Here is a 115,343-nt window from a genome sequence, read left to right on the forward strand (position 1 = left end):
CGGTCCTATATTTTCTTCGATGATAATCGGAATTGCCATAAGCGTAATTTTGCTTTTTGCTGGCAGCAATTCCACCTCGACTGATATGAGGCCAAGGGAAGCGTTGGTGATAGTAGGGTTATCCTGGCTTTCGGTTTCTGCCATAGGGGCCTTACCTTTTTGGCTTTCCGGAGCCCTTCCCAGCTATACCGATGCCTTTTTCGAGGCCGTATCGGGTTTTACAACCACAGGATCTACAGTACTGACTGATATAGAGGCCAACGGCAGAGGAATACTTTTTTGGAGAAGCCTAACCCATTGGTTAGGCGGTATGGGGATCATCGTTTTAGGATTGGCCGTCCTTCCCTTCCTGGGAGTGGGAGGACGTCAACTTTTTCGCGCAGAGGTGCCCGGGCCGGTGCCCGAAAAACTGACGCCCAGAATACATCATACTGCTCTTCTTTTGTGGGGAGTTTACTTATTTTTAAGCGCTCTTGAGGCCTTTCTTTTGTATGTCGGAGGTTTATCTCCCTTTGAAGCTCTTACCCATACATTCGGCACAATGGCAACGGGGGGTTTTTCTCCTTTGAACGGGAGCGTAGGGCAATACAACTCCCTTTACGTCGATTCTGTTGTCACCATATTTATGTTCATGGCGGGTGCTAACTTTGCATTGCATTACAGATTGCTGGCCAGGCGGGATCTAAACGCATGGTGGCGGGATGATGAATTCAGATTTTATCTTATAGTCATTTTAGGAGCCATCGTTACAATATCTCTGATATTGTTTAAAAACAATATTTACGATAGCGTCTCCAAAACGATTCGTTACGTTTCTTTCCAATCCATCAGCATTATGACGACCACGGGCTTTGTAACGGCCGACTACGAACAGTGGCCGGTTTATGCCCAGTCCTTATTGCTCATCCTCATGTTTATAGGAGGATGCGCCGGATCGACTGGTGGAGGTACGAAAGTCGTAAGACTCATGATCCTGCTCAAACATGTCGGTATCGAGCTTAAGACATTGATTCATCCGCGGGCTCACTATTCGATGAGGCTCAATGGCAAAACTGTGGAATGGGGTATTGTCCTATCCATCTTGGCCTTTTTATCGCTGTATGTAATCGTATTCGTTATTTCCTTTCTCCTGTTAGCATTGTTGGGGGTAGATTTGATCACTGCCATAGCCGCTGTGGCTGCTACCCTCGGGAATATCGGACCGGGACTGGGTAACGTGGGACCCATGGATAATTACGCAGATCTGGCTATGCCGGTCAAATGGATACTTTCCTTCTGCATGCTCTTTGGACGTCTGGAGCTTTATCCGATGATGGCGCTCTTTTTGCCTGACACGTGGAAAAGATGACCTATGTATCCTTTCTTACCCTTACACAGATAATGATGTATAATGAATATGCAGTGTACGAAATAAAGAAACCTTTGGAGAAATGAGATGACGGCGACAAGCAGCAGAAAAACCGTAATTTTAGCGGATATGGCGCTTTTGATTACGGCCATGCTTTGGGGGTCCGGCTTTGGAACGACAAACTGGTTACTTGGTTTTATGTCGCCCCTTTGGCTGCTGTCGGTTCGCTTTCTCCTGACTGCAGGTATTCTTTATTTACTCTTTCACTCAAGATTATCCCTTTTAAACAAGCAAGATATCATTTTAGGGTGTCTCTTGGGAGCCTTACTGGCAGGTACCTTTGTGGCTCACATCATCGGACTGCTCTTTACAACTCCCGGGAAACAATCTTTCATAACAGGTAGTTATGTCGTAATGGTGCCCATATTGTACGCACTATTTTACAGAAAAATGCCGTCGCCTGTCGCTACAGTTGGAGCGGTTCTGGCAACTGCCGGACTTCTAGTGATGGGATTTACTCCCGGAATGAGTTTTAACTTAGGCGACGCGCTTTCTCTGCTGCTTGCCCTGGGGTGTGCGCTCCACGTTCTTTTCGTGGGCAACCTGAGCCGAAGAATAGATCCCGCAGCATTGACGCTCCTTCAGATGGCTTCGGCAAGCGTAATCCTGACGGTTTCAGCGTCTTTGATCGAACCCTTTCCCTCCTTTCGAGCGGTTCCGCTCAAAGCCTGGTTGGGCATTTTCTACGTAGTTTTATTCGTCACCGTAATTCCCTTTTTAATGCAGACCATCGCCCAAAGATATAGCCCCGAGGTGCACGCAGCCGTGTTGCTTTCCCTGGAAAGCCCTTCAGGCTACGCATTCGCCGTTCTCATTGGTGAAGAGCTAGCAAACGCACAGGTCGTCTTGGGCGGAATGATCGTATTTGCCGGGGTCGTAATCACCGAACTTGAGGCTTTTATCCTAAAGAGGTTTGTCCGCCCATCTAATGCCAGAATTAATGAAGATGCTCCTGAACAAAACAGCACTCGTATATCTAACTCAAAGAAATAAAGACATTGGACATAGAAAAGATCATGTGCGAGTGTAGGCAAAGAATTGGCGCTATTTCAAGTCGTGCCGGGATATAATAATTCTTAAGGAGAAATTACTTTGGAGAAAATAACTGATAAAAATATAAAAGAACGCCCAAGAGCCAGAGATATTAACATAAATATCGGAGTATTTCCTCCGGGGAATTACAACGCTATTACCGACGTAAAAGGAGTTAAGGTGGGACATTGCACTTTGATTGAAGGCGAAGGAGCCTTAAAACCGGGAAAGGGACCAGTGCGGACGGGAGTAACTGCTATCGTTCCTCACGAGGGCAATATTTTCAAGGAAAAGCTACCGGCTGCAGCTTTCGTCTTTAACGGCTTCGGAAAATCAACGGGATTACACCAGATAAACGAGGTAGGAAATCTGGAGACACCGATACTTCTTACTAATACTTTGAACGTCCCGCTTGTGGCGGATGCGCTCATAGATTGGATGATAACGCAAAACCCAGAGATCGGCATTCAAACCTGCACAGTCAATCCGGTTGTGGGAGAGATAAACGACGGATTTTTAAACGACATCCAAGGACGCCACGTCAAAAAAGTACACGTCCACGAAGCCTTAAAGGAAGCAAGGTCGGGTGCGGTGGAGGAGGGCGTCATCGGTGCCGGAACGGGGAGCTCTTGTATGGGATGGAAGGGTGGAATCGGGACGTCGTCCCGTCTTCTTCCTCCCGAGTTGGGCAGTTATACCATTGGGGCTTTGGCGCTTACAAACTTTGACGGTGCCCTGACAATCGACGGAGCTCCTGTCGGAAGAGAGTTGGGCCATCTTCCTTACTCTGAAAATACAAATCAGCGAATTTGCGGTCCTCTCTTTGAAAAAGAGCTTGGCGGATCCGTCATGGTCGTCATAGCCACGGATGCGCCCCTATTTCACAGAGGGCTGATGCGCGTTGCAAAACGGGCAGTTTTAGGACTTGCCCGGATGGGATTTTACGGAAGCAACGGGTCCGGAGACTTCTTTATAGCCTTTTCAACAGCCCATACCGTTCCCCACGAGACCGACAAACTGACCCTACGAGGCACTACGGTAACCAATGAGGCCCTTTCGCCGCTGTTTCTGGCAACGGTCGAAGCTGTCGAAGAAGCGGCGGTGAACTCCATTTTAAAGGCCACAACCGTGGTGGGACGAGACGGCAATTTCAGAGAAGGCATAGATATAAACAAAGTAATAAAAACTATAAAAAAACATAGATGTTAACTTATATGCGATTCTAAAAGCGGTTGAACGATACCTCCTTCGCACAATCCAAGACATGCATCTACAACATCCAGGTTTCTTTTGAGCTCATCCATGACGGTCTCGATAGCCGCTGCCTTACGATAGGGTCTAAAAAACAGGTCGGGTATCACTATAATCGCCCGACCTGTCGTGCATACTAAAACCCCAGCGTCTCGCCCACTAAAATTACATGACATTCCCGCCCGGAAGGAGCCCTTTCCAGCACCAGCATGGCACGGCAAACCCGCTCGGGCGAATCGCAGTCCACACAATAGCCAAGGGAGGCACAGGGCGTTTTGATATTAAGTCGCATTGCGTTAGGCGGAGTAGCGAAGTTTTTAACGCGTGCTATAGCCGCATCTACATCACCGGGGCAAACTTTATTCATTCCGATGACATATATTATCTTCCCCATGGCCCATGCCATTCCGGCAACCCTGTTGCCGTTTCCGTCGATGTTAACGATAGTCCCGTCAATGGTGATAGCATTAGCGCTCGTCAAAAATACGTCGCACAAAAGCTCATCGCGAAGCCTATTTAATCTCTCCCTTCCCGCAAGGCTCGGATCCCAGTGGTGGACAACCTGGTTGCCTCTTTTTTCCAACTCTTCAAGCAAGCCCAATTCTCTTATCGTCACGCTTCCCGGAATGCCCACGCTGGTACCTTCGGGTATCAATTCCAGCACCGAATCCTTGGCTTCATCGGCCGTTGCCACATATAGGGCCTTATAGCCTTTTTTCTCTAAGTTTTTCACCATAGCGTTACCCAAAAGATCATAATGATTTTTTCTGAACCTTTCCCAATCAGCCATGCAATATCCCTCCTCCATATTTTGTGAATAAAATTACTTCAGCTTGACTCCTACCGTTAAAATGATAACATTAATTGGCGAATCATTTCTTGACGAAAGGGAGGATATTGATGTGTAAAGTTGTCACTTCCGAGGGAGATTTTGAACATGAGCATCATCATTCCCATGTGGACGATCCTTTAGAGATAGCGGAATTACTCAGAGAAACCCTGGCGGACGAACTCGATTCCATGAGCGGACTTGCCGGTACTTGGCATATGATCGAAGACGAGGTTATTAAAAACAAGCTGATGGAAGCTCTGCGATCAAAACAAAAAACGATCTCCCTCCTTTATGAGGCTCTGCAGGAAAGCGAGAAGAAGGTCTGGGGTTAACCGGTTTAGCCGTATCGCTTATCATCGCAAATGCCAGACTCCATCAATACATGACGATTTACAAGGAGGCTGGCATTTGCAGCAGTATAACGTGGGCTTCTGAACGAGATCGTCTTAAGTTTTATCGATATGTATCTTGCCCCTGACGTAAGAAAAGTAAATACCTGTCAAACAGGTAATAGCCGAGATAAAAAACGCCAGATTAACGCTTCCCAAGAATAGATCGAGGTTTGCAGCTATTTGTGCTTTTCCGAGCTTTACGGAAAATATTGCCGTGGCCAAGGCGAGGCTCATCGTTTGACCGAGCAGTCGCATGGTGGCCAAAGTGCTTGAGGCAGCTCCGTAATATTCGTTTGTGACGGAACTCATTATGGCGTTAACATTAGGTGACGAAAAAAGGGCAAAACCAAAACCCAAAAAACAGAGGGCAAAAATCAAATGAAAAAAGGATGTGGCAAGGCTTAATCGCGACAAGAAAAAGAGGCCCAACGCCGTAAGGGCCATGCCCACAGAAGCGATGTACCTCGGCTCGACGTTATCCGACATGCGTCCTGCGAAGGGAGAAAAACCGGCTTGGATGGCCGGCTGTATCACCAAAACGGACCCTGCCAGCTGTGGAGATATACCCTTGACATATTGCAAATAGAGGCTCAACAGAAAGGCAACCGATGCCGTTGCCGCGTAATTTATTAAGGCAGCCAAATTAGAAAAGGCAAAACTCCTATTCCCGAGAAATAGCTTTATATTGAATACAGGATTAGAGACAATCCATTGATGCCTTAGAAATAGAAGGGCGATTACAATGCCGGCCGAAATGAAATAAAGGCTTTTAACTTGAGGTACGAGAAAAATGCCATACATAAATGATAACAAAAAGATGACATATAAAGCGCTGCCCAATATATCGAAGGGTTCATCTTTGGCAACCCTCCATTCTCTTTTAATATAACGAAGTATCATATAAAAAACAAATAAGCTGAAAACACCCGTTGAAACGAAGATACTTTTCCACCCGAAGTTTTGGACTAAAATCCCGCCGCAGAAGGGCCCCATCGATAATCCCAAATACGTCGCTGCCGTATTGATGCCCATAGCCCTTCCTCTCTCTCCTGGCGGAAAAATGGAAGCAAGTATGGCAACCGACGTCGTAACAATCATTGCACCGCCTATTCCCTGCAGCAGACGACAGAAAATAAGGAAAGTCAAATTCATAGAAAACAATGCAAGAAAGTTGAAGATTGCCAAAAGCGCAGCGCCCAACAAAAAGATCTTCCTTCTTCCGATTATGTCGGCAGCCCTTCCCACGGGGACTAAGGCAGCTGCCGTTGCAAGCATGTAAGAGGTTGCGACCCAACCCAGATCTGCAGCGTCAGCTTTGAAATAAAGACCTATGACCGGCAAAGCTATGTTTACCGTCGATATCATAAAAGGCCCCAGGAAAGAGGCCGCTGCCGAGACAAAAAGCACTCTTCTTTTAAATGACTTATCCGTCAAGGCAAATACTCCTCACAGCAGAAATTAAAACAAAGGACTGAACAGCTTGGTAATTCCGTAAACCACGCGTTCCAGAGCCGGCCTTTTTTCCCATTCGTTGGGGTGTAATAGTTTGGATCGGGCCATATAGGCCTCCTGCGCCCCGAGAATGCAATTTATCTCCTCTTGGCTATAAAAAATCAAATCTACCTCGAAATCCAAAGCGAATGAACGAATGTCGAAGTTGCTTGTCCCAAGAAAGGCCAAGTCATCGTCTACAGTAACGGTCTTGGCATGTAATATATCTCCTTTATATTGGTAAATTTTGACTCCCATTTCAAGGAGGGGAGAGAAGTAGGCTCTGGCGACGCTGCCTACTATGAGCTTATCGGCCCTCTCGGGCACAATTAACCTCACTTCTACACCCATGATGCGTGCCGTTTCTATGGCGCGCATGGTTTCGCTGTCGGGTATAAAATAGGGAGTTGTTATAGTGACCCGTCTTTCCGCGTTCAGTAAAGCTAAAACCAGCAACCTTTGATAATTTTGCAGCTGCATCGACGGACCGCTAGGCACAGTCTGAACGATAGCATTTCCCTCTTTATTCAGCCTGGGAAGAAAATACAACATTTTATCCAGAGGCACATCTTCATGAGTTTCAACGTACCAGTCTTCATAACATACTGCTAAAAGCTGAATCACCACTGGTCCGGTCAGCCTCACAGAAAGGTCGTGCCACTCACGTCCCCCGGCTTTTCTATTGTAGGAGGGCTCGATGATGTTGTGAGAACCGGTATAAGCAACTTTTCCGTCGATTATTGCAATTTTCCTGTGATTTCTTATGTCATATCTTGCAGTAAAGGAAGTCCTTCTTAGAAACCTTAAGGGTAAAGCCTCGGCAATTTTGACGCCGCTGCTTCGCAGTAAATACGTGTGTTGTCGTAAAAATTCCTTCGCTCCGACAGAATCAACGAGGATACGACATTCAACCCCTCGTCTGGCTGCACTTTCCAACGAATTAAAGAGTTTTTTCGTCATCTTGTCGTATGAAAATATGTAATAAAGGAGATATACGTATCTTTCGGCCTCATCTATATCCTGACACAACCTGTCCAAATATTCCTCTAAATCGGCCAACAATTCCATCTTATTGCCGGCTACCGGACTCATATCGACCATTTTATAGGCCATATAGCTGATTCTCTTTTGTTGATCCCTTAAGACCGGATCGTTAACTTCCTGTAGTACTTTAACCCTGATATCGTGAAGTGCATTGCCTAATTCCGACAGCAATGTTTGGCGCCGCCGTAACCTTTCCCTGGGCAGTCCCGTCGAACCAAAAAGAGAATAGAGAATGAAACCTCCCCAGGGCCATATGTTAATGGCCAACAACCATGCCACGGCTGTAGGAGGTTCGTGTTTAAGGGGGACATAACAAAGCATTCCTATGCGGATGCAAAATGAGGTCAAATTGTACAACCAAAGAAGCAAGGTAGAAAGGTCTTGCATATCCCTTACCTCGATAATATTTTCATGCTAAAGGGCAAAATCGCACACAAGGGGCAAGTGATCAGAAAACGTTACCCGTGGAATTAAAAGGTCAGTTACCTTTATCTTGGGGCTATGGAGAACGAAATCGAGCAACATTCGAGGCGATGAGCTGGGATAGGTCGGCATGGAGTCGGCATTGGCGTTTTTAAGCCCTACCTTCCTTATCAAAGGCTCCAGCTCCTCTTCGCCACCAAAGGTATTGCAATCTCCGGCAAGGATAACGGGCTTGTCTGCCGAAAGACACTTCCTGCTCAATTCCTCCAACTGTTTTGCTCTTGCCTTGCGCCCGAGAGACAAATGGACCAAATAGAGAACAAAGTCATCGTATTCCACTTCCAACATGGCTCTCTTTACCCCAAAGCTGAAATATTTAATATTTGATTTTACCGGCGGTAATTTGGAGACAACCGCATTGCCCTGCAATTTCAACACCGGGGCTTTGGTTATAAAGGATTTGGGATGATATTTGCATCCGAATATCGGCGTCCCACCAATCTTCGATGCCATCTCCACGGGCTGGCTTTTGCCGTTTTGCCTGTACGTACCTCCATCGGATTCTACCAAGCCAACTATATCAGGGTTGAGTTTTATCAAAAAGTCCGATATATCTGCAAAATTCTTTTCAGTTTTCCTGAAACTTCCCCAAAACGGAAAGGGAACATGGTAATCCCAACCTGTCCCCGTAGCATAGCGTATGTTATAAAGTACAAAACGCAATCTTCTTTTCCTCCTCGTCCGCTTTTTAAACCGTAAGGACAAATAATAAAGGATTTTATTTAAAGTAGACGTTTTCCTCACTTGGTATATTAACCATAGAAACCGCCAAATGCAAGTGGAAGAAGCGTAGCGCTCATAAAAAGAATGACAACCGGTCCCGCCATTCATCCGTAAATCGATCTTCCGAAGATTTCCATATTGCTTTGTGCAGGTCAAACAGCAGTTCGGGAGAGCTCAAAACTGCCATGGTATCTTTGTTATTCAAATTTTCCGTTTCTCCCGAAAGGGTCTTTTCCGTTAAGTCTGACGGGGCTTTGAAGTTTTTTCTTAAAAGTCCTCTATGTAGGGCATTTACCCAGGGGTCGAACAAAGCTGTTTTAAATCCCCATTCCAACCAGACAGGGGGGTCAGATATGACTTCGTTCAAGGTCATCATTTCGGGCGAGGGATCCACCTCTTGAGGCGTCAGGAAAATTCCAGCTTTCCTGAAACGCTCCCCGACCGAAGGCCTGCTGGTCCAAACGGAAAGAAAGACCGATAGAACAAAGGAAATCAATATGGGCAAAAGCCAGACGCAAAAGGAGGGATTCACCATACCAACTATAGCTCCCCACAAAAGACCTATCACCATGTTGCTCCAGTGAAATTTAAGGGCATCTTTCCAGGAAATCCCAATGTCGGACCTTTCCTGAGGTCCCCAACCAACTTTTTGCCCAAGCAGGGTAAAAAACAGAAATTTGCTATGAAAAAGCATTTTAATAGGGGCAAAGAGAACGGAAAAAAGCGTCTCCAAAAGAACGCTCAAAGTCAACCTTATCTTGCCTCCAAAAAGTTCCGGTCTTCCTTTGGCCATCACGAGCAGAAGGCCAAAAAGCTTTGGAAGAAAAAGCAACACGATAGTCACTATGAAAAGAAAGAGCGCCCAGCCAGGGTACCATACGGGCCACTCGGGAAACAGCGCGTACTCGCTGGGAAAATATACGGGCTCGACCCAAACGTCGAGCAGTGCCTGCAAAGAGCTCATGAATATAAAACAAAACCAGAGCAATCCAGAGCCATATATCATAACTCCGTTCAAAAAAAGAAAACGATGTGCCGGTATTATGCCCTTGAGCAAAAAGAGCCTCAAATGTTGCAGATTGCCCTGACACCAACGCCTATCCCTGGACAATTCTTCAAGCAGCGTTGGAGGAGTTTCTTCGTAACTTCCCTCCAAATCGTAGGAAAGCCACACTTCGTATCCTGCCCTTCGCATGAGGGCTGCCTCTACGAAATCGTGGCTCAATATCTCTCCTCCCAGGGGCGGATCGCCCGGAAGCCTCGGCAAGGCACAATTTTCCATGAAGGGCTTAACTCTAATGATGGCGTTATGTCCCCAGTATTGAGCATCTCCAAGCTGCCAGAAGCTTAAACCTGCGGCGAAGATCGGACCGTAGACATAGCTTGCAAACTGTTGTATGCGTCCATAAAGCGAGCGTCTTCCCACAGCTTTGGGGGCGCTTTGCAAAATGCCCAGCCTCGGGTTGGCCTCCATAATTGAAGTCATCTCCGTCAGTATATTTCCGCTCATAACGCTGTCGGCGTCGAAAACCACCATATATTTATAGTTTTTCCCCCAACGCCTGCAGAAATCCGCTATATTTCCGCTCTTTTTTTTGACGTTTCTCGTCCTTCTTCGATAAAAAAGTTTGCCCTCAGCGTTTAACCGTTCGCGCCACTCGGCCCAAGCCATCTCCTCGCTTACCCACGCGTTGGGGTCATTGCTATCGCTTAATATGTAAAAATCATAATGTTTCAACATGCCAGTTTTCTCGAGAGACCTGTAGGTGGCCTCTATTCCAGCGAAGACCCTTCCGGTATCTTCGTTGTAAATGGGAAAAACCAGCGCTACTTTAGTATGTTCGTCGATCTTCCTTCTCGAAGCGCTTGGAGCATAGCGATCTACTCCCCTTAAAATCGATACCAACCCGGCGAGAGCTGTCCAAAATCCGACGGAAATCCAGGCAAAAAGAATCGCGAAGGTTATCAACATTAAGTAACCCAAAATTTCTCGGTCTTTGAACTGAATGACTAAACTCATAAAATGGGTTGAAAGCGCCGTAGAACCGACTACCAAGGCCGCAAGAAGAGTTCTTCTTCGATTAGCAGTCCCTTCCCAGCTAGCCCCATTCTTAGAAGTCTCGAAGAGATTGCCGAACTTGACCATAAAATCCCTCGGGACCATGGACGATCTGTTTACGGGGGGAGCAGAGGCGATGCCGCCGTATCCTTTGTTCAGCAAAAGAGGTAAGATCTTTTCCTTGAGTTTCGGCCAACGGGGACTGTCGATCGAGGATGGCTCTTCTTCTAAGTCTCCTTTCAGCTTTGCGATAAGGTCGTCGAACATTCTAAACGTCGTATTGCCCTTGGAAGAGATCTGATGTAAAAACTCAATAGCGATCTCAAGGGAGCGAGTAGTGGTAACTCCCAAAATCCAAATATAGTTGAGCACTCGTTTCGTAAATGTCAAAGCTAAAGCTGCCATAGATAACTCCACTTTTCGGTTAACAGGTCAGGCAAATTATCGCCCTTTTTTAAAAAGGCCTGAATTTCTATTTTAGGACGTTTATCTGGCTGCAGCTGCTCTATGGCGCCTACCGTTTTGGCCTTTACCTGAATTGCGAGCCTCCATCCACCGGTGACTTCGTTTTTTGTCAAAACCTTTTCTACAAGTTCTCCGCCATCGGAGACCTTGACAACCGCTGTCAACCCTGTGTCGGCAGGAATTTCCTCGACGGCCTTGCCGATAAAATCGACCACGAATAATCGAGTATTGTCGCCGTTTCCCTTTCCCGTTCTAGTGGCAACAACGTAACCGAGTCCGTGAGGAGAACCGAGGGGCAAATGCCAGCTCATTCGATAGGAAATATCTATAGGCTCACCCAGGGGAGGAAGCTCCTCGGGCACCCAAAAGGCGACTATATTGTCCGTCGTTTCCCAGTTAGTGGGAATCTCGATCAATTCAACACGTCCCTTTCCCCAACTTCCCCTTGGGGCAATCCAAAGGCTTGGCCGTAGGTCATATCGTGCTTCCAGATCTTGATAATGGTCGAAGTCAATATCGCGCTGCAACAGCCCAAATCCGGCTACATTGTTAGCAGGAAAACTCGTCACGTCCAAGCGAGGTAAATTGCGAAGAGGTCTCCACTCCCAATCTCCGTTTTCATAGGCTATAAGCAATCCGTCCGAATCGTGGACCTCAGGCCTATAGTCATCGGGCAGGGAAATGCTGTTTTCGCCGTAATAGAACATGCTGGTCATGGGAGCAATGCCAAGCTTTTCAACGTCCTTTCTCCTGAATATTGAAGCCTTTACGTCTACCGCCGTCTTTTCGCCAGGTTGAATGTAAAACTTGTATGCTCCTGTGAGGCTTGGGCTGTCCAATAAGGCAAAAACTGTTATGTTTTTCGATTTCTTGGGTGGCTTGACGATCCAAAACTCTTTAAAAAGGGGAAATTCTTCACCCTTGGGCAATGCTGTATCTACCGCAAGCGCCCTTGCTGAAAGGCCATAACGTTGCCCCTTTCCGAGAGCTCTAAAATAGCTTGCCCCTAAAAAGGATATGAGCTCATCGTAATAATCATCTCTATTGAGAGGGTAGTGAATTCTGAATCCCGCAAAGCCTAAGTTATTTAGGTTTTCCGGGGATAATGCATTTTTCCCGTAATCAAAGAGGCTTACGTCGAAGGGAAATTCCTCAATCCCTTCGGAAGTTACCAAGTTGATCTTGACAGGAGTTTTATAAAGAAATCCCAAATGATAAAACCTCAGTTCAAACAGGGAATCGCTGTCCCTCCAAAGGGATTGTTCGGGTTTGAATCGAATATCGCGCCACTGATCGTAAGTCAGGTTTGCGATGGGGTTGGGCAAATTTAACGTTGGCTCTTCATAGGCAGATAGCGATAGGTCCTGTGCCTTCTTCCACACATCTTCTTCTAGACGTTTTATCTGATGATCTATGGATCTCGCATTTCCGTAAGCAACATGTATTTTCAAAGAAAGAAAACAGCTCAATATAAAAAACGCAGCTACCAGCATTAAAATTTTGCTCCTCACCAAAATACACTCCCTTCAAACCTCAAGCCAAAAAAATAACAGTTGCTATGCCCCATTTGGCCGCAAGCATTTATAGCATATATACGTTAAATCTAAAAGCATCCGACAAACGACGTAATCAACCCTTGGACAATCGCTCGACACTCCTATATTGTAAGTACAATCAAATGGAAGGAGAGAGGTAAATATGATCGAACTTTTGAAAAAAAGAAGGAGCATCAGGCGATTCAAAAACATACCCGTAGAAAGAGAAAAGCTGGAAATGCTAAAGGAGGCTGCCCTTCTGTCGCCTACCTCGAAAAATTTACACTCCTGGGAATTCATCTTCGTGGACGACAAGGATATGATTGGCAGATTAGCCGACGCAAGGGGGCAAAGCTCCGCATTTTTAAAGGAAGCACCCTTATGTCTTGTAGTGCTCGGGAACGAAAAGGCAAACGATACCTGGATAGAGGATGCATCCATAGCTGCTATTATAGTGCAGTTAACTGCCTTGTCCCTTGGATTGGGGTCTTGTTGGATACAGATAAGAAACCGCATGCATTCGCAGGAAGTGAGCGCAGAAGATTACGTCCGCGCCTTATTGAACATTCCGAGAGAATACAGAGTGGTTTGTCTTATCGCGATAGGCTATCCCGCCGAAGAAAAAGCTCCTCATGACTCGAGTGAACTCAGGTGGGACAAGATTCATTTAAATAAATGGTAAAAAATAGGGCGAGGTTTCAAATTGCGACACGACGGACCTCGCCCCATTTTCGTCCCCCTAGCCTATGGTAACTTCCAGAAATCTAAGAAAGTTTTCGCCCATTACTCCTGCAATTTCCTTTTCGTCAATCCCCCTTGCGATGAGTTCGGCAGTCAGCTCAAAGCAGCGACTGTGGCCTTTAATGCAATCATAGCCCTTGCTCTCCGACCCTGACAGCTGATGGATCTCGTCACAGAAATCAAAGCCATAACAAATATTCTCGTAGGATCTGACAAGTTCGTATATATGACATACATGATCCGCCAGATCCTTGGCATTGATGTTTTCGTCGTCATCTTTGACAAATTTGCTATAGGCGTTCATGCCAATGACGCCGCCCCGTTTTGCAATTTCAAGAATTTGTTCATCCCTGAGGTTGCGCATGGATGGGACAAGTTTTCTGCAGTTTGAGTGTGAGGCCAGCAGAGGTTTATTGCTAAATTTTAAGACATCATCTAAACCTTCGTCGTTCAAGTGGCTTATGTCTACGTACATTCCAAGCCTTTCGGCCTCCCGAAGCAGTTGCACTCCGAAGTTCGTCAGCCCTCCTTTTCGGCCCTCTTCTTTTGCCTCAAAGTGACAGCCGTCTGCTGCGTAATTTCTCCTGCTCCAAACGATCCCTAAACCCCTAACCCCCAGTTCGTAAAATATCCTGAGCAGGTTTATATCGTTGCCCAGCGGTTCTGCCCCCTCGAAGGAAAGCAACAAGGCCACTATTCCTGAAGATCTAGCCCGCTTTATTTCATCTGTATTTCGACAAAGCGCAAAAAGCCCAGGGCTTTCTTCCATCTCCTGATGTAACGCGCTTATATAATCCAAGGCTTGCCTCAAAGCCATTTCCGGCAGATATTCGTCGGAAATGAAAAGCGATGAGACCACTAAATCGACACCTCCCTCTTTAAAAGAGGGAATGTAATGATTTTCTATAACCTTTCTTTCGCCTCTCTGGCGCCTTTCCCATACCAGTGGGAGCAAGTCGTAATGGACATCGGCAACGAAGTATTTTTTATGAAGCTCCTTTGCCTCTGCGAGAAAATCGCGATCCATCGTAAATATTCCTCCTTCAGATCATCGTGTACTTATTTTAATTTCAAGTCGAAACATATTTGCTTCAAGCATCGTGATGATTATATAATACAAAAACAGTCCTTTAAATAGCGGTGATCTTGAAGTGGATCTTAAAGCGAAAGAAGATGCTCTTAGCGATGTAACCGCCGTAATTCTTGCAGGCGGCAAAGGCTCAAGGGTAGGTCATAATAAGGCGTTTATCAAATTGGGCCACACCTACCTGCTGGAGTTGGTATTGCAAAACATGAGCAAAATTTTTGACGATATAATTGTCGTGACCTCACGCTGCGATCACGACCGAATTCTATCAATTCATTCATCCATGCCGTCATGCTATCACATTAACGTAATATGTGATTCGGATGCAGGTCAAGGGCCTCTACTGGGGCTTTTAGAGGCGTTGAGGGTCTCGAAAAAGGAGTGGCTTTTTCTGGCAGGATGCGACATGCCTTTCATCAATAGATCACTGGTTAAACATATTTTCGGCCTTAAAAATGGGAATTCGCAAGCAGTGGTGCCGCGATTTAAGGGTTTTTTAGAGCCTTTGCACGCCTTTTATCACCGTTCTTGTTTAAAAGAAGCCGAAATCATATACGGCCATGGCAAAAGAAAGATAAAGGACTTTTATCCTTTCGTAAATTTATCCATCTCGGAAGAAAGCGATATGAATGCAGTAAAAAATTACCATAGGTCCTTTTTTAACATAAACGACCTTTACGACCTGACAAGAGCAGAAAAAATGCTTCTTCCCCATCCTCACGGAGAATTTGAAGAGATCTTCATTAATGAGTCGGATCTTCGTAATTTAAGACTTCCAGAAACGCCTCTGAGCTAGCCCATTGTATTCGGACAAAGCAAGATCGTCCGTAGGAGAGGCTGCATCCCAACAGTAAATGAGAAAATCGAGCTCATCGGCTGCAGAGACTATCAGGGCCTCAGGCGAGCTGGGCAACACGGGAGAGCCGTATTCCTTCTTTCCGTGATGGCTTATTATGATGTGGCCAATTGCCAAAGCTGTCTCTTCGTCCAAGGCGTATTTTTTGGCATGCTCCATAAAGATGGAGTAACCCAAAGGAATGTGATCTATTACGGCTCCCTGCAGTGTAATTTGAGGGATCAAATCTATGGAGTAAGCCTCCAGTTTACCGATGTCGTGGAGCAAGGCACCGGCAGTTAAAACGTCCATATCTATCTTTAGTCCCTTCTTCAAATAGGAGACACCTATCGATCTGGCGCTTTTAGTTACGTCAAGCGTATGTTCAAGGAGACCGTGGACGTAAGCGTGGTGGTTTTTCACCGCAGCGGGAGCTATTTTGAACTGTTCCCATAAGCTGCCGCTGAAAAGTTGAAGCAAAAAGGTTTGTATGGGGTCACCGCATTCACCGACTATCTCCCAAAAATCTGTCTCCATTTGTTCGACGGGAACGGGCGATTTTTCGACGAAGGATTCCGGAGGATATTTGTCGGAGTCCAGAAGATATACTTGATTTACATGATACTGAAGCTTCTGCTTGAACTTCGAAACAACCCCAAATATTCCCACAGGTTGCTTTGAGATGTAGTCCATTTCGGCCAATTCATCTAAAGTTAAAAACTTCTTCTCGCCGCATCGGGCATCCCACCACTTGCTGTCAGACCACGCCTTGGCATTTAAAGTTCCGCTAGTGTCCATGATCGTCAGGTCCCAGTAAGGCTTGTCGTTTTTGTCTTTTTTGAGTTTGGCCGTAGCCAGCAAGCCGACAGCTTTAAACTTATCTCCCGATTTCTTGTTTTCTTTTATGTCAGCAATGAGCAAGCAGCTTTCATCAGACATCTATATCACCCTATCTTGTTTATCGGTTTCATCATGACCTTTCGTATTTCACGGACTCTTCAGCATCATTTTATACCATGAAGGAAACCGAAATGCCAGACGTGTATTTTCCTGCTAAAAGGATTTAAAATTTACCCCTCTGTTTCATATCACAAAATGTTAAATTGTGGCTTATAATACCTAACGAAGCATTCAAAACAAAACTAAGGAGAGTGAACAAAGAAATGGCCTTTATCCTAAAAAGGAGATTAACAAATGAAAGGGCACTTCTAGGAACCTTTGCGGTGCTGCCTTCAGTCGATTCCATTGAAATATTAGCTTTGGGCGGCTTTGATTTCGTGGTTTTAGACAGGGAGCATGGCCCTCATTCTGTGGAAAAGCTGCAGGACATGGTAAGGGTAGCACAACTTCACGAGATGGCAACTTTAGTCAGAGTGCCCGAAAATTCTAAGAAAGAAATTTTATGGGCGCTGGACTCAGGCGCCGACGGGGTACTCGTTCCCATGGTCGAAAAGGCCTCGGATGCCATAAAAGCGGTAAAGGCAGCCAAATACACCCCCGTCGGAGAGAGGGGAGTTGCCTTAGTAAGATCAGCCCAATACGGCAGCCAGGAGATGACATCTTATTTTAAGGAATCTAACGACAATACCTTCGTCGCTCTGCAGTGTGAGAACACGACGGGTTTGGCAAATCTCGAGGAGATAGTGAACATCGAAGGGGTAGATATGATCTTTTTCGGGCCCTTCGACATGTCGGCTTCCCTGGGAATTCCGGGGCGAACGCAGGATCCAAAGGTCGAAGAGGTTGCAACGCAGATCTTAAAAATATGCAAAAGCGCAGGCAAGGCAGCAGGAACCTTTGCGACAACCCCTGAGGAAGCGGCTAAGCGCTTCGAACAGGGATTTAACCTGGTCGGACTTGGCATCGAGGCATCAATATATCTTAATGCAGCTTCGCGAGTCGTAGCCGATGTAAAATCCAAAGGCAAAAAGATCTAATAGCTATGTCGTAAGATATAGAATATGTGCCATTTCCCTTTGGCTCATATTCTATATCTTGCAAGCTCGGCCTCGTGAGCCGGTCCGGTTACTATGTTCAGTCGGTCTTCGCTCGAAGCAATGAACACTCGCACGACGCCATTTTCATGATCGCTGTAACGCGCTACAAAACGGGCAGCCCTTTCTAAATTTTCTTTCGATATGATTCCCTTTGGAGCGTAAAGCAATGCTACGGGACCTTTAACGTTGATGGGATTTAACAGTAAGATGTGAGGCAAACGCAGTTGGAGCAACCGCTTGTTTTCCCTTGCATCCCTTCCGATGACCAAATGAGCGTTCTCGGGGAGCAAGAAGTGCCGCCCCACGCGCAAACAAGCTGCATGAAAGAATGAGAAATCTTCCTTTAAGGCATTCATTAATCGCTCTAATTTTACCGAAAAAAACTTCTCGGTCAGCGGACACCCACCACCAGGGGATGGGTAGCTATCGATATTCCATTGCCTTGCCAACTCTATCTGTTTTTTTCGTCCCCTGCCGGAAATGGAAAGAAACCACTCCCTTTTTATTAAACCATTCCGTTCTGGCACCGTCGGTGGAAGAAGCTTGGCCGATAGAGACCTGACGATATACTCACCAAACCCCGAAGCAGAGTCCACATGTCTCAAGGCCTGCGACGTCTGAGATTTCGGCCTTTCGCCCAACACTTCTCCCGTTGCCAAAAAATCGTATCCTCTTTCTCGCATCAAATTTCCTGCCTTTTTGAGCATCAAAGTATGACAATCTATGCAGGGATTCATGCATTTCCCAAAGCCGTGGGGCGGATCGAAGAGGAGTTTAATGTATTCTTTTTCAGGCAGCGGTGCTATAATTAACGGGAAATTATATCGGCGTGCCGCTATAATAGATTTTTCAGCGGAGAAAAAGGGAGTAGTAAAGGCCAGGCAAGTTACTGTAACCCCGTTTCTGCGCAAGAGTTCACCGGCAAGCAAGGAATCAAGTCCGCCGGAAAAAAGAAGTAATGCCTTCGGGGATTTGTTCTTCATTTGCTTACCTCCCATATAATCAATGATAATTGATAATTATTGATAAAATCACGTCAGCTTTGATAGACTATCCGAAGTCTCTTTATGCGTCAAATGACGCCTATTTTTATGAGGTGGTTGATAAATGACAAACATGAATAATATAAGAAATTTTTGCATCATAGCTCACGTTGATCACGGCAAGTCGACGTTAGCAGACAGGTTGCTCGAATATACGAATACCATAGATTCGCGAAAAATGCGACAGCAGTTTCTGGATACAATGGATATAGAACGCGAAAGGGGAATTACGATAAAACTTGTGCCCGTAAGAATGCAATACAGGGCGAATGACGGCAAAGAATATATACTCAACCTCATAGACACTCCCGGTCACGTGGATTTCAGTTACGAGGTGTCTAGATCCCTAGCCGCTTGCGAGGGCGCACTATTGGTCATCGATGCAGCACAAGGGGTGGAAGCTCAAACTCTTGCCAACGCTTATTTGGCTGTTGATCAGGGATTGGAGATCATCCCCGTGATAAACAAGATAGATCTCCCCGGAGCACGTCCCGATGAGGTATTGCGACAGATCGAAGAAGTGATCGGGTTGGATTCTTCCCAGGCTATTTTAGTCAGCGCTAAGGAGGGAATCGGAATACCGGAGGCGCTTGAAGCGATTGTGAAACGCGTTCCCCCTCCTACAGGTAATGAAGATGCCAAACTTCAGGCTCTGATATTCGACTCAATCTACGACAACTACAGAGGGGTAATATCTTACGTCAGGGTAGTAAACGGATGTATTAAAAAGGGTCAGTCCATCTTCTTTATGGCGACAAGAAAAGAATATGAAGTGGAGGAAGTGGGATTTTTTACGCCCTTCATGTCCCCTGCTGAAGAACTCAAGGCAGGAGAAGTAGGCTATGTCATTGCAAACGTAAAGACCATCTGGGAAGCCAGAGTGGGGGACACGATAACCGATGCAAATTCGCCTGCCGACAAACCTTTGCCTGGGTATAAGCACATCAAACCCGTCGTCTTCTGTGGCCTGTATCCGCTGGACAGGGACGACTTTCCCCGTCTCCGCGAGGCTATAGAGAAATTGCAATTAAACGACTCAGCATTGGCCTTTGAGCCGGAGACTTCGGAAGCACTGGGCTTCGGCTTCAGATGTGGTTTTTTAGGACTTCTTCACATGGACATCACTATCGAGAGGCTTAAAAGGGAATTCGAGATAGATTTAGTCGCCACGGCCCCAACCGTAGCCTATGAGATCCTTTTAAAAGACGGAGAAGTCATTGAGGCCAGAAAGCCCTCCGACTTTCCAGATCCCGTAAAGATAGAGGAGATCAGGGAACCCTTTATTAGGCTTACGATATTTTTGCCTTCCGATTATGTTGGCAAAGCCATGAAACTTTGTCAGGACAGGCACGGAGAGTTTGTTTCGCTGGATTACATTACGCCAGAGAGGGTAAAGCTTATTTACGACCTTCCCTTAGCCGAATTCATCGTGGATTTCCACGATAGGCTAAAATCTCTCACAAGAGGTTACGCATCCATAGATTACGAACAGGTAGGATACAGAAAATCCGATCTGGTCAAGGTGGACATCCTCATTCACGGCGAGCCAGTCGATGCCTTTTCCTTCATCTGCCATAAAGACGACGCCTACAAAAGGGCATTAGGTGTTATAAAAAAGCTCAAGGAACTGATACCGCGACAGCTTTTTGAGGTCGCCATACAGGCTTCAATAGGAAGCCGTGTTATAGCCCGAGAAAACGTCAAACCCTTGCGCAAAAACGTGCTAGCAAAATGTTATGGCGGCGACGTCACCAGAAAACGTAAATTGCTTGAAAAACAAAAAGAGGGCAAGGAAAAGATGAAGATGATAGGAAGAGTTCAGATTCCCCAGGAAGCCTTTTTGGCATTCCTGCAAGCCAATGAGGAAGAATAGATCGGACCGCGTAAATTTACTAAACGAATCTTTTGTCTTGGCGCTGTCGTCTCCACTTTCGCTTTACGTTCATATACCCTTTTGCGTCAGAAAATGCCCCTACTGCGCCTTCTACAGCGTGGTTTCGAAAGCCTCTGAAATAGACAAATTTATGAACTGCCTCGACGAGGAGTTAAAGTTGTGGGCCGCTCTTGCAGGAGGGAAAATCAAGGTCCAAACGCTTTACATTGGCGGTGGCACGCCAACTTTATTAAACCACTGGCAATGGGAAAGGCTTATCTCGTCGCTTGAACGTTACGTTGACTTTTTGCCCTTCCTAGAGGCGAGCGTCGAAGCAAATCCCGGTTCGTTAACCGCCGATCACATTAAACTTTGGCGCTCCTGGAGGATAACCCGTGTAAGCCTTGGAGTCCAAAGCCTTGACGATGGAGAGCTTCAGTTGCTCAAGCGCCCCCATAGTGCTCACGATGCCGCAGATGCCATAGCCGCGCTGGTTGCCAGCGGCCTCGATGTCAGCGTCGATCTGATCTTCGGCCTGCCTGGACAGACCATACAAAGTTGGCACAGGACCCTCAAAGATTGTCTCAATTTCGGAATACGTCATCTCTCGATCTACGAACTCACCCTCGAGGAAGGCACTCCATGGGGCGAATGTCCGCCCTCAGGTTTGACCGAGGGATACCCGCTGTATAGGTTCGCCCAATGGTACTTGCCCAAGAAAGGATTTATTCAGTACGAAATAGCCAGCTTTTCCTTGCCACGCCATTGGTGTCGCCATAACATCGCTTACTGGCAAGGTGAAAACTTCTTAGGAGTAGGCCCCGGCGCCTGGGGCTACCTGGACGGATTCAGATACGGAAACACGAGGGAAATAAACGATTATTTCGATCAAATTACCAGCGAAAATCTTCCCGTGGAATATCAGGAAATATTACCACAAGACAAGCAGGCAACAGAAGCTGCCATACTGGCCCTTCGCACTCGATGGGGAGTAACTGCTACGACTTTTAAGAGAAAGTACGGATGGAAGGCCTACAGGAAATTTCTCGACACCTGGGAAAAACTTCCTTCGGATTGCAGGGCAGCTTGTCGCGGAAGGCATGCCTTCACTCCCAAGGGATTTCGCATCGCAAACGCTTTATGGGAAAACTTCCTGTAGGAAGAAACCTCCCACAGGAAGTTAAAACTTTTAGAGTAACTTCGAACTTCAGCGGGACCTGTATTCTATTATGGCGGAGGCCCGATCGCTCAAACTTGCTCCGAGCGCCTCTTCCAGTTCGACCGCCGAAGTGGCACGGAAGGACCTTATACCGTAAGCTGAAGCCAAAAGGCTAAAATTCGGAAGGTTTTGGTTCACTGCATAGGGTTTTCGGAAATGACGTTTCTTTTCGATGTTCTTTAGTATGCCAAAACCATTGTTGTGCCATATGACTATAACTAATGGCAGGTTTTCTTCTACGGTTAGGGCAAGCTCTTCCATGGTAAATTGAAATCCGCCATCGCCGGAAAGGACGATTATTGGAGCCTGAGAGCATGCGGCTTTGGCACCTAAAGCTGCGGGCAAGGCCCATCCAAGAGTACCAAAACCCACAGGATGAAGGAACGTCCTTGGCCCGTACGAAGGGAATTCGCTAATGGAGACGTAGGCGGGAATGGTCATGTCGGCAAAGATCATCCCTTCGTCGGGGAGGGCTTTTCTTATGCTGTTAACGGCTTGCACGGCATCGTAGGTCTCCTCACCCAATTCGCCTGAGCTTAAAAGTTCATCCCTCGCTGCTGCCTTTATGGACTTTACCTTGGAAGAAACTTCTTCGACAACCCTGGCGTCTCTGGCCGAAACGCGATCCGCCAAAATGGTTATCGCAGCTTTGCAATCGGCCATTACGGGTATATCGGGAAGAGGTTGTCGGGCGAAATTTCCGGGATCCAGGTCTATCCGGATAACTTCACCCTTCGGCTTGAGCGGATATTGGTAAAGGTCTGTGGGAGAAAGCTCCGACCCCGCGATCAAAAGCAAATCCAAAGATTCCAAGTAATCCCTTACGACCTTGAAATTAAGCCTGGCTCCCAAGCTTAAGGCATGTCTTTCGTCAACAACCCCCTTGCCGGCACAGGTGGTAACTACAGGGGCAGCAATCTTCTCCGCAAGTTTTGTAATTTCACTACCTGCAGACAATGCGCCTCCTCCGGCAATGATGGCACAAAAACGAGCTTTATTGATAAAAGATACGGCTTCGTCGATGTTCTCATCATCGGGGCATAAAATGGGGCGTAAAACTTTAAGCCGACAATCACTTCGATATTCCGATTCCCCGAAAAAGCCTTCCGACAACAGATCCAGGGGTATTTCCACATGAACCGGCCCCGGCCTTCCCTTTTGAGAGAGCTCCCATGCATAAATTAAGCTCGACGATATGTCTTCCGGATACATGACAGAAATGCTCTCTTTGCATACAGAAGATGCCAAGCCGCGGGAATCTTTAACTTCGTGGAGAAATCCGCTTCGAGAGGCTAAAGATTGCCTGGGTATTTGACTCGATATTAAAAGCAGAGGAACAGAATCGTGATATGCTCCCGCAAGGGCCGTCACAGCATTGGTAAGCCCCGGCCCTGTTATGGTAATGGCTACCCCGGGCTTACCCTTGATTCGGCTGTATCCGTCAGCTGCAAAGGCTGCACCCTGTTCGTGACGCGTCGTTATATGGCGAATGGGCGAATCCAACAACGCCTTATAGATCTCGAGGTTGTGCACCCCGGGAATTCCGAAGACAACTTCCACACCCAAAGCCTCAAGCGTCTTTACAACAAAGCTGCCCCCTGTTGTTTTAGCCATTTTATCGCCCTGATTTCATGTAAGAATGCTTAACTCATATTTATCCGTAAACCAACGCCTTATCCACCTCGAGCATGGCTTCCGTTATTTGAAACATGTTGGATATAGTCCCAACAGAGACTTTATCGGTTATTCCAAAATGATTGGTACAGGTTCCGCATACGAGGATGGAAGTCCCCTTATTTTCGAGGTCTCTTAGTATTTCGCTAGCGCTGTTTTCCGGTAGGGATAACAACACCCCTTCGTTCATCAAAGCGATCACAACTGGGGGTTCGCCTTCAAGGAGAACTCCGAGAAAGCTTTTCATCAACACCTCTCCCAATCCGTCGTTTGGCCTGCCGATAGTATCCGACAGAAGCAACACCCCTACACTCTTTTTTTCTTCATTAGGCTTAATTTTGGCTGCATCTTCGATTTCTGCCGTGCTATCTTCTGCTGTCTCTTCCGATTTGCCTCGAATAACGAAAGTCCCATCCTCTTTTTTAACCTCTTCGATGATTTCGTATCCCTGTGAATCAAGGAAGCGCCTGACGTTTTGAAAGGAGACGTCGTTATCGACTAAAACTTCCACTTCCTTTTCTCCAGAATCTATCGCCTTTTTCGTCATTATTACCGGTTTTGGGCAAGTCGTTCCTCTCGCATCGACTATTTTCATCTTTCCTTGATAACCTCCTTCGTCATTGATCTGCATTAATTCGACAAAATTTGGCGGCTTTCGATGATCTTGACGCCAACATTTTTCATTTCCTTCAAACTTTGCTCAACGCTTTCTTTGGTAATTCCGCGCGAGGCATCTTGGATCACATAAGTATCATACCCCAATTTAATAGCATCCAAGGCCGTTGATTTCACGCAGACATCAGTAGCCAAACCACATATAAAAACTCGTTCAATTCCCGCTTCATGCAATGTCTCCGATAATCTTGTCCCGTCAAAGGCGGAATAGGCTTCTTTCAAGGGTTCCGTCGCTTTGCTCACGACTATTGCCGAAGGAGGGATAAAAAGATCGTGATGAAATTCAGCTCCTCTGGTGTTTTGGACGCAATGAGCGGGCCATGGTCCGCCACACTCTTTGAAGCTCATATGTTTATCCGGATGCCAATCGCGGGAAAAGACGATTTGACCCTCCTGTCTTTCGAAATGCTCAACCAGTTTGTTTGCTATAGGGACAATCTCATCTCCTTCAGGAACCGGTAGATTTCCGCCGGGACAGAAATCCACTTGCAAATCCACGATTATCAGGGCATCTTTCTTTTTTATCGACAGCATCATGATAATACTCATCCTCCTAATTAATTATTATTAGATTAAATTACAAGATAATTTATTTCGTTTTAATAATAAAATAATAATAAAAATAATATCAGAATATTCTAAAATTTCACTTATTCAAAAAATATGGTATAACTATAGCTAATATGATCGAAGGCAAAAGAAAAAATAAAGGAGGAATCTTTTATGAACTTCGATTTAATTGCAGCTTTTACTATTGTCTTGTTTATTCTTTACATAGGTGACTTCATTTCTACTAAAACTAAAGCCTTTGTTCCTTCTGTGTTCGTCGCTGCAGTCCTATTTTTATTGGGCTTCTGGACCATTTTACCAGAAAATTTGATCGATCTGGCCTGTTTAGGGCAACCTTTGGCTACGTTGTCCATGTATTTATTAATAGTTCACATGGGAACAATGTTGAATCTAAAGGAATTGGCCGCACAGTGGAGAACCGTCGTAATTTCTCTAGGGGGGATCATGGGAACATCTTTGGGAACTTTAACGATCGGTAAATACTTATTTGGTTGGGAAACCGTTGTGATATCAACACCTCCACTTACGGGAGGAATCGTGGCAGCCCTAATGATGCAAAATGCCGCCATGAAAAAGGGATTGGTTGAGCTTTCGGTGTTAGCCATAGTCATGTATGTTACGCAGGGCTTTTTTGGTTATCCTCTGACGGCAATTGCTCTAAAACGTGAGGGGAAGAGGCTGTTGGCAGCTTTCAGGAAGGGAGAAATTAAGGCAGAAACCGCTACCTCAAATGCACCATCAGACGCTCCACAGAAAAGGTCAAAACTTCAAATTATCCCTGAAATACCGCCCAAATATAAGACGACTTACATGTACCTTTTCAAGCTTGGCATAGTGGCATGGGCGTCGGCTATGACGGCAACGGCCATAAACGAAGTAGTTTCACGTTTTGTGATATGCCTCATATTTGGCGTTATAACTGCGGAAATCGGCTTTCTCGAGCGTAGACCCCTCGATCTGTCGGGTTCATTCGGGTTTATGATGACCACTTTGATGGCCTTTATATTTGCAGGTTTGGCCAAAGCCACCCCAAATATGATTGTTAGTCTCGTCGGACCACTTTTTGGAATAATAGCAATAGGCGTTACGGGCATGGCACTGTTTTCCATGACTCTGGGAAAACTCCTTGGTTATTCTAAGGAAATGTCCTTTGCCTGCGCGCTTACTGCCCTTTACGGCTTTCCCCCCAATTACGTATTAACTGAGGAAGCCTCCAAGGCACTCGCCGAAAATCCTGAGGAATTTAAATTTTTAATGGATTCCTTATTGCCAAAGATGTTAGTGGGCGGTTTCATCACTGTTACTATCGGTTCGGTAATTTTAGCGGGTATATTCGTAAACTTACTGTAAAATTTATTATTAACGGAGGTGTCATACTTTAAATGGACATAAAAAAACTGGCAGCAGAAGTAAAGGATTACGTAATAGAACTGAGACGGGAATTCCACATGTATCCGGAAAAATCCGGCGAAGAGATAAGGACCTCGCGGAGGGTTAAAGAAGAGCTGGATAAGATGGGCATCCTCAATATAAACGCAGGCGGAACGGGAATAATCGCAACTATAAAAGGAGAAAAACCCGGGAAAACCGTAGCTTTAAGGGCCGATATGGATGCCCTCGAAGTCTCCGAAAAAAACAACAAGCCCTATAAATCCAAAAACGAAGGCCTCATGCATGCCTGTGGACATGATGGCCATACTGCAATGCTGTTGGGAGTTGCCAAAATTTTATCGGAAATCAAAAGCGAGCTGCCGGGAACCGTGAAGCTAATCTTTCAGCCGGCAGAGGAGGTCGCTCAAGGTGCGCTTAGGATGATAGACGACGGAGCTATGGATGGAGTAGACAACATATTCGGAATGCATCTTTGGAGCGGTTTGCCCACGGGAAAGGTATCCGTCGAAGCTGGGCCAAGAATGGCCGCTGTGGATGTCTTTGATATTACCGTCCAGGGCAAAGGTGGGCACGGATCTGCGCCCCATGAAGGAGTTGACGCCGTCGTAGTGGCTTCAAACATAGTAATGGCCCTCCAAACAATCGTCAGCAGGGAGTTTACGCCACTTGAGCCTCTAGTTGTAACGGTGGGTAAACTTGTCGCCGGCACTCGATTTAACGTCCTAGCCTCCGAGGCAAAACTCGAGGGAACAAACAGGTACTTCAATCCCAAGACCAAGGATGTTTTGCCCCAAGCCATAGAAAGGATAGCCAAGCAGGTTGCTGCAGGATATAGGGCTGAAGCATATGTAAATTATAAATTTGCCACTTCCCCCGTGATCAACGACCCCGAAAGTTCATCTCTGGCAGCCAAAGCCGCTGAAAAAATTGTTGGCAGGGACGGTTTGGTAGAATATGAAAAGGTCATGGGCGGAGAAGATTTCGCAGAATATCTTAAATTAGCCCCGGGCGTATTTGCCCTTGTGGGAATCGGCAACGAGAAAAAAGGTACAAATTACCCTCATCACAATCCCAACTTCGATTTGGACGAAGATGTCCTGGAGATCGGTGTAGCACTTTATCTTCAATATGCCCTTGACTATTTAAATCAAAACTGAAGGAGATGAAAAAATGCTTGAGACAAATCTTGAGAGAATCAAAGACCATATTGAAACGCTAAATACATTTAACTCAACACCCGGAAAAGGCTGTACAAGGTTGTCCTTTTCGCCCGAACACAAAAAGGCAATAGATTATTTGGCAGAGAGGTGCAAATCCCTTGGGCTGGAGGTTTCAATCGACCCCATAGGCAATTTCAGGGCTAAATTAAAGGGCAGGGAGCCCGACCTTCCTCCCGTGATGTTCGGTTCTCATATTGATACGGTTTTGTATGGCGGAAAATTCGATGGAGCGGCGGGAGTTGTGGCAGCCTTGGAAGCTTTGACGGTGATAAAAGAACATAAGGTGCAGCCCAAACATTCGCTCGAGATGATAGCCCTTGTTGAGGAGGAGGGCTCTTCCTTTGGCGGCGGCCTCGTGGGAAGCAAGGCTTTGGTCGGAAAATACACGCTTGAAGACTTAAAGAAGCTTAAAAACGACGAGGGCCTCTCTTTCTACGAAGCAGCCAAAAGGTTCGGCCTAAATCCAGATGAACTTGAAAGATACGTCTTGCGCAAGGGCGACCTGAAGGCATTGCTCGAACTTCACATCGAACAGGGCAAAATCCTTTATTCAAAATCTATTCCCATTGGCGTTGTGGAAGCCATTGTAGGCATAAAACAGCTTTCCCTAACCCTTGAGGGAATGGCTAACCACGCAGGGACAACGCCAATGAACATGAGGCATGACGCACTGGTGGGAGCCAGTAAGATAATTACATTTATTGAACATTGCGCCAAAGAAGATGTCTTTGATACGACCGTTGCCACCGTAGGCAAGATATGGTGCTTCCCCAACGTAACCAACGTAATACCAGGCAAGGTAACTTTCACCGTCGATATACGGGATATAAAAAAAGAAGGCATTGAAAGGATAGAACAGCTGCTCGGGGAAAAGGTCAGACAAGTATCACAAGAGCATGGATTAAATTACTCCATAGACCTGGTAGGAGAATCCGATTCGGTCAAACTTTCTGACAAGGTGATCTCAGCCATTCAAAATGCCGCTGAAAAGCTCGGCATTAAGTACCTGAGAATGCACAGTGGAGCTGGACACGACTCGGCACTCTTTACAGAAGTAACCGACGTGGGCATGATATTCGTTCAGAGCATAGAAGGCATAAGTCACGCACCTGAAGAGGACACCAAATACGACGATTTGAAGCGCGGATGCGATGTTTTGGTCAATGCCCTTTTGGATATAGCCCAATAAATAATCATATGTATTAACACAGCCCCGAAATTACGTTAATATTAATGACAACATCTTAAAGTGGGGCGTTGATCGAAAAATGCATGAAGATGTGAGCAAGATTTTACGTACGATACCATCTATGGACAAGTTACTGGTCTTGGAGTGGGTTGAAGGATTTTGCACACTCTTAGGACGCAAAACAACTAAATTAATTATCGAAGGAGTGCTCGAAAATTACAGAAACGAGGTGCTCCGCGGAAATGTAAGAGACGTAAACCTCAAATTCTTGTACGATGAGATCCGAAAGGCTTTAGACAAAGCTTCACGACACAATTTGACGCCCGTAGTGAATGCTACGGGCGTCATAGTGCACACAAACCTTGGAAGGTCCTGCCTCGCCGATGACGTAGCATCCGACGTGCGACTTATATCAAGTCGCTACAGCAATCTGGAGTACGATCTTGAAAGGGGCAAAAGAGGACACAGATATGATCACGTAGAATGGATTTTGTGCCAACTCACAGGCGCCGAGGCAGCTTTAGTTGTGAACAACAACGCAGCTGCGGTTCTTTTATGCTTAACAGCTCTTGCCGGCGATGGGGAAGCGATAATATCCAGGGGAGAGCTGATTGAAATAGGAGAATCCTTTAGAATACCCGACATCATGTCCTTTTCCGGAGCCAAGATGATCGAAGTGGGCACCACAAACAGGACTCACCTTTACGACTACGAGAGGGCCATAAACGAAAACACCCGCATCGTATTAAAGGTCCACCCCTCCAATTACAGGATAGTTGGCTTCCATTCAGAGGTGGGAAGAAGGGAGCTGACTGAGTTGGCTCATTCCAGAGGACTGTTGGTCATGGAAGACTTAGGAAGCGGATTTTTGGTGGACCTTTCAGCCTATGGCCTGAAAGGCGAACCGACGATAGGTCAATGCATAGAAGAAGGCGTAGATATCGTGACCTTTTCGGGCGACAAATTGCTCGGCGGACCGCAGATCGGGGGCATTGTAGGAAAGAAAGATCTCATATCAAAGCTCAAAAAACATCCATTGCTTCGCGCTCTGAGGGTAGACAAGATGACCTTGGCCGCATTGGAATCCACCTTGAGGATATATCTAAGGGAGGATTATGCAAAGATCCCAACATTAGCCATGATAATGACGGACCTTGAGAGATTAAAGGCCAAAGCAGAGAATTTAGCTAATTTGTTTCGAGGCATCTTTTCAAAAGACGACGGTTGGGAGGTTGAGGTCATCGAAGTTAAGGACTTGGTAGGTGGAGGGGCCTTCCCTGACGACGAATTAAGGGGTTTCGGAGTGGCGATAACACCTCCTGATACTATCGGCCCTTCTAAGTTCGCGGCCCTTCTTAGACAACTGGATACTCCCGTGGTAGCAAACGTGGACCAGGAAAGGATCATCTTTCACGTTCGCACGATGGGAGATGGCGAGGATGCTCTTGTCTCTTCAGAGATCGAAGGACGCTTAAAAGAGCTTCTATTGTGGGGGATGTGGGGGAATCCGCAATGACCGCACCTGTTGAGACGACAATAGTTTTCGGCACGGCAGGACATATAGATCACGGGAAAACCACTTTAATAAAGGCTTTATCAGGGGTGGACTGCGATCGGCTTAGGGAGGAAAAAAGGCGCGGCATCACGATAGAGCTCGGATTTGCTCCTTTAACGCTGCCGAGCGGTCGAATTGTAAGCGTCGTCGACGTCCCGGGGCACGAACGCTTCATCAGACAGATGGTGGCCGGCGCCACTGGAATTGATGCTGTTATTTTGGTCGTCGCCGCCGATGAAGGGGTAATGCCCCAATCCAGGGAACATCTGGAGATTCTGTCTTTGCTTGGCGTTAAAGAGGGATTGATCGCCATAACCAAGGCGGATCTTGTGGATGAAGAGATGCTCGAGCTTGTAAAATCGGACGTAGAGGATTTGGTCAAGGGCACCTTCCTTGAGGGGAAACCAATGGTTTGCGTTTCTTCAACGAAGGGGACGAATTTAGACAGGCTCCTCGAAGTCATCGACGGGACGGTAGATCGAATTAAACCGCGCGACACAGATGGCCCCTTTTTCATGCCTATCGATAGGAGCTTTCCTATAGCAGGTTTTGGCACCGTAGTAACGGGAACGGTATATAAGGGAAAAACTCAAATAGGAGATACGCTTGACGTGCTTCCTCTGGGTAAGAATTCCAAGGTTCGTTCAATTCAGGTACACGGCAAAGCAGTCCAGGAAGCATTAGCGGGACAGAGATCGGCCCTAAACCTGCCCAACATCAAATCAACAGAGCTTGAAAGGGGAGATGTGGCCTGTTCAAGCGGTCTGTTTAAAACCACACAGTGCCTTGACGTCAAATTAACCCTGCTTGCCTCTACGCCGGAACCGCTAAAGCACTGGCAACAGGTACATCTTCATATAGGAACTTCCGAAACAATGGCTAGAGTAGCGCTTCTGAAGGATACCAAGCTTTTGCCCAACGATGAGGCCTTTGGGCAGCTGGTCTTGAAGGAGCCGATAGTTGTTCACATGGGACAACGATTTATCATCCGGGCACATACACCTCTTAGGACGATTGGAGGAGGCGAAATTCTCTTCCCTTACGATAAAAAACCGAGGGGAGGAAAGGCAAGAACAGAACTTTTGGCTTTTTTAGACAAGTTAGCCCAAGCAAAAGATCCTGCAGAACGATTTGCAGTAATTTTAGAAAGGATTGGCCTTCTTTCCTTCAACGAAGCGATCATCTTGAGCCAGTTAACGCCCGAACAATTAAAGCTCACTTTAAACAAGGCGAGGGGTTTGGGAATAATCTTTATAGAATCGGGAGAACAACCTCTTTTAATGTCTCTCCCATATTACAAGGGGTTGACGAGATCCCTTCAGGACATATTGAATCGTTTTCACGAGAAAAATTCCCATTTGGCCGGAATGAAAGCCTCGGATTTAATAGCGGCTTTAGAGATATCGCTCACGAAAAGACAGTCTCAGGAACTGCTAAGGCTTTTCGTAAACAGAGGTCTAATAGAGACTGACGGAGAGATTGTAAGGCTTCCCGGAGCCTCGCCGGTGTTGGATGAAGGGATACTAAAAGATAAAGATAAACTGCTTTCCTATTGTGAAAACAAGGGGTTTCAGTTTTCCTCTGTAGAAGAAGCAATAAAGGAATTAAATTGGGATAAAGACAGGATGAACAAAACACTCGACGTCGCAAAACAGCAGGGAGAGATCAGAATAATTGGCGGAGAGTTTTTGTTATCCAAAAGAATCGAAGAAAAAGCCTTGGACATCCTGCGCACTCTTCCTGAGATAACCATAGCTTCCATGCGCGATACCACTAACGTCAGCAGAAAATACATACTGCCACTTCTCGAGGACTTCGATGCCCGTGGCATCACGAGAAGGATAGGAGATAAGAGAGTTTTACTCAAAAAGACGTAGTGAATAAGCTGCTAGAACGGCCTTAGGATGCAAACGCAGCCTTTAAGGCACCATGCTTTAGCAAGGCCTGAGTACCGCCGCCTTCGCTTACAACTTGGCATACAAGTTCTGGATCGCATACCCTAACGCCAAACAGTCCTACAATGCGCTTGAGGCTAATATCGCCTAACAACTCAGGCCATAGTGGGGTAGAAGGCCCGATGATCGCAACACGACCTGTACAAAGGTCGAGCAGATGATCTATGGTCTTGTTGATAAAGGCAGTGCCAGTTATAAAGACAGCATCACAGCGTGGCAGTTCCCACTCCGCTGCCCAATCGGGAAGCACATTTTCGGATTGGTGCGAAGGGTTTCGTTCAAATATAAGCAGCTTTTTTGCCCGTTCTGCAATATGGCGGGCCAATGGGGTAATGTTTCCAATCATCCCAACGACATCATCTTTGTCTATTTTCAATAATTCTATTGGTTCGATCTCCTGAAGGGGCGCATCTTCAGAAAACACGGCGTTTACCGTCGCAAGACCTATGGAGGACGCTATGGGATCTGCCGTCGCCAAACCTCGCGCCAGCTCTAAAGCAGGCCTCCCCGCCAGAGGACCCGACCAATTAAACTTGTTGCAGCACTGTCTCTCATCCAAAGTAGCAGCCAGGCCACAGCTGCCATCGGACAACACCACACAGGTGTACCGCAAACCGATTGCTACTTTTTCAACAGTGAGTTTGGCAAGTTTCGCTTCTATGGAAGCGATAAGATTATGGACTATCATAAAGGCACACTTCCTTAACAATATGTATTTTATTACAAAATATCATAAATTCAATTCACAGCATATATTTACTTTATATTTTAATATTAAAAAGAATCTATAAATCTATACTCGTATAGCTTTCAAAAGCAAATCGATCGAAATCAAATCCTTTGGAAGTTTAGCCCTCACAGTCTTGCGGGGGTCGACCAATTGACATATCTCGAGATCCATCGCCATGCTGGCAAGCATGTAAGCATCATGCCAATCCAGATCCAATGCACCTTCAAAAGCTCTTACCGCCAATCTCGTTGCCTCATAAAAAGCCTTGTTTATGTCTTCATCCGAGACTACTATGTATAACCAATCTTTCGTCTCAACACAGGGCCACATCGGTGCCAATTTATCTAACGCTTTAAAGCTTACTGTCACATTGCCGGCGATCTCGCAAGCAGCAACACAGACCTCGCCATCTCCCATCACTGCATGAAGGTCCCCCAAGCCGAACAAAGCGCCGTCGCAACTGACCGGAAAATAAACGGTAGCACCTTCCGTTATCACAGTGGCATCCATATTCCCGCCGTGTCTTCCCGGAGTGCCCGTAGGTGTATTTTCTGGTGTGGCAACGCCTATTACACCTATCATCTTTTTTAAAGCCAGATTTAAATGCTTGAACTTCAGCTGATCGGAATGTATATCACAGATGACGGTTCTGGCTTCTTCTGCCATGTCGCCAAGGACGCCCTCTTTAGGTATCGTAACAATAGTTCCCTTTTGTTTAAGATCTATCTTATGGATGGTTACTGATAAAGCATCGCCTTTTTTAGCACCCTTTACGTAAATCGGTCCTGTGGCCGGGTTTATTCTTGAAAAATCTATTTCCGAAACCAACTGATCTTCCTCGATGATCTGATTAGAAAAACAATCCTTTGCCTCAATTTGAACCAAGACGTCTTGATCGACGGTGGCGGCGGGAGATAATTGGGGATCGAAGGAGAAAAAAGTAGACTCACTGCTTACCACGACATCCGGTTTTTGACAGCAGTTCATATCGCTCACTCCTTTTATTTTATCAATACAGCATGTAAATTAAAATTTAAGCTACAATTATGTTTTGGTCAAGCAAGCAAATTATATTAACAAATCGCTGTTAGCCGTGAGCCTCGAGCACAACCTCATCTCCTGGCTTAACAATGCCACCGCCGACTACCTCGAGGAAATAGCCCACCTTTGGCAGCAGACACCATCCGCGGTAATCGTATGTGTGAGGTTCATCCGGCCTTTTGCCCTTTTCTATTACCAGCAAGACCACGTCGCGGCCGATTTTAAGGCGGCTTCCTATTGGAATTTCATCGGGCAATCCCTCTATCACCAGGTTTTCTGCCAAGGACCCCGGCGGAAAGGAAAAGCCCGCCTCTTTTTCGGCGAGCTTTATATCCTCATATCTCAATAAGCTGACCTGTCGTGACGATATGCCAAAATGGGAATCCCCCTCTATGCCTCTTCCTTCGATAAATCGTGCCTGCACTACAGGCTTTTTGGGTTCCTGTCTGTTTGAGCTGACACAAACTGCTAAAACGCGCGCCATTGCTAAAAACCTCCTAATTCAATAGCTTAAACCCATATCTTGCCATCCTTTACGACAAGTATATCATCCAAATAAAGTTCAGGGCTCCGCATTACAGCATCTACATGAACGCCTGCAGCAACTTTTCCGCCAAAGGTGTCATTGCTTCCCATCGCTATATGGACAGATCCATATATCTTTTCGTCTTCTAGGATAACCCCGGTAAGACGAGCCTTATCGTTGGTCCCGATGCCAAGTTCCGCCAAATTACGCGCATTAGGATTATCACCCAAAACCTCAAGCAGGCGATCGGCGCGATCACCTTTCACATCCAAAAGTAACCCTTGGTCAAATTCCAGGATGAGCGGAGAATCAAGAAGCCCAATCCCAACGCAAGAGCCGTCTATAAGAACGCTCCCCGTCGCAGTGCCCTCAAGGGGTGCTATGTATGCTTCGCCTGAGGGCAAATTTCCCGATTCTCCCTTATTGCGGTAAATTCCGGTGCTTGGCACGCCACGCCTTCCTTCGAGCGAGATTAAAAGCGTATGCTTTCCGGTAACAATCCTGGCCGATCTTGCCTTATCCAGCAAAACAGTAACATTTTTGGTCAATTTTTCTACTTTTTCATAGTCGGCATTTATCGGGCCATTAAAAAACATATCTTCAGTGATCCCTGGCATGGTGGCAATTCGTGTCCCACAACTGCAGGCATTTTTCCGTGCCTGCGTGTGGGTAAGAGAAGCACTGGTAGGTGCCATAACCACATCCGACATCGCCATAGCCTTTGCCACCAGCTCGTCGGGTTCCATGCCGCTTCTTTCAAGTTTTTGCATGCAAAGTAAGAAAGACCTTGCTTTTACCTCCATGCCAGCCTTAAAGATAGCATCGCCGATGCCCTGCGTAGCATTATCACACAGGACAAGGAGCCTTTCGCCCTCTACTATGCCCATATTTACTATTAAAAGCTTCTTTGCAATTTCCATCAAACTTTTAAGTTCGCTCATCATGATCTTTTCCTCACTCAAGCAATTCCCTGGCTATGCGGCTTGCGACGGTCCTGGCCAAGATAACGGGACATGAGGTAATTTCTCTTGCATGCTTTTTCATCTTGGAAGTGTAGCCTATACAATCCATTACTATTATTTGCGCTCCCCATTCGGATAACTCCATAGCGCCCCTTGCTATTGAGGCATCAGACTCTACGTAAGGTGAGGCAGCCACTATCCGAAGGTCCTTTGTCACGGCAGACCATCTTTTGCGCGATTGCTCTATTTGGTCCTTTGAAGGGGTAAATACGCCTAACTTCAAACCTTCTCCAACTGCCTTGGTTACCTCAAAAAGCATTTTTTGGGGTCTCAAAAGAAAACCATTTGCGCCAAAATCAGGAAATTCTCCAGTGCATAGAAGCAAAACCACGTGAATGCCGCTTTCAAAAAGCTTGCCGATCTTGTCGCAAAGCAGGGGAGTGATGTGCTTTTCTGCAACTTTGACGGATGTGCCGTCACGAAGCCTGGTTACCAATACATAATCTCCTTCTATTGGAGCTAACTTGGCAATTTCTTCTTTACCAAGTCCGTCTAGCGCCCCGGCCTCCACAATTTCAATGTCAGGCCCCAAAATCGGTTTTATGTCCACCATAACGTCGCTTCTTGGCGACTGTCCTATTGTTACGGCACCAATTCTATACATTGTTCATTCTCCCTTTATAAATACAATTCAAGTGATCCGGGGCCCCTGGGCCACAACGCAGGCATTCTTTTAAGGAATCCTCGATTCCACTGGGCGATGTACCTTTGATGGAACAAATATATTCCATGAAGTCGCTAGCCCACGATTTGTCTCCCTCTATCAAAAAAGTGGTGCTACCTGCGCCTTCGTAAATTCCACCTCGTCCTATCACCGTTACACGCGTGGCACCCAGTGCATAGATGCCATCGACCTCGCTAAAGACCTTGCCTACAATTGGAACTAATCCAACTGACATGCCCATAGACATATCCGGTACGTTTCGTCCACACCTGGACATCGCTTCTCTCAAAGAAAAGGGGCAATATTTTTCAAGCCCTGCCGCTACGATGATAGGCACTCCCTCGACATGCAAAAGAGGAAGAATTCTGCCTGGCTCACCCCCGAAAAAACGACCTGCCATCATAGCTGCATTTCCGTCCCCATCTATGATATTTGCTCCGCAAATTGCCAAATCGCTTGGTCCCATTTGAGATACTATCTCCTCAAGGTGCCCATCCGCCGTTTCAGGTTTGCCGTTTCTAATCACAATGGAATGCGGGCCTTCAACATTACCTTCGGCCGATACGGCACCTCTCTCGGTTATCCTTCCAGATATCCTTAGCTTAATTCCAACCAAGTCCTCCGAAACTGCAGATACTGTTGTTCCCCCTTTTAAGAGTAAGATCCCTTGCTTCATTACACGGTTGACTTCCGGTAACGAGGAAATGCCTCTTGCTATGACCCTTTTCCCCTCTTCTACGGTAAGTGTAACTTGAATTTTCATTTATTTTATCTTTCCTAAGGTCTGTAAATGTCTCATATGTCCATAAAGCGAGATTAATCTGTCGAATTCCGCCGCATCGTAAAAAGATACCTTTCCTTCACCGTAGTACTTAGCGACCTCAACGCTAAACCTAACCGCCTCGTCAATATCCATGGCCTGCGTAGCGCCCGTTGCACACCCCGGGACCGGCACCTCGGACGTCAAGGCCACTCCTACTACTGGTGCAGAGGTTGCGGTACAGGGCTGCAGTATGCTGTTTAGATGATAAACGTCGTTGCCATAGGGCGTGATATCCTGCATGGTTATGGGAAATACCACCGCCATTTTCCCGGTAATATAGCTCATTATAGACAACAAATCCTCGCTCACTCGCAGTATCCATCCCTCTTTTACAGTCGGCGATATGGCAAAACCGCGATGGTTTATGACTCTGTTTCCACGAGTCGTGTCAATCGAAAGCACAGCGTCCAACTCGCTGGTAATTTCTTCTTTGTTAGCCATCGCCATATCGATAGGGGAGCCCATGAAGGGAACGGGATCGTGTGGCTGGGTGGGGGCATCTGGACATATGTGAGTAGAGATGAAAACATCTCCCTTTAAGATATCTCCCTTGCTATACATATCACCTAAAAGCATGGCAGTAGCTACGGCAGCTATGCCTCCATCGGCGTCGGAGACCAAGCCAAGCCTTTCCGGTCTTGCGCCTATGCCGCCAAGCCTGCCGACTATGCCAAGCGTTGGAGCAGTACCTCCGGATCTTTTGCCCTCTTTTCCGGGTATCCAAACCTTTACAAAATCAGTCTTCCCATTTGGACCAGTTACTGACTTTACCTCAACATCTTTAAGCCCTGTCTTAACCAACACTTCTTTGACGTCTTGTCCATTTACTTTAGGACTGCTTAAAAGATCTATTGCTTCAATGGTCCATTTTAGCGACATGAGATTTACGCCTCCCCTTATAATGTCAAGTAGCTTATTATTTCTTTTCCAATGACCTTTTCTATCGGTTCAAAAAGCTCTTTACACCGCATGCCTTCACCCAAAATTAGGTTTTTGGCCGAAGCTGATACGACTATTACCATTTGATCTTTGCGAACCTCAGCACTTGTTGCGGGAACGCCACTTTCTCCATCAAGCGTCATGATGAGATCCGGAAAGGTGCTGATACGTTTGCCGTTACACTCTAATGTCATGTATTCGTTCCAAAACGTTATTTCATGTCCATCTTCCAATACTATCTTTCCGTGATCAAATCCACCTTCGGAGACGAGTTTCTTATCCCTTACACGGGAAGCTGTGATTACGTTACCTCCTAAAATATCCATCGAAGCAGAAGCTATAGCCTCTGGGCCGCTTGATTTTAGCTTCATCATGGCCTCACCCAACTTTAAAGCCAGCTTTATTGCACCCGGAGCACCATGGTCTTTTACGAAGGATGCCTTCACTGGATTTCTTGCCACAGCTACGAGGCCACCCGCATAGACCGCGCATTGTCTTACCAAAGAAGAAGCAGAATCTAGTGTACCCTTGAAAACTGCTTCCAAGTGCTTTCCAGTTTTGGGATTCCCTCCAACGGCACTCTGGACTGAAACGTAATCTTTAATTCGGTGCAACCCCATAGAACCCATCAAACCCGTAGGATGGGCCCGCCCGTTGCATGGGGCATCCAGCAGCGGCAGGCCCAATATGGCAGCCGGAACCCACCCGTTGAAGATGGATCCCCCTCCGCACTCGTTGGTGATGAATGCGTTTATCCCAGAAACGCCTACCGCTTGACACAGTTCGACCGTACGCTGGTGATCTTGGTCTGTCACAAAGGCTTCGCTCGACGACGGGGCTCCGACGGCAGAGGAGGTCAATACAACTGATTCGGGGTCAATGGTATTAATATCCTTCAATAAAACTTGGCCATGTTTCAGTGCTGCCTTTGCAAGCTTAATTCCCTCTGCCATAGAACCGCCACCGCCTCCGCCAAGCAGACAACCGCCAAGGGCTATGGCGTCTACCATATCTTCGGTTATCAAGATATCGCTATTGCTCAAATCAATTACCTCCTTCTTTTAAAACCGTCCAAAGGGCAGCTGCAGCCGCCTTGAGCGGATCTACTACAATTAGACCCGTTTCTTTAGCGATCAAAGGCGCTACGCCTATGGTTGTCATACCAGTGCAGGCTAAAGCGAGCACTTTGACACCTTTCTGCTTTAGTTCCTCGACCGCATTTAGCGTGCTCAACTTGCCCGTGGTGGTCATCAAATCAAGCGTCGAAGTTACACCGCTGGGTTTTGTCCAAGCTATCATGCGATCACACAATACCGCCTTCATGCCCACGGGCACTTCACCTGTAATACCTAAGACACCAATGGGGAGATTAAAGGAAAGGGCGATGCAGGCTGTCGTCCTCCCTGCACCCACTACGGGTATCGAAAGCACATCTTTAAGTTCGTTTACTGCAGGGTCTCCTGCACAGCTTATTAATATTCCATCGAACCCTTCACTTTCAAATTCCTTTGCCAAATTTACGACCTTTGGAACGGCCATCTGCTCTGTTGCGTCGTCGTGTATGCCTTCAGGCTGATCCGGAATACAGCGCGATACCACCTCAAGTTCCGGAAACCATGACATCACCTTTTTCCCGTGAAGTTCGAGCAAATCCTTATCGTTTGTGGTAAGTACCCTTATTAGAGCTACTTTTGTCTTTTTTACCACCATCCAAAACTCCTCCCTATAGAAAAGAAGAATCCGTATATACCGTCACCCGCAATGAATCCAGCGCCGTAAAGCTCCATCTTTTCCTTGTGTGTCTTTTCATAAATACGTCTTATAGCTACAGCAATCAAAAGACCTATTCCATAAATTGGATTGTTTATAAGCAACCCGGTGGCAAAAAGTATGCCCAATGCCCGTTTTGCCTTGCCAACAAACTGAATTATTGCTCCAGGTATTGCCCATATGATAAGTTCTCTCAAAATTTGCGGGCTTGAACCGGCTTTAATGGTGACGGCGAAGGCACGGCTCACAGGGGGAATCAAATCAAGTTTAAAATGCATATTCATAAACACAGCCACAGCAATCATAGCGACTATGCCACCTATTGCTTCGGATATAAACTGTTGTCGCCTTCCATCCAGCTCATAAGGAATATTTTTACCCATCCCCCTTATGATCCAACCCGTCTTTAAGTCATAACCCATGTCGGCAAAGCAAGGACCCGTACTTGCCACATATCCGGAAAGCAAAGCTAGAGCTAAAGGAGGAAAGTTCATAAATAAACCTATGGTTAAAAATATGATTGTGATAGCAAAACCTGGAAACCATCCGGAGTGCATGGCACACAAACCTACAAGTATTGGCGCAATGAGCGCAGATATACCAGACCAAAAAACCCACAGAGCCAATTTTGAGGCCGCCATTTCTGTATATACACCGGAGATAAACGCCAAGGCTAACGCTCCCGCGATAAAAAGGACAAAAGACACAAAAATGGCCTTCTTAGTTTGTGAAGGAGACACCGTAGGTATATATTCATTGTTTTCGGTATTATTTAGATTTTTATCACTCGAAGCACCCTTTCTAAATATGATAACCATTGCTTGAATCAGAGAAACTAATCCGGCACCAATCATAACACCATGGGGTATGTAAGTTTTGCCCAAATCAACTGGCAAACCGCTTATTCCCAATGATGACATAAATGATGAAAAAATAGGGAAATACCCTCTAACGATTAAGCCTATACCTAATGCAATCATTGCATATGGATTAGCTATAAATGCAATGCCTACTCCCGCCATTGGAAGTCCGCTTGGAAGTACTGGTTTGATTCTTAATGCAGTACCCACAGCACCCAATAATATCCCTTGAAATAAAGTTTTTGCCTTGGCACCACCTTCATCTCCAGCAACTAATGCAGCTGCAGTAGCAACACCAGGTGGCCATGAGCCACTCGCAGGATACATTTCAGAATCATAAACCTTATAAACAAAATACATTCCCAAAATAGTTGCAATAGCGCTCCCTAAAACCATGGGAATAAGCAACTTTAAATCACCAAAGGCATACAAAATACCCGCGGCCAGAAGACCACAATTAGCAGCTGCAAATCCTCCGCCAGAGGTCATGGTTTGAATAAGGTTTTGTCGATCAAGATTTCTAAACTTACGTAAAGCATTAAGAGGAATTCTTGCTATAGACATAGCTATCAAGGCGCCGATTATTGAAGTGTTGGGAGTTATGCCGATTCGCGAGATTATTTGCATACATATAATGGCTGAAAAAAACGTAACAATTAGACTTATCAAAAACGTTTCTTTTTCTATTGCTTTTGCATGTAGACTAGATCTTTGGTACATTTCTAACACCTCCAACAGTAATCAATGTTATCAATTATTTAAATGATTCATTCATAGTACATAAATTTATAAATAGCACTAAATAACATTAATAATAATAATATAAAAACAAAAAATAACTAAAATCTCATTAACACTATATACTACTAAATAGCAATGATATGATAATACTATAATATAAAAGTACATAACCATAAGATAACTAAATTCTACAAGAATTGATAATGCCAGAACAATGTACCTTCAAGCATGAAAATGGGGTGTTATTTTATGCAAAATGCACAAACTTTATTAATCAAAGTCGGTTTTATTATGTAAAGTGGAACACAAAAAGATGGCGAGCCACAAAAGAGGTGTGTTTTGGTCTGCAAGATATTGATTTCCAAGAAGATCTTCAATCTGCTTGATGCGATATTTTAACGTGTTTCTATGAATATTAAGAAGCGATGATGCTGTTTGTTGATTTCTTCCAGATTCCAGATAAACTTTTAGCGTTTCAAAAAGCTCTGATCCCTTAAGGTTGTCATGCTCTATAAGGGGAGAAAGCATATTCGAGGCAACTAAAACGAGATCTTTAATTTGAGGATGTTCAAGAATCAGAGATAACAATTTAACATCAGAAAATGGAATTATATAACTGCTATATCCAAGAATTTTTGCAATTTTTATAGCAATTTTTGCCTCATATAGGCAATGCCTTATGCATTTAGAAAACGGTCTGGGTTCACTCAAACTAAGCAATATTTTTTTACATTCTAATCTACTTTCAAATGAATGAATTGCATTATATAAATTACCTATTTGTGTGTCGCGTAAAAGCATAAGTATATCCTCTTGTTGAGAGGCTAGGATAAAATCCAAGTCTGATTTGAGTAAAATATATCTAAATAAAGAAATTTCTTCATCACTAAAACAAGGTGATGACGATAAAAGGCCTATTCGAATGGGAGTACCTCTTTCCCATCCGAATGATTCTAATTCATCAAAGGCTGTTTCAGTTTCATCATTAATCAGCTGAATAAGTAGGTCAGCTTTTTCAATGCTTTTTTCGGTATTTTCCTCGGATTTAATAATTTTGCTCATGACTTCTTTTATAATTTCTACATATGGAATATGAGTGGGCAGGCTAATTATTGGCATAGAATAACTGTTTGCAATTTGGATAACTTGTTCAGGAAGGACATTTATATATCGTCCTAATTTAATGCCAAATCCAGCTACTTTTTTATCCGCTCCTGCTGTTATTATTTTTTTCAATCCATCTTTACTATCTTTGAATGCGAATGCGGTAGTGAGGAGGAATTCGTCAGGAGCAAGCCAATTCTCAGCGTCTGGTACCTCTAAAATATCTAAGTATTTAATTTTTCTATCAAGCCCATTCTGGCCAGCTAAAAGATACGAACCCGAAAGAGCTGGCAATTTCAACATCTCGCGAACTGAAATCATATGCTATCCACCTCACAAAATTCGATGTAATATCTATGTGCATATTGCACAATAACATTATATGATATTTATAATTTAGGTACATTGACTGCTTTTACAGAGACGGTATGATTAACTTTAATTGTTATAATTGAACATATTCTCTTTTTATTCCATATTATCACAATTATCACATAATTCTATCAGCTAATGTAAAAAATAGAATATCAGGAGGTGATTGAATAATGCAAGAACGAGAAGAATTAATATTAAACCCTGTTCCACAGGAGGAACGCACCGGGTGGAAAGCCCCTCTCTTTAATATACTAGGATGCAATATTGCAATTTCGGAACTAATGGTTGGCGGAGCCCTAATAGCTGGTATGACCCTTAAGGATATGGCACTCGCTTCCATAATAGGCAATCTTTTGTTAGTAGCAATATTATCTATCCAAGGATATATTGGATATAAGGAAGGGTTAAATACTTATATCCTTGCAAAGGGAGCTTTTGGTGATGTAGGTGGAAAATTTGTTATTTCCTTAATTTTGGGGATTACCAGCTTTGGATGGTTCGGGGTTCAAGCTGGGGTTGCGGGGTTATCAATTCAAAAGATTTTTCCTGGCCTTAATTTTACAGTCACTACTATTGTAATCGGATTTTTGATGGTAATTGTAGCAGCATATGGTTTTAAAACAATGGCTATCTTTAATTATATTGCAATACCACCGTTAATAATTTTATTAATATGGGGATTAATTAAAACTATAGGCATTAATAACATTGAATCAATTGGTTCATATATGCCTGCTCAGCATATTAGTCTAAAGGATGGTATCAATATGGTTGTAGGTCTGATTATCGTTGGAGCAGTAATATCACCAGATTACCTTCGTTACGCAAAAAAATCTATGGATATTTTTATGGTTGGATTCATAGGCTTCGCAATTATATCTATCTTTCAACAAATTGCAGCTGGAGTAATTGCAATGCAGGCTCCCACTTGGGATATTACAGAAGTTCTAGCACAGCTAGGGTTCAACTGGATAGCTTTTGCAATTTTGCTATTAGCTGCGTGGTCCACAAATTTGTCTAACGCATATTCAGGAGGCTTGGCACTTAAAAACCTTTTTCCTAAATATAGCAGAATTACATTAACATTTGTTGCTGGTTTAATAGGAACTGGTATCGCAGCTTTAGGCATTGTTTTTAAATTTCAAAGCTTTCTTGGATTTTTAAGCATGATGATACCCTCGATTGCCGGTGTAATGTGGGTGGAGTACTACATTATTCAAGGAAGACAATTTAGGGTCCGTGAAGGTATTAATGTTCCAGCGTTCTTTGCTTGGTTTCTAGGATTTTTAATATCTTTCCTTTCAACAAAATATCAATACGGCTTACCACCGATAAACGGCATCATAAGCGCAAGCATTTTATATCTTGTTTTTGCCCGTTTGTTTCGTCTTGCTGATAAATAAATGATTAATTGGAGGGCTGTAATATGTCAAGGATAGTAAATATCGGGATCGTTCAAATGGATTCAAAGCTGGGAGATGTGTCGTACAATATCGATCATGCCAAAAGGTTGATCCATGATGCTGTAAAGGCGGGCGCAAACATAATATGTTTGCCAGAGCTTTTTGCTACTGGATATAATTTGGACGTTCTTAAAGACAGCATTGTGAAGCTAAGCATTCAATATTACGAACAAATTTGCCAAGAAATTTCTGATATCGCTAAATGTAATAAAGTTTACATAATTGCTCCCTTTGGCGAGAAAGGGGCCATTTCAGGAGTAGTATATAATTCTGCCTTACTATTTGACGACGAAGGAGCGATGATGGGAAGCTTTGCGAAGACACACCTTTGGGCATTGGAGCGATTGTATTTTAAAGAAGGATCAAGATATCCCGTTTTTGAAACGAAATACGGCAAAATCGGCATAATGATTTGTTACGATGCCGGTTTTCCAGAAGCTTGTAGGAGTTTATGCCTCAAAGGAGCTGAAATGGTCTTCGTGCCGGCCGCATGGAGAAAGCAGGACAAAGATATGTGGGATTTGAACCTTCGACAAAGATCCCTTGAAAACCTCTTATTCACAGTTGGTGTCAATAGAGTAGGAGTAGAGGAGGATTTACACTTATTTGGGGGCAGCAAAATATGTAACCCTAGGAGTGAAGTAATATGCGAGTTGCCTATCGACAAGGAAGATGTCACGGTTTTTAGCATCGATTTAGACGAGGTAGTTGACCAAAGAATCCAAATACCGTATCTCAGGGACAGGAAGCCATGGCTATACACAAAACTTGTTGAAATGTAATTGAAATCAATCTTTATATATAGCCCTATACAACATCATTGCATGGGTATATGGAAATATTTGTCAAGCTTCCATTGACGTATTTCGCTGTCTTTAGGCGTTTCGTAAGCTCCCACTTTACTCGTCGTCCAGTTCAACATATTTTTGCAACTTACCAAATATTCGGCTTCCTTACATGCAGCTATCATGGAATCTATCACTGGTACCCCAAGATTGTCCTGAACCTTTTGAAAGAACCCAAACTCTTTGGTGCATCCTAAAACAACAACTTCTGCGCCATCTTCTTTCACTGCACGTTCTGCTTCTCTCAGAATCCTTTCTTCTGCAAGATCCTTTTTATCTTGAAAATCAAGGACACCTAGCTCAACCGAGCGAAATGATGCAAGCTTACTTTCAAACCCGTATTTCCTTACGTTTTCTCTCATATAGGGAATCATCTTTCGACGCCCTACTATTATAGAAAAGGTAGCTCCTAACTTAACGGCTATCGATAGTGATGCTTCACATGGTGCTGTAACCACAAGTTTATTGCTCATCTCTCTGGCTTCATATAGGAATGGGTCATAAAAACACCCAATAATTGCAGCATCAAATCCGTCGATCTCTGCCTGTCTTATTTTATTCAACAGCTCAGGAGCAATTAACGCTGAATAATAAAGATATTCTAGGTGATAAGGAGCCTTTGTAAGAGAGGTTGCACATATTGTACAATTTTCCACATATTTAAGGATATAATATTTTATCTGGTCATCTAAAAAACTATAACCTATAGGGCTAATGTACATTAATTTCTTTGCATCCGCCATATTTAATCTCCTCCTTTAGTAATTTATTAATATAAGTGACAACGAACATAATGATGGGCTTCTAATTCCTTCATATCTGGATCTAGCTTTTTGCATTGATCCGTTGCAAACGGACACCTAAGGTGAAAGCTGCAACCGGGAGGAATATTTACAGGACTGGGAATTTCGCCTCTTGAAGTTATTTTTTTAGGCTTAAGCTGTTCTTCCTCATCGGTAACGACCGGAATTGAGGAGAGTAACATTTGTGTATATGGGTGCAGCGGCTTCTCGAAAAATTCCTTGGTTCGAGCAATCTCGCAAATTTTGCCCAGATACATTATCGCAACTCTATGAGCCACGTTTCTCATTAAGCTGAGATCATGGGTTATAAAAAGATATGACAATTTATATCTGTTTTGTAGGTCCATCAAGCGATTTATAACTTTTGCCTGTATTGATACATCCAGAGCAGAGGTAGGCTCATCCAAAAGCACTAAATCGGGGTTTGTTGCAATTGCATGAGCTATAGCAACCAGTTGACGCTCTCCGCCGCTCAACGACCTCGAAAATCGATATGCATAGATTGAAGACAACCCTACTTCTTCTAAAAGGGCTTCAGGAGATGCAGGAAATCCTTTGTATCTATTATTTTTATGCAATTTCAACGGAGTAGACAATATTTGTCTTATTGTCCTTCTGGGATTCAATGAGGAATTAGGATCTTGAAAGACGATACGTATCTTACCTTTAATTTCATTGGATCTAAATTTATAAAGCGATGATATATCTTGGTTATTGTATAGTATTTGACCATTTGTAGGCTCATACATCCCCACAACGGTATAGGCAACGGTGCTTTTGCCTGAACCAGACTCTCCAACTAAGCCCAACGTTTCTCCTCGAAATATTTCTAAGCTTACCCCGTCAACTGCCTTTACAAAGCTACCTTTTTTATATGGAAAATATTTCTTCAACATGCTCAACTTTAAAATAGGAATGTCCAACGTACTATCCTCCCTTTAGAGATCAGCCTTATGGCATGCAACGTAGTGATCGTCCTCATACAGAGTTAATTTTGGCTTTGTCCTGTTGCAATCTTCATTGCAAAAAGAACATCGTGGTTGAAATCTACATCCCTTAGGCGGATTCAGATAACTTACCATCTCTCCCGGTATACCTTCAGCTATGCCTTCTCCTGTCAATTTAGGAACGCATGCCAATAACGCCCTTGTATAAGGGTGAGATGGATTTGCGAAAAGAGAGCGGGTAGGACCTATTTCTACAATCTCACCACCATACATGATGCAGACGCGGTCAGTAGTTTCCCTGACGACCCCTAAGGAGTGAGTAGCCAAAATGACCGACATGCCAGTAGTTTTAACTAAATTATTAAGGAGACCCAAAATCTGTGCTTGTATAGTGACATCCAATGACGTACCGGGTTCATCAGCCAACAAAAGCTTTCTATCGGTTGCCACTGACATAGCTATGCATATCCGCTGTCTCATCCCGCCACTTAACTGAAAAGGATATGCATCAAAAATTCTTTCAGGATCCGGCAAAAGGACGTCAGATAAGGCCTTGAGCGCTATGTCCTTAACATCATTTTCGCTGTAATTTATCCTTTTAGCCTGCAAGTTTGCCCTTATGACAGAAGATATTTGTTCACCAACTGTAAAAACCGGATTTAAAGAACTGGTCGGATCCTGAAATATCATAGACATCTCTGTCCTTCTCGTATTTAGCAATTCTGTTTGACTCATCTTGTTAACATTGCACCCTTTATACAAAATGTCACCCTTAGAGCTAGCATTACTATCAAGAACTCTAAGTAATGCCCTAAAGGTGGTTGTCTTGCCACAGCCTGTCTCTCCCACTAAACCAAGCCTTTCGCCCTCGACAAGAGAAAAAGAAACATCGTCCAAAACATGCATCAAACCTTCGTAAACCCTGTAATACACGTTAAGGTTTTTGACTTCCAATAACACTTCGCTACTCATTGTTTTTCCTCCGTCGAGAAGAGATCTCTAAACCCATCTCCCAACAAATTAAACGAAAGTACGATGATCATAATAGCGAGCGCAGGAAATACAGTTAGCCACCACTGTGTAGGCATATACTTGGCTCCATCAGATATCATAGTTCCAAGAGCTGGTGTTGGTGGCTGTTCACCCAAACCAACAAAGCTTAGCGCAGCTGCCGTCATGATTACTATGCCCATATCCAGGGTCATCTTCGTCAGTATAGGAGACAAACAATTGGGAAGCATTTCTCTGAAAATGATATGCACCCAACTGGCCCCCAGTAGTTGCGCTGAGCGAACATAATACTCCCTATTTAAGGTAACTGCCATACCATAAGCTAACCGGGCATACCATGTCCACCACGTAATGGTTATAGCCAGCATGGCATTCATTAGATTTGGTTTGAGAAGTGCTGCAACCGATAACGCCAGGATTAAAGGTGGAACGGCAAGAAAGATGTCTGTAAGCCGAGTAATTAAAGAATCGATTAATGAACCTTGGAAATAACCCCCTATTAAACCCATAGTTGTCCCAAAGGGGACTGAAATACTTAGTACAACGACTCCCATTAATAAGGTCGACCTAAGGGCAAATATTATACGGCTAAATACATCTCTTCCCATGGGATCGGTGCCACATAAATGTGCTAGACTGGGAGGTTGATTTGCATTCAAAAAATCGACTACTTTACCGGCATGAGTTGGATAAGGTGCAATAAAAGGGGCAAATATGGCAACCAAAACTATCACAACAACGCCCGCAAAACCTACAACAGATAACTTATTCTTTGATAACCTATACCAAGCTCTTTTAGACTTATCGCTAAAGCTTACAAAATTGTCACGCCTTCTGTCGTTCATAAATACGCTCACTCCCCAGCCTTAAGCCTGACTCTGGGATCTATGATGGCTACTAGTATGTCAACAAATATATTGGCAATTATAAAAACAAATCCGACGATGCAAATAACCGCACTCACCGCGTTTAAGTCTTTGAATAACATAGCTTCCACTCCATAACGCGAGAGGCCTGGCCAGTTAAATATTGATTCAACTAAAAAAGCATTAGCAAACAATGCGCCGATCTGTAGCGCTAACACGGAAACGGCAGGGATCACAGAAGGTCTAAGTAAGTATTTAAAAAATATCTCCCTTTTACTTAATCCCTGAGCTGTTTCCATGACAATATAATCTCTCTCGCCATTGTCTATCATAGAAGACCGGGTAATCCTCGCCAGTTGAGCCATGCCATTCATTGCAAGGGCGGTCGCTGGGAGGAGAAGGTGAACAAAAGCATCTACTGCGACAGGAAAATTACAACGTAAGATACTATCCACCACGATCATCCCCGTAATCGGTTGAACACCTAATCCAACGCTTGTACGCCCTAAAACTGGGAGAATTGGCCATTTGTAACCAAAAAGGAGCATGAACAAAACTGCGAAAACAAATGAAGGTGTTACAACGCCTATATAAGCTACTATCCTAAGAAAGTAATCCATATAACTGCCTTGACTTGCAGTAGCAAGAACTCCGAGAAGTATTCCGAAAACACATTGAATTATAGCTGCAACAATTACAAGTTCTAATGTGGCAGGTAAATAAATCTTAATATCATCCGTTACCGATCTCATTGTCATTAACGACAGTCCAAAATCTCCCTTTAAAACACTGGCGATCCAATGAAAGTACTGATATATTATCGGTTGGTCCAACTTCAATTCAATTCTTAGAGCCTCAACTGCCTCTTCTGTAGCCCGTGGCCCTAATGCCATACGTGCTGGATCACCTGGTACAACTCTGGATAAAGTGAATATGATGATCGATAGCCCTACTAGAGCTACTAACGACCATAAGGTGCGCTTACAAATAAAGCGAAAAATCTCCATCAATTTTCCTCCCTGACAATAGCTATAAATTAGCTGCCAGTTTATTCTTCTCTAAATTGGACACCCAGCATATACAGCAAATCTAAACCAGGAGCAATTGTTTTTTCTTGTTTCTGAAGTTCCGCAGGTTCCCACGTTAAATAACCAGATTGATAGGCGTGAACTTCCGGCTCTTCAAAAATAGGAATGTGAGGTTGGTATTGTACTATTAATTCTTGCGCTTTGCGATAAAGTTTTAGACGCTCATTTAAATCGGTTTCCTTAAGTGCCTTATCAATTGCCTCATCGATATCAGGGTACTTTACCCAACTTGTGTTAGTGTAGGTTCCAATTGATTCTGAATGATATATTGCCCGCAAAAGCGAACCTGCCTCGCTATAATGAGAAGATTCACTGATAGTGGTACCATGAGGGGTATCCTCCAAACGTGATGCCTGGTCAACAAACTTAGCCCACGGAACTTTGACAACCTCAACATTAACTCCCAGTTTATCGAAGTAAGTTTGGAAAGCTAAAGCTAGTTTTTCCCTATCGGGCACGTCAGCTACCCATGCTATTTCAACGGGAAATTGATCAGGATTGTCGGCATACTTGGAAAGAGATAGTTCTTCTTTTGCCTTCTCCAAATCATAGTCATAATAAGGCAAATCAGAAACTGCGCCTATAAGTGAAAGTGCAATTGGAGCTTTAGGTTGTTTTCTCCACGGAAAAATCTGAAGCAGCGCCTCGTAATCTATGGCATAAGACAAAGCTTTCCTGAAATGAACATCATCAGTAGGAGCCTTAGCATTGTTCAACGATAAGTACAACATTTTGCCATTGGATATTGCAAATATATCAATCCCTTTTACTTTTTCGAGACTTTTATAGGTTTCCACAGGCTGATATTCGTCAGTAAACTCAAGCTGTCTGCGCATCATCATAGTTCTCACACTTACAGGCTCAGAAACGGCAAGCAATTCGAACCCTTCCGGATTGCCTGAGCTGAAGCCCTTCCAATATTCGGGAAATTTAACCGCTCTTAAATGTTGATTGTGTGCCATTTCTACAACCTTATAGGGGCCACTCCCGGCATCGTTATTTATGAGCCAATTTGTACCGTAATCTTTAAATTCGCCGTAATTTCCGTCTTGTAAATGTTCTAGAACTTGTTTTTTGTTGACAATATAAAATCGGGTAAGTGTAGAAAGAAATGGACCAAAGGGCTCGCTTAAAGTTATTACAACAGTATCATTTGAAGGGTTTGAAATATCCTTCACCAATCCTTCAAACAAGTAGGAAAAGCCTCTTTTGATCGTCAGAAGCCGCTTCATGCTAAATACCACGTCATCTGCAGTGAGCTTGTCTCCATTATGGAAAAGTATGCCATCTCGAATTTTAAACGTATATTTTAGACCATCATCAGATACCGTCCAAGATTCAGCAACACCGTTTTTTAGGTTACCTAAATAATCTTGAAATATCAAAGAATCATATAAGTTTACTAAGGCGATCTGGGAGGCTCGATCATGTCCTTGGGCTGGATCTATATTGGGTGTATTAGAAGCAGTAAACCTCACTATACGGTCATCAACGGTAGCCCAAGCGTAACCCGTAAAAATCATTCCAACAAACAAACCAATAAGCATAGTCCTAAAAATGACCTTCTTCATCATTTTGCTCCTCCTCAAATTCACTTAATTAATAATATTAAGCAGTAACCAAGCACGCGCAATTTAACTAAAAATAAAAATTATTTTGCCAACTCTACCATGGCAGCCCCGATTATTTGGATGACCTTTAAGTATTCGTCTAAGTCTATGAACTCATCTGCTTTGTGTGCTACATCTGGACTTCCTGGAAACTTCGGGCCAAAGGCAACCATGTTTGGGAGAGCTTTTGCGTAAGTACCCCCGCCCATCGATAGCAATTTTGCTTCTTGTCCGGTCTTTTCTTCATACACCTTCTGAAGCTTTCTAATTAATATGCTGTCTTCTGGCATGTTAAGTGGAGCCTTTTCGCGGAGGATCGATAAGGAAAATCCGTTCTTTTCTACAAAAGCTTTAAGGGGAGAAACTATATCTTCGGATTGGAAGGTAACAGGAAAACGTATATCCAGCACTAGTGATAAATACCCATCTTGAAATGTTAGTTGCCCCAGGTTGCATGTCAATTTACCGGACAATTCATCTTGGACAAAAATTCCAAGATTCATACCATTTGCGTCGCCATAAAAGCATTTCCCTAATTGACATATAATTTTGCCCCAATCCTCGTCAATGGAAGATCCTAAAACATACATGAGATTTGCTATGGCATTTACACCTAATTCAGGAGTGCTACCGTGAGCAGCAACCCCAAATACTTTTAATGTAACCTCATTGTCTTCCTCAAGAAGGGAGATTTTTATGTCATTACTTTGTGCGGTTTCCTTGAAGGTGTTTAATGTTGTTTGTTTCTTAGCTGAATCCAAAAACCTGATAGTGGCTTTTGCTTCAGAAGGCACGACATTGGGAACAGTCCCGCCATTTATATCTAAAAGTATAGACTTTGAGGCCTTAGGCTGGATAAATGGTACATCAATACGTATATGCAGCTGTCCTTTTTCATATGCAATTATCGGGAATTCTCCGTCGGGTGTAAAACCCATCAGCGGTATTTCTCCACCGTGCTCCAGATAATACTTCATGTCCTTCATGCCGCTTTCTTCGTTCGTTCCAAATAAGATACGAATCCTGCGCTTTACAGGTATAGAAAGTTCCTTTATGGCATGCAAAGCCCATAACGCACCTATCGTCGGCCCTTTGTCATCCATCGTGCCTCGTCCAAACATTTTATTTCCATGAATTTCTCCAGCAAAAGGAGGATATGTCCATCCGTCTCCGGGAGGGACGACGTCTAAATGTCCGAGGACAGCAACCATATCTTTTCCTTCTCCGTATTCTGCCCAACCAACGTAGCCATCCAGATTTTGTGTGGCAAACCCTAACGAAGAAGCCGTCTTTAATGCTTGATCTAATGCCCTTTTAACCTCGATTCCAAAAGGAGCATCAGGGGCAGGGTCACTCTGAAGGCTTGGAATTCTTACGGACTCCTGCAAATTTAATATTATGGAAGGAAACAAGTTTGTAATTTTAGCATCAAGGGAAGTCATAGAACTCTCCTTTCGTTTAATAGCCTGGGATATTCATTTTCTTACAAATTTCGACGGCCTTCGGATCTTTGTAAATTCCGTTTTCTTCAAAGACACTGCCATCAAGCAAAATGGTAGGATTTAGGGTAACGCCATCCGTGTGAGATGCTGCAGACCAACATTTGCCCATAATTTGTTTGCCTTGACTGCCAAAACCAAATTCTATACATCCAAAAATCCTCTCGTCTTCGACGATCCTGCCGGTAGGAGCATTTACGCCCGGATTAAAGCCAAGAGAGTAGTGGGCGAGCCTGAACATATTCGGATCATTAAAAGATTTAAGCCACGTCTCAAAGATCTTTGCCTCTCTTCCACCGGATATTGACTGTATCACACCTTTTTCTATCTCTAATGCTATCGGTTCCTTTATAATTCCAAGTTGTGCAGGAGGAAACACTGCTGCGTCAAATACCACTGTGCCGTTTATTGTCTCTTCTATGGGACACCAACTTACCTGGCCAGCTAGCATGATAGGATATCCCTTTTTCGTAGCTTTTTCTCCGGAGAGGCGTATCTTGCGTCCTTGGTTATATGCCACCAGATTGGTTCCGCTAGGATTTTTGACTTCAACCTTATTTGCTTTTCCAAGTATCTCCTGGAAGTGACGCCCCAGCTCGACCACCATATCGTAATCTATTCTTTCGATACAATTTACCAGCATCATCACGTCCATACCCGTAAGATTGATATATCTGCAACCTTTTTCCATAGCATCTCTCCAGGTTTGTGAATGCATAACGGTGGCGTATGCAATTTCTATCCAAACATCTGCATTTGCTGTCGCGGCTGCCATATGGGCTGGCATTTCGCTCGCAAAGGTCTTAACAGGGGTAGGGTAGTATAATACAATGGGTTTAGCGCCGATGGCATAAGCAGCATCACCAATCGCTTCGGCAACTCTTCTATCACCTGAGCTGTCGCAAGTTATAACGACAGTTTCTCCTTCTTTTGCAAGCATGACGTCCCGCACCAATTTCAGGGCTCCGTTCATGGTTTCCATAGAACAATATTTTTCCGTTGGTTCTATCCCGCTTTTAAATTCCATGATCAAATCGCCTTCCTTTTTTTATATATTACCTTGATTATATTCAAGCACATGATTATTTACATCATCTAACGAAATAAATACCAGAATGACTGTTTGTAATTTTCGAACAATTTGGGATTATCATGGCATATTATTTGTCAAATATTACAAATTTTGTGCTAATATATTGTAAGATACAATAAAATCTTATTGCGGAAAACATCCATTGGGGGGATATTGATGCCTTTAACCGTAGAAGAAATGTTACAAATCGGCGATTTAAAGGATGTGGAAGTCTTGGCAGGCGAGCGCGGCCTTTCCAGTAGAGCGGTTAAGACCGTAGTGGTAATAGATGTACCAAACGCAGGTCAATGGATTAGAGGCGGAGAATTTTTGCTCACTTCTGGATACCTTTTTGCAGATGACGAGTTCTCCTTTATTGATCTGGTCGATAGTCTTGCCCAAAAAAATGCAGCCGCTTTAGGTGTTAAGATCGGTCGTTTCTTAAGCAAGATACCGGATGAAGCAATATCAAAGGCCAACAAATACAATTTTCCCATCTTAAAGATACCTACGTATATGAATCATGTAGATATTATAAATCCGGTACTTTCAGCTATCATCAACACTCAATATAAATTGCTAGAAACAACGGAAACCCTAAGGAACAAATTTCTCGATTCGATTTTATTAAGCAAGGGAGTCGAAGATATACTTAATATATTGGAAGAATTTTTAAACATGGGCATAGCATTTGTCGACAATATTCTTGGGATACGTTATTATTCCAGAAATAGCGGCCTAAAAGGTGCAATTGAAAACTCATACATAACTGAGATAGTAAATAAATATCCAAACACTCAAATTACTATTGAGAATAGGGTTATAGGATATTTGATTTACGAAAAAGAGCCGAGTTATTTAACTAGTTTTGCTGATATTGCAATTCGTGAAGCTCAAAGGGCATTGCTCTTGAATTATCAAAAAATGGAATTTGCTCATGAAGTCGAAAGGCGCCATAGGGATGTATTTTTAAAAGATCTCCTGTACTCTAAGTTTAAAAAACCGGCCGAGGTGTTTCTGCAGGCCAAGATATATGGGTGGGATCCCACATGGAAACTAATCGTAGTTGTAATTTACATCGATAACATACACAAAGAAAATTTCGATGATAATTTAACAAACAACTCCAGGAGTGAAAATGAATTTTCGTTGTCCCAAAAATTCGCTGCCTATTTCCCAGGCGCAATATTGACCCAGATTGACCCGCATTACGTAGCCCTAATCCCCGTAAAAGAGGAAAAAAGTTTCACCTTTTTACGCAACAAAATAAAGGAACTACATCAAATAATATCACAATCCAAAAAAATTGACCTTGTCATAACCTTAAGTTCTGTAAAAAAGGATTTATTGGAAGCTCCTCATGCTTTTGCCGAATGCCTGGAAACTTTTGATATCTTAAGACGAACTGAACAGAAACCAGGTGTGTATTCATGGTGCGACCTTGGCGTAGAGAAGGTTTTATGTACTCTCAAAGGAACCGAAATGAGCCAAAACTTCTGGAGACTTATTTTGGGCAAGTTGATCGATAGACAGGATGAAAGTTCATCGTTTTTGCTGCAAACGCTTGAAGCACTTATTATAAACGACTGGCAAATGAGACCAACGGCCGAGTTTCTCCACATTCATTACAACACACTAAAATATAGAATTAAAAAACTGGAAGAAATTTTGGAAATCGATGGTCTGCAAGAGGGAAAACTACGCTTTGAGGTTACCTTGGCCTTTATGCTATATAGGTTAGAGCACAGTAAATCATTGCACAATTGGCCACGAAGTCGCAGAGTTTAGTATGCCCTTCCAAAATGAGTTATGATGCATGCCCTCGAGTCTAGATGTGCCTTAAGATGTAACAAATATTAAGAATAAAGATGGCACCTGCAAAGATGCCCCTTGGAAATTTCTATCTCATCGGGTTCTTCTTTTGAACATATATCCATCGCTTGGACGCATCTGGTGTGAAAGAGACAACCCTTAGGGGGATCCAGGGGACTTGGTATCTCTCCCCGCGGTATTTTTCGGATCCTCTTCCCCCTGCCTGCGCTGGGTATTGCCTCAAGAAGGCTCATTGTGTAGGGGTGTTTCGGGTTTGAAAATATTTCGTCCTTGCTTCCCAATTCCATGATTTTGCCCAAATACATGACCGTGACGTGAGTGGCAATGTAATCTACCACTGCGAGGTTGTGGGTTATGAAAAGATATGTCAATTCTAGGCTTTCTTTCAGTTCCTTTAACAAAGCCAAGGTCCTCGCCTGAACGGATACGTCGAGTGCGGATGTGGGCTCGTCTAAGACTAAGAACTTGGGACGCAACACAAGAGCTCTTGCCATCGCTATCCTTTGCCGTTGACCACCGGAAAATTCATGGGGGTATCTGAACATATGCTCCTCCCGCAAACCGACGCGCTCCAGAATTTCCTTAATTCTGACGTATATCTCGTCTGACGGAAGCTTGTAATGTATTTTCAACCCTTCTCCGACGATATCTTTGATCAGCTTTCTGGGGTGTAGAGAGTTGTATGGGTCTTGTTGAACTATTTGCATTTCTCGCCTATATTTGATCAGATCTTTAGAACCAAGATCGGTGATATCTTCACCCTCAAAACAGATTTTTCCTGATGTAGGCTCGATAAGTTTTAGAATTAGCCTGCCCAGCGTACTCTTGCCAGAACCTGACTCTCCGACAACGGAAAAGATGGAACCTCTTGGAATATTCAAAGAAATATCGTTTATCGCTTTTACTTTGCGAGGCTTGGAGAATATAGATTTTTTAATATCAAAGTATTTTCGCAGATTTTCAATTGTAACGATTGCCTCCATGTCTAGCCCTCCTTCACGCCGTCAGAATAAAGATGACATGCGACGAAATGCCCTGGCAATATTTCACTTAAAGCTGGAAGTTCCATGCGACATCTGTCAAAACAAAAATCACACCTGGGATGAAACCTGCAACCGGAGGGAGGGGATACCAAATCAGGCACAGAACCAGGGATGCCGGTCAACTCCCTAGAAGCTCCTATTATTGGAATAGAACTTATCAGACCCTTTGTATAAGGGTGCAAAGGTTCATCGAATATTTCCTCCGAGTTAGATATCTCGATGACATTCCCGGCGTACATCACGGTTATCCTGTCGCAAAATTCTGAAGCAACCCCAAGATCGTGGGTTATCAGGATAACTGCGTTTTTCCCAATCTTCACCAATTCGTCCAATAATTGTAGTATCTGCGCCTGAATGGTTACGTCTAGCGCAGAAGTTGGTTCATCGGCTATCAGTAGTTTTGGTTTTATCGCCAGTGCCATGGCAATCATTGCCCTTTGGGCCATGCCACCGCTCAATTCGTGGGGGTATAAATCTATCGATCTTTTCCAATCAAGACCCACCATTTCCAGACTCTCAGGCACAAGCTTGTAGGCATCGCCTATATCGATATCATTTCTATGGGCTATTGCCTCTGCAATCTGAAATCCTACTTTGAAAACGGGGTTTAGGGCAGAAATGGGTTCTTGAAATATCATGGACATTCTTTTGCCTCGAATATGTCTGTCCATTTCCTCTTCGGAAAGTTTTAGGATGTCATTGCCCTCGAACAAAATTTGCCCATCTATTATTTCACCCGGAGCCTCTATCAGTCTCATGACAGAAAGAGCGGACACGGACTTACCACAACCCGTTTCTCCTACTATGCCTAAGCGTTCCTCTTCGTTAAGCCATAGCCTTACTCCGTTAAGCGCTTTGATAGTCCCCCTGTAGGTATGAAACATGACCCGCAAATCTGAGACATCAAGTAGCCTTTTCATAAACCAATTACCTCCTAATCCTCGGGTCCATCATGTCACGTATACCATCGCCTAGAAGATTAAATCCCAAGACTACCAATGCTATGAATAAACCGGGAAATGTCGATATCCACCACTGTTCCACGAGATAACTTCGGCCATCGCTTACGATAGCACCCCATTCAGGTGTAGGAGGCTGGGCACCAAGGCCGAGGAAGCCCAAACCTGCTGCCGTCAATATTATGGACCCCATCCTCAAGGACAGCTGAACCAACACTGGCGACATGCACATGGGCAATATATGAAGGAGCAATATCCTGATGTTGCTGGCGCCCAGAGCTCTTATCGCTTCAATGTAAGGCAACGATTTTATCTTCATTGATTCGGCACGCGCTAACCTTGCTATAATGGTCCACCCTACCAAGGATATTGCGATGATGGCATTAAATACTCCACGACCCAGCATGGCCGATAAAGCCATGGCCAAGATCAAGTTGGGGAAGGACAAAAATACATCGGTAATTCTCATTAAAACATCGTCGATTACACCGCCAAAATATCCTGCCGTTATACCTACTGCAAGCCCTATCGTTCCGCTAATCACTGTTACAAGCAAAATAATACCAACTTCAATACGCGCCCCGTATACAACTCTACTAAAGATATCCCTGCCAAATTGATCCGTCCCAAATATATGCTCACTGCTTGGTGGGAGCAGGGTTCGGGAAAGATCGACTTCTATAGGATCGTAGGGAGCTATTAAGGGGGCAAAAATAGCAATCAATATGAAAAAGGCAACCAGAACGGTCCCCACCATCGCCAGTTTGTTTTGCCTCCACAGGTAAAGGGTATGTTTCCAGTCTTCGACCAAAAGTTGTCGGCGTGATATCACGTTCGAGCCTTCGTTATGCAAACTGCAACCCCCCTATACTCTCATCCTTGGATCTAAAGCTGCGTAGATTATATCAACAACCAAGTTGACTAGGGAATAAACAACAGCGACAAATAGGGTGCCACCCATGATTGCCGGATAATCCAAGAGAAGCAAAGAATTGACTATATATCGACCGAGTCCGGGCCAACCGAAAATTGTTTCAGTTAAAACAGCTCCCTCGAGCAAGCTGCCGAAGGTCAATCCTATTACCGTAACAACAGGTATCAAGGCATTGCGCAAGGCATGTCTGTATATGACAAGCCTTCTTCCTATTCCTTTGGCCTTAGCTGTTCTTATGAAATCTTGCCTTAATACGTCTAACATGCTCGATCGCATGATTCTGGCAATTGAAGCTGTCGCGGAGTAACCGAGGACGACAGCGGGTAATATTATATGCGATAAAGCATCTTTAAAAGCACCAAAGTCTCCTGCCAGAAGGGAGTCCAACAGCAAAAGACCCGTAACCTTGGGCGGCATGACGGTAAATATTCCAACCCTCCCGCTGCCTGGCAGCCAACCCAAACGATAATAAAAGAGAATTAAAAGCAAAAGGCCCGTCCAGAAAACAGGCATAGATACACCCAATATAGAAAAAACTCTACAAAAATGATCTACCAGCTTGTTACGATGTACCGCAGAAAAAATTCCCAAAGGTACCCCTAAAATTATGGAGATTAGAGCTGCCACTAAAGCAAGCTCTAACGTTGCAGGGAAAAACTCAGCAATATCCTTTATGACCGGCCTGTTGCTTTTAATTGATACTCCCAAATCGCCTCTCACGACACCCGACATGAAATCGAGAAATTGGTCGAAAAGGGGTTTGTCCAAACCTAAGCGCCTTCTCATCTCATCAACCAATTCTATAGGGGCGTTGCCTCCCAAAATTGCGCCTACGGGATCTGCAGGTATCGCTCTAGCTACCACGAAGACCACAACGGATACGCCAAATAGGACGATAAGCATCAAAAATAACCTTTTTATGATGAAGGTTTCAAGCTTCATTTATACTTAATCCCCCTGCTTTATCTCTTAATAGACTAAATCATATATAAGGGGTTTATTAAACCCCTTATATATGATTTATATTCCAACATCTCGCAAAAAATGCATTTAAGAGAAGTCTCTAGTATGACTCGGAGCTTACTTCTTCGAAATTTTAGTAAAGTCGAAGGTGATGCTGTAACCTGCAGCTGCCTCTTCAAATCCTATTAAATTATCCCTTATTACCCAGAAATCCAATGGTTGATAGAGCAGAGCAAAGGGGCTTTTCTCGATCCAATATTCCTGAAGTTCCTTGTAAAGTTCCAATCGCCGTTCGTCGTTTAATTCCAATCCTGCTTTCTCCGCAAGATCAGCTGCATGATCGTCGTACCACATGGTCCTCCAGGCAAGTTGCTTTACTCTGTAGTTTGCGAAGGGCTTTGCCAAGGCATCCGGGTCCGGATAATCAATGCCCCATCCTGCCAATATAATTTGATGTCCCTGCTGCCTGTATTTAGCGTACATTTCAGAAGCCGGCATTGTTGTCACCTTGGCTTTTATCCCAACTTCCGCGAGGTTGGATTGGATAAGCACGGCTTCATCCATTCTGATTTGAGTCGGATTCGTCAAAAGTTCGACTTCAAAACCTTCAGGGTACCCTGCTTCATTCAATAATTGCCTTGCCTTTTCTACATCCTTTTTGTAAGGGTTCATCTCAATATAACCAAAGTAGCCGATGGGAATAAAGTTTTGGTTAAGTACGGCAAACCCCTTGAGCACGGAATCAATTATCGCATCGTAATCAATAGCGTATTTGACGGCTTTGACAACTCTCTCGTCCTTGAAGGGCCCCCACTGGGCGTTCATGGCAACGTATTCATTGGACTGAGACGGGACTGTTACCAACTTAACGCCTTTTTGGGGCGAATCTCTGAGCTGGGCAGCCTGTTCCGTCGTAACCCTCCAGGCCACATCGACATCGCCTTTTTGCACAAGGAGAAACTGAGTCGTCGCTTCAGGCACGTCTTTAATATATATTTGTTTAATAGCAGGTTCACCACCCCAATAGTATTGATTAGCACGAAGCAAGACGTGATCATTTCTCTTCCATTCGACTATCTCATAGGGCCCCGCGCCTGCTCCTGCAGATTTATCCTGGAGGAAGGCCTCTCCAAAGTCACCATTTATTTCGTTTGCCATGACTACTTTCTTGTTTACAATTCCTCCCCAAGAGCCTCCTAAAATAGAAAGGATTATATTTGGGGCGAGGGGTTTGGTCTTTAAAACGACAGTCATATCATCTTCTTTTAGGATCGTTTCATTCATATTTTCCTTTGTTAAACCAATTTCCTCCAACAACCATGCAGGCGACTTTCCAATGCTCAAAAGCCTTTGAAAGGAAAAGATGACGTCGTCGGCCGTGACGGGATCGCCATTAGAAAAGCGAGCGTTTTTTCTAAGATGAAATACATATTTCGTGCCGTCTTCCAGGATGTCCCAGCTTTCTGCCAAGGCCGGTACGGGAGTTAAAACCCCATTAACCGGTTGGATATGGGTTAGCCCCGAATAGCCTGCCTCCGTAATCTGTGCCGCAAAGGTCTCGTAGCAAACGGCCGGGTCCAGTGAAATTAATATCTGCGTATCGGCAGCGATAACCAATGAATCTTTAGGAATCGCTGCAAAAGAAGCAGAGGCAAACAAAAAACAACTCAGAAACGCCAAACACCACACCATAACCCTTTTCCTCATTCACTTATACCTCCTCAACTGATAGGGTGTCGTTATTTTACCAAGACATTATAATCGGTGTCAAAAATACTAAATTTCCAGAAAAATAGGGACGGCTTCTCTGGTTTCGCGCAGCTTCATTCAAAAGAAAACCGTCCCCGAGATATAAGATGCCTATAGATAAGATATGGAATTATTGTTATAACCTAATTCAATTCCAGATATTTTTTGGCCAGCAGCACGTATGTCGCCACGCCTTGCCACAAGACATCTTCATCCACGTCAAATTTGGGGTGATGGTGAGGATATATTATACCTTTCTCTTCGTTTCTGATGCCAAGTTGAACAAATACGCCGGGAATTTTTTGCGTATAGAAAGCAAAATCCTCGCCACCCATGGTCATTTCGGCTTCCATGACGGGCCCAATTGCCTTCAAAACGTCCAACGCAAAGTCCGTAAGTTGGGGATCGTTTATCAGGGGAGGGTAGGGAGCTCGAAAAAACTCAAATGAAGAATTACATCCCCATCCTTTAGAATAGCACTCAACCAAGGATTGCATTCTCTTTACCAGCATATCCCTCAAATCGGAATCAAAAGTCCTCAGCGTACCCTTCATCTCCACTGAATCGGGAATTATATTGTATCCGTGGCTTGCCTCGATCACCGGTAACGTAATTACTGCCGGAGAAAAGGGATTAACGGCTCGGGAGACTAATTTATGAAAGGCGTTATATATATCCGCAGCTGGTGCTGTGGGATCATTGGTCAGGTGAGGGTGCGCCGCGTGCCCTCCTTTGCCAGAGATCTTAATTTGAAAACCGTCTGACGAAGCCATCATGGGCCCCTTCCTGGTAGCTAAAACTCCCGACGGAACTTCTACCCATACATGAATTCCGAATATGGCATCTACATCGTCAATATGGCCTTCTTCTACGACTTGCTTAGCGCCGGCTCCGCCTTCCTCTCCCGGTTGAAATATAAGTTTTACAGTGCCCACAAATGAATCTTTCATGTCGGATATTATCTTTGCAGCACCCAAAAGCATCGCTGCATGCGCATCATGGCCACAGGCATGCATTTTTCCTTCAAAAGCGGATTTGTAGGGAACGTCGTTTTCCTCTTTTACATCCAACGCGTCGATATCTGCTCTGAGCGCTACGGTCTTTCCTTTTTCGCCACATTTCAAAGTTCCTATTACTCCAGTACCAGCGGTCCTCTTTGTTTCGTAACCCCACTGTTTTAAAAGTTCTTCCACGATATCTCCTGTCCTTTTTTCCTCGAATTTAACCTCGGGATGTTGGTGAAAATCCCTTCGCCTTTCCACGACAAAACCCTGCATTTTCTTGGCAAATTCGATGATTTCATTTGTTAAATCACTGTTAGTCATTTCAAACCCCTTCTAACATAATTTATTCTTTAAAACTCTTATAGCCTTATTGGAGCGCCCGGTCCAAGAGGTAGTCCCAGATAAAACCAAACTAATATCATCGCCGTCCAGGTGACCAAAAAGAGCAGGGAATAGATAAACGTTCTAGATATAATGGTCCCTACTCCCACGTCTTTCTTATACACGCTCGCAAAACCAAGAATTATCGGAAAGTAAGTGAAAAGCGGAGTAAATGAATTTGTGCTGGAATCTCCTATTCTATAGAGTAACTGCGTCCATTCGGGAGTGTAACCGAGATAATACATCATTGGTACTATGACAGGCGCTAAAAAGGCCCACTTCGTTGAACCGCTGGACAAAAACAGGTTCACAAAAGTTGAGATTATTACTATGGACACAAAAAGCCCCACGCCTGTAAAGTTGGCCACTTCTAAAATGTGGGCAAGTTTGATGGCAAGAATTGATGCCATATTTGTATGGGTAAAAGTATAGGTAAAGTTAGCTATCGGCAACATAACAACGATGTATGACGCCATGGTCTTCATGCTCTCTACCATATAATTAATCATATCGGTAGGCTTTTTGACCGTGCCCACGTTCTTTCCGTATACCCAACCGGCGATAACGAAGAAAACGAACAGAATTGGAATCATTCCCCTCAAGAAAATGGAGGGAACTATCGTATTTTTAACGGGATCACGCAGAGGACCGCCCGGTATCAGCGTCAGAAGAAACATCAAAAGAAAGAAACCAAAAGCAGCCAATCCGGCTTTTTTCATACTGCTAAGCTCCCTCTCTGTAAGGGGTGTTAAGTATTCATGAGGAACTTGAGCATGTTCATATTCGGGATCCCATCTCGCCAGCCTTGGCATAGCAAATTTAATGGTAAATACTGTTCCGACAATGGTAACTACAAAAACAGACGCGATCATAAAAAAGTAATTGGCTGTGGGATAAACGTTATAGGATGGATCAGCTATTCTAGCTGAAGTGTTTGTAATGCCTGCCAAGAGCACATCAGTTCCGGCTATAAACAAATTTGCAGTAAATCCCGAAGCAGCAGCAACATAACCTAATATTAAACCAAAAATAGGATCTTTCTTTCTTGCATAAAACAGTGCAGCTGTTAAAGGCGGAATAATAACTGTTCCGGCATCAGAGGCTAAATTGGAACACATGCCTATTATAAAAATAGCCGGGATCATCAATTTGTCTGGAACTGTGGTGAGCGTTTTCATTATCGCAGGTATGAACCCAGCCCTTTCAGCGAAACCAGCTGCCATCATCATAACCAAAACCAGACCTAATGGCGGAAACTTGGTGAAATTGCCGACCATATTTGACAGGATCCAATCCAATCCCTTTCGATTCAATAAACTCATAATTTCGATTTTCTCATTGCTGCCTGGTGCAACTGCAGATACGCCGGCCAGAACACCGGAAAGGACAATTACAAGTAGCCAGAAAAACAAAAATATCCAAAATATGTGGGGCAACTTGTTTCCGACTCGTTCAATCCATCCAACGAACCTCGATAAGATGCCATTCTCACTCTTAGCCAAAACGAACTCCTCCCTTCGATATTTAAAACTACATTTAAAATTTGAAAGTCACCTTGGAATTATACATGGCTTTGTGTTTTTTATGAATCATTTTAAGAGCTTGACACGCATGAAACTCTAGTTTATAATCTCGAAATTATTAAATTCTGGTTTGGAGGGATCGTCATGTCTAAATTTGTAAACTGCGTAGTGTGCGAAGGAAAGGTGGAAGTATCCGATGAACTTTTAGAAGGGGAAATTATCACCTGTCCCGACTGCGGATCTGAACTGGAAGTGATTTCTTTGGATCCCTTAACGGTGGCAGAAGCACCCGAAGTGCAGGAGGATTGGGGAGAATAATGGCCAAGGTCTTCATGTTCTATTCCCGTCTTAGGGCTGAGGAGAAAATGATAATTGAGGCAGCAAAGGCAAGAGAAATCCCTTTAGAATCGATTGTCGTCTCCGACTTGGTCTGGCCCAACGATATTTGTCAAAGGAAAGATGTGGCCCTGTGCCGCTGTATTGGACACAGGCAAAATCTTGCGCTGGCGTTAACGTTAGAGGCAATGGGCGTAACCACCATAAACCCTTCCGACGTCATGAATATATGTTCGGACAAAATCGCCACTTCTTCGAAGCTCTCTATAGCAGGCATTCCCCAACCCAATTATGCTGTGGCCTTTTCGTTGGAGGGCACACTAAAATGCGTTGAAAAAATGGGATATCCCGTCGTCTTGAAACCCCCCGTCGGCAGTTGGGGAAGGCTTTTGGCAAAGGTCAACGACAAGGATGCGCTGGAAGCAGTAGTCGAACATAAGTTGCACTTGGGTTCGCAGCACAGCGCAATTTACATTCAAAAATATGTCGACAAAAATGGATTCGACATAAGGGCCACCATAATAGGAGATTCTCCCGTATCGGCCATAAGAAGGTGCAGCAATCATTGGATTACGAACACCGCAAGGGGCGGCGAGGCACAAAACTACCCTCTGACCGATGAACTCAAGAAATTGCTTGTTGATGTTCAAAGGGCTATCGGTGGAAAATTACTTGCCGTCGATGTGTTTGAGACCTATAACGGCTATCTCGTGAACGAAGTCAACGGCCAGCCGGAGTTTAGAAGCTCTCACGAAAGGATAACAGGCGTTGATGTTGCCGGAAAGATAGTCGAGATGGCTTGGACATTGGCTCAAGAGAGTGATGAAAATGACTTTTAAGGCAGCGATATGGGGAGCAAGCGGAATGGCAGGTGGTGAGGTTCTGCGAATATTGGCCCGACATCCCGATATAAAAGTGGAATGTGCCGTCTCAAAGAACAAAAATAGACAATTCATATGGCAGACACACCCTCATTTAAGGGATGAATTTGGCACTTTAACATTTTGTGACCACGATGAGGCATTTTTAAAAGAAGTAGATATCGCATTTTTAGCAGTCCCTCACGGCACAGCCGTGTCCGTCATCGAAAAATACTTGGAAAAAGGCACGAAGGTAGTAGATCTGTCTGCTGACGTTAGGCTTTATTCTGCTAAAGATTATGAAAAATGGTACGGGTCGCCTCATCCAAACCCGGATTTATTGATCAGTGCGGTTTACGGTTTGCCCGAGCTCCATGGGAAGGAAATCAAAGAGTCAAATTTAGTGAGCGGAGTAGGTTGTAACGCAGCCTGCTGTATATTGGGGCTTTTTCCCCTCGCCAGAGAGGGCTTGATAGAGGAAATCCGAATCGAAGTGAGGGTTGGATCATCCGAAGCTGGTGCAACACCGACACTGGGAAGCCATCATCCCTACAGAAGCAGGACGTTAAGAGTGTACGAACCTTTTAGGCATCGCCATTTGGCTGAAATCCTGCAGGAACTTTCCCTTGAGGAAGATGCAGTAACGATGACGATGACAGCCGTGGAGATCGTCCGCGGTGCACAAATGTTGGCTCATATTCGACTGTCGGAAAAAGTGAGAGAGGGAGAAATATGGAGGCTCTACAAGAATGCTTATAGAGACAAGCCCTTTTTGCAGCTTTGTCCGGCCAAACCTGCTCATCTCAGGCTTCCCGAACCAAAGATGGTGACGGGTAGCAATCAGGCAATGACTGGTTTTACCCTCCACGAGGACGGGCGCAGGATGTTGGTAGTTACGGCCATAGATAACCTGATGAAAGGGGCAGCAGGAACGGCTGTCCAGGCATCCAACCTGATGCTGGGGTTAAACGAAACCGAAGGACTTACCATGATGCCCGTTTACCCCGTGTAAGCAACATGACTCACTGAAAGGAGAAAGGACAGTGACATATCAAAACCTTAGTTCCATTAAAAGGGGAGTAGTAAAGATCGGGGGAGCAAGCGGCAATAACCTTGAATATCTCGTCAAGGAACTTTCTGAAAGAGTAAAGAAGGGAGAAGAGTGGCTTCTTGTTCATGGCGCAAGTTCTTATATGGACAATCTATCGAGGGCTTTAAATATTACTCCAAAATACGTTATGAGCCCCGGTGGTTTTAAGAGCCGCTTCGTAAACTCGACCGATCTGGAATTGTTTCGAGCTGCATGCTCCGTATTTTCCATACAACTTGTTAGCTCCTTCGGTCAACTGGGGGTTAATGCCGTCCCGCTTTATCCGCCAGACAACATATCCGCCGTTGCTAAAAGAAAGGATGTCCTACGGGTTACAGAAAATGGCAAAGTGCGTTTAATTAGAGGCAATTGCAGCGGATTTATCACGTCCTTTCGAAACGAAAGTATCTTTGCATTGTGGGATTTAGGTGCTCTTCCCGTCTTACCTCCTCTGGCTTATGACGAGAAAGGTAACGGCGTCTTGAACGTCGATGGGGATCGCATGGCTGCTGCAGCAGCTGCGTCTGTTAAAGCAGATGTATTGGTCATATTAAGCAACATTCCGGGATTGCTTCAAGATCCAAACGATACTTCCACGTTGATTAAAATGTCTACGCTCGAAGACTGGACCGAACTGGAAAGCTATTCTCGGGGAAACATGAAGCGCAAACTGCTAGCGGCAAAAGAAGCGCTCGAAGGCGGAGTTAATTCGGTATTTATAGGAGACAGCAGGCAACCAAATCCGATAAAGACGATATTCTCTGGAGGAGGGACGCACTTATGTCGGAGCTTTACGGAAGCCGCGGTATAACTTTAACATACGGGAATGGTGCAATAATCAGAGATAAAGAAGGAAAAGAATATATAGATTTTTACTGTGGCAGCGGAGCTGCGCTCTTCGGACATTGCCATCCCTACCTTGTTAAGACATTAAAAGAAGCATCGGAAATGCCGTGGACGGTAGGGATAGGCATGGGATCGGATACGAGAAATAAGTTCATGGAATCCTTAAAACAGATATTTCCGGACAGAGAATGCTTCTTCTGCAACAGCGGATCTGAAGCAGTGGAGGCCGCACTTAAACTTGTCACCTTTTTAAACTCCAATAGAAAAAAAATCCTTGCCCTACGCCGAAGCTTTCACGGACGCACGCTTGGGGCTTTGTCTTTAACCTTTAACCCGCTTTACAGAAACCCTTGGACACACGTTCTTTTGCCAGTAACCCATTTAGAACCAGAGGAACTGCCGTCAAGGGTAGATGAAGATACCGTTGCGGTATTTGTAGAGCCCGTCAGAGGGGAAGGCGGAGTCTATCCCCTCAAGAAGGATATTGGGAAGAAGATAACTGAGGCGTGCAAATTGCACGGAGCTTTGCTCGTCAGCGATGAGGTTCAATGCGGTTGGGGAAGGTGTGGCGATTATTCAGTAAGCGAAAAGTGTGGTCTTGATCCTGACATAATATGTCTCGCAAAGGGTGTGTCCGGAGGTTTTCCCGTAGGGATGATGCTATGGAAGGAAAAGTTAGGCGGCTTTCCTCCTTCGGGGCACAGTTCAACATACGGAGGCAATCCTCTTGCCATGGCTTTGGGGCTAGCTACTATATCGTTATTGCAAGGTGAAGGCTATATGCAAAAGGCGGTGGAATTAGGTGACCACTTCAGAGGTCTATTACAAAAAATTGACTCGCCGCTTATACGTGAGGTGCGCGGAAGGGGGTTGTTGAACGGAGTGGAGCTTTCCGTAAAAACTATTCCTATAGTCAAAGAACTTCAGGATAGGGGTGTACTCGCCCTTCCGGCCGGACCTTTTGTGGTGAGATTTTTGTCGCCCCTGACGTCTACGACAGAACATTTTGAAAAAACAGCTGACATCTTTAAAGCTGTATTGGAAGAGAAGGAAAAGGGCGATGTCTGCTGAAAGGAATTTGCTCTTCGATCTGGTTTCAATAGCCAGCGCAAGTTACAAAGAAGCCGAGGCGTGTGATTATCTCAATGCCCGCCTCCCTTCTTTGGGGTGGGACAGGTCATACATAGACTATGTGGGCAATGTCGTGGCCACGAAAGGGGAGGGCGATAACGAAATAATCCTCCTCGGTCACATCGATACAGTTGAGGGCGGACCAAAGCCCAAAGTAGAAGACGATACCCTATGGGGGAGGGGTGCTGTCGATGCAAAGGGACCCCTTTGCGCGATGGCCTTAGCTGGCGGCAAGGTAAAACTTGCACGAAACTGCAAATTGACCCTTATTGCTGCCATCGGAGAGGAATCTGACTCACGGGGCATCCTTTACAGACTGCCGCTCCATAAGCCTAAAGCCTGCATCGTGGGAGAGCCGTCGAACACTCGGGGAATAACCATAGGCTATCGCGGTTGTATTAGGGCAATCCTCAAGGCAAAAGATGGCGGAGGCCACAGAAGCGCCGACGCAGGTCCCCTTACCAGCGTTACCCTGGCAGCTTCAGAGATATTAAATCGATTGCGCTCAAATGACCAATCGGGCAAATCCATTGCATATAGCCCATCTGGGGCAATCGTTTCCATGCGGGGACAGGAAAGGGGACGAAGGACTGCAAAGATGGAGCTCGATATACGCGTTCCCATCGGAGGCACCCTAGAAGAATACCGCTTGTTGGTTGAGAAAATATGCAAAAAATATAAAGTAGAACATGATATCGCCCTTGCCATACCCTCTCACGTGACGGACAAAAACAACATAGTCGCAAAAGCCTTTCGCACAGCCCTGAGACGACAAAAACTGGAACCCCGCGTAGTCGTCAAAAGCGGAACGGCTGATTTCAATCATGCAGCTGCTTGGGATTGCCCTATGGTCGCATACGGGCCCGGCGACAGCACCCTAGATCACACTATGACCGAACATATCGTCTTAAGTGAATATTTTAAATCCATCGATGTTCTCGAAACTGCGATAGCATTGATCTCTTCTTATGTGTCAAGTGGGGTAGGGTTTTTGTGATAAAATAACAGAGAAGCGAGGTGATAACCATGTTTGACAACAACATTGAAGTCTTCGTAAAAGGCATAGCTGTGGACGAGGACAACAATCATATTGTTATGCTCAGTGACAAGGAGGAAACTAAAGTCCTGCCTATCGTCATCGGTCCCGTTGAAGCTATGGCCATTTTAATGAACTTGCAGGGCGTAACGCCCAGTCGTCCACTTACTCACAACCTCTTAAGAAACCTATTGGACCTTTTGGGCGCGGAGGTGGAGCAAGTCATAATCAACAACATTAAAGACAATGTCTATTATGCTAACCTTTATCTTAGGCACAAAAGTTACACATATGAAGTTGATTCTCGCCCCAGCGATGCAATCGCCCTTGCCGTCGCCTATAACGCACCAATATACATGGACATAAAGCTGACGGAGTTTACCGTAAATTCTTCTGATTTAAACGTCGGACACAATTAACCGACTTAACACGCGGCAAACCTTAAGACAAAAGATAGGCTTAGCAACATTTTTTTACATAATGTCTATTCTTTAAGGACAGGACTTTCTAAAACCTTTAAATTTAAAATCCTGTCAACTCTAAAAACCCTTTCTCCCTGTCTGGAGTTGCAAAATGCCCGTACTCCTATGTATTTTTTCCCTTTGTATTCCATCTCTCCGACTTCAAAGGGGGTTATGATTCTTTTGCTTTTCTCGTTATTTGGCTTAAGGTAAACGATTTCCAAAGCCAAATTTTCGTTTATAGCCTCTCTAATTCTCCCGATCTTGTCGTCTAGGGATTGCATCTCCTCAGCCTTGCTATATTGGCACTCCGTCAAGAAATGCACCACGTTCCAGTCCATCCAGATATGTTCTTTCTTGATGGGTTTTTTTAGTATGATTCCCTCCAGAGAAGTGCAACGGCTCAAAGCAACATAAACTTGGCCATGGGCAAAGGCCCCGCGTCCAATGTCAATGATGACCTTATCGAAGGTCTTGCCCTGGCTTTTATGTATCGTCACTGCCCAGGCAAGCATCATTGGATATTGCTTAAACTTGCCTACGGTTTGAGACTTCAGCTTATCTCCGTCTACGTAAAAGTCGTAAATCTCCCAGGTGTGAGGGGTCACTTCGACCTCCCTTCCGTCTGAAAGCTCTACCACTATGACGTATTCCTCTCGATCGTCCTCTAAGACGTCTTTATAAATCTCGATAATTTTCCCGATACTTCCGTTAACCCACCTGCCCAGGGAGTCGTTGTTCAAAAGCATAATTTGGGCTCCCTCTTTTACCTTAAGCTCCAAGGCTGTCGGCAGATATTCGTTCCCAAAATCGCCTTTGATAGCGCCTTTAAAAACATGAGTCATGCCTTTTAATTGGAAAAGCTGCTGCTCATTAATTTCTTCCGCACGTTTATTTGTTGTGGTCAAATATACGAAGAACTCTTCAGGATCGGGCTCGAAGTCGGGCATTACGCGGCTGTTCAGTAGCTTTATATCCTCATCCGTTATGGTCTTGTTGCGAATTGCTCCCAGCAAATCTATGAACTTCTGGTCGTGCTGGCGATATATCTTATCCAACTCCACAAATTCCACATCCAAGGTCTCAAAGGCCTTGGCACTGTAAAAATAAGGTGTCTCATAGAGGGTCTTAAAAACATCTCTTTCGTTTTTCGTTACAACGGGGGGAAGTTGATACAAATCTCCGATGAATACCATTTGAATTCCACCAAAGGGCAACTTGCTTTTGGGCCCATGGAGTCTCAAAAACTTGTCGACGCAGTCTAGTAAATCAGCTCGGACCATGGAGACCTCGTCTATGATGATCGTATCTATCTTTTTGTAAATGTTCGTCGCACCATTGGGAGAACGAGACTTTTTGATCTGGTCGGGAGTAACGTTGGGCTTAAAACCGAAAAAAGAATGAATGGTCTGACCTTTGACGTTCAAGGCAGCAACGCCGGTGGGGGCTAAAACCACGACTCTTTTTTTCGTGTTCTGTTGAAAATAAGACAATAATGTGGACTTTCCTGTTCCGGCACGTCCGGTAACGAATACGTTTTTATCGGAATTTTCCATGAGATCTAATGCTTTGCGAAAGTCTTCGTTCAATTCTATTTTTGACATCCAACCTCAAACCTCTGCATTTCCTTAATTTTGAGTTAATCATAACATGACAAATACTAAAATTTAAGGCATATCGAGGACAAAATATACCAAAGAGCACATGTTACCCATGTGCTTTTCATATGTTACATCCGAGAGTTTGGCAATCTCCCTTAATTCATTGGGCCTCAAAACATAGTCTTTCAATGCCCAAAAGCTTGGCAGGTATAGCTCCGGTTGTTCCATAAATAAAAGGTTTTACCCCTCTGTTTTCCATGGTCTGAAGTATTCTATCCAGTGTGCTATTTACTAGAGTCGAGCCGGTAATGAGACAGACTCTGCAATCCCTTGCGATCTCTTCAAGCGCTGTGTCACCGTCCAATACTCTCACTCCAAAGACATCTTTTCCTATGTTTTGAGGGTTTAAGTCACATAATTTCACCCTTTCTTTTCCCAAAACTTCCGCCATATGTTTAATAATTGCCGGTTGGTATCCTATTACCCCCACTTTGGCTGAGGGATCTAATATCTCGCTTACAAATTCCGCCATTTTTCGCCCGCAACGGTCTGGAGCTTTATCTTTGCAATGAATGGTATGATCGTCCCAGCCAAGATGCCTTCCCAATGCATTAACTGTAGCCAAGAAAATAGCCCTGTTTTTCTCCAGATTCAATGGCAAAAGAAGCACTTCTTCGAGAGTCCCCCTCCAACGGGAAGGCCTTGACGTAAAGGCCTGCCCCTTTTCTCCATTTAGCGTAGCCTCGATAAGCTTTTCCTCCCCGCGCTGAAGAGCAAAATCTTTATAGGGAGCAGGGTCTCCAAGTGCTTCTTCAACGCCTAGGGGCTCTACGAAAACAGACTCATCCAGAAGATGAGAAAGGCTTTTAATATTTTTTAACACTATTTTTCTTACATCGAGAAGCAAATCAGAACTTTTGTTATTTTCAATGCACTTCATTGCACATTAACCCCCCCTATTACTTCGTGTTATCTGGCGATAAAAATCCCCACTTCGTCCAAATAGGAAAAGACCTTTCGGAACGACAGAAAATCCAAAATTTGCGGACCTCCTCATTGGCTCTAATAGTGAGACCCCCCACTTGATCGACAGTCATTCCGGATAGAGGAGTATAATTGCCGCCTGCTTTTATGGCCATGCTGAGAGGAATAAACGCTATCTCGGCAGCACTTCCTTTCGCCGCGACGACAGCCTGCGGTGCATTGCCAACTAAAATAATCCTCTTTTCAGCCATCATTTTATCCCATAATCCTGCCTCATCAAGATATTGCTTTGCCAGGTTTCCATAAGCTGTTATATCGGGATTTGGCACGGCTATTTTGGACTTTTCAATATCGCTCTCACATGGAGCCTCCGAAGAAAAACGCCACATCACCAATTGCCCTATGGCAAAGGCGTGAACGTCGACTAGCATTCCCTTGGCCTTTAACCATTTTGGCCATCTGGGCTCGGAAGCCAAAAACATATCATATGGCGCACCCATCGCTATCTTATTTGCCAAAGGACCACATGCTTCCTTTACAAATTCCATTTTTTCTCCTCCAGCCTCGACATAAGCCTCCATCACCTCTTCAACGCAGGGAGCTATGCCAGCTGCAACGGCAACCACATTAGCCATAACTGGTGCACACCATATTGACAGGACGCACATGATAATTACAAAAACTCTAACAGCTCGTTTCAATTGATTTACCCCCTCTTATATCGAATGGGACACGTGCTTGTATAGTAAATTATCACAGTTAGATATATATTGCAACTGGGTTGCAAATGCGTGCCCGTTTATAGTATGACTACTGATCGGTTTTGTTCTATATAGAAAAAGTAGTATACTTAAATTTAAAAGAAGGTTATCGAGGTTATGTCGCCAGGACTGTAATCCAATGCCTAATAAGTGGTTATAGTCTTGTCCGGAGCCATATAAGGGCAAATGACATATAGCCAAGAAATGAATTTGTCCTGAAGGTGGTAAGTTTCTTATTGACTTCACGGTCCTTCTTATTTAAAATGCATAAGTCCCATAAATATGGGACGATAACCGCTTGAGACGGGCTCCAAGGCAATTGCCGCCCGAGTTGCTCAGCGAGAGGAGGTAATGAGTTTGACTTATGCTATTGTAGAAACCGGTGGGAAGCAGTATCGTGTATCGCCTGGAGATGTGTTGAAAGTCGAGAAGCTAGAGGGACAACCAGGAGATATAGTAAAGCTTGATCGAGTTCTAATGATATCCGACGATCAGGAAGTAAAGGTGGGAAATCCGACTATTCCCGGTGCCAGCGTGGAAGCAACCATTAAGAATCACGGCAAAGACAAAAAAGTCATCGTCTTCAAATTCAAAAACAAAACTAATTATCAAAGGTTCAAAGGCCACCGTCAGCCCTACTCGGAAATCGAGATCTTGTCCGTAAAGTATTAACTTATCTAAATATTATGAAGTATTTCAGATTTCGGTAAGAATGATTAAAATTAGTATAGGGATAGGGGGAAAAAGGCCATTATCGGTTGAAGCCAGAGGACACAGCGGATATGCTAAAAAGGGAGAAGATGTCGTATGCGCTGCAGTGTCGACCTTGATGCATGCCCTCCTTTTAGGGCTAAAAGAGGTCGTCGAAGCTAAAGATGTAGTTTTCGATATCCAAGATGACGTACCTTTGTTTTTCCTCTCTTGGAACGAAGGAACCCTTGAGGATCCAAAGGCGAAGGCGGTAATAGAAACAGTGCTTGGCAGCTTAAGGTCCATTGCCCATTCCTATCCCGGGTATGTGCAAATTGTGGAGGTGAGTATAAATTGATCAGGTTCGATATACAGTTGTTTGCGCACAAGAAAGGGCAGGGGAGCAGCCAAAACGGCAGAGATAGCATTAGCAAGAGGTTAGGAGTTAAAAGGTACGACGGGCAAGTCGTGGATGCCGGTAACATTATCATCCGCCAGCGCGGTACTAAAGTTCATCCCGGACAAAATGTAGGGCTCGGCAAGGATTACACTATTTTTGCTCTAAAAAAAGGAGTAGTTAAGTTCGAAAACAAAAGAAACAGGAAATACGTGAGTGTAATTCCCGTTGAAGAATAGGATAAAATAGGTTTGACAAATACGCGAATAGGGGCCTTGTCATGTCAGGTCCCTATTCTATTACTACGGGTGATGTAAATTGAAGTTTATCGATAGAGCGGAAATTATTGTTCATGCTGGCCATGGTGGCAAGGGATGCATGAGTTTTAGGAGGGAAAAATACGTCCCTAAAGGTGGCCCCGATGGTGGAAACGGAGGAAGAGGGGGAAACGTTTACATAAAAGCCTCTGACAAAATTCAAACCCTCGAAGATTTTACCTACAAAACTCAGTTTAAAGCTCAATCAGGCCAAGATGGAAGAAAGAGAAATCAGTCCGGCAAGGATGGAGAGGATTTAATAATAGAAGTTCCCTGTGGGACGATCGTGTGGGACGCAGAGACCGGCGAGCCCTTGGGTGACTTGGTTGATCCTAGCGACAGCTTGTTAGTTGCCCTTGGAGGAAGAGGTGGAAGGGGAAATGCTGCTTTTTCGACGCCTGTCAACCAAGCTCCCCGCTTTTCCGAAAAAGGGGAAGAGGGCCAAACAAAACATCTTATATTAGAACTAAAGATACTTGCCGACGTGGCGATAATAGGGCTTCCGAATGTGGGAAAATCCAGTTTGTTGGCTAGTTTATCAAATGCGAAGCCTAAAATTGCCGATTATCCATTTACAACCATAAATCCCAACCTTGGCGTTATACAGGAAGATGATTTCCGCATAACTTTGGCAGATATCCCGGGGTTGATAGAGGGTGCATCGGAAAACAAGGGATTAGGTCTCTTGTTCCTGAGGCATATAGAGCGAAGTCGCTTCATATTACATGTTTTAGATGTATCATCTCATTCGATCGACAACATAGAGGAACAATGGATAACTCTTCGTGAGGAGATTTCAAAATATAACGATCAAATACTCAAAAAACCTTCTTTGCTGGTGGCCAATAAGACGGACCTGATTGATGGCGCCTCTTTTTTGGATCAGGTCGCAAAATGGGCAGAGAAATCAAAGCAAGAGATTTGCTTTACAAGCACTGTAACGGGAAGAGGTATAAAAGAACTGGCAGAGCTGTTATTGCAGAAACTTTCGAAGTTGACCCCCGACAACAGGAGGCTTTATCCCCTAAGACATGCCACCAAGTCACAATTTTACCGTGATTCGGACATAAGGATAGAAATCCTTGAAGAGGGTAAATATAGGGTCATCAGTCCATATCTTGAAGAACTAGTAAAACGATATGACTTTGGCCAAGAAGAGGCGATTTTGCGTTTCGGTAAGATCATTGCCAGATTAGGAGTAGAGGAATTACTGGACAAGATGGGAGCAAAAGAAGGAGATACCGTTTGCATAGGTGATTTGGAGTTCGAATATGAACCCGATGTCAAATGATCGACGAAGAAAGGGGAGATATGGTCTTGCCTCAGAGGCGATCCAATTTTATGAGCAGACTTAAAGTTGGCATCATGGGAGGCACCTTTGATCCCATTCATTTCGGGCATTTGGTTATTGCAGAAGAGGCCTATATATCGCTCAACCTGTCAGAGGTGATATTTGTACCAACGGGCAATCCTCCCCATAAAAACAATAAAATGATAACGTCTGCAGAAGATCGCTATATCATGACCTGTATGGCCATAGTCGATAATCCCCATTTTAAAATATCTAAAATTGAGATCGAACGCGGAGGACCATCGCATACCATTGACACGTTAAGGGAAATGAGACATTGGTATTTGCCGAGGGAGGTAGAATTTTTTTTCATAACAGGCATCGATGCCGTATTGCAAATGCCTTTATGGAAGGAACCTTACGAGATCGCTCGCGTTGCCCATATAGTTGCAGCTTCAAGGCCGGGTTACAATGTCTCGCAATTGGAGTCATTGCCGGAGGAGATAAAGCGGGCAGTGATACCGCTGGAAATACCGCTGCTTGCCATATCGAGCACAGAAATAAGAAGACGTGTCGCGGCAGGGCAAAGCATAAGATATTTTTTGCCCTGGACCGTGGAGCATTTTATATATAAGAGAAACCTGTATTCATTAGAGGGAAGGTGACCTCATTTGACGAAATTGAAGCTCGCACTTTTGATAATGGCTATGGTCGTTGCAACCGTAGGAGGAGCTTACGTTCGTCTGTACGGCTATTTTTCGCCTAAAGTAGAGTCGATAAAAGAGAGCGTTCAACACGACGAAAAAACGGGGAAGATAAATATTTGCATAGTAGGCAAAGACAACACAGAAGATTCCCATCGTGCCGATACAATCCTCTTCACTACGCTGGATCTTGACAATAAGACAGTTCAAGTTTTATCCATCCCCAGAGACACCAGGGTCCAAATTCCTGGTCGCGGTTGGGATAAGATCAATCATGCCTATCCCTATGGGGGGATAGAACTACTGAACAGAACGCTCATAAACTATCTAGGAATGCCAATCCATTATTATATCGAATTGGACTACAACTCCTTTCCGAAGATAGTAGACCTGCTGGGAGGAGTCGATATATACGTCGAAAAAAGGCTTAAATATGTCGATAAAGCTGGTGGTCTCTACATAGATATCCCTCAGGGTTTACAACACATGGACGGAGAAACTGCATTAAAGTTCGTTAGATTTAGACATGACGCATTAGGCGATATAGGGAGGATTAAAAGACAACAACAATTCATGAAGGCGCTGCTTCAAAAGATCGCCAATCAAGCCCTTAGCACGAAAATGCCAACGTTGTTGAAGGCAATATTACAGGCACTTCAGACTGATTTGCCGGCCGAAGAGGCACTTAAATTGGCAATGTACTTTAGAGATATACAACCACAGAATATAAGATTTTTTACGCTGCCAGGCAAGCCCGCTGTTTTATCTGGCGTCAGCTACTGGCTGGGCGATGTAAACAGGGCTTTAGCAATGCTCTCAGCTCCAATAAGCGAAGAAGAACAAGAAGATGGCAATGCAATGAAAGGTACGGCCACATCACCCGAGAAATTAATAGAAGAGGGTAAAGAGCAAATCGATAGAAATACGATAGCTCGAAATATCACTTGTAGGGTAGCTGTATTAAATGGTGATGGGACCGCAGGACTAGCAAATCAATTTGCAGACGTATTACAACGGTATGGTATCGATATAGCGTATAAAAGTAATGCCCGGCACTTCGACTATCACTATACATCTATATTGTATCCAAGAAATCTCGAGAGGGAATCGAAGATGCTCGGTCAGTTGCTTGGCATTTCCGACTCTCTGGTAAAGCCAAGCGATAGCACAACCAACCTTACAATCATTATAGGACATGATTATAAGTCCATCCTCGCAAGGCTGGAGAACGGTTTGAGGTAAAGGCTGTAGGTAGTAAGCTGGATAAAGATGAGGTATAATGAAAATTAAAGAAGGGAGACAAATTTAAGGAGGGGTGATTGGACATCAGCAAGGCGAGCGAAGGTGCAATGGAAAAATATGAATGGATTGCAAAGGTTTTAGCCTCCAAGAAAGCCCAAGATATTATTTCTATAGATATCAGCGAGGTTTCCGGGTTCGCCGATATCTTTTTCATCTCAAACAGCAATTCAGAGAGCCATATGAAAGCCCTTTTAGACGTCATAACGGACGCGCTGGATGAACGCCAAATTACCTATACAGTCGAAGGCAGAGACAGTAACTTGTGGCGTTTGATAGATTGCGGCGACGTAATCATTCACATCTTCAGTCAGGAAGGACGAAAATTTTACGACTTGGAGCGAATCTGGGGAGATGTACCTATACTACATTATGACGAAGACGGAGAACTTGTAGCGGTACTTAACGCATAGAAAGCAATATTAAATATCCAAGTAGTAATAATACTAGCAAACATTAACTTCTACTATAGACTGACTATTGACTATAGAATAGACAAGTAACACATAAGACTAGGATCAGAAAAAGAGCATCTGGTCTTATGTGTTTTTCATAGTGTCCTATAATGTATCTTATGTTACATTGGATCGAAATTTAAAGCTTTTATCAAAGGGCTTGATTAAAACTAAAGCTGCTCTATCACATCTATCACAATGACCGCTCATATTATCGTGTTTCTTGAAATTTCCAAAAAGCTTCCAACGTCTAAAGACGCGCCGCCAATCAAAGCGCCATCAATATCTTTCTGTTCCATCAAACCCTTTGCATTATCGGGTTTTACGCTTCCGCCATATAGGATTCGTATGCCCTCGGCAGCTGTGGAACCAAACCTTTCTTCGATAAATTTTCTTATATATGCACATACGCTTTGAGCATCCTCATCGCTGGCCTTACGGCCCGTTCCAATGGCCCAAACAGGCTCATAGGCTATAACTATATTGTCTTTGATATTTTCGTGCTCTCTGAGGCTTCTCAAAGCCTCCTCCAGCTGTCTTTTAACTACGGTTTCGGTAATTCCCTCATCCCTTTCCTCGAGCGTCTCCCCAACGCACAGCACGGGCTTTAGTCCTATCTCTAAAGCTTTGTTCATCTTCTTCCCGATCGTCTCGTCCGATTCGCCAAATATGTGACGCCTTTCACTATGTCCAAGGATCACGTATTTACACCCTACTTCCATTAACATTTTCCCGGCTATTTCGCCTGTAAAGGCTCCGCTATCCTCCCAATGCATGTTTTGAGCACCCAAGGAAAGGGAGATATCCGCCGAAGCAACTTCTCTGCCAGCGGTCTCTAAACTGACGAAGGGCGGGAATATGCCGAGTTCTACTTTGTTTTCTTTTAAAAACCCTTTAAGAGACGTATCTTTTGCTATAGCTGCAAAAAGCTCGACGATAAATTCCTTCGTCTCCTTGGGTCCTTTGTGCATCTTCCAATTGCCTGCAAGAAAAGGAACTCTTCTCATGGTAGATCCTCCTTAATTAAAGTCAAGCGGAGCACTTTTGGCGCTCCGCTTGCGTGATCTTCCCTAATCTTCTAATTTTTATTCACCCAACAGGGGCTCGATACCGGGAAGCATCTTACCCTCCATAAACTCAAGGCTGGCTCCGCCTCCCGTGGAAACGTGAGACATTTGATCGGAAAATCCTAACATATTCACGGCCGCAGCGGTGTCTCCCCCACCGACAACTGTGTGTCCGCCATTTTTAGTGACTTGCGCTACAGCAGATGCCACCTTTTCGGTACCGGCTCTGAAGGGCTCTAGTTCAAATACTCCCATAGGACCGTTCCAAAAAACTGTTTTTGCTTTGTCTATTATCTTGCTAAAATTTTCAATTGACTTTGGTCCAATATCAAGGGCCATCATGTCCTCCGGTATTGGCGTCTCAAGATCTACTACAGATGTAGGCACATCGGCTTTTACGTCTGGTGCTACGACGGAATCAAGGGGAAGATGAATCTCAACACCCCTGGAACGGGAAAGCTCAAGCATTTCCTTAGCATATTCCAGTTTTTCCTCTTCACACAAAGATTTTCCTATTCCGTATCCCCTAGCCTTTAGGAAGGTATATGCCATGCCTCCGCCTATGATGATGTGATCGACCTTGGAAATGAGGTTCTCGATAACTCCTATTTTATCCGACACCTTGGCTCCTCCTAAGATAAGTACATAGGGATGAGCCGGATTGTCCCTTACAAGGCTGAGAGAATCGATTTCTCTTTTTATGAGAAAACCTGCAAAGGACGTCAGATAATCGACCACCCCACGTGTAGAAGCATGTGCTCTATGGGCAGCGCTAAAGGCATCCATTACGAAAACCTCAAAGGGCTTTGCAAGCTCTTTCGCAAAGTCGGGGTCATTTTTGGTCTCCCCCTTATAGAAACGTACATTTTCCAAGACGAGCACTTCTTCTTGTTGCTGAGAGGCAACTGCGCGCGTCACTTCTTCGCCAATGCAATGTGGAATAAAAGTAACCTTCCATCCGGTCAATGCCTTTAAATGCTCTGCTACGGGCTTAAGCGAAAACTGCGGATCCCGTCCCTCTTTAGGGCGACCTAAATGGGATACCAAGGCGAGATGGGCTCCGCTATTTCTCAAAAACGTTAAAGTATCAAGGTGTGCTTTAATGCGCGTGTCGTCGGTAACGACACCGTCCTTCATAGGCACATTAAAATCGACCCTGACTAGAACTTTTTTACATGATACGTCTTTGGGGTCTGGGATTCTCAATTTCATATGCAACCACCTGCCTGACTAGAGCGATTTTGCAACGTAGTTTGCCAAATCGACTAGCCTGCAGGAATAGCCCCATTCGTTGTCGTACCATGCAAAGACCTTAACCGTGCTGTCTATTGCCATCGTTTGATTTGGCATAAATATAGCAGAATGGGGATCTCCTATGAAGTCAGCGGACACCAAAGGACCGGGTTCGTAGGCGAGAATGCCTTTCAATTCTCCTTCAGCGTATTTTTTCATTGCTGCATTGATCTCTTCAGCTGTTGCCGGTTTCTTTAATTCTGCAACCAGATCCACGATGGACACATCAGGCGTAGGAACGCGGAGCGCTATTCCGTTAAGCAATCCCTTCAATTCCGGAATTACCTTACCTATAGCCTTTGCTGCACCCGTAGATGTAGGAATTATAGAAAGGCCCGCAGCTCTGCCGCGAGCGGGGTCTTTTTTGTGGGGGAAATCCAAAGTCACCTGGTCGTTCGTATAAGAATGCGCCGTAGTCATGAGCCCACGCAAAATACCGAATTCCTTGTGCAACACCTTAACTAAAGGAGCAAGGCAATTTGTGGTACAAGACGCATTGGAGATGATTACATGTTTGGTAGGATCATATTCATCCTCATTTACTCCCATTGCGATTGTGATGTCTTCATTGCTGGCAGGTGCTGAAATTATTACCTTTTTAGCTCCTGCCGCCAAATGAGCTTTTGCCTTTTCTCCATCGGTGAATCGACCCGTAGATTCCACAACGACATCTACTCCGAGGTCCTTCCACGGAAGTTTGGAAGGGTCCGGCTCGGCGCATACCTTTATCTTATGCCCATCGATAATTATATAATCACCGTCCACTTTTACTTCGCCAGGATAACGACGATGGACGGAATCATATTTGAAGAGATAACCCAATATCTCCGGCGATGCCAAATCATTGACGGCAACTACCTCGCATTCTTTTTGGGCATCGTATTGCATCAAGGCCCTCAAAAACAAACGTCCAATACGCCCAAAACCGTTTATAGCTATTTTTTTTGTCATAATACACTCCACCTCCCGTAAGCTTTAGAAGATCAACTTGCAACCTGGTTGTTCGAAATTAGGTGCAACTTATATCATATTTTAGCAGCCGTGATGGGTTATTACAAATCGAATCATGAGCCGGAAAATTCGACTTCTTCGAAACCGCCATCCAGGTCTATATCGGTCATTTCTTTTATGATGTTTTCAAGTTTGTTCCATCTGTATTCTACAGTGCTTTTACTTACGGGCTTAAGTAACAATTGCCCGACTTCCCGAAGAGTAGCACTGGGGTAGTTTAGTCGTACAAGTACGAGATCCTGCATATATGCTGGAAGATCGTTTATAATGCCGGACTTAACGAGCAATTTACTAATATACAGCTGTTTTTCGGCCGCCTGAAGGCTTTTTCTGATATTGGACGTGTCACAATTAACCTGTTTATTCGCTCTACTTTTAACGGATCGGATTATAAATTTTTCCTCGACCATAAGAGAGGTCTTCATAAGCTCCATGCCCGCAAGAAGCCTCGTGATGGATTCGTGGCTACGAACCTGCACCTCGTAACTGCCAGCACGATTTCTGAAAGTATTCTTTATTCCCTTGGCATTTATGAAAGCTAATAGCTTATCGCATAACTTATCGTTTTTAATCCGAAAGACTAGGTGATAGCCGTTTTTAGGCCAGAATATTGAACCGCAGCTGCCAAACAATCCCCGCAACCATGCCCAAGAGGCCTTTGATCTGGAGATATCTTCGTAAATATCAAAGGGTAAAATCAACTTTACCCGACCTTTTTTGTTTTCGGGAACTCTCATATAAGACGAAATATTAACATCCGACCATCGCGTATACTTCCAGAGCGAATAAAGTCTCCTAAAGACATACAATCGCAACGATGCACATATTGCATAGTTCATCTTTTGCTTGACAAAAATTCCCTCTATGATTCCTGAACATTCGGTATCGGTCCTGCTTTTATCGAAAGCTACGCTATTTATCCACTCATCCCAGAAAATTGAATCGATTCTTTCCATATTTCCCTTTCCCTCGCACTTCTTGCTATCTTCATCAGACATTCGGCTAATTTAATTGAATCATGCCGGACTGCCCCTTCTTCAATCTTACATAGCTCATCCTCAATTAAGTATATACCTATTTTCTTGAACTTCTCCCTTTCCTCGGGTGTTAACAACAACGGCATCGAACCTTGGGCAACATATTTTGATACAATTTCATGAGGTAAAGCCTTCGAATTGGCTACTACAAAGTCAGGAAAGCCTTTTAAAACTTTACTTATCCATCTCACATGGTCCCATACGGTAAACCCATCGGTTTCGCAGGGTTGAGTCATGAGGTTGCAAACATAAACAACCGGCGTGGAAGAAGTTTTAACGGAATCGGCGACTTTTTCCACAAGGAGGTTGGGTATGACACTGGTAAAAAGACTGCCTGGCCCAAGAATTATAAGATCGGCATTTTCAATTGCCTTCAATGTCTCGGGCAGTGGCTTAACGTTTTTAGGCTCAAGCCAGATATCGTCCAGGTATTTGCCGTAATTTGTGATATTCAACTCACCCTCAATTCTCTCGCCGTTTTTAGTTTTTCCCACTAAAGTAACGCTTTCAGTGGTAACCGGGAGAACTTGCCCCCTTATAGCCAGCATATTATTCAATTCCTCAATTCCCTTTCTGAAGTCACCAGCTATTTCCGTCGCTGCAAGGAGAAGCAGGTTGCCCAAACTGTGGCCGGTTAATTCTCCGCGATCAAATCGAAAGTTAAGAAGCCTGTTTAAAGAACTATCATCTTCAGCAAGAGCTAAAAGGCAATTTCTGATATCACCCGGCGGCAATACCCCCCACTCCTGGCGCAAGCGCCCAGAGCTGCCACCCTCATCGGTCACCGTTACGACAGCCGTTATATTTCTGGTAAAACATTTCAAACCCCTCAACAAAGCAGCCAGCCCTGTTCCTCCGCCAATAGCGACCACGTAGGGCCCCATAGAAAGCCTCTGACGCGACGCGCGAAGATAGACATCCCTATATTTTTCTTTATTTTTTTCCCTGTCTTTTGCCATACCGTCGTTAGTGGGATCAGCTGCTTTCTTAGAAAATATATAAGCCACGGCTCCACCCAAAAATGCACCGGCAAAAAAACTAACCAGCGACGACATCGCTCACTTTCTCCTTATCCTTTTCTATATCCCGATGCCTGATAATACAATTTTCTCCATCGGCCGACAGCTCTTTGGCAAGCCATTCGGAATAGGCAACGGAACGATGCCTTCCCCCTGTACATCCTACAGCAATGTGCACCTGCGGTTTCCCTGTTTTTCGATATAAAGGAAGAATCAACTTTATCAAACGCAAAGATTCGTTGTAAAATTTCTCAGTTTCGCTGAAATTTAACAGATATTCCTGAACCTCGACGTCAACCCCGGTAAGATTACGAAGGGATGGGCAATAAAATGGATTTTCCAAGAATCTTACGTCAAAAACGTAATCACAGTCCGAAGGGATGCCATATTTATATCCAAAGGAAGTTATGATGACCGATGGTTCCGCATCCATCATGCCCAATGATTTTAACAAGGCATCCTTTAACTCTTGAATATTTAAATTACTCGTGTCTATGACAACATCGGCCAACTCCCTTACGGGAGCCACCATGTTCCTCTCTTTCGAGATCATTACGCTCAAAGGCAGATCTTTGCCCAGAGGGTGCCTTCTTCTCGTCGTTTCATAACGCCTTATTAATATTTCGTCGTTGGCATCCAAAAATATCACTTTAACTAAGGACACTTTGCTTTTGAGCGTCGTTATAACATCTTCAAAACCTTTAAGAAGGATGCCGCCCCTGACATCAATTACTGCAACTATACCATTATTGACGGCTGCCTCGTGAGTTTCAAGCATGTCTACCAATTGTGGCAGTATTGCCGGCGGAATATTATCTATGGCATAAAAACCAATGTCTTCCAATATCTTCAAAGCGGTAGATTTACCACCGCCTGACATTCCTGTAATGATAATACACTTTGAGATGCCTTGCTTACCATGTTCCTCATCGTGGTTATTGCACGGTAGATCGATTTGCCTTTTATTATTGTTCCCGTCAATGTCGGACATGCCTGTCTGTTAGCACCTCCACAGCGTGCCTTAAGGTAGGAGATACGGCGGAGAAGCATTCTGTAGCCCCTTTTTCACTCCCGGGAAGGGCAACTATAACGGTCTTTCCCCTCGTTACAGCCATTCCCCTGCTCAAGATGGACATGGGATTGTTTAAAGATGTCGACCAACGCATATACTCGCCTATACCATAGATAATCTTGTCCGATATTTCTAAAATGGCCTCGGGAGTGACATCCCTTCGCGAGATACCAGTGCCCCCAGTTATCAAAATTAAATCGAGCCCTACATCATCACACCAATGCCGGACAACCCTCTGTATTTCGTCTATTTCGTCAGGTACTATATCGTAATTTTTTCTCACTGCACCTATGGATTGGGAAATCTCTTCAAGGGAGGGCGCTGATGTATCTATCAGCTCTCCTTTGCTTCTTCTGTCGCTGACTGTCAAAATCCCCAAGTTGATGGGAAACCACTCGTCATATTCCATAGATAGACGTAAAAATCCACCCTTGAATATCTCTGCTTCATTGTCACTATGCAACTTTAAGATAACCTCTCCGTTGTCAAAGGAAACGAGGTTTTCGCTGTCTTCGACCCCATGAGATAGTACCAACGTCAGAGCCGACTCGTTTAAGGGAAGCAAAGGCATGGGAGCAGTTATAAAAATCTTCTTTACCATCCCATCGACCATAGTCTCTCCCTTATTACCTACATGAAGATATGCCATTGTAACGTCCTTTTCGCCATCATAAATTCTTATCAGTCTCTTCTTAATCATCTTGTGCACTTTCCCTATCCTCCCAAAGGTAGTTGCCGCTTTTGCCGCCGCTTTTTTCGACCAAGCGTATTGCCTCAAAATGCATTCCCTTGTCTATTCCTTTGCACATGTCATATATGGTCAGAAGGGCTACGGAAACTGCCGTCAATGCCTCCATCTCTACGCCTGTAACTTCTCTGGCAGATACTTCAGAAGTTACCTTTATGCCATGGCGTAATTCATCCAATTCGCACCGAACCTTCACATGATCCAGCCTTATGTTGTGGCACAGCGGAATTATCTCCCAAGTCTTTTTGGCAGCCATTATGCCTGCAAGTTCGGCGACCTTTAAAACATCGCCTTTTGGGACATCGCCCTTATCAACCATATTATATATTTTATCCGGCAAAATGATCCAACCGCAGGCTACAGCTCTTCTTGAAGTAAGATCTTTCGAACCAACATCTACCATTACAGGATGGCCTGAATCGTCCAGATGCGTTCCAAAGCCCATCGTTTAACCTCCTATTTGGGACATATGACTGTCTCCGGGGGCCAACTTTTTCCAATTCGCGGGTTTTTCCCAGGCAGCCGTCAATATCCTGCGTTTTACTTCCTCTAAATCTCCCTTTCTTAATGGTGAGAGTAAATCGAATCCGCCGGCAGCGAAGAGACAGTTTTTCATCTCCCCTGTCGCGGTAACGCGCAATCGGTTGCAGCTATCGCAAAAATGATGGGTTACCGCGGCTATTATCCCTATTTTCTGCCCGGTCTTCGAATTAACGTAATATTTTGCCGGACCATCGGTTGCCGAAGGAGTTTCTTCCGCCATCTTCCAATCTCCGGATGAAAAAAGGAAATTTTCTATAGTGGAAGCGGAAATAAAGGAATCTCTAGACCACAATCCTTCATCGAGGGGCATGAATTCTATAAACCTCAAGGTAGCTCCAATCTTTTTGGCAAAATCGGCCAAGGACATTGCTTCCTCTTCGTTGAAGCCTTTTATCAAAACGACATTGATCTTTAAAGGCAATTTCAAACAGCTCCATAGCGTTATCCCTTCAATTACTTCGCTCAAATTCCCGATCCTTGTTATGAACCTGAACTTTTCGGCATCGAGGGTATCCAGACTTACGTTAAGCCTTATTCCCAGATCTTTTATTTCATCTATATATTTTGAGAGCAAAGAAGCATTAGTCGTTACTGCAAGCTCCAGCGCAGGAAAAGATTGGCGCAAGGTTTGCAATAATTGCGCAAAATCCTTTCTTACGAAAGGCTCGCCTCCCGTTAGCCTGACTTTTTTGACTCCAAGCTCCATGAAAAGTCTGATTAACAATCGTATCTCTTCATACGTCATTATTTTATCATGGGGTATCCACTCTACCCCTTCTTCAGGCATACAATACCGACAGCGATAGTTGCATCTGTCGGTGACAGATATGCGCACGTAGTTCAGTTTTCTTCCCAACCTATCTATGAGCTTCAGGGCCAACGGTATCCCCCCATTCTCTTAACCTTTTCTATAAATTTAGAATCGCTGACGGAATCGATGAGCGCCTCAATGCCGGGATGCGTCAATTCCTCTTCAGGAATTACAAGCTCGTAAGGTTCTTCGGTTATCGGAATAAAGTCCAAACCTAGAGCATCGGCAGCAAATTTTATGCCAAGCGCGACATCGGCCATTCCCCAGGCTACCCTACAGGAAGCATCGAGATGGGTCATCGTTTGATCCTCGTAGCCTTTGACGGAAGCACTCTCGATTCCCTCTTCCCTCAAGAGCGAATCGAGCAACACTCTGGTACCTGCACCCGGCTGTCTATTGACGATGCGCACATCGCCACGTGCCAAATCTTGGATGGAACTTATCTTCTTCGGGTTTCCCCTTTTTACTATAAATCCCTGCTGACGATAGAAAAGCAAAAAACGCTTCCATTTATCGCTTATAGGCTTAAAACTTGCTATATAGGTATCGTTGTATGACATATCTTTCGGATCCAGAAGGTGTGCTGCCGAAAGGTGGGCTTCTCCTCTGGCTAATGCTGCCAATCCGCCCAAGCTTCCGACAGACCTAATTACCAAATCAGCACCTCTTTTTCTAACAAACGAGACCAACTGGGCCACTGCCGGGTCATCGGAGCCTTGAAATAAAACGCGCTTTTCCCACAGGACCTCCTTTGTTAACCTGACTTCTATTTCCTTGCCTTTAGGACATTCATAGATCTTTGGAGGTATTAAAGCAAAACCATCCGAATCAGCTGTCGCTCTCATGGAACTTGATCCTCCGGAAATAGGCCACGCGTACTTTTTGTCCCTTAGCCTGACAACCTTCACTCTCAGCCATTCGCTTATCCCCTGTGGCGATGAATGAGATATAAGAAGAGGCAGACTTAACTTATCCCTTACCCTAATAGCTTCATCCAGAATTTTATTCTCGTCAAAATTTCCCTTCATTAACAATTGCAACAAAGGATAGACGACGCTCCAGGCAACAACCATTGTTGACATCGGAAATCCCGGCATTCCCACCACAGGTTTGTCTTTTACTGTACCAAGCAATGCTGGTCTTCCGGGTCGCATTAAAACCCAATGAAAGATAAGCTGCCCTTCCCGCTCTATTACATTTGCTGTGAAATCCCTCTTCCCTTTGGCTGAACCGGCGCCAATAAGGACCAAATCATATTTGTCTACGGCATCCGCCAAAACTTCCTTCAATTTTTCCGGGTCATCTTTTACGTGAGGGCCAACGACGAAGGGGATTTTCCATTGTTCAAACATTCCCTCGAGCATTATCGAGTTGCTTTCCATGACTTTACCGGGGGGCAAGCCAGCGGGGCTTTCCTCGGGTTTCCTTGGAACGATCTCGTCACCCGTTGGAATAAATATTGCCTTGGGCTTGGAAAGCAAGGGCAATTCTCGTAATCCCACGGCATAAAATAGGGCCATTAAATTAGGATCTACTTCATCGCCAAAATGGGCCACAATTTGTCCTTTTACTATATCCTCGCCAATGGGCCTGAGATTCGCGCCAGGCGGAACAGATATATATACATATAGGTTATCATTTTTTAAAGATGTATCCTCCACCATCACAACCGAATCATATTGAGGCGGAACGAAAGCGCCTGTGTTTACCCATTGGTATTTTTCGGTATTTAACACTACAGGCGTGGCCGCAGTAGCCCTGGCCGTGGAGTTCGAAGAGACAGCATATCCATCTACGGCTGATGCCGGATAGTGGGGCACATTGACAGGAGACGCTATATCCTCGGCGAGCAATCCCCCAAGAGATTCCGACAAGGGGACATTTTTGACTAGAGGATCCCGATTACCCCAATGTGCTTTTAATAATTCCCAGGCTTCTTTTAAGGATATATGTTCTCTCACCATAGAATAACTTCTATCTCCTCTCCCTTTCTAGCCGTCTCTCTACTGACGGGCAAGACAGCGAGTCCTGCTGTCCTTTTCAAGGCAGATATGTAGCCCGATTTAGAATTCACAGGTACAACGCCATCGAATTTTAATGAAACAGGAATATACTCCTCCACTCCACTTCTACTAATGAAATCATCGAGACATATAAGTTTGATTATTTTAAAGTTTTTCTCATAAAGGCGCGCTCCCCCGATCATCATATCAAGCAATGGAAGCAATACAACCCTGGCGACGACTGAGCAGGACAAGGGATGTCCCGGCAGAGAGAGGACTAATTTTGATGATCCTTCTTGATTAATGCCTCCAATAAGGGTGGGCTTGCCAGGCTTCATGTTGATGCCTCTCACGATTAAACCGGGGTCTCCCAGGTTTTGGATTACGTCATAGCAAAAATCTCTACTCGAAACGGAGGACCCACCGCTCAAGATAATAACGTCAAAATTCTCTAAAGAATTTTCAACAGATTCCTTGAGACGATGGAAATCGTCGGGAACTATCCCTAAAAAACGAGAATGGAATCCGTAATGCTTTAACAAAAGATGAAGCATTACACCATTGACATCTCTTACACATCCAGGGGGGAGTGGTTTTGTAGATATATCAACGACTTCATCACCTGTACTGAGGATCCCAATTTCAAGATCAATTACATCGATCTGTCTAACACCTAAACCACAGGCGGCCGGGATATTCTTAAAATCGAGAATGTCTCCAACTTCGGCTATAACATCATTTGTTGCTATCTCTTCTCCCTGGAAAATGACGTTTTCTCCAGGCGTTACGCTTTTTCTTACCTCGATCCATGGGCCACTTTCTTCGGTGTCCTCCAGCATCACCACAGCATCACCATTGCAGGGCAAAATACCACCCGTAAAAATTTGCATTGCACCTTCTTGAGGCAACGGCTCCTCAGCCACTCCCCCCATAGGAACAATGCCACACTTTCTCAAAAAAACAGGCGAAGAGGGCGATGCACCAATAACATCGGTACTTCTAACGGCATATCCGTCGCGGAGGCTCCTGGGAAAAGGAGGATGTGGTTCTGGAGCTTTCAGGTCTTCCCCCAAACGCAATCCACAGGCGTTTTCGATGTCCACTCTCCTTGTCTTCACTTTGAAGGGAAAGCTTAAGCTATCGCATACAAGCTTGAGCGCCTCGGATCTTTCCAGCAATTCTTCCACAAAACCCGACATGATATCTTCCTTTTGTATTCTAATGTTTGTATTCTAATATTTTACTATTAACGTAGGCAGATTCATGGCTTTAAGGTTCCTTTCCAGTTCCTTTGCATCAGAATTATCTTTGCCTGCGTAAACTTGTACTCTATAGTATCGTTTACCGTTTACAACGGCTTCCGTTATGCGCACTTTATTTTGATATCCCGATGTTTCAAGTTTGTTTTTGACGTCTTCCGCTCTCCATTTTTCGGAAAATGAACCTACCTGAACTCCCCAACCGCCCTCGGAAATTTGACGATCCGATGGCTGAGATGTTTGAGATTGAGATGGCTGCTGTTTTGCAACTGTTTTTTGAGATTCTTGTACCGAGGCAGTGGAGCTATCGGTAGACGCTTTGGAAGAAGGGGTAGCAATAACGTTATTTTCAGGTCTTAAAGAAGGATCTTCTATAGGCATAGAAGGCTTAGCTACTTTAGAAGCAGTAGAAACTTGGGGTTTCTCCTCGGACTTAGGGGTTGCAGGTTGAGCTATGACGTTGGGAGCTGTCGCTTGTTCCGACAACGTTTTTACAGGAGCGAAGAAAAACATCTTTATGCCGAGATATAAGAGCCCAATAGCCACCAACCCGATGAGAGGAACCATTATTTGGCCAAAAGAAAAAGTGCTCTGCTTTTTCTCCTTTTGCCTGTCTCTTTTCATCATTTCACTGTCACTCCTTTACATGGACTGTCGTCCTAAAAACCAAGAATTGCCGATTGCTCTTTTTGATCTTCTCTTGACAACGGCAAATAAAGGAAACTATTATCTTTATTTTTTTGAAAAACATCGATCGACATTTCGGCCTCTGTTAAACCATACCATGATAACACATATTCCTTAAAGGAACCCTTAAAATCAACAGATTTTAACGTTATTACTTTACCATAGCCTTTTAAATTTTCTTTCAATATTTTTAACCTTCTCTGACCTTCTTTTATTCCTACAAAGGGCTGGTCGGAAAAGGGAGTGCCTGGTTTTGGAACAAAGGGACTTATCGATATGGTGGATTTTAATTTCAACTGCTCCCAAATTTCTTTCGTCAATTCCGCAATGGCTCTGACGTCGTCATCCTTTTCATCGGGAAGTCCCAACATAAAATACATTTTAATCGAACTAATACCATATTCTTTAGCCATTGCGAGCTTTTCAATTATAACCTTATTGGTAAAGCGTTTTTTTAACGAATTTCTCAGATCATCGCTCCCGGCCTCAGGCGCAATGGTTATTCTTCTCTTTCCTCCCATTGCCATTGCCTCAACAACTTTTTCGCTCAAAGCATCTATCCTTAGAGAAGCAAAACTGACTTTCTTTTTGACCTTTGTAATAACATCTAGAATGAAATCTAATTCGGGATGATCGCCAGCCTCGGGAGTAACCAGTCCAACGTTAAAATCATCGTAATCTTTAAATCTATAGATATACGATGCTATGTCTTCTGCCGATCTATACCTAGCTTTTCCAAAATTATTAGGTACAACGCAATACGGACAATTTCTAAAACACCCGCGCTGCAATTCTAAAAGTAAAGTCCTTCCAAAGGCAGCCTTGGATGTCAACCAAAGGCTATGTCCCATGGATTGTGAAAGGTCTTCTACTCTTCCTCTTTTTCGGTTTAAATTATCGTTTTTTGATATAATTGCACGGTTATGGATTGGCGGAACATATATGGATGAGGATGTCGAAAGGTCATCCCATAGTTTCTTCTTGTTGCCATGGTGCATATAGGATCGTATAAATGCGACTAGATGATCTATAACCACTTCTCCGTCGCCCAAGCAAACGAAATCAGCTACTGCCGAAAAAAGCAGCGGGTTTATATATGTCACAGCTCCCCCGATTCCTACAATAGGGCCATTAATAGAAGCCCTATCGCGCCAATACAACGGTATTTTATTATAACGCAACATTTTCAAAACATTGATATAATCAGTTTCAAAGGAAACCGACGCCGTTATTACAGGAAACTCCGATAACTTTCGCTGCCCCTCGACAGATCTTTCCATCATGTCAAGAAAGAAACGTTCTACTCCGACGCCTCTTTTCTGTAATGTTGCGTAAATATAGTGATACCCCAAATTCGCCATGCCCACTTTATAGGTATTGGGATACATATATGCCCACAGGGGTGCTCCTCCTCTGGGCATATCCAAAAGGACCGTTTCGTCAAGATTTACGTTTGACACTTATTATTCCTTCTTTTTCCTCCTAACCACTGTTGGAAGGTCGAACGTATCGATCTGAACGCCGCTGATTCTAAACAAATCCTCCTCCGGCATTTTAACCTCAGCCTCCTCAAGGTCGACGCGAGGTTTCCTTTTGCCCTGCGTAGGCCTTCCCTTACCGGTTTCACCCTCAGAAAGGGTCGAAGCAAAGCCGGAAGCTATTACAGTAATTTGCAGCTTGTCATCCATTTCTGGATCCAATACATGTCCCCAAATGATTATTGCATCCTCTGAAGCGGCTTCTGTGATAACCTGGGCTGCTTCTTTTATTTCGTGAATGCCTACGTTGTTACCGCCGGTAATGTTGAAAAGAATGCCCTTTGCTCCCTGCATAGGAGTCTCCATTAGAGGACTGTTTATGGCTGCCTTTGCAGCTGTAATAGCCCGATTCTCGCCCGTAGCCTCGCCAATGCCCATGATAGCGGATCCGGCATTGCTCATTACAGCTCTAACATCGGCAAAATCCACATTAATTAAGCCGGGGCGCAATATTAGATCTGTGACCCCTTGAACCGCCTGGCGCAGCACCTCATCGGCAAGTTTGAAGGAATCTAATACTGCAACCTTCTTGTCGGATATTTCAAGCAATTTGTCATTGGGTATCACGATGAGCGCATCCACCTTGCCCTGCAAATTCTTTATTCCTTCCAAGGCTTGCATAAACCGCCTCTTGCCCTCGAACATGAATGGCTTTGTCACTACAGCAACGACAAGAGCACCTACTTCTTTTGCAGTCTCCGCTACGACCGGAGAGGCCCCCGTTCCCGTTCCTCCCCCCATTCCTGCTGTCAAAAAGACCATGTCGGCGCCTTGTAAAATCTCCTTTAATTCATCAGCGGATTCCTTGGCTGCCTTAAAACCGATTTCAGGATCCGAACCGGCACCCAACCCCCTCGTCAACTGTTCTCCGAGCACTAATTTTATATCAGCCAGGTTCTGCTCTAATTGGGTTACATCGGTGTTAGCAGCTATAAACTCGACTCCCTTGAGACCACTTGAAATAATATGATTTAACGCGTTGTTACCTCCCCCGCCAACGCCAATTACTTTAATTACCTCCTTGTATTTGCGACTGTGGTTTTCGTTATCAATTTCAAATAACTTTGCCTTCTCAGCCATTTGGCAACTCCCCCAGAAAAAATCATTTAAAAAAGTTCCTTAAAAGTCCTTTTTATCGTGCTTAATGCCGACTTAACAGCCTCGAAAGGATGAAAACTTTCAGCTTTCTCCCTTCGCGCCTTCGTTTTTATTTGTTGTCCGGCAGAAGAGAAAGAAATAGAGGGGCCTATGAACTTCAAGGGATATTTCTCCAGGATGTTGACATACTTAATAATACCTGCCGTTGAGGCGTACTCACACCCGTTTCTTCCGGGAGGCATTTTTTGAGACTCCATAGGTCCTGCAACCCTTACTGGGACGCCCAGCACATCCGACACCATTTCTGCTATGCCATAGGTTTTCGCAACCCCTCCTGTTAGAACAACGCCGCTTGGGAGCAATATGGAACCAACATCGCGAAGCTCTTTTTTTACAAAATCTTCGAAGAGCTCTTCTAAACGATTATAAACCACTTCATGCACCTGTCCGGCATTGCATGCTCCCCTTTTACCTTGGGTAGCGTACTCAATTTCCTCGTCGAAGGCATCGACATCTTCCCCCAAAGAGACATGTTTTTTTATTTCTTCTGCAGCTTCTATTGGTATCTTCAGGACCCGTGCTATATCGTTGGTTATATGATCCCCGCCTATTTGAATCACCGATAATTTTTTAAGAGCTCCGTCAACGTAAATGGAAATGCCGGTAGTCCCACCACCTATATCTACAACAGCTACGCCTGACAATATCTCTCCGGGCGTCAGCACACCTAAAGCACTGGCCAGCGGCTTTACTATCAACCCGGCGACGCTAATGCCTGCACGTTCTGCGCAATTGATAACATTTTGTACCGTTGCCGTTGGAGACATGATCGATTGAACCTCGACTTCAAGACGAACACCCGTCATGCCCAAAGGGTCATCGATACCTCTTTGTCCGTCTATCGAGTACATTATCGGTATTGTATGGACAGTGCAATAATTGTTTGGCATGCTTATCTCAGACAACGAGGCCTCTATAACCCTTTGAATATCGGCTTCGACGACTTGTCTTGGAGTGCTGCCCAGGGAAATCATCCCCTTTGAGGTTATACTGGTGGTAAGGGCACCGCTAAAACAAACAAAGGCACGATCCACGCTTATTCCCGTCATTCCTTCTGCATCCTCCAAAGCAGACGCAATGGATTTGACCACATGTTCAAAGTTGACGATAAGGCCCTTACGCAAACCAACGGATCGAGCCGATCCCACTCCAATAATTTGGGCTTCTCCGGTATGTCGGTCTCGTTCTGCTACGATTAATGAAGTTTTTGTCGTGCCTATATCAAGCCCTGCGATTAATTCAATCTTTTCGTACATTTTAGCTGATGCCTCCATCCCGTGACATCTACTTAAAAAAACAAACAAAAGAGGCTCATCTTGTCTTTATCACTATTTTATCTTTATATGTTGCATCAAGATATAAGACATTCACATCGGAAGATTTAACGATTGTTTCAATTGCAGGAGATAATCTTTTCCATATACTTTCAGAGAATTCCAACAATATGTTAACATCTCTACCTAAAGATGCAAAGGAAACATCTGCAACAATATCTCCCGCTAATTTTGATAAGGCAATTCCTCTTATTTTTTCTACCCACGGTGTCTGGTGCATCTCCTCTATAAATTTTACCATTGTCCTAACGGGAAAAATGCTCTGTCGCACCTCAATGAGATTTGTGGAATCTATATCGGGAACCAAAGGAGGCATTGTATTGTCCCATACTATGTTAAGCTCATTATAGCTCGGATTATCGATGCCACCATCTTTCCATAAAGGGTTGCTCTCAGGCCAACATAACCCCGTTGTCGTTATAAACCATTTCCTGTCACGCCATCTGACGGCAAAATAAGGTTGCAATTGAGTCCACTGTAAAACCACTTTTCCCCAACCGTCAGCTTTCATGGAAATTTGGATGGGGTATTTTTTCTCCACTTCATTTTTCAAATGTTTATATTCAAAAAATACCAAGGGCCAAAACCTGGAAGCCGAACCTCCGGCCAACTTGCTTGCCTCTTTTTCTAACAATGAACTTCTTGGAACGACTTCGATATGTTTTAATCTAAACACATAAAACTGCTCTTCAATGCCGTACAAAATACCAAAGACAACCGCTAGTATCATCAATAATGGTACGACTCTTATTTTGGCAACCTTTGATTCTCTCAATATATCACGTCCATTGCATGGACACAGTTCCTTGTTTCTTGTTGCTTGAAGCGATCAGATTTAGTATTTGATTCCCGTATATATTCACGTTGCCGGCACCTAAGGTTAAGAGGATGTCGCCAGGGAGTATATTTTCAGCAACTTTTGAAACCACCTCGTCTTCGGAAAGGGAAAAGCAATTTTTATGGCCGTACTCACTTGTGAGGCTATCAACTATCAGGTCCGAACTGATGCTCAGTTCCAACTTTTCGTCAGCCGGGTATACGGGCAATATATACACCAAATCAGCCTTCATAAGAGCCTCGGCAAATTTCCTGTACATAGCCTTGGTACGCGAATACCTGTGTGGCTGAAAAATTACCACTAGCCTGCGGGATGGAAAGATGTTACGTAAAGTATCGAGTGTAGCCTGTACCTCCCTCGGATGGTGGCCGTAGTCATCGTAAAAATAGATATCATCGCACACACCGAGACATTGCAGCCTTCGCTTTGTTCCTTTAAATTTATGGAGTGCATGTCGAATCGTATTAAAGTTTATGCCCAATAAATCGCAAACGGCACAAGCAGCAAGGGCGTTCAACACATTATGCTCTCCCGATACTCTTAGGTTTATTTCGCCTATCTCGGCTCCCCGTTTGACAACGGTGAAAGAAACCCCCCCGCCAACGGAGTGATTGACCCCAACGGCACCCCAATCCCATTGCATTCCCCAACCATAGGTAATGCAATGGGGCGCGAACTTTCCGGCTACCGACTGACATCCTGTGTCCTCGCCACATATGATAATCTTGCCGTCATCCTTGCGTTTGGATAAAAAACGGAGAAAAGCATCCTGAACGGATTGAAATGTAGGATAAAAATTTACATGATCCCAATCGATGTTCGTAACCACCGGTATATAACAGGAGAAGAGCTCAAAAGAGCCGTCGCTTTCATCCAACTCAGATACCATATAATCCCCATGCCCGAGTCTGGCATTGCCCCCTATATCCGACACCTCGCCCCCTATAGCGATAGTAGGATCGAGCCCTGCTGCATCCAAGACAGTCGCGATCATTGATGATGTGGTAGTCTTCCCGTGGGCACCAGCTACACCTATGCCTTTTAGTCGATTGAATATCGAGCTGAGGATGTCTCCTCTTCTTACCACATTTACTCCTGCTTTTCTGGCATAAACTAATTCATCGTTATCCCATGCGATCGCGCTGCTATATACCAGCATGTCCGGCCTGAAAATATCTATATGAGATGCACCATGGCCACAAAGAACCTTTATGCCAAGCTTCTCTAAATTATATACGTAGTTAGTCCTTGTTACATCGCAACCAGACACTTCATAACCCATCTCTTTCAGCAAATGAGCCAAACCGCTCATTCCGGCGCCACCGACTCCCATCAAATGAAGATATTTTATTCCGTCTCCCAGAAGCATCTTTTCTTTAATATTTTTAAAAACATCCAATGGGGCCCTCTCCTTTCGTAGAAAAAGACGATACCACGTTCCAGAAACGGGCACATATGTCGTTCCTTTTCTCGTCACACATATTTTGATCAATACCAAACCTGCATTTATCCGATACTTCTAAAATTGCTTCTTCCAAAAGATTTAAGCCGTTCCTCTCTTGCCAAACTGTCCCTATTCCTAAACGTAAGAAAAGTTCTGCGTTTGCCAATTGATGGTTGTCCGATGCCTCTTCCCAAGGCACTAATACACTTGGTACATGATAGCAGATAAGCTCCGAAAGTGTCGATGCCCCACACCTTGTAACGACGTAGTCGGCCAGGGAAAAATGAGCGGACAGATCCCACGCTTGAGGCAAAACAATCACGTTATCGGAGATCCACCGTATACCATGTTTACCTTCCGGTCCTAACAACATGAAGATATGATTTTTAAGGCTTTCGCGTTTAGCGACCTCCGTTACGGCATGTTTTAAAGATTCTCCCCCAATAGAACCGCCCATAACCAGAGAAAACCTCTTCTTTGGCGGAAGAACGCCATCTCCTCCAAGCATCTCCCACGCCTTTTGTTTTGTTATTATATTGAATTTACGAACGGGAATACCCACATATCTAAAATCACTCTTTCCTAAGTTTGTGCATTCCTCCCATCCCGTGATAATAAGCATTCCCTTCCTACTGCAAAGCCTGGTAGATTTGCCGGCAACAGCATTTTGTTCGTGAGCAATCATTGGCACCCTTAATAAAGAAGTCATCAAAGCAAAGGGAACAGATAAATAGCCTCCAAATAGAACAATGAGATCAGGTTTAATGTTTCTTACTATATTGCGTATCTTAACCAAAGAAAGAGTCAATTCTTTCCAACGGATGAACGAGCGCAATCCCTTAACGCCAAAGGGAGATCCTGATAACGATAATGTTATGGGTTCTATGTTTAACGCATTGTAAATTTTTTGCTCAAGCATTCTATTTCCGCATAGATAAATAATTTCGGCGGGCAATTTCATTTCTTCGATCCAATTGGCAAAGGAGACCGCCGGCAGTATATGCCCGCCAGTTCCTCCAGCAACAAATAGCATCTTCAACTTATTGCCCATCAAGACGCGCTCCTTTTGATCATCCTATTATTCTCGGCAGAACAGCGCAACAACAATCCTATTTTAACCCACGTTGCCAGCAAAGCACTGCCACCGTAACTCAAAAAGGGCATGGCCTTACCCGTCAAAGGAATTAGAGTGGTCACGCCTCCAACGTTGATAAAGAAAGGTATCAATATCGAAAGCCAAAGCCCGAAGACAAGATATCTGCGGTATTCATCATCAAAGTCACGCCACATGTAATAAACCCTGACAGAGATCACGGCAAAAGCGCCAATAACCGCCATGGAACCTAAAACACCTAGTTCCTCGGCAGAAATGGCAAAGATAAAGTCAGTATGTGCTGCAGGCAAATATTGGAGTTTTTGTAAACTCCTGCCAAGCCCGACCCCCCAAAAACCTCCGTTTGCAAAGGCGATCAACCCCTGTATTATTTGAAACCCCTCGTTCAAAGGATCTTGCCACGGATCAATCCAAGCCTTAAGTCGTCTTAATCTGTAGGAAGCGTTGAATATCAAAATGATTGCGGGGACAGAGGTGGTGACCAATAAAATTAAGGGATATTTCCATCCGTACTTCATAATGAAGATCCCCAAACCTATTGCAAAGAGAATTATTGTGGATCCGATATCAGGCTGAAAAAGGAGAGGAATAGCACTCACGATCAGTACGCTTATCGTGCGCACGAATGCGCTTATTGGAGGTTCTTCATATCCAGATATAACGCTGGAGAGGTAGATAACGACAGAAAAAATTAAAAACTCCGATGGCTGAAATGAGAAAGGCCCCAACCTCATCCATCTAGAAGATCCGCTTACAGACATTCCAAATGAAGGTATCAACGTCGCAAAGGACAACAGGAAAGCCAAAATCCAAAGAAATGGTGAAACTTTTCTCCATATATCAATGGGAACAGAATAGGACAGAGCCATTCCAGCCAGGGATACCAGTAACCACTTGATTTGTTTCATTCCATACACCCAAGGCGTCCCAAACTGCTTGATTGAAAAATAACCCGAAGCAGATGTTATCATTATGATCCCAAATACCGACAGAGCTAAGGGGATCACAATTAGCCACAGATCAAAGGCGTGCGAATTTTCTTGAGCTTGAAAGATATCTCTTTCGTTATCCATTTTTCACACTATTCGCCTCTACAATGGTTTTAACTATTCTCTTAAAATCCTCTCCTCTTTCGTGGTAGTTTTTATACATGTCCCAGCTTGTACAGGCTGGAGAAAGCAACACTATATCGCCCGGGCAGGCCATATTAAAGGCACAATACACCGCCTCCTCCATGGAAGACACAAGAAGATAATTGCGAAAACCTGCCCTCTCCAGGGCTTCGGATATCGCTTCTTTTTCTGCGCCCAACAAAACCGCACCGCGCGCATGCGCTTTAACAGCCTTGGCGAGTTCATCGTATTGCTCTCCCTTTCCCTTTCCTCCTAAAATAATAACTTTTGTGCCGGGTATAGATGTTATGGCAGTTATCGAGGAGGCTACGTTAGTTCCTTTCGAATCGTCTATAAAAGTTATGCCCCTTTTTTCTCCAACCTTTTCGCATCGATGGGGAAGGTTTTTAAAATCCGATAACAAGTGAGATGTTCTTTCCGCGTCACACCCCAGGTAATAAACTGCAGCCATGGCCATGGCCGCATTTTCGACGTTGTGACGGCCATATAAAGGCAAGATGCTATATGAAAAAAGTTTTATATCGCGGCTTTCTGTCCTTAAATAGGCTTCAGAATCGTGCAATATTATTTCGTCTTGTTCTTCGCATTTGCCCTTACTGCAATCGGAGGCCCAACGCAAAACAGCCCCCCGACATCCATTTGTCCCTAAAAGTTCTCGGTCTTTATTTTGGTATATACAATATCCATCGGAAGAAAGAAGGTCTTTAATACGCTTTTTCGATTCGACGTAAGCATTAAAACTTCCGTGCCAGTCGAGATGATCGGGGCATATATTTGTAACGACCGCTATATGACAACTGAACCGATTTGCCCAATGAAGCTGAAAACTGCTAATCTCGGCTGCTATGAAATCTAAGTCCTGTTTTGCAAAATCCGCCAGCGGAAAGCCGAAATTTCCGGCCAATGCCGTCTTGTAACCCAATTTAGATAATAAATGAGCTATTAAAGCAGATGTGGTACTTTTTCCGTTAGTCCCCGTTACCCCTATGATTTTTCCTATTAAATAAGGAAACACAAAATCAAGCTCTCCTTGGATAGGCACCCCGGCATTTTTTGCCATCTCTACAGGCAAGCTTTTCGGGGATATTCCCGAGCTCAATACTACTAAATCGCAGTTCAGCATTTTATTCGTGTGGCCCTTTTCCTCCCACAAGATACCTTTTTTACGGTAGAGATCCCTGGTATCTGAATCGATTTCTTCCCGCTCGGTTACGAAAACGTCATATCCCAATTTTTTCGAGAGAAGAGCCAAAGACTTTCCGCTTATTCCACTCCCAACTACAGTTACTTTCATATTCTAGATCACCTGCCGGGCCAACAATGCCATCAAAAGAGACGCTCCTACAAGGTGTACGAGCCAAAACCGTATTACGATATGGCCTTCAGGCCAACCGCATAACTCGAAATGATGATGCAAGGGGCTCATCTTAAAAATTCTCTTTCCGAAGCACCTAAAGGATATGACCTGCAATATTACGGAAACTATTTCTATGCCAAATATAAGAGAAACCGGAAATATCAATAATATGCGTCCTGAAAGGGCAACATTTCCCATTAATAAGCCAGCGATAAAATGAGCTCCCACATCTCCCATAAACACCTTGGCCGGATGGGAATTATACCATAAAAAAGAAAGAGTGCATGCCAACCCAATTATGATGGATATAATACATGAATCGATATTCGAGACGAGTAGAAGTATGACAAGCGATATTGCCGAAGCCCCTGCAGCGAGTCCATCGAGACCATCTGTAATGTTCAATGCATTGTAAAATCCTAGAGCAAAAAAAGCTAAAAATATGAAAGCTAAACCCGAAGGAATTGCAGGCAAATATTGAGAAAAAAAGAGATTGATCTCTCTGGAAGCAATCCATGCCCAGGGCAAGACAACGATTATCTGGCCAAACAATTTCGCCCTTGACGTCAATCCTTCGCTTGATCGTTTTGACAACTTGATAAAATCGTCTACAAAACCCACTGCCGCTCCGCCAAGGGGCAACCACCAAAGGATTAAAGTTTCCATCGCATTCCCGCTTTTTACGTTTAAAAAGAACGAGGCGATGAACGTCAAAACGACAAATACAACGCCGCCCATAGTCGGCGTACCCGCCTTTAGGACTAAATGACGCTCGGGGCCATAGCTTTTTGGTGTCTGCCCCCACTTAAATCTCAAAAATAACCCTATCCATATTTTTAGCAAGAAAATTCCAAGAACGATTAAAAAACCCAAGATAAAGAACAAATAACTATAATTCATGCAAAGACCACCAATCGTAAATGCGTTCCATTTCATATACCCTAGATCCCTTTACTAAAACGACGTCTCCTGTTCTCAAGATGGCCTTTAAATGGTTGACGATATCTTCCATATCCTGAAGACATAATACGTTCTTATAATTTTTGTTTATGCCCTTCCACTCGCTCCCATATATCAACACCTGATCAGCTGTTTTGGCAGCACAATCCAGGATCTCGTCATGAAAACGATTTGCGTAACTGCCCAGCTCTTTCATTCCGCCCAATACAGCAATTTTGCGCCCCTTTGAAGGTATTAGGCAGAGATTATCTATGGCAGCCTTCACGGATACGGGGCTGGCATTGTATGATTCGTCGATGAATAAAACTCCCTCTTCGCTTTGAAGTATAGCCCCTCTACCTCTAGGCAAACTCATGACAAATAACCCCTGGGCAATATCATCTAAAGCAACACCATACTCGCACCCAACGGCAAAAGCAAGCGACATTATAAGGGTGTGTTGCTTTCCCCATAACTTGCTTTCAACAGCTTTAAGGCCAAAAGGTGAATCTATAGTTATCTTTCTAAAATAATGTTTTCCGTCCCAACGCAAAGATGAGTCAGTGATTCTATAGACGCACGAAGGGCTCGTCCCAACGCTTATTATTTTAGAAGGTCGGTGTTTTAATTTATCGATACCTGAATTCAAAGTTGGTGAGTCGCCGTTCACTAACAACAGTTTGCAGTCGGCGGTTACAATTTCCAGTTTTGCCTCCAAAACACCGTCAATATCCCCAAAGCCCTCTAGATGTACAGGTTCGACAGAGGTAATCACCGATGACGATGGCCTGAATCTGTTAGCAATCTCTCCAATTTCTCCCTTAGCATTGGCCCCCATTTCCAAAACCAAAAATTCCGTATCCCTTGGCGCAGCCAATATTGTAAGGCAACAGCCCAATAGGGTGTTGTAGTTTCCTCTTGAGACATGAACGCGATATATTCTTTCCAAGACCTTGCCTATCGCTTCTTTGGTAGTGGTCTTTCCAACGCTTCCGGTAATAGCAACGATTTCTCTTAGGGACGAAAGCCCTGCAAGATATCTTTCCGATGCCTCTAAAATGGCCACATCAGGCGAAGGGACTCCAAAAAAAGAGATATCTTTATTAAAAGAAGTAAACTTTGACATTTCCTCATCCTTAAGTATTACTCCCTTTGCACCCCTATTTATGGCATCGCTTATGAATGAATGGCCATCGGACCTATTTCCCTTTAAGGCTATGAATATATCTCCCTTTTCGATCTTTCTGCTGTCCGTCTTAATTGAACAAGGCAAAGAAATATCAGCACCGCAAAGGCGAGTGCAGTTGAAGAGTTTCCCCACAGTCATATCTTCAGGAAAAGAATCTGTCGGACTCATGAAAGTACCCTTCCCCTTAGATTGCACCATTCCTTCAAGGCTTCAAAGTCGTTATAAGGTATCGTCCTGTCTTTGAATATTATTTGACGCTCCGGACCCTTCCCTGTTACCAAAACTACATCTCCTTTACCCGCGCGATCTAACGCGAAATGTAAAGCCTCTTTCCTGTCTATAATAGTCCAATATTCAGAGCTCCCGGGGAATGATTTTATTCCATCTGCAATCTGCGACGCAATATCCCTGGGATCCTCGCTCCTCGGATTATCCATAGTAACGACTATACAATCCGCGAATCGGGCGGCTATGCTTCCTAATATCGGCCTATTCTCTTTAAAACGCTCTCCTCCATGGCCGAAAACAAGCCACACCCTCCCATTGCAGAGGGGTTTGACTGTGGAAAGTACTTTTTCTAAAGCATCAGGAGTATGGGCATAGTCAATTATACATACAGGGCCATCTTCTACAAAATACCTTTCCAGTCTTCCCGGAACGGGAGGGCAATTTTCTAAGCCTTTTCTGATAACCTCCGCGTCAAAGTCTAACGACCAAGCAACGCTAGAGGCAGCTAAGGCATTCAATACATTGTATTCTCCCAGCAGAGGCAGGGTGACATTTTCGAGCGTAAAGCCTTCAGGGAAACTTATATCCATGGTGATACCTCTAATTGAGCTACGTCTTATGGAACCATAAAAGGCGTTTTCTGCCTTTTGGCGCAGGGAAAAACCTAAAATGTGTGGTGCAAACTCATTTGCAATCTTTTCTCCATAAGGATCATCGATATTTATGGAAGCTTTCCAGTCGCCACGCATATATTTTATGAAGAGATCTCTCTTTGCACAAAAATAGTTTTCCATATCACCATGATAATCCAAATGTTCGGGCGTCAAGTTCGTAAACACCGCCCTATCGTATAGACAGCCGAAGATACGCTTTTGCTCTATGCCATGAGAAGAGGCCTCCATTACACATGCGTGGCATCTGTTATCTACCATTTTATTTAACAATGACTGAATCAACGGAGCTTGAGGAGTTGTGCGATCGGCATCCTCGTGGCTTTTTCCGTCGTTATAGACTATGGTTCCTATTAATCCGCATTTCATGTCACCTGTATCTAAAATGCTTTTGATAAGATAGGTGGTCGTGCTCTTTCCGTTAGTTCCCGTAACAGCAATCATCAGTAGTTTGCTCGTAGGCAGGCCGTAGAAATATGCCGAAGCGAATCCACATGCTTCCCCTGCATTCTTTACTATAAGTTGAGGTATCGCCAAATCATCAACCCTTTCGGATGTAAGTACAGCCACTGCTCCCTTCCGTTGCGCATCCTGTGCGAATTCAACCCCTTTTCTTTTACTTCCTTCGAGGCAACAAAAAAGAGCACCTTCGCCTAATTGTCTACTGTCTATGGAGATCTCTGAAATTTCATTCTCCAAGCAGTTCGTGCCCGCTTCTATTATTTTCTTCAGACATCGTCTTCGGAAAAGAAAGTCTGCCAACTCTTTGATCGAAACTTTCATTTCCAGTCACCCATCCTATCGTTTGAGAATTTAAAAGCCGCTTGCCATCATCTCTTCAACGATTGTCCTAAAAATAGGAGCTGCTATTACTCCAGCTAAATAACCCTTTGCGCCAGGGTTTCCTACAGTGACTATTAAAACATAACGAGGGCTGTCATATGGCCAAAAACCGGCAAAAGTGGCTACGTGAGTATCTTGCAAATATTTTCCCCTATGAGCAACCTGAGCGGTACCGGTTTTCCCAGCCACCTTCGCGTTCTCAACATCAGCACGCTTGCCTGTGCCCTCTGCCACTGCCTGCCTTAAGGTCATTCTCAACCTTTCGGCCGTTGAATTTGAAAGCACTCGGCCAATCTCGCGCCTTTGGCCGTGGTAAACTTCGCTGCCCTTTCTGTCAAAAACGCTTTTCGTCAAATAGGGACGAACCAAAAGGCCTCCGTTTGCAATAGCCGAAAAAGCTTGGGCTAACTGGAGAGGCGTAACTGCGATGCCCTGTCCCAGAGCGATGTTGGCAGGCACAACGCCCCACCATTGAGATGGAAGAGGGAGTAATCCTCCTTCTTCACCCGGCAATTCTACGCCTGTAGGAACGCCAAACCCCCAGCTTTTAAGGGCATTGTAAGTTAAGTTTGTGGGCATCATCATACCAATTTGAGCCATCCCAACATTGCATGAGTTTATAATTATTTTATTGAAGTCCTGATTTCCATGAGCACGCCAATTGACCTCACGAATCACATGATCCGCTATTTTTATTGATCCTGAGCAGTTGAACCTGCTTTTTGAGTTAACATACCCGTTTTCCAAGGCTATGCCCATAATGATAGGTTTTAATACCGAGCCAGGTTCATATACCCTGCCTATCGCGTTGTTTCTGAGTGCATCGCCCGAGAAGGTCTCTCTATTCCCGGGGTCAAAGGAAGGAAAACTCGACATGGCTAATATTTCTCCCGTCATGGGATCCATACATACAGCCGCTGCCCATTCCGCATTGTTCACGGATGCTCCGTTTTGCAAAGCCTCATCGACTATGTACTGCAACCTCCAGTCGATTGTAAGAACTACCTCGCTATTAAGAAAGACCATTCCTTCCTCTGAAGATAAATTTGCTACCTCGAAGTAATTTCCCGCGGCGTCTCTTATTAAATTTCTCATACGCGGCGGATTGTACAGAAAAAAGTCCCATTGTCTCTCGACTCCGGAAAGGCCTTTTTCATCTATGTCGACAAAGCCCAACAGATGGGCCATATGTTTTCCAAAGGGATAGGAGCGCTCCATTTCCTTTATGCCGTATACCCCTTTTAAATTTAAAGATAATATCTCTTCGCCCTTTTGTAATGTTAATTTACGGACTAACCACATAAATCTACCCTCTAGAGGCTTTTGTAGTTTCTGGACGACTTGCTTAGGAAGATGCTGACCTAAAGCCGACAATTGGTTTGGATCCCAAAATGCAGGATCGATAAACACGCTCCATCGCGGAACGGATAAGGCCAGAGTTATACCGTTTCTGTCCGCAATCGTGCCTCTCGACGATGTCACCAAAACTTGTTGCCAATACTGGCTCCTAGCCCACATTACAACTCTTGAATCGGGAACAAGACAAAGTTGGACAACTTTAGCCGTTGTAACAACAAAGGCTAAAAATATTAAAAGCCAAAGACCCCTAGACCCTTTCAAAATTAGTCCTCTCTATCCTCCTTGGCGCTGGCAAAGGCAGAGAAAATTCCAAACGTCTTTCTTGTTTCAACAGCTACAGTCGGCAAATTATCTCCTTGAAAACGTTCACTATCGGGAGCGATTGCAAGTCGTATCGTAGAATCTCTCTCTAAGCTCTTCGTCATGCCCAAATTCCCGCTGGCATAATAGACGACCCGATCCGGAGCCATCATGGAAAGAAGGCGTTGAGAAAGAAGCAAATCCTTTTGTTGTAATGCTTCAATTTGTTGGTTTAAAGCCATCAATTCATGTTCTAAATATAAACTGTAAAAACGAAGCCCCGCAAGTCCGAGGAGAGCTAAGGAAACTAACACAATATAAGCATAAATACCCTTTTTGCCCTTTGTTGCCACCCTTACCACTCCCCATCAAAAACATCAGGATTTTATTAAAACGCGCAATTTTGCACTTCTAGATCTCGGATTACCTTCCATTTCTTCCCTCTTCGGTAAAATTGGTTTCTTAGAAAATACCTTCCCAATTCCTTCTTTTTCCCAGCCTTTAAAGGAATGTTTAACGATCCGGTCCTCCAGAGAATGGTAACTTATGACTACTAAATATCCCCCGCTTCGAAGGCAACCCAGGCTGTTTTTCAATCCGCTTTCCAGTGCTCCCAATTCATCGTTAACAACAATTCTTAGAGCCTGAAAGATCCTTCTTGCCGGATGTTTTCTCATTTGCCTCTGAATTTTTGCCGGAAGTGCCCCCCTAATTATCTCCACCAACTCCGCAGTAGAAGTGATCAACCCTTTCTGCTCGCGATATCTGACTATTGCCTTTGCTATTTGGCGGGAGTAACGCTCCTCGCCATACTTATAAAAGACATCAGATAACTCTTTGATGCTATAGTTATTTATTATATCAAAGGCTGTTAATTCAGCTTCCCGGTCCATCCTCATGTCAATAGGTCCCGGTTTATTGAATGAAAACCCTCTTTCATCATCGTCAAGCTGCAACGAAGAGACGCCCAAATCGAATAAAATTGCATCAACCGCTACGGATCTAAAGCTATTTTTAACGACATCGCCTATAAACCTGAAATTTGATTTAACTAACAAGACCCTTTCGCCGAAGGGTTTAAGCTTTTCCGAAGCTATCGCTAAGGCTCTCTCATCCTGGTCAAGTCCTAAAAGCTTAATGTCCGGAAAAGTCGACAACAAAGCATATGCATGCCCCCCAAGCCCTACAGTAGCATCGACAACTAACCTTATATCGTCAGATAGCGATAGTATATCGATAATTTCATTAGTTAATACAGGAACATGCCTTATTGCTTCCATTCTACGCCCTCGACGATCGTTGACAGATTTGACAAAATATCCTGTCTATATTTGTTCCAGGTCTCACGATCCCATATTTCCAGATGATCTCCAACTCCGATGATGCTGACCTCCGTTTCTAAGTATGCATGCGACTTTAACATCTGAGGAAGAAGTATTCTCCCAGCCGAATCGAGTGTAATTTCATGAGCCGTTGCCAAAAATACGCGCAAAAAATCTCTAGCCTTACTTTGAGAAAAGGGCATCTTTTGCAATTTTTCAAGCAACTTCTCCCACTCATCCTTGGAATACAAAGAGATGCACCTCTCGACACCAACAGAGGCAACGAGCTGTTCCCCCATCTCCTGTCTGAACCTAGATGGCAATACCAATCGGCCTTTACTGTCCAGGCGATGCTCATAGGTCCCGATCATCATCTCACACGCCATCCCACTTTAAAACACTTTCTACCACTTTACCACTAAGTCAACACATAATACAAGCCCCAGGGCCTAATTTAGTCAACTTATTATTAGGCCCTGGGGCTTGTATTATTTATTTCGAGCATTCCATAAGCCGGGTTCTGTGATATTGATGACCATTTATCTTGGGATGAGCTCGCGCCCATCCTCTAGCGATCAACCCGGAGGTCAGCGGGCCACCTCATCCCTCCCTATTAGATCTTGCTCCAAGCGGGGTTTGCCTGGCTCATTGGTCGCCCAATGACCGGTGGGCTCTTACTCCACCTTTTCACCCTTACTCCAAATGGGAGCGGTATCTTTCTGTGGCACTATCCCGAGGCTCGCGCCTGCTGGACGTTATCCAGCGCTTTGCCCTGTGGAGCCCGGACTTTCCTCGTTCTATCCCAGGAACGCGGTCACCCGGAATGCTCGAAGTCTTGTTTATTTTCTATATTAAAGATATCATCATGAAGACCTTTTTTCAACACCATAACATTGGCTTTTAGGGAGGGTTCTTATGGAAACGCAGTTTTCGCCAATGCCCGGATACGATGAATTCAAAAATAAAGTTAAGTCGCTAATGAACATTGAACTGGACGCCTATAAACAGCAAATTCACCGACGGGTCCATATGTTAATGCAGCGTTGGGAATGTTCCAATTATGAAAAATATTTCGAAATACTGAAAAAAGATCCGGAAAAACGAAAGGAGTTTTTGGACTACCTCGCAATCAATGTGTCTGAATTTTTTAGAAATCCATCAATATGGTGGCATTTGCGAGACAAGGTTTTGCCGGTGTTAATAAAGGAGAAAGGAAGACGTCTTAAAATGCAGAAACTAAGAAAACTTTGTATCAGAAGTTCGTCAAGGCTCTACGTCCGGGAGGTATAATGATGGTTGGTGCCACTGAGCATATTTACGATTATCGCAGCCTCGATTTGGAGCCCCTGGGACAATTTTTATATAGGAGAAAATAAAAGATAAAAAATCCCGTGGGATATTTTATAAAGAACATCCCGCGGGATTTCGCGTAAACAACGGAGAAAAACAATTACTTAGTGGGATCTGACTATTTCCTTTATCCGCATTAACCTGCTTAAGTTAGATCGTTCCATTTCGTCTAATCTCATAGTTATATCCCTTATTGTTTCCTCAAAGGCCGGGATCATAACATATTCGAGGGCATTAACCCTTCTGCGTGTACGTTCTATTTCGCTGGCCATCAACCGTAATGCCTTCTCTTCGCTGGCAAGGCGTATCAAGTCGGGGAGCAGTTCCTGAAATTGTTCCAACGCCAAATCCAGGCTGCCGGATGTCATGGCAAAGCCGTAACCTTTCACATGTTCTTCAGCTTTGTCTATTGTATATTCGGGAACCACGACGCTCATAAGGTTGCGAGTCTTTACATGAACGCCTGTTTCTCTGCCACCAGCCATTAATAAAGATTGCTCCAGCACGGCCGGCACCATTTGGGCACGCGCCATCAGAAAGCTTCGATAACAGGCGAAAATGGCCGCTTCCACTTTCTCGCGCAAATCCTTTACATCTCTTGCTTTCTGCAAGAATTGCTTTATTAATGCATCCTGCTTGTCTTTTAATAATTTATGTCCTCTTTTTGCGGCCGCAAGACGCCTCTTGATGACGTTTAGCATCATCCTGTTGGGATTGACGTTCAATTTATTGGCCAACTCTTATCACTCCTTTTAATTTACGACGTAGCAGAAGAGGTGGCCACCTCGTCTTTATTTGTTTCGTCGCCCTGACGTTTGGGTTTTAGGTATTTTTCGATGTATTCATCCCTTACGCGCTTCAGCTCCGTCAAAGGCAGAGGTGCAAGCAGTTCCCACCCAAGCTCGAGAGTCTCCAATATGGTCCTGTTCTCGTACTCGCCTTGCCTTACATATCTATCTTCAAACTTATCGGCAAACTCTGCGAATGCCTTATCACTTTCCGTTAATGCTCCCTCGCCAAGAATAACGGCCAACTCTTTAGCCTCTTTTCCTCTAGCATATGCCGCGAACAACTGATTCAAAAGGTCGGCATGGTCTTCTCGCGTTTTATCCCTTCCTATTCCCTTGTCCTTCAATCGCGAAAGAGAAGGCAGCACATCGACGGGGGGATATATACCTTTACGGTGAAGACCTCTGCTCATAATAATTTGCCCCTCCGTTATATAACCTGTCAGGTCAGGAATCGGGTGAGTTATATCATCCTCAGGCATTGTTAGTATGGGAAGCTGTGTTATGGAGCCCTTATAACCACGCAGGCGGCCTGCCCTCTCATACATCGTAGCTAGGTCAGTATAGAGGTAGCCGGGGTAACCTCTTCTGCCGGGCACCTCTTTTCTGGCTGCTGATATTTCCCTTAAGGCTTCGCAATAGTTGGTCATGTCAGTTAATATAACGAGTACGTGCATGTCGAGCTCAAATGCCAAATACTCTGCACAGGTAAGGGCAAGCCTTGGTGTAGTTATACGTTCAATTGCAGGGTCATCGGCAAGATTTAGGAACATAACGGCACGCTCGATAGCTCCCGTTCTTCTAAAGTCATCTATGAAGAAAGAGGCTTCTTCAAATGTGATGCCCATTGCAGCAAATACTACGGCAAATCTTTCTTGAGAACCCAAGACAGTAGCTTGACGCGCAATTTGAGCGGCCATCTTATTGTGAGGCATACCGCTTCCTGAAAATATTGGAAGCTTCTGTCCGCGAACAATTGGGTTCATGCCGTCTATAGTGGATATCCCTGTCTGTATAAACTCCGACGGATAATCTCTAGAGTAAGGATTGATAGGATATCCGTTTATATCCAAATGCTTCTCCGGTATTATGGCAGGACCGTCGTCTATGGGCTCACCCCTCCCATTAAAGATCCTTCCCAATAATCCCCTCGAGACGGGAATCATCAATACTTTTCCAAGAAAACGAACCTTCGTGTTTTCAAGATCTATTCCTGTAGTGCCTTCGAAGACTTGAACAAGTGCCTTATCTGTCGATATTTCCAAAACGCGGCCTCGTCTTCTTTCGCCGTTGCTCAACGAGATCTCGACGAGCTCGTCGTAGCGAACGTCAGCCGTTTTTTCAACCACCATGAGGGGGCCCGAAAGATCGCTGATTGTTCTGTATTCTTTAGGCAGCATAATTGTCGCCTCCCGTTGGTATTATCTTATTGATTTGAGAGCGAATATCAGCTTCAAGTTGATCGAGGGAATCTAACTTATCTTCAGAAACATATCTCATCCTCGCTATATTTTCCCTAACGGGAAGTTCGAAAAGTTTCTTTATGTCTGCTCCTCGACGCAATGCATCTTTCGCAGCATGATGAAAAGTTAAGATATTGCGAAGCATCTTAAACTGCTTATCCATGGAGGCATATGTATCGACCTCATGAAAAGCGTTTTGATGCAAAAAATCTTCCCTTATCGATTTAGCTGTTTCCAGAACCAGGCGCTCCTCCCGAGAAAGTGCGTCAATGCCGACCAACCTCACCACTTCCAGCAATTGTGACTCTTCCTCCAGGAGAGACATTGCTTCGATCCGTTGCATGCTCCATTCGCCGTCGTACTTTTCATCCCAGTATTCTCCCAACACATCGGAATATAGAGAATAACTGTTTAGCCAGTTTATGGCAGGGAAATGCCTCTGATAAGCCAACGATGCATCCAATCCCCAGAATACCTTTGTAACCCTCAAGGTGTTCTGACTTACGGGTTCCGAAAGATCTCCGCCAGGAGGAGAAACGGCACCTATAACGCTTATGGCACCTTCCCTTTCATCTTTACCCAAGCATATGCTTCTGCCGGCTCGCTCATAGAAAGATGCCAATCTTGTCCCCAAGTATGCAGGGTAACCTTCTTCGCCGGGCATTTCTTCCAAACGACCGGATATTTCTCTTAAAGCTTCTGCCCATCGGCTTGTCGAATCTGCCATCAAGGCAACTGAATATCCCATATCTCTATAATGCTCAGCTATTGTGATGGCCGTATAAATACTGGCTTCCCGAGCGGCCACAGGCATATTTGAAGTATTTGCTATAAGGACTGTTCTCTTCATGAGAGGTTGCCCGGATCTCGGATCCTGCAATTCGGGGAATTCCAGCAAAACGTCAGTCATTTCATTGCCACGCTCACCACATCCAACATACACTACAATCTCAGCGTCTGCCCACTTAGCAAGCTGATGCTGGATGACCGTCTTGCCGCTGCCGAATGGGCCTGGAACGCATGCAGTCCCTCCTCTGGCAATAGGAAAAAACATATCTACAACGCGCTGTCCTGTGAGCAGCGGTATTTCAGGTTTTAACCTTCGGGCTACCGGCTTGGGAAATCTTACGGGCCAGCGCTGCATCATTGTAACCTTATGCACATTACCCCGCTCATCTTCTATCTCGGCAATCACATCGTCAACAGTATATTCTCCCTCTTTAATGGACCTGACTTTGCCCTCAACTCCATTGGGAACCAATATGCGATGTTCAACGAGAACAGTTTCCTGAACGATCCCCAGTATATCTCCGGGGCCCACGGGTTCTCCGTTTTTGACTTTTGGGACAAACCCCCACTTTTTCTTTCTATCGAGGGCAGGTACGTGAATACCCCTCGTGATATATGGACTTTGTGCTTCCCTTTCTATCATGCTCAAAGGCCTTTGTACTCCATCGAAAAATTGTTCTATAAGTCCAGGGCCTAATTCGACGCTTAAAGGAGCTCCGGTGCTTATAACAGGTTCCTTTGGCTTCAAACCTGATGTTTCCTCGTAAACCTGAATGAAAGCGCTATCTCCTTTCAACTCGATAATTTCCCCGACCAAACCCAGGTCGCCTACTTGAACGACATCGTACATCGAGGCGCCGGCCATGCCGCTTGCCACCACTAATGGCCCTGATATTCTCGTGATAGATCCCTTTATCTGCTTACGAGCCGTCTCGCCCATCGAAAACTCCCTCCAAATTCAAATAATTTTGCTCAATTATTTATTTGCGAAAATATCAATACCTACTGCCTTCTCTACCCAATTCTTAATCTGCTTTGAGCCAAAACCTGTAGAGTACTTTAAAGTAGGTACCGGAATTACGCTTAACATGTTGTCCCGCGTTAGTTCATCGATAATACTATCGAATTTCTCATATATATCTTCGGTGATAAGACAGATGGCGTATTGTTTATTAATGATATCAATCAATATTTCTCTAAATTTCTTATCGTCATTCGGATCGTCTATTACAAACTGTTTTAAACCTATCGCTTGGAAGGGTAAAACGCTTTCATAATCCCCCACTGCTGCTATGGGATGTGTCCTACGCTGCATGGCGCAACAACCCCTTTATCATATCTTTCTCTACCCCGCTGGCCTTGCCCACGAGTATAATTCTCAAATTTTTAACCTCTGTCTCTTTTAGCCAGAGAAAGCGGAGAACCTGTTCAGAGGCAAAAGGATCGTATTGATATTTGTTTAAGTATTTGCTGATCATCACATCGGACCGTTTCTCAATTTCGGGCAAAATCCTCGACGCATCCATTTCTTCGACGTTATCCAATATACGTCCCATATAACCAAAGGCGAGTTCCCTAGTCCATGATTCCTTTGGTTCGGCGTACAGCTGTGCTAAAAGTTCCGTTGAATATGTGCCGCCGGAATGAAGATAGTTCGACATCTGCGATGCATCGACATTCATCCTCTTGAGCCGCAACATCGTTCTGATATTTTCCCCGTCGATCCGAAAACGAACATATTCTTTTACGCCGTTATAAGGAAGCTCATCTGCTATCAAGCGCATTATATAAAACATATGTCTGTCTAAAAGTTGTTCTATCTCTAGAATATTTTTCGTCTGCTCCCATATCATTACGCATGATGGAATTATCCTGTGCAACTGATGAGGAAGGAGTCGGTAATCTTCGCTTTCAACGGCTAATATCATATCGTCTACCGGATATGAACCCATGGAAACCAACAGATCCCACCGACTTTTACCACCCTCTCTCTGGGCAAACATTCCCTTTAATATGACCTTCAAATTATGGAAGTCATAAGGGATTTGAAAAAGCTGAACCAGCTGTGGATCAGGAACGAATTTTCTGAGCTCTCCATAGGTGTATGAAAGCTCTGCTTCCAATAAGCTATCGTATGAAGAGTTGTTGCCCCTTTCAGCAATCCATTGCCCATAGCACGTCTCGATGAACAATTTCCATGCAGACTCAAAGCTCTCCGCCTCTGCCATTTGTTGCATGGCCGAAGTATCGATCTTTCTATTTTCCATCGCCCTCAAGCGTGATACGGTATAGGTGTACTCGCTTCTGGCTTCCAATTGTCTCACCGACCCTAAATTTATCATGATTCATCTCCTATAAAAGGGCTAATCCGCGAAAAGTTCCCCTGCAATTATCAATTCGAGCTCGTCTTGGATGCTTGCTATTAGCATATCAAAGGAGCAGTTTATATCGATATCGCCGACATTTAGGATAAAACCCCCTCTAAAAGGTAGCTTTTCATCGGCTAAACTCAATTTGGTATCATTTTTCTGATTGAAATTAGATACCCATTCTTCGTCTATAATCGCCTCTTCTTCACCGACATAGATCAGCCCTTCGGATTTTTCCGACTCTTTGACGGCAGTCTTCAAGACCGTTTCGACGAATGAAGCATATTTCTTAGGGTCAAGGGTATTCATCTTTTTTCTGGCTTTAGTCAGCGTCTCTGCGATCAGCGACCTTTTCATCGATAGTTCAATCTTCCCTAGATCTAGGTTCGCGACAATTTCTCTTCTCTTAAAAATATTTTCTCTTTCTTCTTTCGCTTGTTGCATCCATTCTTCCTGTATTTTCTGAGCTTCCCCTTGAGCCTTTGAAATTATCTCTTCGGCTTGTTTTTTAGCCTTCTCCAATATTTCGTCAGCTTGTTTTCTTGCATCATCTTCTATTTTTGTCTTGACATCAGCCAATGCCATTTGGCAACACCTCTATAAGCTAATGCCGTTCAGCAATATGATGCTCATCAAAAGAGCTAAAACGGCATAAGTCTCCACCATCGCAGGCAATATAACTGCTTTACCTGTTTCCTCAGGCCTCTTAGCAATAAGCTGAATGCAGGCAGCTGATGTCTTGCCCTGCGAATATCCTGAAATATATCCGACTATTGCGATTGGCAAACAGGCAAAAAATATGGCCATCCCCTGTTCCAAACTAACCGCAACCGGTTCACCGCCAAGCAGTCCAACCTGCATGATGGTAAAAAATCCTATCAGCAAACCATATATTCCCTGAGTTCCAGGCAGTGCCTGAAGTAACAAAACCAGACCAAACTTCCCGGGATCCTCTGTCATGACCCCAGCACCCGATTCACCGGCAACACCTACACCAAGAGCAGAACCCGAACCGGCACACCCCGCAGCCAATGCAGCACCTAATATAGCTAATGCAAGTCCCCATTCCATTATCAAATA

Annotated in this window: 108 protein-coding genes and 1 other RNA gene (1 of these 109 only partly in view); 32 read left to right on the forward strand and 77 right to left on the reverse strand. The window is 44.4% G+C overall.

Annotated features, from left to right (window positions below):
- The 3 genes from BLU12_RS03115 to BLU12_RS03125 all read left to right on the forward strand — a co-directional run.
- Positions 1–1,348, forward strand: the 3' portion of a protein-coding gene (locus BLU12_RS03115) for a TrkH family potassium uptake protein (RefSeq protein WP_091460532.1). The gene continues 107 nt to the left of window position 1, outside the view; only the last 1,348 of its 1,455 coding nucleotides appear in the window; its start codon lies off the left edge, out of view; its stop codon occupies positions 1,346–1,348.
- 87 nt (positions 1,349–1,435) lie between these two features.
- A complete protein-coding gene (locus BLU12_RS03120; protein ID WP_091460534.1) occupies positions 1,436–2,401 on the forward strand; it encodes a DMT family transporter in 966 nt (321 codons plus the stop codon).
- Positions 2,402–2,500: 99 nt separating this feature from the next.
- The gene (locus BLU12_RS03125) at positions 2,501–3,649 is read left to right on the forward strand and encodes a DmpA family aminopeptidase (protein ID WP_091460535.1); all 1,149 of its coding nucleotides are present in this window, start codon (positions 2,501–2,503) and stop codon (positions 3,647–3,649) included.
- Here the strand turns inward: BLU12_RS03125 and BLU12_RS09930 are convergent.
- Both BLU12_RS09930 and BLU12_RS03130 read right to left on the reverse strand, forming a co-directional pair.
- The gene (locus tag BLU12_RS09930) at positions 3,646–3,801 is read right to left on the reverse strand and encodes a hypothetical protein (RefSeq protein WP_159428497.1); all 156 of its coding nucleotides are present in this window, start codon (positions 3,799–3,801) and stop codon (positions 3,646–3,648) included. The two genes, BLU12_RS03125 and BLU12_RS09930, sit on opposite strands and share 4 nt — an antisense overlap.
- Before the next feature lie 26 nt (positions 3,802–3,827).
- Positions 3,828–4,481: a lactate utilization protein gene (locus BLU12_RS03130; protein ID WP_091460537.1), complete on the reverse strand. Its 654-nt coding sequence runs from the start codon at positions 4,479–4,481 to the stop codon at positions 3,828–3,830.
- 110 nt (positions 4,482–4,591) lie between these two features.
- Here BLU12_RS03130 and BLU12_RS03135 point away from each other — a divergent pair, with 110 nt between their 5' ends.
- Entirely contained in the window at positions 4,592–4,855 is a 264-nt protein-coding gene (locus tag BLU12_RS03135; protein ID WP_200778698.1) for a hypothetical protein, read from the forward strand.
- Positions 4,856–4,969: 114 nt separating this feature from the next.
- Here BLU12_RS03135 and BLU12_RS03140 read toward each other — a convergent pair whose 3' ends face one another.
- The 5 genes from BLU12_RS03140 to BLU12_RS03160 all read right to left on the reverse strand — a co-directional run bounded on the left by BLU12_RS03140 (position 4,970) and on the right by BLU12_RS03160 (position 12,691).
- Positions 4,970–6,349: an MFS transporter gene (locus BLU12_RS03140; RefSeq protein WP_091460540.1), complete on the reverse strand. Its 1,380-nt coding sequence runs from the start codon at positions 6,347–6,349 to the stop codon at positions 4,970–4,972.
- Between the two features lie 24 nt (positions 6,350–6,373).
- Positions 6,374–7,837 carry a cardiolipin synthase gene (cls, locus tag BLU12_RS03145; RefSeq protein WP_234945407.1) on the reverse strand — a complete coding sequence of 488 codons (1,464 nt, stop codon included), beginning with the start codon at positions 7,835–7,837 and terminating at the stop codon, positions 6,374–6,376.
- Positions 7,838–7,864: 27 nt separating this feature from the next.
- Positions 7,865–8,596 (reverse strand): endonuclease/exonuclease/phosphatase family protein, encoded by a 732-nt coding sequence (locus BLU12_RS03150; RefSeq protein ID WP_091460542.1) that lies wholly within the window; start codon positions 8,594–8,596, stop codon positions 7,865–7,867.
- 133 nt (positions 8,597–8,729) lie between these two features.
- Positions 8,730–11,120: a glucans biosynthesis glucosyltransferase MdoH gene (gene mdoH, locus BLU12_RS03155; RefSeq protein ID WP_091460544.1), complete on the reverse strand. Its 2,391-nt coding sequence runs from the start codon at positions 11,118–11,120 to the stop codon at positions 8,730–8,732.
- Positions 11,108–12,691, reverse strand: coding sequence for a glucan biosynthesis protein (locus tag BLU12_RS03160; protein ID WP_234945408.1), 1,584 nt, complete (start codon positions 12,689–12,691; stop codon positions 11,108–11,110). Before BLU12_RS03160 ends, mdoH begins: the two co-directional genes overlap by 13 nt.
- A 187-nt stretch (positions 12,692–12,878) precedes the next feature.
- On the opposite strand from BLU12_RS03160, the gene BLU12_RS03165 reads away from it, so the two are divergent.
- Positions 12,879–13,397, forward strand: a complete 519-nt coding sequence (locus tag BLU12_RS03165; protein WP_091460546.1) for a nitroreductase family protein — start codon at positions 12,879–12,881, stop codon at positions 13,395–13,397.
- Positions 13,398–13,454: 57 nt separating this feature from the next.
- Here BLU12_RS03165 and BLU12_RS03170 read toward each other — a convergent pair whose 3' ends face one another.
- Positions 13,455–14,483: a dipeptidase gene (locus BLU12_RS03170; RefSeq protein ID WP_091460547.1), complete on the reverse strand. Its 1,029-nt coding sequence runs from the start codon at positions 14,481–14,483 to the stop codon at positions 13,455–13,457.
- A 124-nt stretch (positions 14,484–14,607) separates the two neighbouring features.
- Here BLU12_RS03170 and mobA point away from each other — a divergent pair, with 124 nt between their 5' ends.
- The gene (gene mobA / locus BLU12_RS03175) at positions 14,608–15,339 is read left to right on the forward strand and encodes a molybdenum cofactor guanylyltransferase (RefSeq protein WP_091460549.1); all 732 of its coding nucleotides are present in this window, start codon (positions 14,608–14,610) and stop codon (positions 15,337–15,339) included.
- Here mobA and BLU12_RS03180 read toward each other — a convergent pair.
- Positions 15,310–16,317: a 3'-5' exoribonuclease YhaM family protein gene (locus tag BLU12_RS03180; RefSeq protein ID WP_091460550.1), complete on the reverse strand. Its 1,008-nt coding sequence runs from the start codon at positions 16,315–16,317 to the stop codon at positions 15,310–15,312. The two genes, mobA and BLU12_RS03180, sit on opposite strands and share 30 nt — an antisense overlap.
- Positions 16,318–16,529: 212 nt before the next feature.
- On the opposite strand from BLU12_RS03180, the gene BLU12_RS03185 reads away from it, so the two are divergent.
- On the forward strand, positions 16,530–17,315 hold the full coding sequence (locus BLU12_RS03185; RefSeq protein WP_234945409.1) for an HpcH/HpaI aldolase family protein: 786 nt from the start codon (positions 16,530–16,532) through the stop codon (positions 17,313–17,315).
- A 44-nt stretch (positions 17,316–17,359) separates the two neighbouring features.
- Here the strand turns inward: BLU12_RS03185 and BLU12_RS10055 are convergent, their stop codons facing one another.
- Complete coding sequence (locus tag BLU12_RS10055) at positions 17,360–18,358, reverse strand: hypothetical protein (RefSeq protein WP_234945410.1); 999 nt, start codon at positions 18,356–18,358, stop codon at positions 17,360–17,362.
- Positions 18,359–18,482: 124 nt separating this feature from the next.
- On the opposite strand from BLU12_RS10055, the gene lepA reads away from it, so the two are divergent.
- The gene (gene lepA, locus BLU12_RS03200) at positions 18,483–20,291 is read left to right on the forward strand and encodes a translation elongation factor 4 (RefSeq protein WP_057940986.1); all 1,809 of its coding nucleotides are present in this window, start codon (positions 18,483–18,485) and stop codon (positions 20,289–20,291) included.
- Positions 20,278–21,450 carry a radical SAM family heme chaperone HemW gene (gene hemW / locus BLU12_RS03205; RefSeq protein WP_234945411.1) on the forward strand — a complete coding sequence of 391 codons (1,173 nt, stop codon included), beginning with the start codon at positions 20,278–20,280 and terminating at the stop codon, positions 21,448–21,450. The genes lepA and hemW overlap by 14 nt, the downstream gene beginning before the upstream one ends.
- Positions 21,451–21,498: 48 nt before the next feature.
- Here the strand turns inward: hemW and BLU12_RS03210 are convergent, their stop codons facing one another.
- Genes BLU12_RS03210 through BLU12_RS03220 form a run of 3 tightly spaced genes read right to left on the reverse strand, consistent with a single transcriptional unit; the run spans position 21,499 to position 24,396 of the window.
- Entirely contained in the window at positions 21,499–23,124 is a 1,626-nt protein-coding gene (locus tag BLU12_RS03210) for a thiamine pyrophosphate-binding protein (protein WP_091460555.1), read from the reverse strand.
- A 40-nt stretch (positions 23,125–23,164) separates the two neighbouring features.
- Positions 23,165–23,779, reverse strand: a complete 615-nt coding sequence (gene yedF / locus BLU12_RS03215) for a sulfurtransferase-like selenium metabolism protein YedF (RefSeq protein ID WP_234945412.1) — start codon at positions 23,777–23,779, stop codon at positions 23,165–23,167.
- 35 nt (positions 23,780–23,814) lie between these two features.
- The gene (locus BLU12_RS03220; RefSeq protein WP_234945413.1) at positions 23,815–24,396 is read right to left on the reverse strand and encodes a nicotinamidase; all 582 of its coding nucleotides are present in this window, start codon (positions 24,394–24,396) and stop codon (positions 23,815–23,817) included.
- A 186-nt stretch (positions 24,397–24,582) separates the two neighbouring features.
- Here BLU12_RS03220 and BLU12_RS03225 point away from each other — a divergent pair, with 186 nt between their 5' ends.
- From BLU12_RS03225 to selB, 5 genes are all read left to right on the forward strand, one after another.
- Positions 24,583–25,779, forward strand: a complete 1,197-nt coding sequence (locus tag BLU12_RS03225; RefSeq protein WP_091460560.1) for a hypothetical protein — start codon at positions 24,583–24,585, stop codon at positions 25,777–25,779.
- Positions 25,780–25,811: 32 nt separating this feature from the next.
- Positions 25,812–26,978, forward strand: a complete 1,167-nt coding sequence (locus BLU12_RS03230) for a M20 family metallopeptidase (protein WP_091460561.1) — start codon at positions 25,812–25,814, stop codon at positions 26,976–26,978.
- Between the two features lie 13 nt (positions 26,979–26,991).
- Positions 26,992–28,230: a Zn-dependent hydrolase gene (locus BLU12_RS03235; RefSeq protein WP_091460563.1), complete on the forward strand. Its 1,239-nt coding sequence runs from the start codon at positions 26,992–26,994 to the stop codon at positions 28,228–28,230.
- A 79-nt stretch (positions 28,231–28,309) separates the two neighbouring features.
- Positions 28,310–29,746 (forward strand): L-seryl-tRNA(Sec) selenium transferase, encoded by a 1,437-nt coding sequence (gene selA / locus BLU12_RS03240; RefSeq protein ID WP_091460564.1) that lies wholly within the window; start codon positions 28,310–28,312, stop codon positions 29,744–29,746.
- Positions 29,743–31,662: a selenocysteine-specific translation elongation factor gene (selB, locus tag BLU12_RS03245; protein WP_091460566.1), complete on the forward strand. Its 1,920-nt coding sequence runs from the start codon at positions 29,743–29,745 to the stop codon at positions 31,660–31,662. Before selA ends, selB begins: the two co-directional genes overlap by 4 nt.
- 22 nt (positions 31,663–31,684) lie before the next feature.
- Here selB and BLU12_RS03250 read toward each other — a convergent pair whose 3' ends face one another.
- The 11 genes from BLU12_RS03250 to BLU12_RS03300 form a co-directional block, all read right to left on the reverse strand.
- Positions 31,685–32,428 carry a DUF364 domain-containing protein gene (locus tag BLU12_RS03250; protein ID WP_234945414.1) on the reverse strand — a complete coding sequence of 248 codons (744 nt, stop codon included), beginning with the start codon at positions 32,426–32,428 and terminating at the stop codon, positions 31,685–31,687.
- A 105-nt stretch (positions 32,429–32,533) separates the two neighbouring features.
- Positions 32,534–33,457 carry an acetamidase/formamidase family protein gene (locus BLU12_RS03255; RefSeq protein WP_091460569.1) on the reverse strand — a complete coding sequence of 308 codons (924 nt, stop codon included), beginning with the start codon at positions 33,455–33,457 and terminating at the stop codon, positions 32,534–32,536.
- Between the two features lie 100 nt (positions 33,458–33,557).
- Entirely contained in the window at positions 33,558–33,995 is a 438-nt protein-coding gene (locus tag BLU12_RS03260; RefSeq protein WP_091460571.1) for an MOSC domain-containing protein, read from the reverse strand.
- 26 nt (positions 33,996–34,021) lie between these two features.
- Positions 34,022–34,981, reverse strand: a complete 960-nt coding sequence (locus BLU12_RS03265) for an aminopeptidase (RefSeq protein ID WP_234945415.1) — start codon at positions 34,979–34,981, stop codon at positions 34,022–34,024.
- A gap of 10 nt (positions 34,982–34,991) precedes the next feature.
- Positions 34,992–35,663 (reverse strand): AroM family protein, encoded by a 672-nt coding sequence (locus BLU12_RS03270; protein ID WP_091460573.1) that lies wholly within the window; start codon positions 35,661–35,663, stop codon positions 34,992–34,994.
- Positions 35,656–36,486 (reverse strand): hypothetical protein, encoded by an 831-nt coding sequence (locus BLU12_RS03275; RefSeq protein ID WP_091460575.1) that lies wholly within the window; start codon positions 36,484–36,486, stop codon positions 35,656–35,658. Before BLU12_RS03275 ends, BLU12_RS03270 begins: the two co-directional genes overlap by 8 nt.
- Positions 36,487–37,425: a DUF1177 domain-containing protein gene (locus tag BLU12_RS03280; RefSeq protein ID WP_091460576.1), complete on the reverse strand. Its 939-nt coding sequence runs from the start codon at positions 37,423–37,425 to the stop codon at positions 36,487–36,489.
- A gap of 17 nt (positions 37,426–37,442) precedes the next feature.
- Positions 37,443–38,528, reverse strand: coding sequence for an S-methyl thiohydantoin desulfurase domain-containing protein (locus BLU12_RS03285; protein WP_234945416.1), 1,086 nt, complete (start codon positions 38,526–38,528; stop codon positions 37,443–37,445).
- 1 nt (position 38,529) lies between these two features.
- Positions 38,530–39,195 (reverse strand): aspartate/glutamate racemase family protein, encoded by a 666-nt coding sequence (locus BLU12_RS03290; protein ID WP_091460578.1) that lies wholly within the window; start codon positions 39,193–39,195, stop codon positions 38,530–38,532.
- Positions 39,186–40,835 carry an OPT/YSL family transporter gene (locus BLU12_RS03295; RefSeq protein WP_091460579.1) on the reverse strand — a complete coding sequence of 550 codons (1,650 nt, stop codon included), beginning with the start codon at positions 40,833–40,835 and terminating at the stop codon, positions 39,186–39,188. The genes BLU12_RS03290 and BLU12_RS03295 overlap by 10 nt, the downstream gene beginning before the upstream one ends.
- Positions 40,836–41,126: 291 nt before the next feature.
- Complete coding sequence (locus BLU12_RS03300; protein WP_091460581.1) at positions 41,127–42,281, reverse strand: PucR family transcriptional regulator; 1,155 nt, start codon at positions 42,279–42,281, stop codon at positions 41,127–41,129.
- Positions 42,282–42,505: 224 nt separating this feature from the next.
- On the opposite strand from BLU12_RS03300, the gene BLU12_RS03305 reads away from it, so the two are divergent.
- Together BLU12_RS03305 and BLU12_RS03310 are read left to right on the forward strand one after the other, a co-directional pair.
- On the forward strand, positions 42,506–43,738 hold the full coding sequence (locus tag BLU12_RS03305; RefSeq protein ID WP_091460582.1) for a cytosine permease: 1,233 nt from the start codon (positions 42,506–42,508) through the stop codon (positions 43,736–43,738).
- A 23-nt stretch (positions 43,739–43,761) separates the two neighbouring features.
- The gene (locus BLU12_RS03310) at positions 43,762–44,580 is read left to right on the forward strand and encodes a nitrilase-related carbon-nitrogen hydrolase (RefSeq protein WP_091460584.1); all 819 of its coding nucleotides are present in this window, start codon (positions 43,762–43,764) and stop codon (positions 44,578–44,580) included.
- A 35-nt stretch (positions 44,581–44,615) separates the two neighbouring features.
- Here the strand turns inward: BLU12_RS03310 and BLU12_RS03315 are convergent, their stop codons facing one another.
- From BLU12_RS03315 to BLU12_RS03350, 8 genes are all read right to left on the reverse strand, one after another.
- Positions 44,616–45,386, reverse strand: a complete 771-nt coding sequence (locus BLU12_RS03315) for an aspartate/glutamate racemase family protein (protein ID WP_091460586.1) — start codon at positions 45,384–45,386, stop codon at positions 44,616–44,618.
- 26 nt (positions 45,387–45,412) lie between these two features.
- Positions 45,413–46,369, reverse strand: a complete 957-nt coding sequence (locus BLU12_RS03320) for an ABC transporter ATP-binding protein (RefSeq protein ID WP_091460587.1) — start codon at positions 46,367–46,369, stop codon at positions 45,413–45,415.
- 15 nt (positions 46,370–46,384) lie between these two features.
- Positions 46,385–47,365 (reverse strand): ABC transporter ATP-binding protein, encoded by a 981-nt coding sequence (locus BLU12_RS03325; RefSeq protein ID WP_091460589.1) that lies wholly within the window; start codon positions 47,363–47,365, stop codon positions 46,385–46,387.
- Positions 47,362–48,249, reverse strand: coding sequence for an ABC transporter permease (locus BLU12_RS03330; protein WP_091460590.1), 888 nt, complete (start codon positions 48,247–48,249; stop codon positions 47,362–47,364). The genes BLU12_RS03325 and BLU12_RS03330 overlap by 4 nt, the downstream gene beginning before the upstream one ends.
- A gap of 8 nt (positions 48,250–48,257) precedes the next feature.
- Positions 48,258–49,277, reverse strand: coding sequence for an ABC transporter permease (locus BLU12_RS03335; RefSeq protein ID WP_091460592.1), 1,020 nt, complete (start codon positions 49,275–49,277; stop codon positions 48,258–48,260).
- 41 nt (positions 49,278–49,318) lie between these two features.
- Positions 49,319–50,929 (reverse strand): ABC transporter substrate-binding protein, encoded by a 1,611-nt coding sequence (locus BLU12_RS03340; protein WP_159428498.1) that lies wholly within the window; start codon positions 50,927–50,929, stop codon positions 49,319–49,321.
- An 80-nt stretch (positions 50,930–51,009) separates the two neighbouring features.
- Positions 51,010–52,410 (reverse strand): dipeptidase PepV, encoded by a 1,401-nt coding sequence (gene pepV, locus BLU12_RS03345; RefSeq protein WP_091460596.1) that lies wholly within the window; start codon positions 52,408–52,410, stop codon positions 51,010–51,012.
- Between the two features lie 16 nt (positions 52,411–52,426).
- A complete protein-coding gene (locus BLU12_RS03350; protein ID WP_091460598.1) occupies positions 52,427–53,494 on the reverse strand; it encodes a M29 family metallopeptidase in 1,068 nt (355 codons plus the stop codon).
- A 222-nt stretch (positions 53,495–53,716) separates the two neighbouring features.
- On the opposite strand from BLU12_RS03350, the gene BLU12_RS03355 reads away from it, so the two are divergent.
- Positions 53,717–55,327 carry a PucR family transcriptional regulator gene (locus BLU12_RS03355; protein ID WP_091460600.1) on the forward strand — a complete coding sequence of 537 codons (1,611 nt, stop codon included), beginning with the start codon at positions 53,717–53,719 and terminating at the stop codon, positions 55,325–55,327.
- 68 nt (positions 55,328–55,395) lie between these two features.
- On the opposite strand, the gene BLU12_RS03360 is transcribed toward BLU12_RS03355, so the two are convergent.
- From BLU12_RS03360 to BLU12_RS03390, 7 genes are all read right to left on the reverse strand, one after another.
- The gene (locus BLU12_RS03360; RefSeq protein WP_091460602.1) at positions 55,396–56,355 is read right to left on the reverse strand and encodes an ABC transporter ATP-binding protein; all 960 of its coding nucleotides are present in this window, start codon (positions 56,353–56,355) and stop codon (positions 55,396–55,398) included.
- Positions 56,356–56,357: 2 nt separating this feature from the next.
- Positions 56,358–57,335, reverse strand: coding sequence for an ABC transporter ATP-binding protein (locus tag BLU12_RS03365; protein ID WP_091460604.1), 978 nt, complete (start codon positions 57,333–57,335; stop codon positions 56,358–56,360).
- A gap of 7 nt (positions 57,336–57,342) precedes the next feature.
- Positions 57,343–58,227, reverse strand: coding sequence for an ABC transporter permease (locus BLU12_RS03370; RefSeq protein WP_234945417.1), 885 nt, complete (start codon positions 58,225–58,227; stop codon positions 57,343–57,345).
- Positions 58,228–58,239: 12 nt separating this feature from the next.
- On the reverse strand, positions 58,240–59,250 hold the full coding sequence (locus BLU12_RS03375) for an ABC transporter permease (protein ID WP_009200988.1): 1,011 nt from the start codon (positions 59,248–59,250) through the stop codon (positions 58,240–58,242).
- A 138-nt stretch (positions 59,251–59,388) separates the two neighbouring features.
- Positions 59,389–60,978 carry an ABC transporter substrate-binding protein gene (locus tag BLU12_RS03380; RefSeq protein ID WP_091460606.1) on the reverse strand — a complete coding sequence of 530 codons (1,590 nt, stop codon included), beginning with the start codon at positions 60,976–60,978 and terminating at the stop codon, positions 59,389–59,391.
- A gap of 185 nt (positions 60,979–61,163) precedes the next feature.
- Positions 61,164–62,345 (reverse strand): M20 metallopeptidase family protein, encoded by a 1,182-nt coding sequence (locus tag BLU12_RS03385; protein ID WP_057940980.1) that lies wholly within the window; start codon positions 62,343–62,345, stop codon positions 61,164–61,166.
- Between the two features lie 38 nt (positions 62,346–62,383).
- Positions 62,384–63,907: an AbgT family transporter gene (locus BLU12_RS03390; RefSeq protein WP_091460607.1), complete on the reverse strand. Its 1,524-nt coding sequence runs from the start codon at positions 63,905–63,907 to the stop codon at positions 62,384–62,386.
- A gap of 165 nt (positions 63,908–64,072) precedes the next feature.
- Here BLU12_RS03390 and BLU12_RS03395 point away from each other — a divergent pair, with 165 nt between their 5' ends.
- Genes BLU12_RS03395 through BLU12_RS03425 form a run of 7 tightly spaced genes read left to right on the forward strand, consistent with a single transcriptional unit; the run spans position 64,073 to position 69,646 of the window.
- Positions 64,073–64,246 carry an alpha-aminoadipate/glutamate carrier protein LysW gene (locus BLU12_RS03395; protein ID WP_009200992.1) on the forward strand — a complete coding sequence of 58 codons (174 nt, stop codon included), beginning with the start codon at positions 64,073–64,075 and terminating at the stop codon, positions 64,244–64,246.
- The gene (lysX, locus tag BLU12_RS03400) at positions 64,246–65,103 is read left to right on the forward strand and encodes a lysine biosynthesis protein LysX (protein ID WP_091460609.1); all 858 of its coding nucleotides are present in this window, start codon (positions 64,246–64,248) and stop codon (positions 65,101–65,103) included. The genes BLU12_RS03395 and lysX overlap by 1 nt, the downstream gene beginning before the upstream one ends.
- Positions 65,093–66,136 (forward strand): N-acetyl-gamma-glutamyl-phosphate reductase, encoded by a 1,044-nt coding sequence (gene argC / locus BLU12_RS03405; RefSeq protein WP_327020375.1) that lies wholly within the window; start codon positions 65,093–65,095, stop codon positions 66,134–66,136. The genes lysX and argC overlap by 11 nt, the downstream gene beginning before the upstream one ends.
- 31 nt (positions 66,137–66,167) lie before the next feature.
- Complete coding sequence (locus BLU12_RS03410) at positions 66,168–67,025, forward strand: [LysW]-aminoadipate kinase (RefSeq protein WP_057940976.1); 858 nt, start codon at positions 66,168–66,170, stop codon at positions 67,023–67,025.
- Positions 66,995–68,131, forward strand: a complete 1,137-nt coding sequence (locus BLU12_RS03415) for an aspartate aminotransferase family protein (RefSeq protein WP_091460612.1) — start codon at positions 66,995–66,997, stop codon at positions 68,129–68,131. The genes BLU12_RS03410 and BLU12_RS03415 overlap by 31 nt, the downstream gene beginning before the upstream one ends.
- Complete coding sequence (locus BLU12_RS03420) at positions 68,121–69,188, forward strand: M20/M25/M40 family metallo-hydrolase (RefSeq protein WP_091460613.1); 1,068 nt, start codon at positions 68,121–68,123, stop codon at positions 69,186–69,188. Before BLU12_RS03415 ends, BLU12_RS03420 begins: the two co-directional genes overlap by 11 nt.
- Positions 69,189–69,217: 29 nt before the next feature.
- Entirely contained in the window at positions 69,218–69,646 is a 429-nt protein-coding gene (locus tag BLU12_RS03425) for a bifunctional nuclease family protein (protein ID WP_009200998.1), read from the forward strand.
- A 65-nt stretch (positions 69,647–69,711) separates the two neighbouring features.
- On the opposite strand, the gene BLU12_RS03430 is transcribed toward BLU12_RS03425, so the two are convergent.
- The 3 genes from BLU12_RS03430 to modA all read right to left on the reverse strand — a co-directional run bounded on the left by BLU12_RS03430 (position 69,712) and on the right by modA (position 72,974).
- On the reverse strand, positions 69,712–71,292 hold the full coding sequence (locus tag BLU12_RS03430) for an AAA family ATPase (protein ID WP_091460615.1): 1,581 nt from the start codon (positions 71,290–71,292) through the stop codon (positions 69,712–69,714).
- A gap of 157 nt (positions 71,293–71,449) precedes the next feature.
- Positions 71,450–72,229 (reverse strand): Rossmann-like domain-containing protein, encoded by a 780-nt coding sequence (locus BLU12_RS03435; protein WP_091460617.1) that lies wholly within the window; start codon positions 72,227–72,229, stop codon positions 71,450–71,452.
- A gap of 19 nt (positions 72,230–72,248) precedes the next feature.
- Positions 72,249–72,974 (reverse strand): molybdate ABC transporter substrate-binding protein, encoded by a 726-nt coding sequence (modA, locus tag BLU12_RS03440; RefSeq protein WP_091460618.1) that lies wholly within the window; start codon positions 72,972–72,974, stop codon positions 72,249–72,251.
- Positions 72,975–73,385: 411 nt separating this feature from the next.
- Here modA and rplU point away from each other — a divergent pair, with 411 nt between their 5' ends.
- The 7 genes from rplU (at position 73,386) to rsfS (ending at position 78,145) form a co-directional block, all read left to right on the forward strand.
- On the forward strand, positions 73,386–73,706 hold the full coding sequence (rplU, locus tag BLU12_RS03445) for a 50S ribosomal protein L21 (protein WP_009201000.1): 321 nt from the start codon (positions 73,386–73,388) through the stop codon (positions 73,704–73,706).
- A 40-nt stretch (positions 73,707–73,746) separates the two neighbouring features.
- Positions 73,747–74,082, forward strand: coding sequence for a ribosomal-processing cysteine protease Prp (locus BLU12_RS03450; RefSeq protein WP_091460620.1), 336 nt, complete (start codon positions 73,747–73,749; stop codon positions 74,080–74,082).
- The gene (gene rpmA / locus BLU12_RS03455) at positions 74,079–74,360 is read left to right on the forward strand and encodes a 50S ribosomal protein L27 (RefSeq protein ID WP_009201002.1); all 282 of its coding nucleotides are present in this window, start codon (positions 74,079–74,081) and stop codon (positions 74,358–74,360) included. Before BLU12_RS03450 ends, rpmA begins: the two co-directional genes overlap by 4 nt.
- A 79-nt stretch (positions 74,361–74,439) precedes the next feature.
- Positions 74,440–75,729, forward strand: coding sequence for a GTPase ObgE (gene obgE / locus BLU12_RS03460; protein WP_091460621.1), 1,290 nt, complete (start codon positions 74,440–74,442; stop codon positions 75,727–75,729).
- A 50-nt stretch (positions 75,730–75,779) separates the two neighbouring features.
- Positions 75,780–76,394, forward strand: a complete 615-nt coding sequence (gene nadD / locus BLU12_RS03465; protein ID WP_234945419.1) for a nicotinate-nucleotide adenylyltransferase — start codon at positions 75,780–75,782, stop codon at positions 76,392–76,394.
- Between the two features lie 6 nt (positions 76,395–76,400).
- Positions 76,401–77,675 (forward strand): LCP family protein, encoded by a 1,275-nt coding sequence (locus tag BLU12_RS03470; protein ID WP_234945420.1) that lies wholly within the window; start codon positions 76,401–76,403, stop codon positions 77,673–77,675.
- A 77-nt stretch (positions 77,676–77,752) separates the two neighbouring features.
- Positions 77,753–78,145, forward strand: coding sequence for a ribosome silencing factor (gene rsfS, locus BLU12_RS03475; RefSeq protein WP_091460624.1), 393 nt, complete (start codon positions 77,753–77,755; stop codon positions 78,143–78,145).
- A 248-nt stretch (positions 78,146–78,393) separates the two neighbouring features.
- On the opposite strand, the gene tpiA is transcribed toward rsfS, so the two are convergent.
- From tpiA to rnpB, 28 genes are all read right to left on the reverse strand, one after another.
- The gene (gene tpiA, locus BLU12_RS10060) at positions 78,394–79,194 is read right to left on the reverse strand and encodes a triose-phosphate isomerase (protein ID WP_091460626.1); all 801 of its coding nucleotides are present in this window, start codon (positions 79,192–79,194) and stop codon (positions 78,394–78,396) included.
- Positions 79,195–79,272: 78 nt separating this feature from the next.
- On the reverse strand, positions 79,273–80,466 hold the full coding sequence (locus tag BLU12_RS10065; RefSeq protein ID WP_091460627.1) for a phosphoglycerate kinase: 1,194 nt from the start codon (positions 80,464–80,466) through the stop codon (positions 79,273–79,275).
- An 18-nt stretch (positions 80,467–80,484) separates the two neighbouring features.
- Positions 80,485–81,498 (reverse strand): type I glyceraldehyde-3-phosphate dehydrogenase, encoded by a 1,014-nt coding sequence (gene gap / locus BLU12_RS03490; RefSeq protein ID WP_091460629.1) that lies wholly within the window; start codon positions 81,496–81,498, stop codon positions 80,485–80,487.
- Positions 81,499–81,611: 113 nt separating this feature from the next.
- Positions 81,612–82,514: a DNA-binding protein WhiA gene (gene whiA / locus BLU12_RS03495; protein WP_091460630.1), complete on the reverse strand. Its 903-nt coding sequence runs from the start codon at positions 82,512–82,514 to the stop codon at positions 81,612–81,614.
- Complete coding sequence (locus BLU12_RS03500; RefSeq protein ID WP_091460632.1) at positions 82,475–83,650, reverse strand: gluconeogenesis factor YvcK family protein; 1,176 nt, start codon at positions 83,648–83,650, stop codon at positions 82,475–82,477. Before BLU12_RS03500 ends, whiA begins: the two co-directional genes overlap by 40 nt.
- Positions 83,634–84,605 carry an RNase adapter RapZ gene (gene rapZ, locus BLU12_RS03505; protein WP_091460633.1) on the reverse strand — a complete coding sequence of 324 codons (972 nt, stop codon included), beginning with the start codon at positions 84,603–84,605 and terminating at the stop codon, positions 83,634–83,636. The genes BLU12_RS03500 and rapZ overlap by 17 nt, the downstream gene beginning before the upstream one ends.
- Positions 84,592–85,386 (reverse strand): MogA/MoaB family molybdenum cofactor biosynthesis protein, encoded by a 795-nt coding sequence (locus tag BLU12_RS03510; RefSeq protein ID WP_091460781.1) that lies wholly within the window; start codon positions 85,384–85,386, stop codon positions 84,592–84,594. Before BLU12_RS03510 ends, rapZ begins: the two co-directional genes overlap by 14 nt.
- A complete protein-coding gene (gene moaC / locus BLU12_RS03515; RefSeq protein ID WP_091460635.1) occupies positions 85,379–85,879 on the reverse strand; it encodes a cyclic pyranopterin monophosphate synthase MoaC in 501 nt (166 codons plus the stop codon). Before moaC ends, BLU12_RS03510 begins: the two co-directional genes overlap by 8 nt.
- A gap of 3 nt (positions 85,880–85,882) precedes the next feature.
- Positions 85,883–86,857 (reverse strand): GTP 3',8-cyclase MoaA, encoded by a 975-nt coding sequence (gene moaA, locus BLU12_RS03520; RefSeq protein ID WP_091460637.1) that lies wholly within the window; start codon positions 86,855–86,857, stop codon positions 85,883–85,885.
- Positions 86,848–88,752, reverse strand: coding sequence for a molybdopterin biosynthesis protein (locus BLU12_RS03525; RefSeq protein WP_091460638.1), 1,905 nt, complete (start codon positions 88,750–88,752; stop codon positions 86,848–86,850). The genes moaA and BLU12_RS03525 overlap by 10 nt, the downstream gene beginning before the upstream one ends.
- Entirely contained in the window at positions 88,746–89,990 is a 1,245-nt protein-coding gene (locus BLU12_RS03530; protein WP_091460640.1) for a molybdopterin molybdotransferase MoeA, read from the reverse strand. The genes BLU12_RS03525 and BLU12_RS03530 overlap by 7 nt, the downstream gene beginning before the upstream one ends.
- A gap of 33 nt (positions 89,991–90,023) precedes the next feature.
- Entirely contained in the window at positions 90,024–90,677 is a 654-nt protein-coding gene (locus BLU12_RS03535) for an SPOR domain-containing protein (protein ID WP_091460641.1), read from the reverse strand.
- A 32-nt stretch (positions 90,678–90,709) separates the two neighbouring features.
- Positions 90,710–92,197, reverse strand: a complete 1,488-nt coding sequence (locus BLU12_RS03540) for a B12-binding domain-containing radical SAM protein (RefSeq protein ID WP_091460643.1) — start codon at positions 92,195–92,197, stop codon at positions 90,710–90,712.
- 3 nt (positions 92,198–92,200) lie between these two features.
- Positions 92,201–93,355, reverse strand: a complete 1,155-nt coding sequence (gene ftsZ, locus BLU12_RS03545) for a cell division protein FtsZ (protein ID WP_091460645.1) — start codon at positions 93,353–93,355, stop codon at positions 92,201–92,203.
- 26 nt (positions 93,356–93,381) lie between these two features.
- Complete coding sequence (ftsA, locus tag BLU12_RS03550) at positions 93,382–94,689, reverse strand: cell division protein FtsA (protein WP_234945422.1); 1,308 nt, start codon at positions 94,687–94,689, stop codon at positions 93,382–93,384.
- 55 nt (positions 94,690–94,744) lie between these two features.
- Positions 94,745–95,542, reverse strand: a complete 798-nt coding sequence (locus tag BLU12_RS03555; RefSeq protein WP_234945423.1) for a hypothetical protein — start codon at positions 95,540–95,542, stop codon at positions 94,745–94,747.
- Between the two features lie 4 nt (positions 95,543–95,546).
- Positions 95,547–97,004: a UDP-N-acetylmuramate--L-alanine ligase gene (gene murC / locus BLU12_RS03560; protein ID WP_091460648.1), complete on the reverse strand. Its 1,458-nt coding sequence runs from the start codon at positions 97,002–97,004 to the stop codon at positions 95,547–95,549.
- Positions 96,991–98,100, reverse strand: coding sequence for a UDP-N-acetylglucosamine--N-acetylmuramyl-(pentapeptide) pyrophosphoryl-undecaprenol N-acetylglucosamine transferase (locus BLU12_RS03565; protein ID WP_091460650.1), 1,110 nt, complete (start codon positions 98,098–98,100; stop codon positions 96,991–96,993). The genes murC and BLU12_RS03565 overlap by 14 nt, the downstream gene beginning before the upstream one ends.
- Positions 98,100–99,236, reverse strand: a complete 1,137-nt coding sequence (locus tag BLU12_RS03570; RefSeq protein WP_091460651.1) for an FtsW/RodA/SpoVE family cell cycle protein — start codon at positions 99,234–99,236, stop codon at positions 98,100–98,102. The genes BLU12_RS03565 and BLU12_RS03570 overlap by 1 nt, the downstream gene beginning before the upstream one ends.
- Positions 99,229–100,590: a UDP-N-acetylmuramoyl-L-alanine--D-glutamate ligase gene (gene murD, locus BLU12_RS03575; RefSeq protein WP_091460653.1), complete on the reverse strand. Its 1,362-nt coding sequence runs from the start codon at positions 100,588–100,590 to the stop codon at positions 99,229–99,231. The genes BLU12_RS03570 and murD overlap by 8 nt, the downstream gene beginning before the upstream one ends.
- Before the next feature lie 3 nt (positions 100,591–100,593).
- Entirely contained in the window at positions 100,594–101,553 is a 960-nt protein-coding gene (gene mraY / locus BLU12_RS03580; RefSeq protein ID WP_091460654.1) for a phospho-N-acetylmuramoyl-pentapeptide-transferase, read from the reverse strand.
- Positions 101,543–102,949, reverse strand: a complete 1,407-nt coding sequence (locus BLU12_RS03585; protein ID WP_091460656.1) for a UDP-N-acetylmuramoyl-tripeptide--D-alanyl-D-alanine ligase — start codon at positions 102,947–102,949, stop codon at positions 101,543–101,545. The genes mraY and BLU12_RS03585 overlap by 11 nt, the downstream gene beginning before the upstream one ends.
- On the reverse strand, positions 102,946–104,463 hold the full coding sequence (locus BLU12_RS03590; protein WP_091460658.1) for a UDP-N-acetylmuramoyl-L-alanyl-D-glutamate--2,6-diaminopimelate ligase: 1,518 nt from the start codon (positions 104,461–104,463) through the stop codon (positions 102,946–102,948). Before BLU12_RS03590 ends, BLU12_RS03585 begins: the two co-directional genes overlap by 4 nt.
- A 30-nt stretch (positions 104,464–104,493) precedes the next feature.
- Positions 104,494–106,143: a peptidoglycan D,D-transpeptidase FtsI family protein gene (locus BLU12_RS03595; RefSeq protein ID WP_234945424.1), complete on the reverse strand. Its 1,650-nt coding sequence runs from the start codon at positions 106,141–106,143 to the stop codon at positions 104,494–104,496.
- A 2-nt stretch (positions 106,144–106,145) separates the two neighbouring features.
- A complete protein-coding gene (locus BLU12_RS03600; protein ID WP_234945425.1) occupies positions 106,146–106,535 on the reverse strand; it encodes a cell division protein in 390 nt (129 codons plus the stop codon).
- Positions 106,536–106,559: 24 nt separating this feature from the next.
- Positions 106,560–107,462 carry a 16S rRNA (cytosine(1402)-N(4))-methyltransferase RsmH gene (gene rsmH, locus BLU12_RS03605; protein ID WP_091460662.1) on the reverse strand — a complete coding sequence of 301 codons (903 nt, stop codon included), beginning with the start codon at positions 107,460–107,462 and terminating at the stop codon, positions 106,560–106,562.
- A complete protein-coding gene (mraZ, locus tag BLU12_RS03610) occupies positions 107,450–107,878 on the reverse strand; it encodes a division/cell wall cluster transcriptional repressor MraZ (protein ID WP_040347975.1) in 429 nt (142 codons plus the stop codon). Before mraZ ends, rsmH begins: the two co-directional genes overlap by 13 nt.
- A gap of 120 nt (positions 107,879–107,998) precedes the next feature.
- Positions 107,999–108,334: RNase P RNA component class A (rnpB, locus tag BLU12_RS03615), an RNA gene on the reverse strand.
- 85 nt (positions 108,335–108,419) lie between these two features.
- Here rnpB and BLU12_RS03620 point away from each other — a divergent pair.
- The gene (locus BLU12_RS03620; RefSeq protein WP_234945426.1) at positions 108,420–108,794 is read left to right on the forward strand and encodes a protein-glutamate O-methyltransferase CheR; all 375 of its coding nucleotides are present in this window, start codon (positions 108,420–108,422) and stop codon (positions 108,792–108,794) included.
- Positions 108,795–108,958: 164 nt separating this feature from the next.
- Here BLU12_RS03620 and BLU12_RS03625 read toward each other — a convergent pair whose 3' ends face one another.
- Genes BLU12_RS03625 through BLU12_RS03655 form a run of 7 tightly spaced genes read right to left on the reverse strand, consistent with a single transcriptional unit; the run spans position 108,959 to position 115,334 of the window.
- On the reverse strand, positions 108,959–109,591 hold the full coding sequence (locus BLU12_RS03625) for a V-type ATP synthase subunit D (protein WP_091460664.1): 633 nt from the start codon (positions 109,589–109,591) through the stop codon (positions 108,959–108,961).
- A gap of 20 nt (positions 109,592–109,611) precedes the next feature.
- Positions 109,612–111,042: a V-type ATP synthase subunit B gene (locus tag BLU12_RS03630; protein WP_091460666.1), complete on the reverse strand. Its 1,431-nt coding sequence runs from the start codon at positions 111,040–111,042 to the stop codon at positions 109,612–109,614.
- On the reverse strand, positions 111,032–112,834 hold the full coding sequence (locus tag BLU12_RS03635; RefSeq protein ID WP_091460667.1) for a V-type ATP synthase subunit A: 1,803 nt from the start codon (positions 112,832–112,834) through the stop codon (positions 111,032–111,034). The genes BLU12_RS03630 and BLU12_RS03635 overlap by 11 nt, the downstream gene beginning before the upstream one ends.
- A gap of 36 nt (positions 112,835–112,870) precedes the next feature.
- A complete protein-coding gene (locus tag BLU12_RS03640; protein ID WP_091460669.1) occupies positions 112,871–113,209 on the reverse strand; it encodes a V-type ATP synthase subunit F in 339 nt (112 codons plus the stop codon).
- Complete coding sequence (locus BLU12_RS03645; RefSeq protein ID WP_091460671.1) at positions 113,199–114,236, reverse strand: V-type ATPase subunit; 1,038 nt, start codon at positions 114,234–114,236, stop codon at positions 113,199–113,201. The genes BLU12_RS03640 and BLU12_RS03645 overlap by 11 nt, the downstream gene beginning before the upstream one ends.
- Positions 114,237–114,257: 21 nt before the next feature.
- Positions 114,258–114,848: a V-type ATP synthase subunit E gene (locus BLU12_RS03650; protein WP_091460673.1), complete on the reverse strand. Its 591-nt coding sequence runs from the start codon at positions 114,846–114,848 to the stop codon at positions 114,258–114,260.
- Between the two features lie 12 nt (positions 114,849–114,860).
- Complete coding sequence (locus tag BLU12_RS03655; protein WP_091460675.1) at positions 114,861–115,334, reverse strand: V-type ATP synthase subunit K; 474 nt, start codon at positions 115,332–115,334, stop codon at positions 114,861–114,863.
- Positions 115,335–115,343 lie beyond the last annotated feature (9 nt).

Origin of the sequence: Acetomicrobium thermoterrenum DSM 13490 (assembly GCF_900107215.1) — a bacterium.
Taxonomy (GTDB): Bacteria; Synergistota; Synergistia; order Synergistales; family Acetomicrobiaceae; genus Acetomicrobium; species Acetomicrobium thermoterrenum.

Excerpts from the sequence above, each read along its gene's own strand:
- BLU12_RS03355 (WP_091460600.1), top strand. The coding sequence starts at position 53,717 with ATGCCTTTAACCGTAGAAGAAATGTTACAAATCGGCGATTTAAAGGAT.
- BLU12_RS03640 (WP_091460669.1), bottom strand. The coding sequence starts at position 113,209 with ATGCAGCGTAGGACACATCCCATAGCAGCAGTGGGGGATTATGAAAGC.
- BLU12_RS03645 (WP_091460671.1), bottom strand. The coding sequence starts at position 114,236 with ATGATAAATTTAGGGTCGGTGAGACAATTGGAAGCCAGAAGCGAGTAC.
- mdoH (WP_091460544.1), bottom strand. The coding sequence starts at position 11,120 with ATGGCAGCTTTAGCTTTGACATTTACGAAACGAGTGCTCAACTATATT.
- BLU12_RS10065 (WP_091460627.1), bottom strand. The coding sequence starts at position 80,466 with ATGAAATTGAGAATCCCAGACCCCAAAGACGTATCATGTAAAAAAGTT.
- pepV (WP_091460596.1), bottom strand. The coding sequence starts at position 52,410 with ATGACTTCCCTTGATGCTAAAATTACAAACTTGTTTCCTTCCATAATA.
- BLU12_RS03225 (WP_091460560.1), top strand. The coding sequence starts at position 24,583 with ATGAACTTCGATTTAATTGCAGCTTTTACTATTGTCTTGTTTATTCTT.
- BLU12_RS03365 (WP_091460604.1), bottom strand. The coding sequence starts at position 57,335 with ATGAAAAGGCTACTTGATGTCTCAGATTTGCGGGTCATGTTTCATACC.
- rsmH (WP_091460662.1), bottom strand. The coding sequence starts at position 107,462 with ATGGAAGCAATAAGGCATGTTCCTGTATTAACTAATGAAATTATCGAT.
- BLU12_RS03275 (WP_091460575.1), bottom strand. The coding sequence starts at position 36,486 with ATGAAAATTCAAGTTACACTTACCGTAGAAGAGGGGAAAAGGGTCATA.
- murD (WP_091460653.1), bottom strand. The coding sequence starts at position 100,590 with ATGAAAGTAACTGTAGTTGGGAGTGGAATAAGCGGAAAGTCTTTGGCT.
- BLU12_RS03415 (WP_091460612.1), top strand. The coding sequence starts at position 66,995 with ATGTCGGAGCTTTACGGAAGCCGCGGTATAACTTTAACATACGGGAAT.
- selA (WP_091460564.1), top strand. The coding sequence starts at position 28,310 with ATGCATGAAGATGTGAGCAAGATTTTACGTACGATACCATCTATGGAC.
- selB (WP_091460566.1), top strand. The coding sequence starts at position 29,743 with ATGACCGCACCTGTTGAGACGACAATAGTTTTCGGCACGGCAGGACAT.
- BLU12_RS03630 (WP_091460666.1), bottom strand. The coding sequence starts at position 111,042 with ATGCTGCCTAAAGAATACAGAACAATCAGCGATCTTTCGGGCCCCCTC.
- BLU12_RS03655 (WP_091460675.1), bottom strand. The coding sequence starts at position 115,334 with ATGGAATGGGGACTTGCATTAGCTATATTAGGTGCTGCATTGGCTGCG.
- BLU12_RS03310 (WP_091460584.1), top strand. The coding sequence starts at position 43,762 with ATGTCAAGGATAGTAAATATCGGGATCGTTCAAATGGATTCAAAGCTG.
- tpiA (WP_091460626.1), bottom strand. The coding sequence starts at position 79,194 with ATGAGAAGAGTTCCTTTTCTTGCAGGCAATTGGAAGATGCACAAAGGA.
- ftsA (WP_234945422.1), bottom strand. The coding sequence starts at position 94,689 with ATGTACGAAAAGATTGAATTAATCGCAGGGCTTGATATAGGCACGACA.
- BLU12_RS03530 (WP_091460640.1), bottom strand. The coding sequence starts at position 89,990 with ATGTCGGGTTTTGTGGAAGAATTGCTGGAAAGATCCGAGGCGCTCAAG.
- BLU12_RS03305 (WP_091460582.1), top strand. The coding sequence starts at position 42,506 with ATGCAAGAACGAGAAGAATTAATATTAAACCCTGTTCCACAGGAGGAA.
- BLU12_RS03330 (WP_091460590.1), bottom strand. The coding sequence starts at position 48,249 with ATGAACGACAGAAGGCGTGACAATTTTGTAAGCTTTAGCGATAAGTCT.
- BLU12_RS03130 (WP_091460537.1), bottom strand. The coding sequence starts at position 4,481 with ATGGCTGATTGGGAAAGGTTCAGAAAAAATCATTATGATCTTTTGGGT.
- BLU12_RS03165 (WP_091460546.1), top strand. The coding sequence starts at position 12,879 with ATGATCGAACTTTTGAAAAAAAGAAGGAGCATCAGGCGATTCAAAAAC.
- gap (WP_091460629.1), bottom strand. The coding sequence starts at position 81,498 with ATGACAAAAAAAATAGCTATAAACGGTTTTGGGCGTATTGGACGTTTG.
- BLU12_RS03585 (WP_091460656.1), bottom strand. The coding sequence starts at position 102,949 with ATGAGTCCGACAGATTCTTTTCCTGAAGATATGACTGTGGGGAAACTC.
- BLU12_RS03635 (WP_091460667.1), bottom strand. The coding sequence starts at position 112,834 with ATGGGCGAGACGGCTCGTAAGCAGATAAAGGGATCTATCACGAGAATA.
- BLU12_RS03570 (WP_091460651.1), bottom strand. The coding sequence starts at position 99,236 with ATGGATAACGAAAGAGATATCTTTCAAGCTCAAGAAAATTCGCACGCC.
- BLU12_RS03350 (WP_091460598.1), bottom strand. The coding sequence starts at position 53,494 with ATGGAATTTAAAAGCGGGATAGAACCAACGGAAAAATATTGTTCTATG.
- hemW (WP_234945411.1), top strand. The coding sequence starts at position 20,278 with ATGAGGAAGAATAGATCGGACCGCGTAAATTTACTAAACGAATCTTTT.
- BLU12_RS03300 (WP_091460581.1), bottom strand. The coding sequence starts at position 42,281 with ATGATTTCAGTTCGCGAGATGTTGAAATTGCCAGCTCTTTCGGGTTCG.
- BLU12_RS03335 (WP_091460592.1), bottom strand. The coding sequence starts at position 49,277 with ATGGAGATTTTTCGCTTTATTTGTAAGCGCACCTTATGGTCGTTAGTA.
- BLU12_RS10055 (WP_234945410.1), bottom strand. The coding sequence starts at position 18,358 with ATGAAGAACAAATCCCCGAAGGCATTACTTCTTTTTTCCGGCGGACTT.
- BLU12_RS03170 (WP_091460547.1), bottom strand. The coding sequence starts at position 14,483 with ATGGATCGCGATTTTCTCGCAGAGGCAAAGGAGCTTCATAAAAAATAC.
- BLU12_RS03450 (WP_091460620.1), top strand. The coding sequence starts at position 73,747 with ATGATTAAAATTAGTATAGGGATAGGGGGAAAAAGGCCATTATCGGTT.
- BLU12_RS03280 (WP_091460576.1), bottom strand. The coding sequence starts at position 37,425 with ATGTCGCTAAAATGGACCATTGAAGCAATAGATCTTTTAAGCAGTCCT.
- lysX (WP_091460609.1), top strand. The coding sequence starts at position 64,246 with ATGGCCAAGGTCTTCATGTTCTATTCCCGTCTTAGGGCTGAGGAGAAA.
- BLU12_RS03265 (WP_234945415.1), bottom strand. The coding sequence starts at position 34,981 with ATGATGAGCGAACTTAAAAGTTTGATGGAAATTGCAAAGAAGCTTTTA.
- BLU12_RS03325 (WP_091460589.1), bottom strand. The coding sequence starts at position 47,365 with ATGAGTAGCGAAGTGTTATTGGAAGTCAAAAACCTTAACGTGTATTAC.
- argC (WP_327020375.1), top strand. The coding sequence starts at position 65,093 with ATGACTTTTAAGGCAGCGATATGGGGAGCAAGCGGAATGGCAGGTGGT.
- BLU12_RS03220 (WP_234945413.1), bottom strand. The coding sequence starts at position 24,396 with ATGATGCTGTCGATAAAAAAGAAAGATGCCCTGATAATCGTGGATTTG.
- BLU12_RS03250 (WP_234945414.1), bottom strand. The coding sequence starts at position 32,428 with ATGATAGTCCATAATCTTATCGCTTCCATAGAAGCGAAACTTGCCAAA.
- rapZ (WP_091460633.1), bottom strand. The coding sequence starts at position 84,605 with ATGTCCGACATTGACGGGAACAATAATAAAAGGCAAATCGATCTACCG.
- nadD (WP_234945419.1), top strand. The coding sequence starts at position 75,780 with ATGAGCAGACTTAAAGTTGGCATCATGGGAGGCACCTTTGATCCCATT.
- BLU12_RS03395 (WP_009200992.1), top strand. The coding sequence starts at position 64,073 with ATGTCTAAATTTGTAAACTGCGTAGTGTGCGAAGGAAAGGTGGAAGTA.
- BLU12_RS03380 (WP_091460606.1), bottom strand. The coding sequence starts at position 60,978 with ATGAGGAAAAGGGTTATGGTGTGGTGTTTGGCGTTTCTGAGTTGTTTT.
- mraY (WP_091460654.1), bottom strand. The coding sequence starts at position 101,553 with ATGAATTATAGTTATTTGTTCTTTATCTTGGGTTTTTTAATCGTTCTT.
- BLU12_RS03180 (WP_091460550.1), bottom strand. The coding sequence starts at position 16,317 with ATGTCTGATGAAAGCTGCTTGCTCATTGCTGACATAAAAGAAAACAAG.
- BLU12_RS03230 (WP_091460561.1), top strand. The coding sequence starts at position 25,812 with ATGGACATAAAAAAACTGGCAGCAGAAGTAAAGGATTACGTAATAGAA.
- whiA (WP_091460630.1), bottom strand. The coding sequence starts at position 82,514 with ATGGAAAGAATCGATTCAATTTTCTGGGATGAGTGGATAAATAGCGTA.
- cls (WP_234945407.1), bottom strand. The coding sequence starts at position 7,837 with ATGCAAGACCTTTCTACCTTGCTTCTTTGGTTGTACAATTTGACCTCA.
- lepA (WP_057940986.1), top strand. The coding sequence starts at position 18,483 with ATGACAAACATGAATAATATAAGAAATTTTTGCATCATAGCTCACGTT.
- yedF (WP_234945412.1), bottom strand. The coding sequence starts at position 23,779 with ATGAAAATAGTCGATGCGAGAGGAACGACTTGCCCAAAACCGGTAATA.
- BLU12_RS03535 (WP_091460641.1), bottom strand. The coding sequence starts at position 90,677 with ATGATGAAAAGAGACAGGCAAAAGGAGAAAAAGCAGAGCACTTTTTCT.
- BLU12_RS03590 (WP_091460658.1), bottom strand. The coding sequence starts at position 104,463 with ATGAAAGTTTCGATCAAAGAGTTGGCAGACTTTCTTTTCCGAAGACGA.
- BLU12_RS03260 (WP_091460571.1), bottom strand. The coding sequence starts at position 33,995 with ATGGCGCGCGTTTTAGCAGTTTGTGTCAGCTCAAACAGACAGGAACCC.
- BLU12_RS03525 (WP_091460638.1), bottom strand. The coding sequence starts at position 88,752 with ATGGTGAGAGAACATATATCCTTAAAAGAAGCCTGGGAATTATTAAAA.
- BLU12_RS03420 (WP_091460613.1), top strand. The coding sequence starts at position 68,121 with ATGTCTGCTGAAAGGAATTTGCTCTTCGATCTGGTTTCAATAGCCAGC.
- BLU12_RS03270 (WP_091460573.1), bottom strand. The coding sequence starts at position 35,663 with ATGTATAGAATTGGTGCCGTAACAATAGGACAGTCGCCAAGAAGCGAC.
- BLU12_RS03430 (WP_091460615.1), bottom strand. The coding sequence starts at position 71,292 with ATGTCAAAAATAGAATTGAACGAAGACTTTCGCAAAGCATTAGATCTC.
- BLU12_RS03290 (WP_091460578.1), bottom strand. The coding sequence starts at position 39,195 with ATGGTGGTAAAAAAGACAAAAGTAGCTCTAATAAGGGTACTTACCACA.
- BLU12_RS03565 (WP_091460650.1), bottom strand. The coding sequence starts at position 98,100 with ATGGGCAATAAGTTGAAGATGCTATTTGTTGCTGGAGGAACTGGCGGG.
- BLU12_RS03120 (WP_091460534.1), top strand. The coding sequence starts at position 1,436 with ATGACGGCGACAAGCAGCAGAAAAACCGTAATTTTAGCGGATATGGCG.
- BLU12_RS03650 (WP_091460673.1), bottom strand. The coding sequence starts at position 114,848 with ATGGCATTGGCTGATGTCAAGACAAAAATAGAAGATGATGCAAGAAAA.
- rplU (WP_009201000.1), top strand. The coding sequence starts at position 73,386 with ATGAGTTTGACTTATGCTATTGTAGAAACCGGTGGGAAGCAGTATCGT.
- BLU12_RS03385 (WP_057940980.1), bottom strand. The coding sequence starts at position 62,345 with ATGACTAACAGTGATTTAACAAATGAAATCATCGAATTTGCCAAGAAA.
- BLU12_RS03235 (WP_091460563.1), top strand. The coding sequence starts at position 26,992 with ATGCTTGAGACAAATCTTGAGAGAATCAAAGACCATATTGAAACGCTA.
- ftsZ (WP_091460645.1), bottom strand. The coding sequence starts at position 93,355 with ATGGCTGAGAAGGCAAAGTTATTTGAAATTGATAACGAAAACCACAGT.
- BLU12_RS03360 (WP_091460602.1), bottom strand. The coding sequence starts at position 56,355 with ATGGAGGCAATCGTTACAATTGAAAATCTGCGAAAATACTTTGATATT.
- BLU12_RS03295 (WP_091460579.1), bottom strand. The coding sequence starts at position 40,835 with ATGTACCAAAGATCTAGTCTACATGCAAAAGCAATAGAAAAAGAAACG.
- BLU12_RS03210 (WP_091460555.1), bottom strand. The coding sequence starts at position 23,124 with ATGGCTAAAACAACAGGGGGCAGCTTTGTTGTAAAGACGCTTGAGGCT.
- BLU12_RS03135 (WP_200778698.1), top strand. The coding sequence starts at position 4,592 with ATGTGTAAAGTTGTCACTTCCGAGGGAGATTTTGAACATGAGCATCAT.
- moaC (WP_091460635.1), bottom strand. The coding sequence starts at position 85,879 with ATGGGCTTTGGAACGCATCTGGACGATTCAGGCCATCCTGTAATGGTA.
- BLU12_RS03315 (WP_091460586.1), bottom strand. The coding sequence starts at position 45,386 with ATGGCGGATGCAAAGAAATTAATGTACATTAGCCCTATAGGTTATAGT.
- BLU12_RS03620 (WP_234945426.1), top strand. The coding sequence starts at position 108,420 with ATGGAAACGCAGTTTTCGCCAATGCCCGGATACGATGAATTCAAAAAT.
- BLU12_RS03340 (WP_159428498.1), bottom strand. The coding sequence starts at position 50,929 with ATGAAGAAGGTCATTTTTAGGACTATGCTTATTGGTTTGTTTGTTGGA.
- BLU12_RS03435 (WP_091460617.1), bottom strand. The coding sequence starts at position 72,229 with ATGAAGTGCATTGAAAATAACAAAAGTTCTGATTTGCTTCTCGATGTA.
- BLU12_RS03255 (WP_091460569.1), bottom strand. The coding sequence starts at position 33,457 with ATGAACTGCTGTCAAAAACCGGATGTCGTGGTAAGCAGTGAGTCTACT.
- BLU12_RS03500 (WP_091460632.1), bottom strand. The coding sequence starts at position 83,650 with ATGTCGTCGCTGGTTAGTTTTTTTGCCGGTGCATTTTTGGGTGGAGCC.
- BLU12_RS03510 (WP_091460781.1), bottom strand. The coding sequence starts at position 85,386 with ATGATTAAGAAGAGACTGATAAGAATTTATGATGGCGAAAAGGACGTT.
- BLU12_RS03375 (WP_009200988.1), bottom strand. The coding sequence starts at position 59,250 with ATGAAGCTTGAAACCTTCATCATAAAAAGGTTATTTTTGATGCTTATC.
- mraZ (WP_040347975.1), bottom strand. The coding sequence starts at position 107,878 with ATGATGATCGGGACCTATGAGCATCGCCTGGACAGTAAAGGCCGATTG.
- BLU12_RS03425 (WP_009200998.1), top strand. The coding sequence starts at position 69,218 with ATGTTTGACAACAACATTGAAGTCTTCGTAAAAGGCATAGCTGTGGAC.